Origin of the sequence: Pseudomonas sp. TWI628, assembly GCF_039673865.1 — a bacterium.
In the GTDB taxonomy this organism is placed as follows: Bacteria; Pseudomonadota; Gammaproteobacteria; order Pseudomonadales; family Pseudomonadaceae; genus Aquipseudomonas.
In genome coordinates, this window is the sequence record NZ_JBDJMM010000015.1 from 54621 (window position 1) to 155215 (window position 100595).

The window sequence follows — 100595 nt, forward strand, 5'->3', positions numbered from 1 at the left end:
GGGTCTGGTCGAGGGCGATGAGGAACTTGAGCTGCTTGATGTCCATGGAAGTGCCTGGCGTCTGGTTGTGCAGACCTTAACCCACGTCTGCGATAGATGTCATTGATCGGCCGGTTCGCCATTTCGATTGGACGCTTGTCGGGCTTGTCTCTAGCGTGACGCAATGCCATTCAAGGAGCTTCACCGTGCGTGTTCAACCCGATGCGGTTTTCATACCGCTGAATATCGCTGTGCTGACCGTCAGCGACACCCGTACCTACGCCAACGACACCTCCGGCGAGCTGCTGGCCAGCCGCTCGGTGGAGGTCGGCCATCGCCTGGTGGCGCGGGCGCTGCTCAAGGATGACCTGTACAAGATCCGCGCCCAGGTAGCGAGCTGGATTGCCGATGACGACGTGCAGGTGGTGCTGATCACGGGTGGCACCGGCTTTACTGGGCGTGACAGCACGCCGGAGGCGGTGCAGTGCCTGCTGGATCGGACCGTCGATGGCTTTGGTGAGCTGTTCCGCGCCTTGTCCATTCTCGATATCGGCAGCTCGACCGTGCAGAGCAGGGCGCTGGCGGGGGTTTCCAACGGCACGCTGGTGTGCTGCCTGCCTGGCTCGACCGGCGCTTGTCGGACGGCCTGGGAAGGCATCCTGGTGGAGCAGCTGGATGCGCGGCATCGGCCCTGTAACTTTGTGAAGCACCTGAAGCCTATCGATGCCTGCGAAAGCCGCGGTCAGCTCAGTACATAATCCACAGGCAGCAACACCGGTGGCAGCGGCTCGACGCCCAAGGCCCCCAGCACATCCCGCTCCACCGTGCGCACCATGGCATCCATCGGCAGGTCGTTCTCATCGCGCCCGAACGGGTCCTCCAGCTCGTTGCCGATCGCATCCAGGCCGAAGAAGGTGTACCCGACGATGGTGGTGAACAGCGGCGCCAGCCAGCCCAGCGGCTCGGCCAGGGCGAACGGCAGCAGCAGGCAGAAGATGTAGATGGTGCGGTGCAGCAGCAAGGTATAGGGGAACGGCAGCGGCGAGCCCTTGATCCGCTCGCAGGTGGCCTGCACCTCGGTCAGCCCGGCCAGGCGCTGCTCCAGCAGGGTGTAGCGCCATTCGCTGATCTGCCCTTGCTCAGCCAGCCGTGAACAGTGCATGCCGATATCGCGCAGGATGCCATCGCACACATTGTGCGCGGCCACCGGGGTAGCCTCGTTGAGCCATGGGCGGGTGGCGTTCACTTCGTTTTCGTTACGCAACCGCGCATTCAGCCCATGGGCAAACCCGCACAGGCTGCGCAGCAGCTCGGCGCGCAGTTTTTCGTCAGCGATCACCAAGCTCTCGCGTATGAACGAGCGGGTTTCGATGATCAGCTTGCCCCAGGCCTTGCGCCCCTCCCACCAGCGGTCGTAGCAGGCGTTGTTGCGAAAGCTCATGAAGATCGACAGCGACAGGCCCAGCAAGGTGAATGGCGTGGCGCTGACCGGGTAGAAGAACGCCGGAAAGTGCCGCTCGACCAGCACGATCAGCGCGGCCAGCAAGGTGACCATCAGGCAGCGCAGGGCAATGCGCTTGACGATCGACCCCTTGAGGGTGAACAGCACGCGCAGCACATCGGGGCGGGGGTGGACGATCATGGAAATCCAGAGGCGGCCGATCAGCCGCCGGTCATGTTCATGAAGCGCAGGATCTGCACCTCGCCACCGACTTCGAAGTGATGGCGGTAGGGTTTGAGGTGCAGTGAGTCGCGGATGGCCTTCTCCAGCCGTGCCGCATCGCCGGGGTGGGCGCGCAGTACCTGCTTGAGGTCCATCGAGTGTTCGTTGCCCAGGCACAGCAGCAGGCGGCCCTCGACTGTCAGGCGCACGCGGTTGCAGGTGGCGCAGAAGTTGTGGCTGTGCGGCGAAATGAAGCCGACCCGGGTATTGGCGGCTTCGGCCAGGCGCCAGTAGCGCGCCGGGCCCTGGGAAGATTCGGTGGATTCGATCAGGGTGAAGTGCTCGGCCAGGCGCTCACGCACTTCATCGCTGGAGCAGAACGACTCGCCGCGTTCATGTTCGTTTATCTCCCCCAGCGGCATCTCTTCGATGAAGGTGATGTCCAGCTCGCGGTCGATGGCAAAGCGCACCAGGTCGACCAGCTCGTGGTCGTTGCGGCCCTTGAGCACCACGCAATTGAGTTTGGTGCGGCGGAAGCCGGCCTGGCGTGCCGCGTCGATGCCGGCGATCACCTGGTGGAGGTCGCCGGTACGGGTAAGCTGCTTGAAGCGCTCGGCGTCAAGGCTGTCGAGGCTGATGTTCAGGCGGGTGACGCCAGCGTCGAACAGCGGCTGGGCCAGGCGCCCGAGCTGTGAGCCGTTGCTGGTCATGCACAGTTCGCGTAGGCCGGGCAGGGCGGCAATGCGCCCGCACAGGTCGACGATGCCCTGGCGTACCAACGGCTCGCCACCGGTCAGGCGGATCTTGCGGGTGCCGAGGGCGACGAAGCGCTCGGCGACCTGGAACAGTTCTTCCAGGCTGAGGATCTGCTGGCGCGGCAGGAATTGCATGTCTTCGGCCATGCAGTAGACGCAACGGAAGTCGCAGCGGTCTGTGACCGACATCCGCAGGTAGTCGATTTTCCGGTTGAAGCCGTCGATCAGGGCCCGGCTGTTCTGTTCCACGTTGGCGCTCGAAAGGAAATGGGGGCTACAGGATCCAAGCTATAGCCTGTGGCCAGCCCCGTCAAATCGCTTTCCCTGACTGCTTGATCAATGCCCTCTATCACGGCTGCAGGCCAAGCGCGGCAAGGGTTGAGGGGCATGATCGAGAGCGCTTATCGTGCCGTAAGGTATTTCGATTGGACGGCTCTGGGGCGGGCTCCATAGGCTGGAAAAAACACCGGGCAGATCGATTCGGTGAACATTTCCATGCCGCGTGAGGATTTGACCGCATGAGCCAGGACCAACACATCAGGGACTACAAGGGCCCTGCCGCCGGCTGGGGCGCGCTGAAGAGCGTGACCAAGAGCTGGCTGGGTAGCGACAACGCCTTCAAGAACCTGCGGGCCATGCTCAAGACCAACCAGAACGGTGGCTTCGACTGCCCGGGCTGTGCCTGGGGCGAGTCGCCGGAAGGCGACATGGTCAAGTTCTGCGAGAACGGCGCCAAGGCAGTGAACTGGGAAGCTACCGGCCGCTCGGTGGACCCGGCGTTCTTCGCCCGGTACAGCGTCAGCGCGTTGCTCGAGCAGACCGACTACTGGCTCGAGTATCAAGGCCGCCTGACCCACCCGATGCGCTACGACGCGGCCACCGACCACTATGTCGAAACCAGCTGGCAAGAAGCCTTCGAGCTGATCGCCCGGCATCTGCACGCGCTCGACTCGGCCGACCAGGCCGAGTTCTATACCTCGGGCCGGGCCAGCAACGAGGCAGCGTTCCTCTACCAGCTGTTCGTCCGTGCCTACGGCACCAACAACTTCCCTGACTGCTCGAACATGTGCCACGAAGCCAGCGGCACCGGCATGTCGGAAACCCTCGGGGTGGGCAAGGGCACCGTGGTGTTCCACGACCTGGAGCTGGCCGACGCGATCTTCGTCATCGGCCAGAACCCCGGCACCAACCACCCGCGCATGCTCGAACCGCTGCGCGAGGCGGTCAAGCGCGGCGCCCAGGTGGTGTGTTTCAACCCGCTCAAGGAGCGTGGCCTGGAGCGCTTCCAGCACCCACAGCACCCGTTCGAGATGCTCAGCAACGGCTCCGAGCCGACCACCAGTGCCTACTTCCGCCCGGCCCTGGGCGGCGACATGGCGGCCATGCGCGGTATCGCCAAGTTCCTCTTGCAGTGGGAGCGTGAGGCCCAGGCCAACGGCGAGCCGGCGGTGTTCGACCATGCCTTCATCGCCGCACACACCAGTGGCCTGGACGACTACCTGGCGGCGGTGGATGCCACCTCGTGGGAGCACATCGTCACGCAGTCGGGCCTGACCCTGGCCGAGATCGAGCTGGCTGCGCGCATGTGCCGAAAGGCCGAGCGCGTGATCATGTGCTGGGCCATGGGCGTCACCCAGCATCGCCATTCGGTGCCGACCGTGCAGGAAATCGTCAACCTGCAGCTGCTGCGCGGCAACGTCGGCAAACCCGGTGCCGGCCTGTCGCCGGTGCGTGGCCACAGCAACGTGCAGGGCGACCGCACCATGGGCATCGACGAGAAGCCCAAGGCGGCGCTGCTCGATGCCATTGAAAAACGCTTCAAGTTCCGTGTGCCGCGTGCCCACGGGCACAACGCAGTGCTGGCGATCAAGGCCATGGAAGAGGGGCTGGCCAAGGTGTTCATCGCCTTGGGCGGCAACTTTGCCCAAGCTACGCCGGATACCCCGCGTACCCACGCGGCGCTGCGCAACTGTGCGTTGACGGTGCAGATCTCCACCAAGCTCAACCGTTCGCACCTGGTCACCGGGCGCGATGCGCTGATCCTGCCGTGCCTGGGCCGTACCGAGATCGACATGCAAGCCCAGGGGCCGCAAGGCGTGACCGTGGAGGACACCTTCAGCATGGTGCATCTTTCCAATGGCCAGCTGCGCCCGCGCTCGCCGCACATGCGTTCGGAGCCGTGGATCATCGCCGGCATGGCCAAGGCCACCTTGGGCAACCAGCCGATCGACTGGGAGTACGCGGTTGCCGACTACAGCCGCATTCGCAGCATGATCGCCGACGTTATCCCAGGCTTCGCCAACTTCAATGAGCGCCTCCAGCACCCGGGCGGTTTCCACCTGGGCAACCATGCGGCTGATCGCAACTTCCGCACGGCCACCGGCAAGGCACGCTTCATGCCTCATGCGCTACCGGCCGAGCTGGTCAACGCCAAGGTGCTGGCGCGCGGCGACAAGCCGGACCTGATCCTGCAGACCCTGCGTTCGCACGACCAGTACAACACCACGCTGTACGGCCTGGATGACCGTTATCGCGGGGTATTCGGCCTGCGTGAAGTGGTGTTCGTCAGCGAGGCGGACATCCGCCGCCTGGGCTTCGAGCCGGGCGAGCAGGTGGACCTGGTGTCGTTGTGGGAGGACGGCGTCGAGCGGCGGGTGTCGGGCTTCCGTCTTGTGCCCTACGACATTCCGGATGGGCAGGCGGCGGCGTATTACCCCGAGACCAACCCGCTGGTGCCGCTGGAGAGTTATGGCGAGGGGACTTACACGCCGACGTCCAAGTTTGTCGCGATCAAGCTGGAGAAGGCCCAGGCCGGGAACCGGATCGAGGCGGTGCTCACCGCTGATTGAGTGGATTTTGCCGGGGCCGCGTTGTGGCCCCCGGCTACCGATGCACCGGATAGGCCGTGGTGTACTTCATCTGCTCCATGGCAAAACTGGAGGTGATGTTCGACAGCCCATCGGTACTGGTTATCAGCTTCTTGTAGAAGCGGTCGTACGCTGCGATGTCGCCCACCACCACCCGCAGCATGTAGTCCCAATCGCCTGACATGCGGTAGAACTCCATCACCTCTTCGAACCCCTTCACCGTCGCCGCGAACTGCTCCAGCCAGGCGCTGTCGTGGCGCTGGGTCTTGAGCTGGACGAACACGGTCAGCCCCAGCCCCAGGCGTTCGGGGTCGAGCAGGGCGACACGGCCGAGGATGTAGCCGTCTTCCTCCAGCCGTTTGACCCGCTTCCAGCATGGCGTGGTCGACAGGTTGACCGCTTCGGCCAGGTCCTTGAGCGAGATCGAGGCGTCCCGCTGCAGCAGGGTGAGGATGTGTTGGTCGAAACTGTCCATGGCAGGGCAAAACCATCGAGAAAAATTTTCCCCAGATTACCCCAGGCCTAGGAAAATTTCCTGCATTGGCCTGGCATTGCCGCCGCGCCAGGTTGTTGCCATAGTTGCAGGCTTGAATCCTGCCAATGGGCCCGACCATGTCCGACAAGCCGCGTAATTTCGCCACCCGTACCATCCACGCCGGCGAGCAATCCAGCGTTGCCGATAACGCCATCTTCCCGCCCATCTATACCGCCAGCTCCTATATCAAGCGCAGCCTCGACGATAACCCCGAGTACGCCTACAGCCGTGTCGGCAACCCGACCCGGCATGCCTATGAAAGCTGTGTCGCCGCGCTGGAGGAGGGCGTTGGTGCGGTGGCCTGTGCCTCGGGTGTGAACGCCACCGCCACGGTGCTGGAGCTGCTGCCCAAGGACGCCCACGTGGTGGTGATGAATGGCGTTTATGGCGGCACCTTCCGCATCCTTGAAGATTACCGCGGGCGCACTTCGGGCCTGACCACCACCTATGTCGACCTCAATGACGTCGAGGCGGTGGCGGCCGCGATCAAGCCCGAAACCCAGCTGATCTGGATCGAATCGCCCACCAACCCGCTGCTGCACCTGGTGGACATCAAGGCGGTGTGCGACCTGGCCCGTGCCCGCGGCATCCTCACCTGCATCGACAACACCTTCTGTTCGCCGTGGAACCAGCGCCCGATCACCCTCGGTGTGGACCTGGTGATGCACTCGGCGAGCAAGTACATCGGCGGCCATTCCGATCTCACCGGTGGCGTGGTAGTCGCAGCCAATGACGAGCTGCTGGCGCGGCTGCGCAAGATCAGCATGGCGGTCGGGGCGATCCAGGGGCCGTTCGACTGCTACCTGGCCCTGCGCGGGCTGAAGACCCTCGATGTGCGCATGGAGCGCCAGTGCGCCAACGCGCTGCAGGTAGCGCGCTTCCTCGAAGGCCACCCGCAGATCGAGCAGGTGTTCTACCCAGGGCTGGAAAGCCACCCGCAGCATGCGCTGTGCCAGCGGCAGATGCGCAGTGGCGGGGCGGTGGTGGCGATGAAGGTCAAAGGCGGTGACCGGGCGGCGCTCAACCGGCTGGTCGAGGCACTGCAGATCTTTGTGCTGGCCGACTCGCTGGGCGGGGTGGAGAGCATGATCAACCACTCCTGGAGCATGTCGCACAACTCGTTGAGCCCGGCGCAGAAGGGCGAGATGGGCATCAGCGAGAACCTGCTGCGGTTGTCGGTGGGGATCGAGGATTACCGCGACCTGATCGAAGACCTCGATGGCGCGTTGAAGGCTTCGGCTGCCGTGTAAGGGCTGCTGGCGCTATCGCGAGCTGCGCTCGCTCCTACGGGGCATGTGTAGTCCTGTAGGAGCGAGCGCAGCTCGCGATGAGGCCAGTGAATTCAGTAAAGGGTTGTCAGGACTTCGGCGGATGAATGATCCGTTCGATCTTGTCCTTGAGCAGCAGCCTTTCCTTGCGCAGGCGGTTGACCGCCTCGTCGTTGGTGCCGTTGGCCTCGGCGGCCAGCACCTCCTTGTCCTTGGTGTTGTATTCCTTGTGCAGCTTGTGAAGGTTCTGGTCCTTGTCTATTAGCGCCTGGAATGCGTCAGCGGTAACGTGCAGGTCAGCGAGCAGATCATGCGGAACTGGCATTTCTTCACCTCTGTCAGGGTTGTCGGTAAGGTCCTGACCTTTGAGGATAGCCGCCTTTGCGCAGGTGGGGGACTGGGGTAGGCTGTCGCATCCTTCCCCGTGCCTGGAACCTGCGCCATGCCTCACCTGAACCTGGAATACAGCGACAACCTGCGCGAGCTCAATGTTGATGTGCTGCTGTTGCGCCTGAACCACGCCCTGGTCGGCAGCGGCCAGTTTGCCGACGAGGCCGACATCAAGAGCCGGGCCCAGGCCTTCAGCCAGTACCGGGTCGGCATCGCGCCGGGTGAGCGGGCCTTCGCCCATGTGCGCCTGGCCATCCTCAGCGGGCGTTCGCCCGAGGTGAAGCAGCAACTGTCTAACGGCTTGCTCGAGGTATTGCGCGAAGCCATCCCGGCCAAGGCCGGTGTGGATATCCAGCTGTGCGTCGAAGTGCTCGATATCGGCCGGGAACCCTACGCCAAGGCGCGTCTGCCCGGCTGAACGGATGCTGAATGAAGTTAATTTAATGTAAAAAATGCATCGGCTTACGAATTTGTTACCGTCTTTTTCACGAAAAATTGATGGTGCGCTTTCTAGAGTTCGCCCGACTTTCCCACAGTGCCATCCGGCCTGGGGGTGATAATTACTCTTGATTGCGAATGCCGATGCTCAACTTCAAATCCCTGCGGACTGAATGGGTCACGCTGTTGGCCAGCGTTTACCTGCTGGTCGGTCTCAACATGTTCCTTTGGGGGCACCTGCAAGAGGTGGTGCCGGCCGGGATGTCGGGGCTTTGGCTGAGCCTGGCGTTCGCCGTGCTGATGTTGTTCGCGTTCAACCTGGTGTTGACGCTGTTCGCCTTCCGTTATGTATTGAAGCCGTTATTGATCGTGTTGTTCGTGAGTGGTGCGAGCGCCGCTTACTTCATGAACCAATACGGCGTGCTTATTGACGCTGGCATGTTCCGTAACATGGCCGAGACCAATGTTTCGGAAGTGCGCGATCTGATGTCGTTGAAGTTCGCGGCCTATATTCTGCTGCTCGGCGTATTGCCGTCGGTAGTGCTGTGGAAAGCGCAGATCGCCTACCGCCCGTGGCACCGCGAATTGCTTGGCAAGCTGGTGGTCAGCGGCGCCTGCGTGGTGGCCTTGGGCTCGGTGGCGCTGGTCAATTATCAAGGGCTGTCCTCGCTGTTTCGCAACCATCACGAACTGCGCCTGATGCTCACTCCGAGCAATGTCGTTGGCGCGACCATCGGTTATGTCAACGAGCGCGTGGGTACGGCAGCGCGCCCGTTCCAGAGCTATGGCGAAGATGCCAAGCGCGATGTGGCCTGGCAGAAGCACGAGCGCAAATCGCTGACCGTGCTGGTAGTGGGTGAAAGTGCCCGTGCCGATCACTTTGGCGTGCTCGGCTATCCGCGCGATACCACCCCGAACCTGGCCAAGGAACAGGGCCTGTTGAGTTTCTCCGATGTGCATTCCTGCGGTACTGAAACCGCCGTCTCTGTGCCGTGCATGTTCTCCGGCATGAAACGCAAGGATTACGACGCCCGCGTGGCGAAGAACCGTGAAGGGCTGCTGGACATCCTCCAGCGTGCCGGCCTGGCCGTGCAGTGGCGCGACAACCAGTCGGGCTGCAAGGGCACCTGCGACCGCGTGCAGTTCATCGACGTCAGCAACCTCAAGGACCCGCAGCTCTGCGCTGGCGGTGAGTGCCATGACGAAATCCTCCTGCAAGGCCTGGGCGAGCTGATCGACAACCTCGACAAGGACACCGTGCTGGTGCTGCACCAGATGGGCAGCCACGGCCCCGAGTATTTCAAGCGCTACCCCAAAGACGGCGAGCGTTTCACCCCGGTGTGCCAGAGCAACGCGCTGAACCAGTGCAGCGAGCAGGAAATCATCAACGGCTACGACAACACCCTGGCCTACACTGACAAGGTGTTGTCCTCGCTGATCGATACCCTGCGCAGCAAGCAGGACAAGGTCGATACGGCGATGATCTACCTGTCCGACCATGGCGAGTCGCTGGGCGAGTACAACCTGTTCCTGCACGGCACCCCGTATGCCATTGCCCCGGAACAACAGAAGCATGTGCCACTGCTGACCTGGTTCTCCGACAGCTACAAGGAGGACTTCGGCATCGACACCGACTGCATGGCCAAGCTCAGCGATGCGCCGCTGTCGCAGGACAACCTGTTCCACTCGATGCTGGGCCTGCTGCAGGTGCACACCGAGGTCTACCAGCAGTCGCTGGACATGTTTGCCAGCTGCCGGCCGTGGTTGGCCGCCCAGCGTTGAGGCCGTTCATCTAATCCAGGGATGGCGCAGGTTTCACCACCAGGGCCCGCGCCGTATATACTGCGCGCCAATGTTTGTGGGAGAGCCTTGTGGCCATCGAAATACACTGGATCCGTGACGACCAGACCCTGGCCGAACACTGCCGCAAGTGGCGCGAACTGCCCTTCGTGGCGCTCGACACCGAGTTCATGCGGGTCGACACCTTCTACCCGAAAGCCGGCCTGGTCCAGGTTGGCGACGGGCAGCGGGCTTTCCTCATCGACCCGCTGCTGATCGGCGACTGGCAGCCGCTGGGCGAACTGCTCGACGACAGCAACGTGGTCAAGGTGCTGCACGCCTGCAGCGAAGACCTCGAAGTACTGCTGCGCCTGACCGGCAAGCTGCCGCAACCGTTGTTCGACACCCAGCTGGCAGCCGGTTACCTGAACCTGGGCTTCTCCATGGGCTATTCGCGCCTGGTGCAGGAAGTGCTGGGCATCGAGCTGCCCAAGGGCGAAACCCGCTCTGACTGGCTGCAGCGCCCGCTGTCGGAAACCCAGGTCAGCTACGCCGCCGAAGATGCCGTGCACCTGGCCGAACTGTTCGCCGCCCTGCAGCCACGCCTGTCCGGCGACAAGTACGCCTGGGTGCTGGACGACGGCGCCGAACTGGTGGCCGCGCTGCGCCGTGAAGTCGAACCCGAGACCTTGTACCGCGACGTCAAGCTCGCCTGGAAGCTGGGCCGCCAGCAACTGGCGGTGCTGCGCGAACTGTGCGCCTGGCGCGAGCGTGAAGCGCGCAGCCGTGATGTGCCGCGCAACCGCATCCTCAAGGAACACTCGCTGTGGCCCATGGCCAAGAGCCAGCCGGACAACCTGTCGGCCCTGGCCAAGATTGACGAAATGCACCCGCGCACCATCCGCCAGGACGGCGCCCTCCTGCTCGAGCTGATCAAGCGCGCCGGCAACCTGCCGCCCGAGCAATGGCCACAGCCGCTGCCTGAGCCGCTGCCGATCGAAGCCGCCGGTATCCTCAAGCGCCTGCGTGCCATCGGCCAGGCCGAAGGCGAGCGCCTGGGGATCGCCCCGGAGCTGATGCTGCGCAAGAAAGCCCTGGAAGCCCTGCTCAAGAGCGGCTACCCGAACGGCCCTTATCAACTGCCCGATTCGCTGCGCGGCTGGCGCCGTGAGCGGATGGGCCAGGCCCTGCTGGACGACCTGGCAGGTGCCGGAGACAAGCAATGAAACGTATCTGTTCGATCTACAAGAGCCCACGCAAGAACGAAATGTACCTCTACGTGCTCAAGGCCGAAGGCCTGGAGCGCGTGCCTGAGGCGCTGTTGCCCTTCTTTGGCAAGCCTGTGCACGCCTTCGACCTGGTGTTGACGCCGGAGCGCCAGCTGGCCCGCGAGGACATCGCCAAGGTGCTGGAAAACCTCGAGACCCAGGGTTATCACCTGCAGATGCCACCGGCCGAGGACGAGTACATCGAGCACTTGCCCGAAGAGCTGCTGCGCCGTAACGACCCGGTCTGATCATGCGGGTACTGATTGCTGAGCATGATCATGCTCGATATGCCGAACTGTTGCGCGAAGCCATGCCGCAGCTGCAAGTCCTGACCAGCGACGACTCCGCCGAACTGGCCCGCCAGGCACCGCAGTGCCCGGTCTGGCTGGGCCAGCCGGATCTGCTGGCGAGCCTGCTGCGCCAGGGCCACAAACCGCAGTGGATGCAGTCCACCTGGGCCGGCATCACGCCGTTGCTGGCCGAAGGGCTGCCGCGAGACTACCGCCTGACCCGCGCCGTAGGCATCTTCGGCCAGGTGATGGCCGAGTACATGCTGACCTACATGCTCGGCCATGAGCGCGAAGTGTTGTCGCGCCTGGTCAGCCAGGTCGAGCGACGTTGGGATGACCGCCCGGGGCGCACCCTGGAAGGGCGCAAGGTGCTGATCGTCGGTACCGGCGATATCGGCCAGCGGGTGGCCGAGTTCCTCGCGCCGTTTGGCGTGAGCCTTTACGGCATTGCCAGCAGCGCCCGCGAGCAGGCGCCGTTTGTCGAAGTGGCGGCGCTGGCGGATTTGCCGCGCCTGGTCGGGCAGGTGGATTACGTGCTCAACCTGCTGCCGGACACGCCGGCAACCCATGACCTGTATGACGCGGCGCTGTTCCAGTGCTTCCAGCCCACGGCGCTGTTCATCAACGCTGGGCGTGGCGCGGCGGTGGTCGATGCTGATCTGGTCGAGGCGCTGAAGCAGGGGCATCTGGCCGGGGCGGTGATCGACGTGTGCCGGCAGGAGCCGCTGCCGCAACGGCATCCGTTCTGGACTGCCTGGGGCTTGTTGCTGACCGGACACAGCTCGGCGCCCACCTCGCCGGCGGCGATGGTGCGGTTGTTTGCCGGGAATGTGCGGGCGTATGCAGAGGGGCAGGGGTTGCGTGGCGAAGTCGATTTCGCCCGGGGTTACTGATCTCTAATCGCCTGTGCTGGCCGCGAGAGGCCAGCACAGGCAACACACGCCTTACAGGCTGAAATCACCCTCAGCCGCCAGCTCGCTCAACGGCCGACGCGGGCTCGGCACTTCACGCGCCTGCAGCGCTTCGTCCAGGCTGGCCTTGTCGCCCAGCTTGCCGATCGCCACCATGGCATGCAGCTCATAACCTTGCGGAATCTTCAGCTCCTGGCGCGCCAGTGCCTGGTCGAACCCGGCCATGCCGTGGGTGTGCCAGCCGCTGATGCTGGCCTGCAGCGCCAGGTGGCCCCAAGCGGAACCGGTGTCGAAGGTGTGCCACAGCGCCGGCTTTTCTTCCGTGGCGCCAGGCGCCGCAAACGTGGTCTTGGAAATGATCAGCACCAGCGCCGATGCCTGCTGCGCCCAGCTGCGGTTGAACGGCACCAGCAAGCTCAGGTAACGCTCCCAGCTCGGCGTGTCGCGGCGTGCATACAGGAAGCGCCAAGGCTGCGAGTTATAGGCCGACGGCGCCCAGCGTGCCGCTTCGAGGAAGCTCAGCAGGGTCTCTTCGCTGATCGGTTCGGCGGTGAAGGCGCGCGGTGACCAGCGGTTGATGAACTGCTCGTTGATGGCGTAATCGGCAATGCGGGGGGTGGCGCTCATGGCGGCTCCTGCAAGTGGATGGCAAAGCACGCACGCTACTGCGTCCGCCTGGCACTGACAAGCGGTATGGCGTTGCCGAAGGCCAGGCTCTAGACTGGCGCCGCCGCGCGCCGCGGCCTGGACAAGACTGCAGGAAACCCGTGTGATGATCGCTGACAGCGCGCCGTTCTGGCGGCACAAGACCCTCGAACAACTCAGCCCGCAAGAGTGGGAGTCGCTGTGTGACGGCTGCGGCCTGTGCTGCCTGCAAAAGCTCGAGGATGAAGACGACAATAGCGTCTATTACACGCGCATCGCCTGCAAACTGCTCGATCGCGACACCTGCCAGTGCAGCGACTACCCCAATCGCTTTGCCCATGTGCCCGATTGCATCCAGCTCACCCCGGGCAAGGCCGACCAGTTCAAATGGCTGCCGAGCACCTGTGGTTACCGCCTGGTCAGCGAGGGCAAGGACCTGCCCGACTGGCACCACCTGGTGTGCGGTGACCGTAAGCAGGTGCATGAACAGCGCATCTCGCAATCGGGGCGTATGCTCAGTGAACATGATGTAGACGAAGACGACTGGGAAGACCACCTGATTTTCCGCGCCAGTTGAACGGCGCACCCCGTCGCCTCTGAGGAACAAGGAGTTTCGCTATGCGTTGCCAGTTGTTGTTGCTCCTCGGGCTTGTGGCCTGTTCGCCGGCCTGGGCAAAAAAAGTCGACCTCGATTACCAGGTGCGCCTGTTGCCTGCCAATGGCCAGGCCGAAGTGCGCCTGACCCTGGCCGAAGGCAGTGCCGTGCGCAGCCTGGATTTTGACCTGGGCAAGGCCGGTGCCTACAGCGGTTTCCAGGCCGATGGCCAGTGGCAACAGCAGGGCGAGCGCGGTGTATGGCACCCGGCGAGTGGCAAGACCAGCCTCAGCTACCGGGTGAAACTGGACCAGAAGCTGCGCAGCGGCGCCTACTCTTCACGCATCACCCCGCATTGGGCGCTGTTCCTCGGCGATCAGCTGGTGCCGTCTGCACGCCTCGACCAACAGGACGGTACCGAGTTGGTGGCACGCCTGACGGTCGACTTGCCTGAAGGCTGGAAAAGCATCGAAACGTCCTGGCCACGCATCGGCAAGGACAAGTTCCGTATCGACAACGTGTCCCGCCTGTTCGACCGCCCGACCGGCTGGATGCTCGCGGGCGACCTTGGCAGCCGTCGCGCCCGCCTCGGCGACACCGACGTTACCGTGGCCGCGCCAGTAGGGCAGGGCATGCGGCGGATGGACAGCCTGACCCTGCTGACCTTCGTCTGGCCGCAATTGCAGGCGGTATTCCCGCGCAACCCGGCCAAGCTGCTGCTGGTTGGCGCCCGTGATGGCATGTGGCGCGGGGCGACGGCGGCGCAAGGCTCGATCTACCTGCACAGCAGCCGGCCAATGGTCAGCGAGAATGGCAGCAGCCCGCTGCTGCGTGAACTGGTGCAGCTGTTTGCGCAGATTCGTGTGCGCGACAATAGCGACTGGCTGGCCCAGGGCCTGACCGACTACTACGCCACCGAACTGTTGCGCCGTGCTGGCGGCATCAGCGACGACCGTTACGAGGTATGGCAGGCACGCTTGCAGAAGCAGGGCGCCCAGGTCAGCCAGCTGCGCGCCGAGCACGCCAGCCCGGCGCAGGTGGCACGTGGGGTGCTGCTGTTGCAGGCGCTGGACAAGGAAATCCGCATCCATACCCAGGCCAAGCGCTCGCTGGATGACGTGACCCGGGCGCTGATGCGTCTGCCCAGCGTGAGCACCGAGGAGTTCGTGCAGATCAGCGAGAATGTGCTGGGGCGTCGGTCTGACGTGCTGCAGAGCAAGGCCTTGCGCTAGCCTGCACCGGCAACACGAGACTCAACTGCCAGGCAACGGATCCTTGCCGGTCACTGTCACCCCGTCAGTTGCTGCCGCGGCACTGGCCCTGAGCGCCTGCAGCTCTGCTGCACTGCGCTCGATATCCGAACGCAGGCGGTGATACTCCTGGCGATGCCGCTGCCACCAGGCCTTGGTCGAGCAATGGCCGCTGACTCCGCGGGCTACCGCCAGGCCGCCCGCCACCATCTGCAGCAGCCCGATCAGGCCCCCATGGCGCATGCCCTTGGTGAACATCAATGCGCCGCCAGCCAGCGAGCCGGCGCGTTCCAGGCCCTGGACGTTGTGCTCCCGTGGAGCCCGGGTGGAATGAATATCGAGCATGGCAAACCCTCCGTGTGAAGTGTTAACAGCTGACCAGCAGCCATGAACGACCGTTCACTTGGTTTGCCCGGCCGGCTCGCGCAGGCGTTTTACGGGCGGTTGGCTATTTGAACTTGGGCCCGGAGCGGGTATTCAGCCCTTTGGCCATGCGGTCATACAGCACTACATTCACCGTCGCTGCCAGGTTCATGCAGCCTTCGGTAGGAATGTAGATGGTCTCCTCGCACCACCCCCGCACGTCCTCGCTCAACGAGCCATCTTCAGGCCCGAAGATATAGATCGCCCGGTCCGGGTGGGTGTATTCAGGCAGCGGCCGTGCGCCGTCCACCAGTTCCACTGCCACTGGCGTGCAGCCCAGGGGAATGATGCGTTGCAGGTCGTCGATGCCGATCAGCGGAATGTCGTAGTGCACCCGCTTGGTATCGGTGACGAAGTCGCGCGCGCGTTCATAGCGCTTGCCGGTGTAGAACACCGAGTTGACGCCGTAGCAACCCGCTGCGCGCATCACCGAACCGACGTTCTCCGCAGACTTGGGGTTGAACAGGCCGATGCAGCTGTACCGTTTGTTTGCCACGTGCCGGGGCCCTTCGCGAAAAAAAGAGCGCGATTATACGGGCTTGCCGGCCGCAGCGGGGGTTGCAGTGACGGTCAGTCTTTCTTGAGCATGCCCGCCAGCCCGGCGAACGGGTTGTGGGTGGCCTTGGCGATGCTTGGGGTGCTGGTCGAGCCTTCGCTGAAGTACTGCTGGTCGGTGTAGCGCGAGTGCTCGTTGTCGTGGCAGTACAGGCACAGCAGCTCCCAGTTGGAGCCGTCCTGCGGGTTGTTGTCGTGGTTGTGGTCACGGTGGTGCACGGTCAGCTCGCTCAGGCGCTTGCCGGCGAATTCGCGGGCGCAGCGGCCGCACACGTGCGGGTACATTTTCAGGGCCTTGTCGCGGTAGCCCATCTCCTTGTCGCGCTTGGCGTCGGCGAGGATGCGATCGAGGCGGGCGGTGGCGGCGGAGGTGGAAGCCGAACTCATGGTGTTTCCTTTGTTCTGATCAGGCAGATGACGGTTATGCCATTGAGTCTAGCGCGCTTGCAGGGCAGGCGGACAGGCGAAAACTCGAATATCGGCGTAGCCTGTAGAGAGGTTCCCGACAGGAGGTTGCTGATGTTCCATGCGATCCTCGCCGCGCTGCTCATCGCCGCCATGCCCCTGGCCGAAGCAGCAGGCACGCCACCCCGGCTGAATACCCCGGTACCCGGTGCGCCGGGCACGCCGACGCCCACACCTTACCCGCAGATCACCCCGAGCACGCCGCCCAAGGCCTACGACAGCACGCCGGGGGCACCGCTGCTGCCGCCGATGCCGGTGCCAGGGCCGCCGAAAGATCAGGATTTGCCTGGCCTGCATCAGGAGCCGACGAAACCGCCTGCGCAGGATGATTGACTGAAAGGGGCGCAGCGCGCCCCGTCATTCTCAAGCAATACCCAACTCGCCAAACACGAACGCGTATTCCAGCGCCACATCGCGCAACCCCTGGTACCGCCCGCTCATCCCGCCATGCCCGGCCCCCATCTCGGTCTTGAGCAGCAGCAGGTTGTCGTCGGTCTTGCGCGTGCGCAGGCGCGCCACCCACTTGGCCGCCTCCCAGTACTGCACGCGGCTGTCGTTGTAGCCGGCCACCACCAGCATGGCCGGGTAGGCCTGGGCGCTGACATTCTCATAGGGCGCATAGGCCTTGATGCGCGCGTACACCTCGGGCTCCTCGGGGTTGCCCCATTCGTCGTACTCGGTGACGGTCAACGGCAGCTCGGGGTCGAGCATGGTATTGAGCACGTCGACGAACGGTACTTCGGCGATGGCGCAGCGGAACAGCTCCGGGCGCAGGTTGAGCACTGCGCCCATCAGCAGGCCGCCGGCACTGCCGCCGCTGATGGCCAGGCGCTCTGGGGCTGTCACACCCTCGGCGATCAGGTGTTCGGCACAGGCGATGAAGTCGCTGAAGGTGTTGTGCTTGTGTTCCTGCTTGCCGGCGCGGTACCAGGCTTCACCCAGCTCACCGCCGCCGCGCACGTGAGCGATGGCGAAGGCCACGCCGCGTTGCAGCAGGCTCAGGCGGGCGTGGGAGAACCACGGGTCGAGGCTCTCGCCGTAGGCACCATAGCCATACAGGTAAAGGGGCACGGTCTTGCCCAGGTCTTCGCGGCGGCGCACCAGGCTGATCGGTACCTGGGTGCCGTCCAGCGCGGTGGCCCACAGGCGCTGGCTGACGTAGTCGTCGGCGTCGAACTGGCCGAGTACCGGGGTCTGCTTGAGGACTTCCTGGGCACCCGTGGCCAGCTCCAGCTGGCGCACCTGGGCCGGGCGGTTGAGCGCTTCATAACGCAGGCGCACGCGGCGGCTGGCGAACTCCAGGCTGTCCTGCACGTACAGGCTGTAGGCCGCATCGGGCAATTCGACCCGGTAGGGGGCCAGCCCCTGCGGGCGCACTTCGATGACCGGCAGGCCGCCTTCACGCAGGCTCAGGGTCAGCGCGTCGGCATTCAGGCTCAGGCCTTCGAGCATGATGTCGTCGCGGTGCGCCACCAGTACCTGCCATTGGTCGCGGCTGGGTACCGCAGTGGCTGGCGCGTGGTAGAGGGCGAAGTTGATACCGTCCTGATTGGTGCGGATAAACCAGCGCCACTGGCCGTCGAGCTGACCGTGGTCTGGGAAGTACTCATGGCCTTCGACCCGTGGCGCCAGGCAGGTAAATGCCGCCTGTGGCGTTTCGGCGTCGAGCACCCAGGCCTCGCTGGTGGTCTTGCTGTTGAGCAGCAGCACCAGTTGGCGCTCGGAGCTGGTGCGGTAGCAGTGCAGGAAGAAGCGCCCGTCGGGCTCATCGAACACCGTGCTCGCGTCGGCCTCGCCGAGGGTGTGGCGGCGCAGGCGCCAGGGGCGGTGGGTGTCGTCCAGCTCGGCGAAGAACAGCGTCTGGCTGTCGTTGGCCCAGGTCATGCTGCCGTCGCAGTCGTCGAAGGGCAGGGTGGTCAGGTTGCCGCTGGTCAGGTCCTTGACGTAGAGGGTGTAGATTTCGTCACCGCTGGTGTCGAGGCTGTAGGCCAGCAGGCGGTGGTCGGGGCTGACACTGAATGCGCCCAGCGACAGGAAGCCGCCATTGGCCAGGGCGTTGGGGTCGAGCAGCAGTTGTTCCTGGCCTTCATCGACCGTGTTGGAATCGTCGGCCGGGCGTGGGCAGCGGTAGTGGCGCGGGTATTCGTCGCCTGCGGTGGTGCGGGTGTAGTAGAGGTATGGGCCCCAGGGCGAGGGCAGCGACAGGTCGGTTTCGAGGATGCGGCCCTTGATCTCCTCGAACAACTGCTCGCGCAGCGGTGCCTGGTCGGCCAGGCAGGCCTCCTGATAGGCGTTTTCCGCCTGCAGGTAATCGAGCACTTCCTGGGTGTCGCGCTGTTGCAGCCAGGCGTAGGGATCAGTGGCCTGGTCCTGGCGGGCAATGGGGGGCTGAGGCTTGCTTGGCATCGGGGATCTCTTGACCGGGACAGGGAGACGCTGTCTGCGCCCTGAAAAGTGTTTATCATAGGCATCTCTTTGCCTGGCTTGCACGAACACCATGATCGAGAACGACTACACCTTCGCCTGGGGCCTGTACGCTGTTGCCGCCCTGGGTTGCCTGCTGGTGGGCTTCAAACTCACCGGCTGGATGTGGCGCTGGCTGCGTGAACCGCTGCGGGTGATCCTGGCGGTGCTGCTGCTGACCCCGACCATCGTCGATCCGGTCAAGGACAGCTTTGCCCCGGCGATCGCCATCACCGCCCTGGACCTTGCGTTCAAGGTCGGCAACAACGCCTGGCGGGCGATTTCCGATTTCGCCATGTACGGCATGATCGCCTTCGCCTTGTACATCGTCTTTGTGCTGATCCGCTGGCCGCTGGAAAAGCGCGCCCGTGAGCGCCGTGCGCAGGCCGAAGCCGCCGCCCAGCGTCGCGCAGCCGAGGACAACGCAGTCATGGCGGCTGCGCCCATGGCCGCCGAGCGCAATGATCGCTACCGCAATGACCCGCCACCGGCTGCACCGAGCGGTGGCCGCGGTCGGGTCGAGCCACGCCTGTAAGCGGAGACACCATCATGTGCGAATTGCTGGGCATGAGTGCCAACGTCCCCACCGACATCGTCTTCAGCTTCACCGGCCTGATGCAGCGCGGCGGGCGTACCGGCCCGCACCGCGATGGCTGGGGCATCGGCTTTTACGAAGGGCGCGGCCTGCGCCTGTTCCAGGACCCGGCCGCGAGCAGTGAGTCGGAAGTCGCCAACCTGGTGCAGCGCTACCCGATCAAGAGTGAAGTGGTGATCGGCCATATCCGCCAGGCCAACGTCGGGCGGGTATGCCTGTCCAACACCCACCCGTTCGTCCGCGAAATGTGGGGCCGCAACTGGTGCTTTGCGCACAACGGCCAGCTCGGTGAGTTCAAGGGCGAAGCGACCTTCTATCGGCCGGTGGGCGATACCGACAGCGAGGCGGCCTTCTGCGACCTGCTCAACCGCATTCGTGCGGCGTTCCCCGAGCCGGTCGAGGTGGAACAGCTGCTGCCCGTGCTGGTCGAAGCCTGTGCCGAGTATCGCGGCAAGGGCGTGTTCAACTGCCTGCTCAGCGACGGCGACTGGTTGTTCTGCTTCTGCTCGACCAAGCTGGTACACATTACCCGGCGTGCGCCGTTTGGTGCGGCACGCTTGAAGGATGTCGACCTGATCGTCGATTTTCATACCGAAACCACGCCAAACGACGTGGTCACGGTCATCGCCACCGAGGCCTTGACCGAGAACGAGACCTGGCGGCGCTACGAGCCCGGCCAATGGGGCCTGTGGCGGCACGGCGAGTGCGTTTCGCAAGGCCAGAGCTAAGGACGCGGCATGTTCAGAAGTTACCTGCGGTTGCTGCTGTTCACCTTCGGCCTGCTGGCCGGTATCCAGGTGCCTGGGCTGGTCAAGGACTACAGCCAGCGGGCTGAGGCGCACCTGTTCGAATCGCGTCAGGCGCTGGATGGCTTCAAGCAGACCGCCGAGCGCTTCTTCAACGGTGACCTGCAGGCGCTGATACGGCATTACCGGACCAGCGACGACCCGGTGTTCCTCAGTGATGCCAACAGTATCGAAAGCCTGCTGATTCGCAATCGGTTGCTGGAAGACGAATGGCAGGCGCTGCAAGGGTCGTGGCTGAGCCGCACCTGGCATGTGCTGGTGCAACCGGATCCGCAGCTGCGCGAAGAGACGCTCAAGGGCTACAGCTATCAGATTCTGCTGGTGCCCGAGGCGATCGGCTGGGGCGTCGGGGCCGGGTTTGTGCTGGCGTTTGTGGTCGAGAGCCTGTTGCTGGGGATTGGCTGGGTGATCCTTGGCGGGCGGCGTGGGGCGGTGAAAGAGAGCTGGCGCTGATTTTTCAGACCAGCACAATCCGCTGCCCACCCACATCACGCGCATAGCGCTCCAGCACCTGCCGGCACACGCCGACCACCTCATCGACCAATGCCACCCCGGTCTGCCAGGCCACCACCAGCTCAAGGCTCGGCGGTGGCTGCAAGCCCTGCAGCAGCACCAGCTCACCCCGGCTCAATTCGGCATCCACCAACGCCGGTGGCAAGGCGCCAATCCCGAAACCATCACGCAGCAACCGGGTAATCGCTGCCACCGAGTTCACGCAGTTCAACCGCGGCGTCTCGGCCCCGGCACTTTGCAGCAGGCTGAGCACCTCCTGGTGCGGCCGTGAGTTTTTGGAAAAGGTCACTATCCGCTCGCGGCCCAGTTCGGCCAGCGAGGCGAAGTCGCGCTGGTACACGGAGCCGGCCGCCACCACCCAACCCATCGGGTAGCGCGCCAGGTCCTGGCTGCGGATCGATGGCTCGCGCAGCAGGTCGGTTTGCAGGATTACGTCGAGAAAACCCTTCTGCAGCTGCTCACGCAGGTTCAGCGCGGTGTCGGCGACCAGTTCGATCTCCACCTGCGGGTAGCGCTCGGTCAACTCCGCCACCAGCGCGCTCATCCAGGTGTGGATCACCGTGTCCATCACCCCGATGCGAATGCGCCCGACCTTGGCCCGGTCGCTGTCCAGCGACTGCTTCATGGCCTTCGCCGTGTCGAGCATACGCTCGGCGTACTCCAGCACCTTGCTGCCCTCCGGCGTCAGGCTGACGCCGCGGGAGTCACGCAGCAGCAGTTTCACCCCAAGGTCGGCCTCCAGCGCGGCGATGCGGCTGGACACCGAGGCCTGGGTGGTGAACAGCTTCTCGGCGGTCAGGCGGAAGCTCTTGAGTCGGGCGACCCAGACGAAGGTTTCGAGGAAGCGAAGGTTCATGATCAGTTTTTCTTGTTCCAGACCGGCGGTTTTTCTCGTTGGACTCAGGCAGCACGGCCTCTGAACATGACGCCCAGGCCGCGACGCTCGACGTCGCCCATAAAACAATACCAACAAGCCGAGGCAAGCATGAACCCAAGCGGCGTGCAGCAGCAGGTGCAATCCCCTCCTTCGACCGGGCCGTTCGCCTGGTACCGCGACATCGACCAACAGCAACGGCGCACCTTCTGGAGCTGCAAGATCGGCTATGGCCTGGACGGCATGGACACGCAGATGCTCAGCTTCGTCATCCCGACACTGATCATGCTGTGGGGCATCAGCACTGCAGAAGCCGGGCTGATCCACACCAGCACGCTGATCGCCTCGGCCATCGGTGGCTGGATCGCCGGCATCCTCTCCGACCGCATCGGCCGCGTGCGCACCCTGCAGCTGACGGTGTTGTGGTTCGCCTTCTTCACCTTCCTCTGCGGTTTTGCCCAAAGCTACGAGCAGCTGCTGATCGCGCGCACCTTGATGGGCTTCGGTTTCGGCGGCGAGTGGACTGCCGGCGCTGTGCTGATCGGCGAGGTAATCCGGGCTCAGGACCGTGGCAAGGCGGTGGGTATGGTGCAGTCGGGCTGGGCCATTGGCTGGGGGCTGACGGCGATCCTGTATGCGCTGCTGTTCTCCTGGCTGCCAGCGGAGCAGGCCTGGCGTGCGTTGTTCCTGCTGGGGCTGGTGCCGGCGATCTTCGTGATCTTCGTCCGCCGCCTGGTCAAGGACCCGGAGGTATATCGCCAGGCCAAGGTCGGGGAAAGCGCCGAAGCGCCGTCGCACTTCTACGAGATCTTCGCCCCCGGCATGCTCTGGACCACCGTGCGCGCCTCGTTGCTGACCACCGGTGCGCTGGGTGGCTACTACGCCATCACCTCGTGGTTGCCGACCTTCCTCAAGAACGAACGTGGCCTTAGCGTGCTGGGCACCGGCGGCTACCTGGCCATGGTGATCGTCGGTTCCTATATCGGTTATGTAGTCAGCGCATACCTGTCCGACCTGCTGGGGCGCAAGAAGAACTTCATCCTGTTCGCCGTGGGCTCGTTCATCATCGTGCTGCTGTACACGCAAATGCCTGTGAGCGATGGCGTGATGCTGTGGCTCGGTTTCCCGCTGGGCTTCTTCGCCTCGGGCATCTTCAGCGGCATGGGCGCGTTCCTGACCGAACTGTTCCCGACCCGGGTACGTGGCTCGGGGCAGGGCTTCTGCTACAACATCGGCAAAGTCATCGCCGCGCTGTTCCCGCTGCTGATCGGCCTGCTCGGCGAGAAGATCCCCCTGGGCCTGGGCATCGGCGTGTTCTCTGCAGTGTCCTATGGCGTGGTGATCGTGGCGGCGCTGAGCTTGCCGGAAACACGCGGCAAACAACTTCAGGCGCGTTAAGGTAGGCCTATGAACATCGACACGGGAGCACGTCAGGTGAAACCCCTGCTACTCAATTGCGACATGGGCGAGAGTTACGGCAGCTGGCGCATGGGCCTGGATGCCGAAGTGATGCCCTACATCGACTGCGCCAACATCGCCTGCGGCTACCACGCCGGCGACCCGAGCATCATGCGCCGCACCGTGGCCATGGCGCTGGAGCACGGTGTGGCCATCGGCGCACACCCGGCCTACCCGGACCTGGTCGGCTTCGGCCGCCGCTCCATGGCCTGCAGCCCGGAAGAAATCCGCGACCTCTTGCATTACCAGATCGGTGCCCTGGACGGCATTTGCAAGGTGCTCGGCGGCCGCGTGGCCTATGTTAAGCCCCACGGCGCGCTGTACAACGACATGATGGCCGACCCGCACACGCTGCGCACCGTGCTGGAAGCCGTGGCGGCCTATGACAGCGGCCTGCCGCTGATGCTCATGGCCACTGCCGATAACCGTGCGGCCCAGGCCCTGGGCGATGAAGTCGGCGTGCCGCTGTGGTTCGAGGCCTTCGCCGACCGCGCCTACACCGCCAGCGGCCACCTGGTGTCGCGGCGCCTGCCGGGCGCGGTGCACCATGAGCCGGCCCTGGTGGTCGAGCAGGCCTTGCGCCTGGCCCGCGGCGAAACTCTGGTGGCGGCTGACGGCAGCGCGCTGCAGTTGGTGGCCAGCACCCTCTGCGTGCATGGCGACAACGACAGTTCGGTGGCGGCCGTGCGGCAGATCCGCCAGGCCCTTGATGCGCTGGAGGCGCAATGAAGCTGCGTATCGAAGTGGCGGCCATCGACAGCCTGATGGTGCGCCTGTTCGACCGTATCGACGAAGCCAACATGCCGTGGATGCTCGCCGCCAGCCAGCGCCTGAACGTGGCGTTCGGCAAGCACCTGGTGGATCTGGTGCCGTCCTACACCACGTTGATGGTGCAGTTTGATCTGCCACCGAGGGAGGCGCGGGCGCTGATCACCCAGGCGCTGTTCGGCTTGCAACCGGACACCGGCAGTGGTGGCCGGCGCCATGAAATCCCAGTGTGGTACCACGCCAGCGTCGGCCCTGAACTGCCCGTGCTGGCCGCGCGCAGCGGGCTGAGCGAAGCCGAAGTGATCCGCCTGCACAGCGAACGCGAGTACCCGGTATTCGCCCTTGGCTTCGCGCCCGGCTTCGGTTTCATGGGGCTGGTCGACGAACGCCTGGCCAGCCCGCGCCTGAGCACCCCGCGCAAGCGCGTGGCAGCAGGCAGCGTGGGTATTGCCGAACGCCAGACTGCGGCATACCCCGCCGTGTCGCCGGGTGGCTGGAACCTGATCGGGCGCACGCCGGTGCGCCTGTTCGACCGCGAACGCCAGGGCTACAGCCTGCTGCAGCCGGGCGACCGGGTGCGCTTCGTGGCGGTATCGCGTGACCAGTTCCTGGCCCTGGGCGGCGATGTGGAGGCACAAGGATGAAGCAGTTGCAGATCGAGGCCAGTACCGCCCTGTGCCAGTTGCAGGACGCCGGGCGCTTTGGCGTGCGTCACCTGGGCGTTACCCAGGGCGGGGCGCTGGATTGGGTGGCGATGCACTGGGCCAACTGGTTGCTGGGTAACGCGCTGGGGGCGCCGGTGGTCGAGGTGGCGCTGGGTGGTTTTGCGCTGGTGGCCGAGCAGGATTGCGTGCTGGCGCTGGCCGGGGCCGACCTGGATGCACGGGTGGATGATCAGCCACTGCTGCCATGGCGCAGCTTCGTCCTGGGCAAAGGGCAGCGCTTGACCCTGAAGCAGCCGAAGCAAGGCGTGCGGGCGTATCTGGCGGCGCCGGGCGGGTTTCTCGGTGAGGATGTGCTGGGCAGTTGTGCAACGGTCGTGCGCGAGGCGCTGGGTGGTATCGAGGGGCGAGGATCAGCATTGGGGAAAGGGCAGATGCTCACTTTTGCCGGTGATTCGCCGGCCTTGCGCGAAGTGCCCACGGCCCTGTGTCCGCGCCATGTGGCAAAGCCCGTGCTCGACCTGGTGATGGGCGCGCAAATCGGTGACTTCAGCGGGACCAGCCTGTTTGAAGCGTTCAACCGTGACTGGACGCTGGACAGCCGCGCCGACCGCATGGGTATTCGCTTGTTGGGCCCAGAGCTGGCCTACCAAGGGGCACCGATGATTTCCGAAGGGATTGCGCTGGGGGCCGTGCAGGTGCCACCGGACGGGCAACCGATCGTGTTGCTCAATGACCGGCAGACCATTGGTGGCTATCCGCGGTTGGGGGCGTTGACGCCGTTGGCGTTGGCGCAGCTGGCGCAATGCATGCCGGGGGCGGCTGTGCGGTTCAGGGCGGTGGTGCAGGACGAGGCCTGGCGGGAGCAGCAGGCTTATGGGCGGCGTTGGCGTTGAGATTCTGGGGCCGTAGAGCGGCCCCAGGGCTTTAGCTATTTGGACAGGTAACGCATCCCGTCTTCCAACCCCTGCAGGGTCAGCGGATACATCTTGTCCTCGATCAAATCCCGCACCAGGTGCGTCGAAGCGGTGTAGTCCCAGGCCTGCTTGGGATACGGGTTGATCCAGATGATCTTCCTGAATTTCTCCATGAAGCGCTGCATCCACACGTACCCGGCCTCTTCGTTCCAGTGCTCGACGCTGCCACCCGGCTGGGTGATCTCGTACGGTGCCATGGCCGCATCGCCGACGAACACCACCTTGTAGTCGTCGCCGTACTTGTGCAGCAGGTCGAAGGTGGAGTAGCGCTCCGAGGTGCGGCGCAGGTTGTTCTTCCACACCGACTCGTACACGAAGTTGTGGAAGTAGTAGTACTCCAGGTGCTTGAACTCGGTCTTGCAGGCCGAGAACAGCTCTTCGCAGACCTTGACGTGGGCGTCCATCGAGCCGCCGATGTCGAACAGCAACAGCAGCTTCACCGTGTTGCGCCGTTCCGGGCGCATCTGGATGTTCAGCAGCCCGGCGTCACGCGCGGTGTGGTCGATGGTGCCGTCGATATCGAGCTCTTCGGCGGCGCCTTCGCGGGCGAACTTGCGCAGGCGACGCAGGGCCAGCTTGATGTTACGCGTGCCCAGTTCGACCTGGTCGTCGAGGTTCTTGTACTCGCGCTGGTCCCAGACCTTGACGGCCTTGCCCTGACGCTTGCCGGCCTCGCCGACGCGGATGCCTTCGGGGTTGAAGCCGCCCGAGCCGAACGGGCTGGTGCCACCGGTGCCGATCCACTTGTTGCCACCGGCGTGGCGTTCCTTCTGCTCTTCGAGGCGCTTCTTGAACTCCTCGATGAGCTTGTCCAGGCCACCCAGCGACTGGATCTGCGCACGTTCCTCGTCGGTCAGCGAGCGTTCGAATTCCTTGCGCAGCCATTCATCGGGGATCAGTGCCTCGATGTGCCGGTCGAGGTTTTCCAGGCCCTTGAAGTAGGCGGCGAACGCGCGGTCGAACTTGTCGAAGTGGCGCTCGTCCTTCACCAGGATGGCGCGGGCGAGGTAGTAGAAGGCGTCCATGTCGGCAAACACCACGCCTTTTTGCAGGGCGTGGTGCAGGTCGAGCAGTTCGCGCACCGAAACCGGCACCTTGGCCGCGCGCATTTCATTGAACAGGTTGAGCAGCATGGCCCGGCTCCTGTCAGCGGTTGCCGCGCCGGCTCATGAAGGCCAGGCGCTCCAGCAGTTGCACGTCCTGCTCGTTCTTCACCAGGGCGCCCGCCAGCGGCGGGATGGCTTTGGTCGGGTCGCGTTCGCGCAGCACGGCTTCGCCGATGTTGTCGGCCATCAGCAGCTTGAGCCAGTCGACCAGCTCGGAGGTGGATGGTTTTTTCTTCAGGCCCGGTACCTTGCGCACATCGAAGAACACGTCGAGTGCCTCGCTGACCAGCGACTGGCTGATGTTCGGGTAGTGCACGTCGACGATCTGCTGCAGGGTGCCGCGGTCAGGGAAGGCGATGTAATGGAAGAAGCAGCGGCGCAGGAAGGCGTCGGGCAGCTCCTTTTCGTTGTTGGAGGTGATGATGATGATCGGGCGCTGCTTGGCCTTGATGGTCTCGTCGATTTCGTAGACGTAGAACTCCATCTTGTCGAGTTCCTGCAGCAGGTCGTTGGGGAACTCGATGTCGGCCTTGTCGATCTCGTCGATCAGCAGGATCACCCGCTCGTCGGCCTCGAAGGCCTCCCACAGCTTGCCTTTCTTCAGGTAGTTGCGCACATCGTGGACCTTGTCCACGCCCAGCTGCGAGTCGCGCAGGCGGCTGACTGCGTCGTATTCGTAGAGGCCCTGGTGGGCCTTGGTGGTGGACTTGATGTGCCAGGTGATCAGGCGTGCGCCGAACGAGGCCGCGAGCTGCTCGGCGAGCATGGTCTTGCCGGTGCCGGGCTCGCCCTTGACCAGCAGCGGGCGTTCGAGGGTGATGGCCGCGTTGACCGCCAGTTTCAGGTCGTCTGTGGCGACGTAGTCGCGGGTGCCTTCGAACTTCATGGGTCTGTCCTCTGCAGGGTGCCTATAGTTTGCCAACGACTATAACGCGGGCCCAGGCAGCTGGAAACGCAGACCGGGTATTCAGTCCCTGAATGGCCCGTCACAAAAATTCAGTCAGTCTTGGGTGGGGGCTGCTCGTAGCGTGCATTGAACGCCTGGATGAAACCGTTGCGCAGGATCTGCAAAAACGCCTCCAAGGCACTGATGTCCTGCTTGTGCACGCTGCCATTGAGCTCGACGCGGGTGGCGAACTGGTTTTTCGGCTGGTTCTTCAGCACCGTCTCGCTGGCCCCCACCAGCGCCTCCCAGACCGAGCGGAAGATGTTCTTGTTCTTGTTCTCCACGTCCTGCTGCCAGTCGAACACATCGACATCGCGCAATAACGGCTTTATGTAACCGTGAAGCCGGCCGTCTTCGGCCTGGGCTTCGATCACCAGGTCGCCGTGCCCGGCTTTGAAATCGAACTTGCCGTAGGCGCTGGAGAAGTCGTTGAGCTTGCGCAGCTCGATGCCGGTCGCACGCAGGCGGAATTCGAAGTCGTCAAAATCGCTGAACGGGTCGAAGGTGGCGCGGCTTTCGACCTTGGCATCGCCCAGCAGCAGGGCGCTGGCGTCGAAGCTGGCATCGCGCCGGCCTTTTTCGTCGCGCACGTTGGTCAGGTTGCGGATGTTGGCTTCAAGTTGCGTGGCCTTGAGGTCGACCGCTGGCTTGGAGGTGAAGTTGCGAAAGGTCAGCGTGCCATTTTCGATCTGCACTTCGTTGAGGGTGATCGGCAGCAGTTTTTCCAGCTGCTGGCGCCAGTCGGTCCCCCGGCCAGTCTGCGAAGCTTGCTTGCTGCCGCCGTCGACGAAGTTGAACTCGGGGCGCTTGAAGGTCACCTTGGCCACCACGGCCTTGTCGTAGATCAGCGAGTGCCAGCTCACCGACAGGTCGATCAGCGGCGCATCCAGCAACGGCACCGGTACCTTGCCAGTGACCTTGACGATCTTCAGGCCGTTGATCTGGTAGGCGCCGCGCCACCAGGCCAGGTCGACGTCGGTCACCTGGCCGCGGTACTCGCCCATGTGGGCCAGCTTGTCGTTCAGGTAATCGCGCACCAGGTAGGGCAGGGCCAGCTGCAAGGCCACCAGCACCACGATCAGGCTGCCCAGGCCAATCATCGGCCAGCGATAGCGAGCTTTCATTGCAGGGCTCTCCGCAGCGGGTTGCACGGTTGACCGCAGGCAGCGCCTGGGAGTTCGAACAGGCTTTACTGGCCATCGGGGCGGGCTTACCCTTTAAGTCTTTCCATGCTGTTTCTCATGTTCAAGGACCCTGCCATGAGCCGTATCTTTGCAGACAACGCCCACTCCATTGGCAATACGCCGCTGGTGCAGATCAACCGCATCGCCCCGCGTGGGGTGACCATCCTGGCCAAGATCGAAGGGCGCAACCCAGGCTACTCGGTCAAGTGCCGGATCGGCGCGAACATGGTCTGGGACGCCGAGAGCAGCGGCAAACTCAAACCGGGCATGACCATTGTCGAGCCGACATCGGGCAACACCGGTATCGGCCTGGCGTTCGTCGCCGCCGCCCGTGGCTACAAGCTGATCCTGACCATGCCGGCCTCGATGAGCCTGGAGCGCCGCAAGGTGCTCAAGGCGCTGGGAGCAGAGCTGGTGCTGACCGAGCCGGCCAAGGGCATGAAGGGCGCCATCGAGAAGGCCAACGAAATCGTCGCCTCCGACCCTGCCCAGTACTTCCTGCCGGGCCAGTTCGACAACCCGGCCAACCCGGCCATCCATGAAAAGACCACTGGGCCGGAAATCTGGAACGACACCGACGGCGCGGTCGACGTGCTGGTTGCAGGTGTTGGCACCGGCGGCACCATTACCGGCGTGTCGCGCTACATCAAGCACACTCAGGGCAAGTCGATCCTCTCGGTGGCGGTAGAGCCGGTGGCTTCGCCGCTGATCAGCCAGACCCTGGCCGGTGAAGAGCTCAAGCCCAGCCCGCACAAGATCCAGGGCATCGGCGCCGGTTTCGTGCCCAAGAACCTCGACCTGTCGATCGTCGACCAGGTCGAGACCGTGACCGACGAAGAGTCCAAGGCCATGGCCATCCGCCTGATGCAGGAAGAAGGCATCCTTTGCGGTATTTCCTGTGGCGCGGCGATGGCAGCCGCAGTGCGCCTTGCCGAGAAGCCGGAAATGCAGGGTAAGACCATCGTCGTAATTCTGCCCGACTCGGGCGAGCGCTACCTGTCCAGCATGCTGTTCAGCGACCTGTTCAGCGAGCAGGAAAACCAGCAGTAATCAGCCTTGCCGCTGATCCGGCGCAACATTCGGCGGCCTGGTTTATTGCAAAATCTTCATGAGTGAGATCCCGCCCTGGTTGTTTTTACCGGGGCGGGATGGGTTTATGATGGCCGGATGATTTTTCTGGGAGCAGGCAGCGCTGGCCTGCTTCCACTCCAAGGAGTGTTGCATGACCTTTTCCTTCCTCGCCAAGGCAGGTGTGCTGCTGGTGTTCTTCGGCAGCGTGCTGTACGTGCACTTGCGCGGCAAGGCGCGCCTGCCGGTACTGCGCCAGTTCGTCAACCATTCGGCGCTGTTTGCACCTTATAACAGCCTGATGTACCTGTTCTCCGGCGTGCCGTCCAAGCCTTACCTGGACCGCCAGCGCTTCCCCGAGCTGGACGTGCTCAAGGACAACTGGCAGGTGATCCGCGAGGAGGCCATGCGCCTGTTCGACGAGGGTTACATCCGTGCCGCCGAAAAGGACAACGATGCCGGCTTCGGTTCGTTCTTCAAGAAAGGCTGGAAGCGCTTCTACCTGAAGTGGTACGACAAGCCGCTGCCGTCTGCCGAAGCCCTGTGCCCGAAAACCGTCGAGCTGGTCAGCAGTATTCCCAACGTGAAAGGGGCGATGTTCGCCCTGCTGCCCGGTGGCAGCCACCTGAACCCGCACCGCGACCCGTTTGCCGGCTCCCTGCGCTACCACCTGGGCCTGTCGACTCCCAACTCCGACGCCTGCCGCATCTACGTCGATGGTGAGGAATATGCCTGGCGTGACGGCGAGGACGTGATGTTCGACGAGACGTACGTGCACTGGGTCAAGAACGAAACCGACGTGACTCGGGTGATCCTGTTCTGCGATATCGAACGTCCGCTGAGCAGCCCGCTGATGACCCGCATCAACCGCAAGGTCAGTGCCTTCCTCGGCCGCGCCACCGCGCCGCAGAATACCGATGACGAGCGGGTAGGCGGGATCAACCAGGCGTATGCCTGGAGCAAGCGCTTCAGCAACAAGATCAGCACCCGCGTCAAGCAGTTCAAGCGCGCCAACCCCAAGGCCTACCGCATCCTGCGGCCGGTGCTGGCAGTGGTGGTGGCGTACTTCCTGTACCGCTGGCTCTTCTGATAGCAGGGCCGCCCCTTTCGCGGGCAAGCCCGCTCCTACAGGGATATGCGATTCCTGTAGGAGCGGGCTTGTCCCGCGAAGGGGCCCGGTCAGGCTATTGCTCATCCTCTGATTCACCGCTATATTCCGAACACTTCTCTTCCCTGAAGACCCGATCATGCCAGCCATCCCTTCCACCACTCGCTTTGCCAGCGCGCCAGTCGCGGGCATGGTCGTGCGTGGCAGCCAGCAGCCGGTCATGATCAGTCACTACCCACCACCACCTGTCAGTGGCGTCGTAGGCGGCGTAGCTCCGCCTCCTTGCGTGGTCGTACTGGGCTGATCGGCTTCTGGCCGCATCCCTTCGCACCCGCAACCTACTGAACACGGTCGGCACCTTCCCTCGCTGAAGTTCACGCCCACCGTCTGGCTTATTTGCTTTATATCAGGTGGCAATACATGTCTGTCTTCAACAAAGCATCCGTGGCCTCGGCGGCCACCACCAGCCTGTTCGTCCTGCTCTGGAGCAGTGGCGCGATCGTTTCCAAACTCGGCCTGGCCCATGCCAGCCCCTTTGCCTTCCTGCTGCTGCGCTCGGCGCTGGCGCTCACCGGCCTGCTGCTGATTGGCCCGTTGCTCGGCCTGCGCTGGCCGCGTACACGGGGGGCGATCCTGCGTGCCCTCGGCACCGGCTGCGTGCTGCTTGGCGCCTATCAGATCTTCTACCTGTTGGCGCTCAATACCCATGTCACCCCGGGCGTGATGGCTACAGTAATGGGGGTGCAGCCGATCCTCACCGTGGTGCTTGTGGAGCGCCAGCGCTCCTGGAGCCGCTTGTTCGGCCTGGGCCTTGGGCTTGGCGGGCTGGTGATGGTGGTCTACCAGGGCATCAACCTCGGCGGGGTGTCGCTGCTCGGCATGCTGTTCGCCCTGCTGGCGCTGGCCAGCATGACCTTCGGCTCGATCCTGCAGAAACGCATCACCGACAACCCGATGGGCACGCTGCCGTTGCAATACATCGCCGGCTTCGCCCTGTGCGCCGTGTTCGCACCGCTGCAACCGCTGCAGGTGGAATGGACCGGTGGATTTGTCGGTGCGCTGCTGTGGATGGGGCTGGTGGTGTCGCTGCTGGCGACCCTGCTGCTGTACCGGCTGATCGCCAAGGGTAACCTGGTCAACGTCACCAGCCTGTTCTACCTGGTGCCGGCCGTGACCGCGGTGATGGACTTCATGATCTTCGGCAACCGCCTGGCACCGTTGAGCCTGCTGGGCATGGGGCTGATCGTGGTCGGCCTGCTGTTCGTGTTCCGCAAGCCGGCGGCGCGGCTGGCCGAGGCGTAAGGCCTAGCGCAACTCTTCGGGGATGGCGTGGCGCAACACGCCTTCCTCGAAGTCCAGGGTGCCAGCCTCGCGCTGGGTCAGCAGGTAGTAGAGCAGGGTGTCGGCCGATTGCCTTGCCGGCACTTCGACGGCCAGCATCCTGACCGCCTTTTCCACCTCGCAGGTGCAGCCGAACTCGGCCAGGGCCGCGTGCACCTGCTCCAGGGTTTCTGGTGGTTTGACGACGACCCGGAACACCGACGCCCCGGCGCTCTGCTGCAGGGCGTCGAACCAGGCCTGGTCGCCCTCGTGGCGAAGGCTGATGATGTCGCCGGGGGCGATGCCGTAGACGTGGAAGGGGATGCTGTCGACCCGATAGCCCCCCGCGACCGCCTGTGTCCACAAGCCTTCCACCGAGGCTGGCGGGTAGCCGCTCGCGTCCTGCTCCAGGCGGAACAGCACCTTCTTGAATGTGTCACTCATGGTCCGCACCGCCTCACGTGCGCGCCGGGCGCAGCACCAGCCACAGCGCCAGGGCAATCAGCACACCGCCATACAGATGGGCCATCGACAAGGGTTCGTCGAGCAGCCATGCCCCCCACAATACACCGAACACCGGGATCAGGAAGGTCACGGTGCTGGCCTTGACCGGGCCGATCTCGGCCAGCAGGCGGAAGTACAGGATGTAGGCAAAGGCGGTGCACAGCAGGCCCAGGCCCAGCAGCGACAGCCACACCTGCCAACCGCCCCAGCTTGCCGGTGGCTGGGTCAGGGCGCTCCAGGCGAACAGCGGGCTCAGCAGCAAGGTGGCGCCAAGCATGCTGCCCAGGGCCGACAGGCGGCTGTCCAGGCCGCTGATCCAGCGCCGTGCGAGAAAGCCGGCAAAGCCGTAGCAGGTGGTGGCCGCCAGGCAGGCCAGGGCACCTTGCACCAGGGCCATGTCCAGGGCTACCGGGCCGGCGCCGCTGAGGATGCCGACACCGAGCAGGCCCAGGAAAATGCCGCCAAGCTTGGGCAGGGTCATGGCCTCGCGGAAGAACAGCGCGCCGATCAATACGCCCATCAGCGGGGTGGTGGCGTTGAAAATGGCCGAATAGCCAGCGGGCAGCACTTGCGCAGCCACAGAGTAGAAGGTGGCCGGGATACCCGAGTTGATCATGCCCAGCACCAGGCAGGCACCGAGTTTGCCGTCGAAGTTCCAGCGCACCCGGGTGGCGGCGAGGATGGCGATCAGGCCCAGGCAGGCGATGGCGACACGGAAGAATGCGGTGGGGAGGGTGCCCAACTCCGGCGCGATGATGCGCATGAACAGGAAACTCGCCCCCCAGACAGCGGCAAGGGTCAGCAGGCGGGCTAGGGCAATGGGGCTCACAACGGTCTCCGGGTACAGGGCAGGGCGCGAGTGTACGTGACTCGCTTGGGCGATTCTTGTGCTTTCTTGCGGTGTATACCTGTACCGGCCTCTTCGCCGGCGCGCCGGCGAAGAGGCCGGTACAGGCTAAGCTCTTTATCTCATCAAGCCCGAGGACCCTCGCATGCCCCAGCCCTGGCCCGCAGCCGACATTGCCCGGACAATCCTCGACGGTTTCGACAGCTACCGCGAACATTTCCAGCAGATCACCCTGGGCGCCCGCGAGCGTTTCGAGCAGGCGCGCTGGCAGGACATCCAGCGTGCCTCGGCTGCGCGCATCAACCTCTATGAAGAGAAAGTCGCCGAGGTCAACGGCTGGCTGCGCCAGGCTTTCCCGGAGCCGGTGTTGCTGGATGTGGAACAGTGGCCGCTGGTGAAAAACGCCTACATCCGCCTGATCGACCCGCGCCTGGACGACGAGCTGGCGGAGACTTGGTACAACTCGCTGTTTTGCAGCCTGTTCAGCCACGACCAGATCAGCGACGGCTGCATGTTCATCCACACCACCCGGCCATCGATCCGCGCCCATGAGCGCGCGGCGCAGACCCGCACCTACACGCTCGCGGCCGGCCTGAAGAGCCTGCTGCGGGCGATCTTTGCCGACTACCCGTTCGACGCCCCCTATGGCGACCTGGAAGGCGACCTCGCCCGCCTCGAGGAGCAATTGCGCGAATGCCTGCCGGACTGGGTGTGCAAGGACCCGTCCCTGGCCGTGGAACTGTTCGTGCCGGTGCTGTACCGCAACAAGGGCGCCTACCTGGTCGGCCGCCTGTACAACAGCGACGAGCAGTGGCCGTTGGTGATCGCGTTGCTGCACCGTGAAGGCCATGGCATCGAGGCCGATGCGTTGATCACCGACGAGGCCGAGGTGTCGATCATCTTCTCGTTCACCCGTTCGTACTTCATGGCCGATGTGCCGGTACCGGCGGAGTTCGTCAATTTCCTCAAGCGCATCCTGCCGGGCAAGCACATTGCCGAGCTGTACACCTCGATCGGTTTCTACAAACAGGGCAAGTCGGAGTTCTACCGAGCCCTGATCAACCACCTGGCCAGCAGCGACGACCGCTTCGTCATGGCGCCGGGGGTGCGCGGCATGGTCATGAGCGTGTTCACCCTGCCGGGCTTCAATACTGTGTTCAAGATCATCAAGGACCGCTTCTCGCCGTCCAAGACCGTGGACCGCGCCACGGTGATCGACAAATATCGGCTGGTGAAGAGTGTCGACCGGGTGGGGCGCATGGCCGATACCCAGGAGTTCGCCGATTTCCGCTTCCCGCTTGGCAAGTTCGAGCCTGAATGCCTGGCCGAGCTATTGGAGGTCGCCCCCTCGACCGTGGCGCTTGAAGGCGACACGGTGCTGGTGCGCCACTGCTGGACCGAGCGGCGCATGACCCCGCTCAACCTGTACCTGGAGCACGCCAGCGAAGGGCAGGTGCTCGAAGCGCTGGAGGACTACGGGCTGGCCATCAAGCAACTGGCGGCGGCAAACATCTTCCCGGGGGACATGCTGCTGAAGAATTTTGGCGTTACCCGGCATGGGCGGGTGGTGTTCTACGACTATGACGAGATCAGCTTCCTGACCGAGGTGAACTTCAGGCACATCCCGCCACCGCGCTACCCGGAGGATGAGATGTCCGGTGAGCCGTGGTATTCGATCGGGCCGCACGATGTGTTCCCCGAGGAGTTTCCGCCGTTCCTGTTTGCCGATATCGGCCAGCGCCGACTGTTCAGCCGGTTGCACGGGGAGTTGTATGACGCGGATTACTGGAAGGGGCTGCAGGCGGCGATTCGCGAAGGCAAGGTGATCGACGTGTTTCCGTATCGGCGCAAGGCTCGGTGATTGTGGTTCGTCAGGCCCGGGCCTTCAGGCACTTCAGCTCACTGAAGTCGGTGCGCACCTTGGCCAGCCGCTCTTGCAGGTATTGGCGTTGCACCGGCGTACTGAGGTGCACCAGGTCGACCAACAGGCTGCGCGCCTGCTGCTCGGTATTCTGGTAGGCCGCACGGTACTCCGGCGTCCACAGGCTCTCTTTGCGTTGCAGCAAGGTCGCCAGGCGCGGTTCGAAGCTGGCGTCGTTGCGCTGGGCCATGGCCAACATCAACTGTTGCTGCCAGTGCTGACGGTTGGCGATCCACTGGCGGTTCTGGTCACCCAGCGCCTGCGACCAGGCCTGCACACGTTGGCGCTGGGCCGCATTGAGTTCGCCGAACCAGTTGCTCAGGCGCTTTTCCATTCGCTCGGTACGCCGGGCGACTTGCTTGGCCATGGGGGTGTCGACATATTCCCTTTGCCGCTGGTTGATATCGTCGCGGAAGGCATCGCGCATTTCCGCCACTTGCGCATCGCTCATGCCGCGTAGCAATTCGGTGGCCGAAGGGGTGATCTCTTCGGCCACCCGGCCAATCGCCTGACGTGCTTCGACCGTGCGTTGCTGCAGCGCCTGGTCGGTCACCTGATCCTCGGCGACCATGTCGCGCACGCGGTCGAGCCAGTCGAGGTAGCCGGGCAACTGGGTCTGGCAGTGCCAAGCCAGGTGCTCCTTGAGCCGTTCGTCAAGCAACGCCTTCTGTTCACGGTTCATCGCCAGGTAGTCGCCCAGCGACCAGGGCACCAGGCGGTCGAGGTTGCGATAGGCCAGGTCGATGCGGCTGCAGGCCGCCAGTGTCACGGTACAGGCGATGGCGATGAGCAGGGCTTTGGACAGGCGTACCGGCATGTTCAGGACCTGGTTGTGGCGGACATTCAATAGACGTAGCGCGAGCCGGCGCGGTTCCGCCGCATCAGCGATCGGGCAGCGCAGTGGCTTCAGGTGTAGAATAGCCGCCTTGTCTTGAGGAACATCGGAAATGGCTCTACTTGGGCGTTACAACAGTTTGCAAATCGTGAAACACGTGGAATTCGGCCTGTACCTGGATGGCGGCTCCGACGGTGAGATCCTGCTGCCAGGGCGTTACATCCCGAAGAACGCCGAAACCGAGGTCGACGACTGGCTGAACGTATTCCTCTACCTGGATAGCGATGACAAGCTCATTGCCACCACGGAGAAACCCAAGGTGCAGGTGGGCGAGTTCGCCAGCCTCAAGGTCAAGGACATCAACGGTGCCGGTATCTTCCTGGACTGGGGGCTGCCCAAGGACTTGCTGATGCCGTATTCCGAAGAAGCCCGGCAGCTGAAAATCGGCGATTACTGCGTGGTGCATGTCTACCTCGACAAACGCACCCGCCGCATCACCGCCACTTCACGCCTGGACCGCTACCTGGACGTTACCCCGGCTCAATACCAGGTTGGCCAGCCGGTCGAACTGCTGGTGGCCGGCGAAACGCCGATGGGCTTCAAGGCCATCATCAACAACCGCCACTGGGGCTTGATCCACAAGAACGAGGTGTTCAAGTTCCTGCGTTCGGGCATGCACGTGGATGGCTTTATCAAGGAAGTGCGCCATGACGGCAAGATCGCCTTGAGCCTGCAGCCGGTGGGCCAGGCGCTGGGCGACGACCTGCAAGAGCGCATCATGGCACGCCTGGAGGCCGAAGGCGGGGTGCTGGCGGTGAGCGACAAGAGCGCCCCGGAAGTGATCAGCCAGATGTTCAACGTCAGCAAGGGCAACTTCAAGAAGGCCATTGGCGGGTTGTTCAAGCAGGGCCGCATCGTCATCCATGACGATCGCATCGTAAAAGCCTGATCAGGCCTGCACGAAGGTCCGGAAGTCCAGCTGCTCGCCACCCGGGCGGGTGTCGCGCAGCAGCGAGTCACGGTCGGCGCTCAGGGCCAGGCTGATGGTCGAGCGGCGCTTGCCGGGGTTGCGCACTTCCATCTGTTCCTGGTGAGCACGGAGGAAGTTGACCGGCACCTTCAGGTGCTGCAGCTCGTCGCTTTCCGGGGTGTGCAGCAGCAGGTTGACCCAGTCGGGCTGGCCCTTGCGCAGCAGTGCCACCGGCACTTCGAACCACCACAGGTTGCGCTTGCGGTCGAGGATGGCGAACAGGGTGTTGGCGCTGGTCAGCACCGGGTTGGCCAGGGCCTGGTTGCGGCGGGCGATGGCGGTGGGTTTGTCGAGTTTCATGCAGGTTCCTGCGGGTTGACGCTTGATTAGGGCTGCATTGTGAGGGGTGGCACCGGGCCTAGCAAGGTTTCAGGGCCTCTTCGCCGGTTTACCCGCGAAGAGGCCAGTAGCCTTAACGACTGATCGGCAGGCTCAACTCGGAAGTGGCCCCGTCCGCAGTGGTCACCGTCGCAGTAAAGCTCTTGAACTCACCGATGTGCTCCAACACCTGGGCAAACCGCGCCTGCCCCTGGCCATCACTGTTCACCAGCACATCCCCCAGGTATTGCTCTGCCTCGGTCCCACCCGCCTGGGCATTGCCAAACACCTCGATGCGCAACAGGCTCGACGCCGGCCCCTGCACCTCGCCACGTAGCACATTGCCGTCCAGCGCGATCAGCTGTGGCGGCTGCTGGTTGTGGTTAGGCAGCGGCTGGCACGGCTTGGGCTCGCCCTTGGCATCGCAGATGATCGCCTGGTCCTTCTTCGGCAAATCCGCGCCGACTCCGCGCGAACCTACGTACAGCGCATGGGCCTGGGCCGGCACGCCAAAGACGATGGCGCCGGTACGCTGGTTCGGCACGCATGAGCCGCCGGCTTCACAGCGGCGGATGTCCTGGCTGTTGCCCCAGATGCGGTTGCCGCTCAGGCGCGTGGTGGTGACGTCCGGCTCGGGGCGCAGGGCCACGCCGATGCGGTTGCCGTGGATCAGGTTGCCGTCGAGGATGTTGCCTTCGCCGGTGACACTGACGCCGATCGAGTTGCCGCTGAAGGTGTTGGCGCCGAGGTAGTTGCGCTTGCCCCAGTTGATCTGCAGGCCGTCGGAGTAGTTTTCGAAGCGGTTGCGCACCACGCTGTTGTCGTTGCCCAGCAGGATCTCGATGCCCTGGGACGGTTCGGGGTTGGCCGGGGTGGAGCGGAACAGGTTGTCGGCCACCAGGTTGAAGGCCGCGCCACGGGTCAGCTCCAGGCCATCGCCGTTGTCGATCAGCTGGTTGCGCAGCACCTTGTTGTTGACCGTGGTGGTGGCGGTCGGGTTGCCAGCACCGTCGTCGCCCGTGAGCATGATGCCGGCGCCGCCTTTGTTGGCGACGATGCGGTTGTCTTCGATGACGTTGCCGCTGGCGCGGTTGATCAGGATACCGATGCAGAAGTTGCGCACCTCCAGGCCGCTCACGTGCACGCCTTGGGTGTCACGCAGCACCAGCCCCGGGTGGGTGGTGGTGCGCACGTTGGTGCCGAACTGGCCGGGCAGGGCGCCGGGGCAGGTGCGCACGCCCTGATCCTTGATATAGCCCGAGCCATCGATGGCGATGTACTGCCCGTCACGGGCCCAGGGCAGGCCGGTGATCTGCACCGGGCCCTTGATTTCCGGCAGCGCGCGGGTCGGGCGAATCACGTAGGGTGGCTTGCCTGCCGCGGCGATCTCGATGCGGTAGTGGCCGGGGTTCTGGTTGCTGGTTTCGATGGCCCAGCGCAGGGTGCCGGGTTGGCCATCGTCGGCATAACGCTCGACTTTCAGGGTCTCGCTGGCCGGTGCGGCGGCCAGGGCAGGCAAGGGCAGCAGCGGCAACAAGGCCGCAAACAGGGGCATCAGACGCATGGGGCAAATATCCGGAAACTGTTGTTTTTATACGCAGGTTGGCAGCGATTCTAGGGCAGCCATCGGGCCTTGAGCAGTGCGGTGGCCCTATTCGGTGCGGTATTCGCCCGCTGATTCACCGTTCGGCTTGAGGCAGGCAAATTGATTGAAACTCTTTCAGAAGACACCCAGTCCACCGACTGTCGACACGGTCCACGTGTCTCCATTTGCAGGAGATTTGCCATGAGCGGCACCAAAGACAAAGCGAAAGGCCTGGCCAACGAAGCGGTCGGTAACATCAAGCAGGGTGTTGGCAAGGTGACCGACAACGACAAGCTGCGGGCCGAGGGCAAAGCCCAGGAACTGAAAGGCGAAGCGCAGCAGATCAAGGGCAATGTGAAGGATGCGGTGAAGAAGCCTTGATATGAGGTGGCCTGTTTCTGCCTCTGTGCGAGGCGGAAACAGGTGTAGGCATTTTCTTCTGGCATGGCCGGGAGCAGTACATCGCTCGCGTGGTCTATTAGACTTACCCGTTGTACTCAAGAATCAAGCGGCGAAAGGAGACGCTATGATTTTCCCCGACCTGCGCGGCCTGCCCCTGCACCGCGTGCTGGTACGCACCGTCAAGGAATTCCTCGATGACGAGATGTCGACCTATGCGTCCGCGCTGGCCTACCAGATGCTGTTTTCGCTGTTCCCGTTCCTGCTGTTCCTGATTGCCCTGATCGGCTTTTTGCACCTGCCGGACTTCTTTTCCTGGTTGCGCCTGCAATCGGAACTGGTGTTGCCGCCCCAGGCGCTGGAGCAGGTGAACCCGGTCATCGACCAGTTGCAGCAGTCCAAGGGCGGGCTGTTGTCGGTGGGTATCGTCATCGCGCTGTGGACTGCCTCGGCTGGCGTGCGCCTGATGATGAGCGCCATGAATGCCGCCTATGACGTGCCCGAGGGCCGCCCGGTGTGGAAGCGCATTCCACTGTCGATCATCTACACCGTCGGTATCGCCGGCATGCTGCTGGCAGCGGCTGCGCTGATGGTGCTGGGGCCGCAGGTGATGGAGTGGATCGCCGCGCAAGTCGGCCTGCAGGAAGTGATCGTCACCGTCTGGACCGTGCTGCGCTGGCCCGCCATCATCATCCTGATGATGGTCGCGGTGGCATTGATCTATTACGTGATGCCGGACGTGAAGCAGAAGTTTCGCTTCATCACCCCCGGTTCGGTGCTGGCGGTAGTAGTATGGATCATCGCCTCCCTGGGCTTTGCCTACTACGTCAAGACCTTTGCCGACTACAACGCCATGTATGGCAGCATCGGTGCGATCATCGTGCTGTTGCTGTATTTCTATATCTCTGCCGCCGTGCTGTTGCTGGGGGCTGAAATGAACGCGGTGATCGAGCACATGTCGAGCGAGGGCAAGAACCCGGGCGAGAAGGAATTCGAGGGCAGCAAACCCCAGGAAACCATCACCGTGCTCGGCCATGAACACCCGGTCGAGCCTCAACCGACCGAGCCGAATCCGCGATGATCCGTGACATTCTCAAGATGGGCGACGAGCGCTTGCTGCGCATCGCCCCACCGGTGCCTGAGCATCTGATCGGCAGCCGCGAACTGCAGCAGTTGATCGACGACATGTTCGAAACCATGCACCACGTCGGTGGCGTGGGCCTGGCGGCGCCGCAGATCGGCATCGACCTGCAGCTGGTGATCTTCGGTTTCGAGCGCAGTGAGCGGTACCCGGATGCCGAGCCGGTGCCGCAGACCATCCTGCTCAACCCGCTGATCACGCCGCTGACCACCGAGATCGAGGACGGCTGGGAGGGCTGCCTGTCGGTGCCCGGCCTGCGTGGGGTGGTGCCGCGCTTCAAGCACATCAGCTATGAAGGCATCGACCCGCAGGGCAATCCGATCAACCGCTTTGCCGATGGCTTTCATGCGCGGGTGGTGCAGCACGAGTGCGACCACTTGATCGGCCGGCTCTACCCCTCGCGCATCCAGGACTTTGCCCGGTTTGGCTACACCGATGTGCTGTTCCCGGGGCTGGATGATCGCGACGACTGACCCCGCACCATGGCCAGCAGGTTTTTGCTGCGCTGGTAGCGTTGCAGGCGCGAGGCCAGGGCTTCGGGCAATTGTGCCGTGATGCTGAAGCCAAGGCGCTGGTAGTAAGCCGTGAGGTCGGGATCGCAGAACAGCCAGGTCGGGCCGCTGTGCCCGGCCAGGGCCGCCTCGATCAGCTGCGCCGCTACACCACGCTTGCGCTGCTGCGGGGCGACGAACAGGCCAGTGAGCCAGTGGCCGTCGGCGACGGCGCTGAGGCAAAGGCCGGCAACGATCCCGTCGCTGCGCGCCACCCACGATTCACCATCATTGGCTGGGCGCATGCGCGAACCCTGTTGCTTGTAGAAGTGTGCGAGCAATCGACGCTCGGGGCCAATGAGCAGGGCGCAGTGCAGGGCAGTCATGGGGATACCTGGAACGATTGGCTCTGGCCCGGTGATTTCAGGGCATCGAGCTGTTGCGCTTTGTCGCAGATTGTTGCAAATCCTGCAAGGGTGAATGTCCGACTTCAGGGTTCAACTATTGCCGGTCAGGAGTAGAATTTTACCTATTCCCACTGGCAGTAGACGAAGCGGGATCGGTACTTCGTGTCATCTTCGCAGTTGATGACAACTTCTCCGCGCCATTGATGGCATCAGAAGTCACTCGATCAGCTGGATTGCTTTAAAGGCCAAACCCCATGAAACCATTACTGATTCTTGCACTGGTCGGTATGTCCTCGTTCGCCCTCGCCGATGAGGCCAAGCCGGTCTCCAGCGAGCCTGTGGCCCAGCAGTACGACTATTCCATGAACCTCGACATCAAACGGGTGATCAACCTGTCGACCATCCCCAATGTCTGTGAAGTGGTGCCTGCGACCATGACCTATGAAGACCATCAAGGCCAGGTGCATACCATTCAGTACCGGGCGATGGGCGAAGGTTGCCAGCAAGGCTGATGCACCATGGCCCTGTCGCCGCTCAGTGGGTGACAGGGCCATTGGCAATTTACCAAACCTGCCCAAGGCGATTAGGATCGGTGCCTCACGTACCGATAAGGATGATCGCCATGTTCGACCTCGCCGCCCTGCGCGAAGCCGCCGATTTCGTTCACCAGCACGTTCCGCCGACGCCACAGCGCGTGTGGCCGCTGCTGGCCGAGCGGGTCGGCTGCAAGCTGTGGGTCAAGCACGAAAACCACGCCCCCACGGGTGCCTTCAAGGTACGTGGCGGGTTGGTCTATGTGCGTTCGCTGCTGGCCGCCGGCAAGCCCCCGCGGGGCCTGGTCACCGCCACCCGTGGCAACCACGGCCAGAGCATGGCGCTGGCCGCGAGCCAGGCCGGTGTGCCGCTGGTGATCGTAGTGCCCGAGGGCAACTCGAAAGAGAAGAACGCGGCCATGCGTGCACTGGGCGCCGAGCTGGTGGAGCACGGTGTCGACTTCGACGTGGCCCGCGAAGAGGCAGCCCGCCTGGCGCACGAGCTGGGCTATGACATGGTGCCGTCGTTCCACCCAGAGCTGGTGCGCGGGGTGGCCACCTATGCCCTGGAGCTGTTCGAGGCGGTAAGCGAGCTGGATTGCGTGTACGTGCCGATCGGCATGGGCTCGGGTATCTGCGGGCTGATCCAGGCGCGCAACCTGCTGGGGCTGAAGACCGAGATCGTCGGTGTGGTGTCCAGTGCGGCCGATGCCTATGCGCAGAGTTTCGAACAGGGCCGCATCGTCACCACGGCCACTGCCGACACCTTTGCCGATGGCATGGCCTGCCGGGTACCGCACCCGGATGCCTTCGCCTTCGTTCGTGAGCATGCCGCGCGCATCGTGCGGGTCACCGACAGCGAAGTGGCAGAGGCCATGCGCATCTATCACGAAACCACCCATAACACTGCCGAAGGCGCCGGTGCTGCAGCGCTGGCCGCGTTGCTGCAGGAGCGCGAGCGCCAGGCCGGCAAGCGCGTGGCAGTGGTGCTGAGCGGGGCCAATGTGGATCGCGAGCGTTATGCGCAGGTGCTGGCGGGCACTGAAAAATCCTGAATGAGTATCGGGGAAAAAGTGCTATCTTAATTTGATAGCATTTTCCGATGAACACTCGATACCGCAAAATCTACGACGCTCTCTTCAGGACGCCCACCACGGCCTCATTGGCGTTTTCCGAGGTCGAAGCCCTGGTGCTTCACCTTGGCGGGCAAGTACTGGAGCGGCAAGGCTCCAGGGTCAAGCTGGTGCTTGGCGGCCAGAGTTGGAGGTGTCATCGCCCCCATCCTGGCAAGGAAGCCAAACGGTATCAGATTGAAGAAGCCCGCGAATTCTTGCTGCGGGCAGGAGTCAGCCTATGAGTTGCATGCGTTACAAGGGCTACGCGGCCCGTATCGAATACGATGAGCGTGACGACATTTTTGTTGGCCGTGTGCTGGGCATGCGCGACATCATCAGTTTTCACGCAAGCTCGGTGCCTGAGCTTCATGAAGCTTTCAGGGATGCGCTGGAGGACTATCTGGCCGATTGCGCGGAGCAAGGCATTACCCCGGAAAAACCTGCTTCAGGCAAGGTCATGCTGCGCATCCGTCCAGAGGTGCATGCGGCAGCCAGCGTTGCCGCCCGCGCTGCCGGTAAAAGTCTTAACCAGTGGGCGGATGAGGTGTTCGAGCAAGCAGCGCTGGCCTGATCGATCACCCTTCCATCCCATAACCACTCGTGGCAGGCTCTAGCGCGCCTGATTGCCCCGACTACGAGAGTTCAATGCCTTTTTCCAACGGTTTTCTTCTCAGCCTGTCCCTGTGCCTCGACATCGGGGTGGCCAACATCGCCATGATCACCCTGGCCATGCAGCGTGGCTTCTTCCAGGGTTTCTGGCTCGGCCTGGGGACCTGCGTAGGCGACCTGGTCTACGCCATCGCGGCGCTCGCCGGGATGACCGTGTTGCTGCAGTTCGAAAGTGTGCGCTGGGCCCTGTGGCTTGGCGGTTCGGCGTTGCTGGTGTGGTTCGCGATCAAGATGCTGCTGGCCGCCTGGAGGGGCGGGCATATGGAAGCCAGTGCGGAGGTGGTGGTGGAGTCGGGCTGGCGCGAGTTTCTGCGGGGCATCTTCCTGGCCATGTCGTCGCCCAGCGCCATCCTCTGGTTCGCTGCGGTCGGTGGCGTACTGATAGCTCGCTCCGGTGGTGGCAGCGCGCTGGATGCCGGGCTGTTCCTGGGCGGTTTCTTCGCCGCCGGGCTGGTCTGGTGCATGAGCTTGTGCGGCATCGCCAGCCATGGCGGGCGCTTGCTGGGGGACCGCCTGCTGACTTGGTCATACCTGCTGTCAGCGGCGATATTCTGCTATTTCGCGGTGTACGTGATCATTTCGGGCTACCGTGAATTCATTCTCGCCAGCCCACCGCTCACCTGAGGCAAAGTCATGACCCTGCAACCCATTTCCCCAGCGCGTTACGAAGACGGCCGTAAGCTCAACCTGGCCGGTTTCGCCGAACGTTTCAGCATGAGCGACCTGAGCGGGTTGCCCTTGCTCTGGCAACGCTTCGCGCCGCACCTTGGGCATGTGCCCGGGCAGCGCGATCATGACAGTTATGGGGTCTGCTATAACCCCGACGCGCAGGGCGGCTTCGACTATCTGGCGGCTGTGGCAGTCAACGCGGGCCAACCCCTGCCTGACGGGTTCAGTACCTTGGCGCTGGCCCCGCAGCATTATGCAGTGTTCGAGCACCATGGCAGCTTGCAGCGCCTGAAGGCGACTTTCGATGGCATTTTCCAGTGGTTGCCCCAGTCGGGTGAAGAGCAGGCCGATGCGCCCCTGTTCGAGCGCTACCCGGCCGGGTTCGATCCTGCCGACGACCATGCGGTCATGGAAATCTGGATTCCCCTGCTGCGCAAATAATTCCGGCAGGTTGTCGATCTTGGCGACTACCGTTCGACCAAAAGCTGAAGATACAAGACAACCTTGTATTGAAATGCTTACGAACGATCGGAGGAACACCCGATGAACACGGCAGCCGAAAACGAAATCCGTCAGCTTGTCGAACGCTGGATGCAGGCCGTGCGTGACCGTGATATCCCCGCTATCACCGCGCCCTACGCCGACGACATCGTCGCCTTCGACGCCATCCAGTCACTGCAGTTCAAGGGCAAGGCCGCCTACCAGGCGCATTGGGAAATGTGCATGAACCTGTGTACCGGGCCCATGGTATTCGAGCTCGCCCAACTGACCGTGCACGCCGAAGGCGACCTGGCCCTTGCCCATTGGCTCAACCGCTGCGGGCCGGGGGATGATGAGAGCCAGTGCGGCTTCATGCGCGCCACTGTCGGCTATCGCAAGGTCGGTGGCCAGTGGCAGGTGATCCACGAACACTGGTCGGCACCCTTCGACATGCAAACCCAGAAAGCACTGTTCGATCTCAAGCCTTGATCGGCTATCGCCAAATGCACGTTGCCAACGCCTGGAGACGACCATGAAATACCTGTGCCTGGTCTATTGTGACGAAGGGCTGCTGCACAGCCTGCCCGACAGCCCGGAAGACGCCGAGTGCATGGCTTACGCCGAATCGCTGCAGAGCGCCGGGCGCATCATCGCGGCCGAGGCGCTGAAAACCGTGCAGACCGCCACCACCGTGCGCATGCGCGGCGGGCGAATGAGTATCACCGATGGCCCGTTCGCCGAAACCAAAGAGCAGCTCGCCGGCTTTTACCTGGTCGATGCCCGTGACCTCAACGAGGCACTGAACATTGCCAAGGGCATTCCGGCGGCGCGAGTCGGCAGCGTGGAAGTGCGGCCGGTGCGCGACCTGCAACCCTGACTGCAACGGAGAACAACAAGAATGACCCTTGTCCAACCCGCGCCCGCGCAGCACGAACTGTCCATCAGCCGCTTGATCGACGCCCCGCCTGCCAAGGTGTTCCGAGCCTGGACCGAGCCTGAATGGCTGATGCAGTGGTGGGGGCCCCACGGCATGACCACCCCGGAATGCGAAATGCAACTGTGGGTCGGCGGCCTTTTCCGTACCCTCATGCGTGCCCCGGATGGCTCCGAGTTCCCGACCCAGGGCGTGTTCCTGGAAATTGCCGCCCCGCGCCGGTTGGTGTTCACCGATGCCTTCGGGCCGGGTTGGGTGCCGTCGGACAAGGCTTTCATGACTGCAGTGATCAGTTTTGACGAAGAAAACGGCAAGACCCGCTACACCGCCCGTGCCTGGCACTGGAATGCAGCCGACAGCCGCGCCCATGAAGAAATGGGTTTCCATCAGGGCTGGGGAGAGAGCCTGGACCGCCTGGTGGAGGTGGTGACCCAGCGGATGCCTGACTGATGACGGAGCTGGCGCAGGTCCGTGCCGAAGTCGAAGCCGTGTACCGGCGGGATTCGCGGCGCATCCTGGCGACGCTGATCCGCCTGCTGGGGGATTTCGACCTGGCAGAGGAGGCCCTGCACGATGCCTTCTTCATTGCCGTCGAGCGCTGGCAGCGGGATGGCATCCCCGACAATCCGCGCGCCTGGCTGGTTTCGACCGGGCGTTTCAAGGCCATTGACGCAGTGCGCCGGCGTGCCCGCTTTGACCGCTCCCAGGCCGACCTGATCATGCTGATCGAAGGCCAGGGGCAGGACCCCAGTGAAGAGGAACTGTTGGCCGATGACCGTCTGCGCCTGATTTTCACCTGTTGCCACCCGGCCTTGGCGGCCGATGCCCAGGTGCCGCTGACCCTGCGTGAAGTCTGCGACCTGACTACCGAGCAGATCGCCCGGGCTTTCCTGCAAAGCCCTGCGACCATTGCCCAGCGCATCGTCCGCGCCAAGGCCAAGATTCGCGATGCCGGTATTCCTTATCAGGTCCCGGAGCTGCATGAGCTGCCCGAGCGCCTGGAGAGTGTGCTGCGGGTGATCTACCTGGTGTTCAACGAAGGCTATTCGGCGTCCTCTGGCGAGGCCTTGCTGCAGCAGGAACTGAGTGACGAAGCGATCCGCCTCGGGCGCCTGCTGGTTCAGCTGCTGCCGGACGCCGAAGCGGTAGGTTTGCTGGCACTGATGCTGCTGCAGGCATCGCGGCAGCGCGCACGCACTGATGCCGAGGGCAACCTGGTGCTGCTTGAGCAGCAGGACCGCAGCCTGTGGGACCGCGAGCAGATCGCCGAAGGCTGCGAGCTGGTGCGCCTGGCCTTGGCCAGCCGGGCCTTTGGAGCCTACACCGTGCAGGCGGCGATCGCGGCGGTGCATGCCGAGGCAGGGACAGCTGAAGAGACCGACTGGGCGGAAATTGTCGGGCTATACGATGTGCTGCAACGGCACTGGCCGTCAGCCGTGGTGGCGCTCAACCGGGCGGTGGCGCTGGCCAAGCGCGATGGACCGCAGGCGGGGCTGGACGCGGTGGAGGCGATTCTGGCGGCGGGGGAACTCAGGGAGTATCACCTGGCTCATGCGGCGCGGGCGCAGATGCATCAGCAGTTGGGGAATGCCGATGAGGCGCGGATGGCTTGGCAACAGGCCCTGGAGTTGACCCGGCAGGAGCCGGAGCGGCGGCATATCGAGCGGCGCTTACGCGAACTGATGTAGAGGCTTTACCGGGCTATTCGCGGGTGAACCCGCGAATAATCCAACACCGATATCAGCTGGCGACGAAGTTTGGCGGCGATACCAGCTCGACGGTCTGCTGCTTGCGCGGCGCGAGGATCTCGGCCACGCCCTCGACTACCAGCTCATCGTTCTGGTTGTAGACGTTGGTGGCGATACGCACCTTGAACTTCGGCAGTTTCTCGAGGATTTCCAGGCGCACGGTCAGGGTGTCGCCGATCTTCACCGGCTTCTGGAAGCTCATCTGCTGGCCCAGGTAGATGGTGCCAGGGCCAGGCAGGGTGCAGGCCACTGCGGCGCTGATCAGGGCGCCGCTGAACATGCCGTGGGCGATGCGCTCGCGGAACATGCTCTTGGCGGCGAATTCGGCATCCAGGTGCACCGGGTTGTGGTCACCGGACATCGCGGCGAACAGCTGGATGTCACGTTCTTCTACAGACTTTTCATAACTGGCTTTCTGGCCGACTTCCAAAGCTTCGTAAGGCGTGTTGGTGACCTGGGTCATTAGCGTTTCCTTGATGGGCGGACGAGGCCGATATCATTCACTGCGGGCAGGGCGGCCTAGGGCCAGCGCTTGCTCAAGCCAGGCGAGGATATCAGCGGTGACCTCGTCGCGATTGAGTTCGTTGAGTACTTCGTGGCGTGCCTCAGGATAGACGCGCAGCTGTACATGTCGATTGCCGGTCGCGCGCAGGGCGTCGGCCAGATGGGTGAGACGCTTGCCGGCACTCACCGGATCACATTCCCCGCCAATCACCAGCAGGGGCAGGTTCGGGTCGATCTGCGCGAGGTTGTGCGCCTGGCTGATCTGCGCCAGCCCCTGCAGCAGATCGAGCCACAGCTGGTTGCTGCAGCGAAAGCCGCACAGTGGATCGTTGACATACTTGTCCACTTCCGCCGGGTCACGGCTGAGCCAGTCGAACGCCGTGCGGGTGGGCTTGAAGGCGTTGTTGAACGAACCGAACGACAGCCATTCTATCACCGCGCTCTTGCCCAGTGGCCCCTGGCGCCAGGCCTCCAGGCGTGCAATCAGGCGCGCCGCCCGGTACAGCGCAGCGGGCTGGAAGTTTGAACCGCTGAGGATCGCCCCTTGCAGACTGGCGCTGTGGTGCATGAGGTAGGCCTGGGCAATGTAGCTGCCCATGCTGTGGCCGAACAGGAACAACGGTGTGCAAGGGAACTGCTGGCCGATGTGCTGGGCCAGCAGGCCAAGGTCGTTGACCACGGCATTCCAGCCATGTTGCCGGGCGAACAGGCCGAGGCTGCCCTGCTCGGCGGTGCGCCCATGGCCGCGCAGGTCCGGTGCCAGCAGGGCGTAGCCGGCATCGCTGAGCGCCTGGCCCAGGCGCTGGTAGCGCCCGGCATGCTCGGCCATGCCATGCGCCAGCAGCACCACGGCCTTGACCGGTGTGGCCGGCAGCCATTGGTGCACGTACAGCCTGCAATGCTCGCTGGCAGATAGCCAGAAGGCGTCATGGGGCATGGCGAATCCTTTGCGCGAAGGTTACCTGCACAGTGTATGCATAACCGGTCCGATTGCAGGAAGGGCACAAATAAGATTCACAATGTTAATGGCGGCACTTGGCGTATATGCCACCTCGGGCTTACCTGCTAACGTCGGTTCAACGCCTTTTTGCCATCTGGCAAACAGGGCAAGGAATCCGTGCGAGCTCAGGCAGAGGAACAATAATAAATGCAAGCCGACTTCTGGAATGACAAACGCCCCGAGGGCGTGCCTTCCACCATCGACATCCACGCATACAGCTCGGTCGTCGAGGTGTTCGAACGCTCCTGCAAGCGCTTTGCCGAGCGCCCGGCGTTCAGCAACCTCGGCGTGACCCTGAGCTACGCCGAGCTTGAGCGCCACTCGGCAGCCTTCGCTGCCTGGCTGCAGCAGCACACCGACCTCAAACCCGGTGACCGCATCGCGGTGCAGATGCCCAACGTCCTGCAATACCCCATTGCCGTGTTCGGCGCCCTGCGCGCCGGGCTGATCGTGGTCAACACCAACCCGCTGTACACCGAGCGCGAAATGCGCCACCAGTTCAAGGATGCCGGCGCCCGCGCCCTGGTGTACCTGAACATGTTCGGCAAGCGCGTGCAGGAGGTGCTGCCCGATACCGGCATCGAATACCTGATCGAAGCGAAGATGGGCGACCTGCTGCCAGCGGCCAAGGGCTGGCTGGTCAATACCGTGGTCGACAAGGTCAAGAAGATGGTCCCGGCCTATCATCTGCCCCAGGCCATCGCGTTCAAGCAGGTATTGCGCCAAGGCCGCAGCCTGACGCACAAGCCGGTGCCGCTCTCGCTCGATGACATCGCCGTGCTGCAGTACACCGGCGGCACCACGGGCCTGGCCAAGGGGGCCATGCTCACCCACGGCAACCTGGTGGCCAACATGCTGCAGGTGCTGGCCTGCTTCTCCCAGCACGGTCCGGACGGGCAGCGGCTGATCAAGGAAGGCCAGGAGGTGATGATTGCACCGCTGCCGCTGTACCACATCTATGCCTTCACCGCGAACTGCATGTGCATGATGGTCACCGGCAACCATAACGTGCTGATCACCAACCCGCGTGATATCCCCGGCTTCATCAAGGAGTTGGGCAAGTGGCGTTTTTCGGCGCTGTTGGGGTTGAACACCCTGTTCGTCGCGCTGATGGACCACCCGGGCTTCCGTCAGCTGGACTTTTCAGCGCTGAAAGTCACCAACTCCGGTGGCACTGCGCTGGTCAAGGCCACTGCCGAGCGCTGGGAGCAACTCACCGGTTGCCGCATCGTCGAGGGCTACGGCCTGACCGAAACCTCGCCGGTGGCCAGTACCAACCCCTACGGCCAGCTGGCGCGGCTGGGCACGGTGGGTATTCCGGTGGCCGGCACGGCGTTCAAGGTCATCGATGATGATGGCAACGAACAGCCACTGGGTGAGCGCGGCGAGTTGTGCATCAAGGGCCCGCAAGTGATGAAGGGTTACTGGCAGCAACCGGAGGCCACGGCGCAGGCACTGGATGCCGAGGGCTGGTTCAAGACCGGCGATATCGCGGTGATCGACCCGGACGGCTTCACCCGCATCGTCGACCGCAAGAAGGACATGATCATCGTCTCCGGGTTCAATGTGTACCCCAACGAGATCGAGGATGTGGTGATGGGCCATCCGCAGGTGGCCAACTGCGCGGCCATCGGCGTGCCGGACGAGCGTTCGGGCGAGGCGGTGAAGCTGTTTGTGGTGGCGCGTGAGGGTGGGGTGAGCATCGATGACCTCAAGGCCTACTGCAAGGCTAACTTCACCGGCTACAAGGTGCCCAAGCACATCGTGGTGCGCGAGTCGCTGCCCATGACGCCGGTGGGCAAGATTTTGCGCAGGGAGTTGCGCGACATCGCCTGATACCGTCGTTGCCCGGCTAAGGCTGTAAGGTGCTCTGGAAAGCAGCTTACAGCCCGATTTGCGACATTTTGGTCAATTACTCTAAAAATGACTTATATATTTCATTGAGTCATTTTTGTGACTGAGAGGCCGATCTTGGCCTCTAGGCGACCCCAAACAAAGCTGTTACTCTCGGCGCGCTTTCAGATGATTCGGTTTGCAACGAACCGCCATCTCATATCAATAATAAACGCATCGACGCGTGAATCGAACTTCGCTGTTGCTGAAGGAGTGGGCTTCCATGATCGAAAATTTTTGGAAGGATAAATACCCAGCCGGGATTACGGCGGAAATCAATCCTGACGAATTCCCCAATATCCAGGCGGTACTCAAGCAATCCTGCCAACGCTTTGCCAATAAACCGGCCTTTAGCAACCTGGGCAAGACCATCACCTACGGCGAGCTCTATGCGCTGTCAGGCGCTTTCGCGGCCTGGCTGCAGCAGCACACCGACCTCAAGCCAGGTGACCGCATTGCCGTCCAGCTGCCCAATGTCCTGCAATACCCGGTAGCGGTATTTGGTGCCATGCGCGCCGGCCTGATCGTGGTCAACACCAACCCACTGTATACCGTGCGGGAGATGGAGCACCAGTTCAACGACTCCGGTGCCAAGGCTTTGGTGTGCCTGGCCAACATGGCGCACCTGGCCGAGAAGGTGGTGCCCAAGACCCAGGTCAAGCACGTCATCGTCACCGAAGTGGCCGACCTGCTGCCACCGCTCAAGCGCCTGCTGATCAACAGCGTGATCAAGTACGTGAAGAAGATGGTGCCGGCCTACAACCTGCCGCGCGCCGTGCGCTTCAACGATACCCTGGCGCTGGGCAAGGGCCAGCCGGTCACTGAAGCCAACCCGCAAGCCAACGACGTGGCCGTGCTGCAGTACACCGGTGGTACCACCGGCGTGGCCAAGGGCGCGATGCTGACCCACCGCAACCTGGTGGCCAACATGCTGCAGTGCAGGGCGCTGATGGGCTCCAACCTGAAGGAAGGCTGCGAGATCCTCATCACCCCGCTGCCGCTGTACCACATCTATGCCTTTACCTTCCATTGCATGGCGATGATGCTGATCGGCAACCACAACGTGCTGATCAGCAACCCGCGCGACCTGCCGGCCATGGTCAAGGAACTGGGCAAGTGGAAGTTCAGCGGTTTCGTCGGCCTCAACACGCTGTTCGTTGCCCTGTGCAACAACGAGGCATTCCGCGCCCTGGACTTCTCGGCGCTGAAAATCACCCTGTCCGGGGGCATGGCCCTGCAGCTGAGCGTGGCCGAGCGCTGGAAGAGCATCACCGGCTGCGCCATCTGCGAAGGTTACGGCATGACCGAAACCAGCCCGGTGGCGGCGGTGAACCCGGCCGAGGCCAACCAGGTGGGCACCATTGGCATCCCGGTGCCATCGACCCTGTGCAAGGTCATCGACGACGCCGGCAACGAGCTGGCGCTGGGCGAAACAGGCGAGCTGTGCGTCAAGGGCCCGCAGGTCATGAAGGGCTACTGGCAGCGTGAAGACGCCACCACCGAGATCCTCGACAGCGACGGCTGGCTGAAGACCGGCGACATCGCGCTGATCCAACCAGATGGCTACATGCGCATCGTCGACCGCAAGAAAGACATGATCCTGGTCTCGGGCTTCAACGTGTACCCCAACGAGCTGGAAGACGTGCTCGCTGGCTTGCCGGGCGTGCTGCAGTGCGCAGCCATCGGTGTGCCGGACGAGAAGTCGGGTGAAGTGATCAAGGTGTTCATCGTGGTCAAGCCGGGCATGACCGTGACCAAGGAGCAGGTGATGGAGCACATGCGTGCCAACGTCACCGGCTACAAGGTGCCGCGTTACATCGAGTTCCGCGATGCGCTGCCGACCACCAACGTCGGCAAGATCCTGCGTCGTGAGCTGCGCGATGAAGAGCTGAAGAAACAGGGGCTGAAGAAGATCGCCTGATCCATCTCATTGGCCCCTTCGCGAACTTGTCCCGCGAAGGGGCCATTGCCATCAGCGCAGTTTTTCCAGCATCTGGTAGTACCACATCCCCGCCGCCAGCAGCGGATTGCCCAACAAGTCCCCCATCGGCACCCGCACGTGCTTGCACTGCGCGAAGGTGTCGAACTTCTCCAGCGTGCCGGTCAGTGCCTCGGCCATGATTTCACCCATGATGTGGCTGGTGGCGATGCCGTGCCCGGAATAGCCCTGGCAGTACCACACGTTGTCCGACAGCTTGCCCAGTTGCGGGATGCGGTTGACCACGATGCCCATCGCGCAGCTCCACTGGAACTCGATCGGCACGCCCTTGAGCGCCGGGAAGGTGCGCTCGATGCACGGGCGCAGCTCGCCTTCGATATCACGCGAATCCTTGCCCGAGTAGTTGGCACCGCCGCCGAACAGCAGGCGCTTGTCGGCCGTCAGGCGGTAGTAGTCGAGCACGAAGCGGCAGTCGTACACCGCCAGGTCCTGCGGGTTGATCTGCTCTGCCAGTTCGCCCAGCGGGGCGGTGGTGACGATGCCGCCCATGGCCGGGAAGATCTTGCCCTTGAGCTGGCGCTTTTCCAGCTTGTGGTAGACGTCACCGGCGAGCATCACCTGGCGCGCTTCGACCCGCCCGTGGGCGGTGACGACCGCCGGGCGTGGGCCATGGACGATGTCCAGCACTTCGGAATTCTCGAAAATCAGCGCGCCCAGGCTGTGGGCGGCGCGGGCTTCACCCAGGCACAGGTTGAGCGGGTGCAGGTGCAGGTTGCGCAGGTTCTTCAGCGCGCCCAGGTACAACGGGCTCTGCAGGTGCCCGGCAACGCCGTTGCGGTCAAGCAGTTGCACCTGGTCGCCCATGCCGCGGCGTTCGGCCTCGGCCTGGAAGCTGCGCAGCTCCTCCAGGTGTGAAGGTTTCATCGCCGCATGCAGATGGCCGCGCTTGAGGTCGCAGTCGATGCCGTAGCGCTCGACCCGCTGCTCGATGACCTGGTGCCCACGCCAGCGCAGGTGCCAGATGAAATCATCGACCTCGGCGCCCAGGTGGTTGCGCATCTGCGTACGCATGGCCTCGTCACCCGACAGGCTACCGGTGACCTGGCCGCCGTTGCGCCCGCTGGCACCCCAGCCAATCCGGTTGGTCTCGACGATAGCCACCTTCAGGCCGCGCTCGGCCAGTTCCACCGCGGTGGCCACGCCAGTGAAACCTCCGCCGATGATCGCCACGTCGACCTGCACCGTGCCCTTGAGTTGCGGGTACTCGGTGTGGTCGTTCAGCGAGGCGCTGTAATAGGACGGCGCACGCTGGGCCGGGCCGTTGTTCAATGCTGCGTTCATGGGTGTTCCTTGTGCTGAATAGGGTAAGGCTCAGGCCTGGTGCAGGTACCAGCGCCAGTCCTGTTCGCTGACTTCGGCCATGAACTGGCGGTACTCGGCGCGTTTGACCTTCAGGTAGACGCCGAGAAACGCCTCGCCGAGCGCTTCCCGTGCCCAGTGCGAGCGCTCCAGCGCATCGAGGGCGGTCAGCCAGTCGGTGGGCAGGTGCTCGGTGGCCTGGGCATAGCCGTTGCCTTCGACCGGCGCACCTGGGTCCAGCTGCTCGCGGATGCCGCGATGGCTGGCGGCCAGAATGGCGGCGGCAGCCAGGTACGGGTTGGCATCGGCGCCACAGATGCGGTGCTCGACGTGTCGGCTGTTGGCCGGGCCGCCAGGTACGCGCAGGCTGACGGTGCGGTTATCGACACCCCAGGTCGGCGCCAGCGGGGCATAGCTGTTGGCCTGGAAGCGGCGGAACGAGTTGGCGTTGGGGCAGAACAGCAGCAGCGAGTCACGCAAGTGGCGGAGCATGCCGGCCACTGCCTGGCGCAGCAGCGGGGTACCGGCCTTGTCTTCGCTGGCGAACAGGTTGTTGCCGGCGCTGTCGGCCAGGCTCAGGTGCATGTGCATGCCGGTGCCGGCCAGTTGCGCGAAGGGCTTGGCCATGAAGCAGGCCTGCATGCCATGGGCATGGGCCACGCCTTTGACCAGGCGTTTGTAGCGCACGGCCTGGTCCATCGCCTCCAGCGCATCGCCATGCTCCAGGGTGATTTCTACCTGACCCGGGGCATATTCCGAGATCGCCGTGCGCGCCGGGATGCCCTGGGTTTTGCAGGCGGCATACAGGTCGGCGAGGAAGGGCTCGATCTGTTCCAGTTCACGCAGGCCGTAAACCTGGGTAGTGCGTGGCCGGCCACCGTCGTTGTCCAGTGCCGGTTGCGGGCGGCCCTGGGCATCGCGCTGCTGGTCGAGCAGGTAGAACTCCAGCTCGCAGGCCATTACCGGGTGGTAACCGTCAGCCTTGAGCGCTTCGATGGTGCGCAGCAGTACGTGGCGCGGGTCGGCGACACTGGCAGGCAGGCCTTCGCTCGGGTGCATGCTGACCTGCACGGCGGCAGTTGGCACACGCCGCCAGGGCAGGCGCACCAGGCTGCCTTCCAGCGGGTAGGCGCGGCAGTCGATGTCGCCGACATCCCAGACCAGGCCGGAGTTTTCCACGTCGTCGCCATTGAGGGTCAGGCCGAGGATGGTGCTGGGCAGCGGGCGGCCGCTCTGGTACACCGCCAGCAGTTCCTCACGGTGCAGCAGCTTGCCGCGTGGCACACCGTTGGCGTCGAGGATGAACAGTTCGAACAGTTCGATATCAGGGTTTTCGGCCAGGAAACGGCTGGCGTGCTCTACAGGTGCAAAGTGCATGATCGATTCGCTCACAGGCGCACGGGACCGGCGCGCAGGCGCGGTCCACTTGAGTCAAACGGCCGGGCTGCGGCCGAGTTGGGTCACAAGGGCGTGAGCGAGAAATCTGGTGGGCGTGCGTGGCGGCAGTGCCACAGGGCCCAGAAGGCGAGAATGATGTGGACCAGCGGATTTTCACCGGCGCGGGACCGGGCCTTCGCGAGCGAAGGGCGGGGCGACGGTGGGGCGATGGTCTGGACGGGAGTCATGCCTTTGATACTCACATGCGGCGTAAGGTTGATTAAAGCAGTGAATGGCAACCTTCACATCGCTCCTGGCTAAACATTCGTCCAGCCAGCAGAGAGCCGGCAAATCTGCGACAATCGCGCATCCTTCGAATGCCGATCATGAAAAAGCAGGCCCACCTGCATCACTAAAAAGCCCCATGACTGACCAAGCCATCGACAAACTGCTGCAAAACCTCGACCACGCCATGATCGCCGAGCGCCACCGCCTGCGCCGGCAGTTGCATGAACTGCGCAAGCGCCCCGACGAGGCCAAGCTGGCGCAGTGGGTGGAAAAGGTCCAGGCATCCTGCGCCCAGGTCACCGCACGTCAGAACAGCGTGCCGCAGATCCGCTACGACGACAGCCTGCCGATTGCCGCCAAGCGTGACGAGATCAAGAAAGCCCTGGCTGAAAACCAGGTGCTGGTGATAGCCGGCGAAACCGGTTCGGGCAAGACGACCCAGTTGCCGAAGATTTGCCTGGAACTGGGCCGTGGCAGCCATGGCCTGATCGCCCATACCCAGCCGCGGCGCATTGCTGCGCGCAGTGTTGCCGCACGGGTTGCCGAAGAGCTCGGCACGCCATTGGGTGGGCTGGTCGGCTACCAGGTGCGATTCGAAGACCAGAGCGATGCCAACACCCTGGTCAAGCTGATGACCGACGGCATCCTCCTGGCCGAAACCCAGCACGACCGTTTTCTCGAACGCTACGACACGATCATCGTCGACGAAGCCCACGAGCGCAGCCTGAACATCGACTTCCTGCTCGGCTACCTGAAAACCCTGCTGCACCGCCGCCCGGACCTGAAGCTGATCATCACCTCGGCGACCATCGACCTGGAGCGTTTTTCCAAGCACTTCGACAACGCGCCGATCATCGAGGTGTCCGGGCGTACCTTCCCGGTTGAAACCTGGTATCGCCCGCTGACCAGCGAACAGGACGAGGAGGGCAACCAGGTCGAGGACGACCTGACCGTCGACCAGGCGATCCTCGCCACCCTCGACGAGATCGCCCAGCACGAGCGCAGCGTGGGCAAAGGCCCCGGTGATGTGCTGGTGTTCCTCCCGGGCGAGCGGGAAATCCGCGATGCCGCAGAGATTCTGCGCAAGGCGCAACTGCGCCACACCGAGATCCTGCCGCTGTATGCGCGCCTGTCGCCGGCCGAGCAGCAGCGCATCTTCCAGTCACACACCGGGCGCCGCGTGGTGCTCGCCACCAACGTCGCAGAAACCTCGCTGACCGTGCCCGGCATCCGTTACGTGATCGACACCGGCACCGCGCGCATCAGCCGTTACAGCTACCGCGCCAAGGTCCAGCGCCTGCCGATCGAGGCCGTGTCCCAGGCCAGTGCCAACCAGCGCAAGGGCCGTTGCGGCCGGGTCGAGCCGGGCATCTGCATTCGGCTGTACAGCGAAGAAGACTTCAACGGCCGACCGGCCTTCACCGACCCCGAGATCCTGCGCACCAACCTGGCGGCGGTGATCCTGCAGATGCTGCACCTGCGCCTGGGCGCGATCGATGCCTTCCCGTTCATCGAGCCGCCAGATGGCAAGGCTATCAGTGACGGCTTCAACCTGTTGCAGGAGCTGTCGGCGGTCAACCGCGAGAACCAGCTGACGCCGATCGGCCGCCAACTGGCGCGCCTGCCGATCGACCCGCGGCTGGGCCGTATGCTGCTCGAAGGTGCGCGCCAGGGCAGCCTGCAGGAAGTGCTGATCGTCACCAGTGCGCTGTCGGTGCAAGACCCACGCGAGCGCCCACCGGAGCGCCAGCAGGCCGCCGACCAGGCCCATGCGCAGTGGAAGGACGCCGATACCGATTTCGCCGCGCTGGTCAATTTGTGGCGGGGCTTCGAAGAGCAGCGCCAGGCGCTCACGGCCAGCCCGCTGCGCAACTGGTGCCGCAAGAATTTCCTGAACTATCTTCGCCTGCGCGAGTGGCGCGATGCCCATCGCCAGTTGTCGCTGATCTGCCGCGAATTGCAACTGACGGTCAACAAAGAGCCGTCCGACTATCAGAAGGTGCACAAGGCAATCCTCAGCGGCCTGCTCAGCCAGATCGGCCACAAGACCGAAGAGGGCGATTACCAGGGCGCCCGCCAGCGGCGCTTCTGGGTGCATCCGTCTTCCGGCATCGGCCGCAAGCGCCCGCAGTGGGTGATGGCCGCAGAACTGGTAGAAACCACCAAGCTGTATGCGCGCATGGTCGCCAAGATCGAGCCTGACTGGATCGAGCCGCTGGCCACCCACCTGATCAAGAAGAACCACTTCGAGCCGCACTGGGAGAAAAAGCGCGGGCAAGTGGTGGCCTATGAGCAGATCACCCTGTATGGCCTGATCCTGGTCGGTCGCCGCCCGGTGCACTTTGGCCCGATCGACCCGGTCACCTCGCGTGAACTGTTCATTCGCGAGGGCCTGGTTGGCGGTGAAATCCAGTCGAAGGCCAAATGCCTGGCCGCGAACAAGCGCCTGCTCGAACAGCTCGACGAGCTGGAGGCCAAGGCCCGTCGGCGCGACATTCTCGCCGATGAAGAAACCCTCTACGCCTTCTACGAAGCACGCTTGCCAGCGGAGATTCATCAGACCGCGACCTTCGATGCCTGGTACCGCATGACCAGCCAGAAGGACCCGAACCTGCTGATCATGCGCGAAGAAGACGTGTTGGCCCGCGAGGCCAGCGAAGTCACTGCCGCGCAGTACCCTGACAGCATGCAGGTGGGCGAGCTGCGCCTGCCGCTGACCTATCACTTCGAGCCGGGCCACCCGCGTGACGGCGTGACCGTGCGGGTGCCGGCGCCGTTGCTGCCGAGCCTGCCAGGCGAGCGCCTGGAGTGGCTGGTACCGGGCATGCTGGAAGCCAAGTGCGTGGCGCTGGTGCGCAACCTGCCCAAGGCCCTGCGCAAGAACTTCGTGCCGGTGCCGGACTTCGTCAAAGCCTCGCTGGCGCGCATGACCTTCGGCCAGGGCGCGTTGCCCCAGGCACTGGGCCAGGAGTTGCTGCGCATGACCGGCGCGCGGGTTTCCGATGAGGCCTGGGCCGAGTCGGTCAACCTGGTCGAAGGCCACCTGCGCATGAACATCGAAGTGGTCGATGGCCAGGGCAAGTTCCTCGGCGAAGGCCGTGACCTGGCCGAGCTGACCGCCCGCTTTGCCGCCGCCAGCCAGGCAGCGTTGGCCGTGCCGCGTACCGAGAAGAGCGAGCAGCCGGTGCAGGCCAAGGCCTTCAGCGAGGTCAAGCAGACCGCCCAGCAGAACATCGCCGGCCTGTCGATGACCGTGTACCCGGCGCTGGTGGAAGAGAACGGCACCGTGCGCGAAGGCCGCTTCTCGACCCAGGCCGAAGCCGAGTTCCAGCACCGTCGCGCCTTGCAGCGCCTGTTGCTGCAGCAGTTGGCCGAGCCTGCCAAATTCTTGCGCGGCAAGCTGCCGGGGTTGACCCAGCTGGGCCTGCTGTACCGCGAGCTGGGCCGTGTCGAAGCGTTGGTCGAGGACATTCTGCTGGCGAGTCTGGACAGCTGTATCCTCGACGGTGAAGCCACTTTGCCGCGGGACGGTGCAGCCCTGGCCGGGCTGGCCGAGCGCAAGCGTGGCAGCTGGGCCGAATATGCCGAACGCCTGGCCCGCCAGACGCTGGAAGTGCTCACGCTGTGGCACGGCTTGCAGAAGCGCTTCAAGGGCAAGATCGACCTGAGTCAGGCGGTGGCGCTGAACGACATCAAGCAACAGCTGGCCAACCTGGTCTATCCGGGCTTCGTGCGCGAGACCCCGGCAGTGTGGTTCAAGGAGTTGCCGCGCTACCTCAAGGCGGTGGAGCTGCGCCTGGAGAAGCTGGGGTCCCAGGTGCAGAAGGACCGGGTGTGGAGCGGCGAGCTGGGCAACCTGTGGGCGCAATACAAGGCACGGGCCGACAAGCATGCCCAGGAAGGCAAGCGCGATGAGCAACTGACCTTGTACCGCTGGTTGCTGGAGGAGTATCGGGTGTCGCTGTTTGCCCAGCAGTTGGGCACCAAGGTGCCGATTTCCGACAAGAGATTGAGCAAGCAGTGGAGCCAGGTGGAAGGCTAACTTCCTTGATTTGTGGCACACTTCAGGGAATTTGAGGGCCGCTTTGCGGCCCATCGCGGATGAATCCGCTCCTGCGCCAGTCGGTAGGAGCGGATTCATCCGCGATCGAGGGCGCAGCCCTCGCCGTAAAACTGGTACTAAAGTGCCATTATTCTGTCATATTTCCGGCCAGCGCCTCGTGGCGATGGCCTTTGAGCAGAGGATCAATCGTGCATAACGTCGTGATCAGCGGCACCGGCCTGTATACCCCGGCCCAGAGCATTTCCAACGAAGAACTGGTGGCCTCCTTCAACGCCTGGTCGCAACAGTACAACCAGGACAACGCTGCCGCCATCGAGCGTGGCGAAATCGAAGCAGCCCCTGTGTCCGACGCTGCCTTCATCGAAAAGGCCTCGGGTATCAAGAGCCGGTTCGTCATGGACAAGGCCGGTATCCTTGACCCGCAGCGCATGAAGCCGCGCCTGCCGGAGCGTTCCAATGACGAGCCGTCGATCCTCTGCGAAATGGGCGTGGCCGCTGCACGCCAGGCACTGGAACGCGCCGGTCGTACTCCGGCGGATGTAGACGGGGTGATCGTCGCCTGCTCCAACCTGCAGCGCCCTTACCCGGCCATCGCCATCGAAGTGCAAGAGGCACTGGGCATCGACGGCTTCGCCTTCGACATGAACGTGGCCTGCTCGTCGGCCACCTTCGGTATCCAGACCGCTGCCAACAGCGTGCAACTGGGCCAGGCCCGCGCACTGCTGGTGGTCAGCCCGGAAATCTGCACGGGGCACCTGAACTTCCGCGACCGCGACAGCCACTTCATCTTTGGTGACGCCGCCACGGCGGTGCTGGTCGAGCGTGCCGACAAAGCCACGTCGGTGCACCAGTTCGACATCGTGGGCACCAAGCTGCAGACCGCGTTCTCCAATAACATCCGCAACAACTTCGGCTTCCTCAACCGTGCGGCGGAAGAGGGTATCGGCGCGCCAGACAAACTGTTCGTGCAAGAAGGGCGCAAGGTGTTCCGCGAAGTGTGCCCGATGGTCGCCGAACTGATCGGCAAGCACCTGGGCGAAAACAACCTGCAGCCGTCCGACGTCAAGCGCTTCTGGCTGCACCAGGCCAACCTGAGCATGAACCACCTGATCGTCAAGAAGCTGATGGGGCGTGAAGTGAGCGAGCAAGAGGCACCGGTGATTCTCGACCGATATGCCAACACCAGTTCGGCGGGCTCGGTGATTGCCTTCCACCTGTACCAGGATGACCTGGCCGAAGGGTCGCTGGGTGTCTTGAGCTCGTTTGGTGCGGGATACTCGATTGGTAGTGTGATTCTGCGTAAACGCTGATTCTCGTAGTAACTGTACCGGCCCTATCGCCTGCTTGTCGGCGATAGGGCCGGATGCATTTCTGGCAGGCAAAAAAAGGCGGGAAACGCCGGATGGGGTCGGCATTTCCCGCCTCAGAGTGAAGCAGAAGAGCTTGCAGCTTAGAACTTGGCTTCCAGGTCCACCTGCAGGGTGTCTACGCTGGCATTGCTGTCAGGCAGGTTGGAGTAGTCGGTCTTGGCCATCATGTAGGCCGCGCCGACGCCGAAGTTCTTGTCGATTTCATAGCCGACCTTGAATTTATGACCGCGCGAACCGGTGAAACCGTTGCCGAAGTCAGAGTCGGTGAACAGGCTGACTACACCGTTACGCTGTACGTCGCGGTAGTTGTAGTCCAGGCTCCAGGCGCCGATCTTGGACTTCAGGCCTGCCAGCCAGGCGGTGTCCTTGCCATCGGTGCTTTCGGTGTTCTTGACGTACTGGCCGTAAGTCGACAGCGGGATGGCGAAACCGGTGAAATCGAGCTGGCCGAAACCTTCCACGAGCTGGAACTCGTTGGTGGTGTTGCCCAGCGAAGCCAGGACAGCCGAGGATTTGTCGTTGTCGTAGCCATAGATACTGGCACCGACGGTGACCTTGACGGTGTCAGCCGCGTTGAACTTGGTACCCAACTGGGCAGCGTACAGCTGTGCATCGTGCTTGTACTGCACGCCATCGCCGTCGACGTTGTCCTTCAGGTTGTAGTGGCCGATGCTGCCGAACACTTCGGCCGGGCCGGCGTTGGTCTTGTAGGTGAGCGCCACGCCTTCCGGGTTGATGTCGCTGTCCCAGATGATGTCGCCCATGCTCACCCATGGCTGCATCATCTTGCCGCCGATCAGGTGCAGGTTAGGCACGGCAGTCGGGTGCCAGTCGAGGTAGGCCAGGTCGACCCACAGCTGCTTCTTGTCGAAGTAGTTGTCCAGGCTCTGGTTGGTCGAGCGGGCATCGGAGCTGCTGCCGGTGGCCACGCGCACGCCAGCGTCGACCTGTGGGTTGATCTCGCTGTAGAAGCCGACGCGGGCACGGACGCGTTCGCGGTCCTGGTTGCCGCTGCGGGCGATCGGGTTGTCGACGTTGACGTCTTCGTAACGCAGGCGGACATCACCCTTGATCTGGGTCTTGGCGGCCCATGCCACTTTTTGTTCGAAAGAGCTCATACGTTCGGACTGAGCTTTCTGGTCGGCCTTTTCCTTGGTTTCTTTTGCCAGTTCGCCTTGCAGTTCGGTGTACTGCGCCTGGTTGATCGAGCCATTGGCGCGGAGCATTTCGAGCAGCTTGGCGTCGACGGCCGCACTGGCCGGAGTACTCAGAGCCAGCATCATGCCGGTGAGGCTCACTCCGGTAAGTGTAGAAACAAGACGCATAAGGTTCTCCCTACTTGAAAAATTTGGGGAGGCTCAGCGCCCACCCCCATGTTGGCATGTCTTCGGAAAGGGCCTGACTAGACAGGTTCTAGGGTTCCGGAAAACAGGCGCAAGTATTGCGGGGGGCAATGACAGATTAATGTCTGATTAGTGGCACTGCTGTTAAGTAATTGAGAATGAACGGCGAAACGGGCCGATCCTCATTTGAGCGACAGGCCTCTGTTGGCTGATACTGATGGCCTTGCACAGCGAGTCGAAAACGTGACCAGTCTCTACAGCCTTGCCCATCTGCGTGACCTGCCAGCGGCGACCTGGGATGCCCTGGTCCCCCCTGGCCAACCGTTCCTGCGCCATGCCTTTCTCAGTGCCATGGAAGACAGCGGCAGTGTTGCCCGCAACACCGGTTGGGCAGCCGAACACCTGGTGCTGGAGCGTGACGGGCAGGTGCGTGCGCTGCTGCCGGCGTATCGCAAATGGCATTCGTATGGCGAGTACGTGTTCGATTACGGTTGGGCCGATGCCTGCGAGCGTGCCGGCATCGCCTACTACCCCAAATTGCTCGGTGCCGTGCCGTTCAGCCCGGTCAGCGGGCCGCGCCTGCTGGCGGCCGACCCTGCCGATGGCCTGCTGATGCTGCAGGCGTTGCCCGAGTACCTGGGTAAAGGTGGCTTGTCCGGGGCGCACATCAATTTCACCGACCCGCAGCTGGATGCGCAGATGGCCGGCCTGCCGGGCTGGATGGAGCGCCTGGGCTGCCAGTTCCACTGGCGCAACCACGGTTATCGCGACTTCCAGGACTTTCTCGACAGCCTCAGCTCACGCAAGCGCAAGCAGATGCGCAAGGAGCGTGAGCAGGTGGCGGGGCAGGGCATCGATTTCCGCTGGTATCGCGGCGACCAGCTGGACGAGGCGCAGTGGGATTTTGTGTTCCTTTGCTATGCCAATACCTATGCGGTGCGCAGGCGTTCACCTTATCTGACACGGGAGTTCTTCAGCCTGCTGGCCGAGCGCATGCCCGAGGCGGTGCGGGTGGTGATGGCGCGCCAGGGCGGGCGTGATGTGGCCATGGCCTTGAGCCTGATTGGGGGCGACAGCCTGTTTGGCCGTTACTGGGGCTGCCTGGATGAGTTCGACCGGCTGCATTTCGAGACCTGCTTCTACCAGGGCATGGACTTTGCGATTGCCGAAGGGCTGCAGCGTTTCGACGCCGGGGCGCAGGGTGAGCACAAGCTGATTCGCGGCTTCGAGCCGGTGCTGACGCGGTCGTGGCATTACCTGCTGCATCCGGGGTTGCGGCGGGCGGTGGAGGATTTTCTGCAACAGGAGCGGGAAGGGGTGCGGGGGTATGCCGAAGAGGCCAAGGGGATGTTGCCTTACCGCAAGGATTGAGATGTCTGACCCTATCGCCGGCAAGCTGGCGATAGGGCCGGAACAGGGCTCAGTCGACCCCGACAAAGCCCCCGGTCTGGTGATGCCACAAGCGGGCATACAGCCCCCGCTGTTCCAGCAGCTCACTGTGGCTGCCACTCTCGACGATCCGCCCTTTGTCCAGCACCACCAGGCGGTCCATGCGGGCGATGGTGGACAGCCGGTGGGCAATGGCGATCACCGTCTTGCCTTGCATCAGCGTCTCCAGGCTTTCCTGGATTGCCGCTTCAACTTCCGAGTCCAGCGCCGACGTCGCTTCGTCCATGATCAGGATCGGCGCATTCTTCAGCAGCACCCGGGCAATCGCGATGCGCTGGCGCTGGCCGCCTGACAGTTTCACGCCACGTTCGCCAACATGGGCATCGAAGCCGGTGCGGCCCTGGGCATCCGACAACTGCGGAATGAACTCGTCGGCCCGCGCCCGGCGCACGGCTTCGTGCAGCGCCGCTTCACTGGCGCCGGGGCGGCCATACAGCAGGTTGTCGCGGATCGAACGGTGCAGCAGCGAGGTGTCCTGGGTGATCATGCCGATCTGTGCACGCAGGCTGGCCTGGCTGACCTCGGCGATGTCCTGGCCGTCGATCAGGATGCGCCCGCCCTGCACGTCGTACAGGCGCAGCAGCAGGTTGACCAGGGTTGACTTGCCCGCGCCGGACGGGCCGATCAGGCCGATCTTCTCGCCCGGGCGGATGTCCAGGTTGAGCCCTTCGATCACGTTGGCGGCCTTGCCATAGTGGAAGTCCACATCAATGAAGCGTACCGCCCCGCGGCTGACCTTGAGTGGCGGCGCCTGGGGCTTGTCGGTGACGGTGACCGGCTGGGCGATGGTCTGCAGGCCGTCCTGGACCATGCCGATGTTTTCGAAGATGCCGTTGACCACCCACATGATCCAGCCCGACATGTTGACGATGCGGATCACCAGGCCGGTAGCCAGGGCGATGGCACCGACGGTGATCAGCGACTGGCTCCACAGCCACAGCGCCAAGCCGGTGGTAGCGACGACCAGCAGGCCATTCAGGGTGGTGATGACCACGTCCATGCTGGTGACCACGCGGGAGGCCAGCTGGGTTTTCTCGGTCTGTTCGCGGATCGCTTCGCGGGCGTACTGCTGTTCGTAGTCGGTGTGGGCGAACAGCTTGAGGGTGGCGATGTTGGTGTAGCCATCGACGATCCGCCCCATCAGTTTGGAGCGGGCATCGGAGGAAATCACCGAACGTTCCTTCACCCGTGGCACGAAGTAGTACAGCGCGGCGATGTAGCCGACGATCCACACAAGCAGCGGCAGCATCAGGCGCCAGTCGGCCTCGGCGAACAGCACCAGCGAGGTGATGGCGTAGATCAGCACGTGCCACAGCGCATCCACTGCCTGCACGGCGGAGTCGCGCAGCGAGTTGCCGGTCTGCATGATGCGTTGGGCGATGCGCCCGGCGAAGTCGCTCTGGAAGAAGTTCAGGCTCTGCTTGAGCACATAGGTGTGGTTCTGCCAGCGGATCAGGCTGGTCATGCCGGGGTTGATGGTCTGGTGCACCAGCAGGTCGTGCAGGCCGAAGAATACCGGCCGCAGCAGCAGGATCACCACCAGCATCCAGATCAGTTCGCCGCTGTGCTCGCTGAAGAAGTTGGCGTTGGGCGTGCCCTGGGCCAGGTCGATGATGCGGCTCAGGTAGCTGAACATCGCCACCTCGATCAGCGAGGCGAACAGGCCCACCACCAGCAGGGCGAGAAAGCTCGGCCACACCTGGCGCAGGTAGTACAGATAAAACGGCCAGACCTGGCCGGGCGGCGACTCGCTGGGCGCGTCGCGGAAGATGTCGATCAGTTGCTCGAAACGGCGGTACAGCATGGGTGACAAGACTCCTGTGCTACCCGACCCCGGAAGGTTTCACGTCCCTGTGAAACCTGTGGTCAGTCGATGCGTTTGGCGGACTTGATGAACACCGGGTCGGTCGGCACGTCGCGCATGCCTTTCTTCACGGTCGTTGGCGAGTTGACGATCTGGTCGACCACCTCCATGCCCTTGGTCACTTTGCCGAACACGGCGTAACCGGCGTCGCGCCCCGGGTTGAGGAAGTCGTTGTCGGCCACGTTGATGAAGAACTGGCTGGTGGCCGAGTTCGGGTTGGACGTGCGCGCCATGGCCAGGGTGCCGCGGGTGTTCTGCAGGCCGTTGCTGGCCTCGTTCTTGATCGGGTCCTTGGTGTCTTTCTGCACCATCTGCTCAGTAAAACCGCCGCCCTGGACCATGAAACCCGGGATCACGCGGTGGAAGATGGTGTTGTTGTAGAAGCCGCTGTCAACGTACGCCAGAAAGTTCTTGGTACTGACCGGCGCCTTCTCGGCGTTGAGCTCGATTTCGACCTGGCCGAAGCTGGTGTCCAGCAGTACGTGCGGGGTCTTGTCGGAAGCCATGACGCTGGTGGCGAAGGCGACCGAGCAGGCGGTGAGCAGGAGTTTTTTCAGCATGGGCTCAATGATCCTTGAGAGGTGGAAGCGGCTGCGAGGAACTGCAACAGGGTCTGGTTGAAGACCTCGGGTTGATCGAGGGGGGTAGCGTGCCGGGAATCGTCGATGACTACCAGCCTGGCGTGGGGCATCAGGGCGACGTAGCGCTCCTTCAGGTGTATCGGGGTGTAATCGTGGTCGGCGGCAATCACCAGCGTGGGACAGTGGATCTGCCCGATGCGTTCCTGCACGCCCCAGTCGACGATGGCGTCGAAGCTCTTGAGGTAGGCGCGCTTGTCGTTGCGTGCCCAGCGTTCGGCCATCTTCTTGCGCAGGTCGGCTTGCCCGGGCTTGGGGAACAGCCTGGCGGCCAGGCCCTGGCCGACCGTCTCGACGCTGAGGATGCGCGCCAGGCCCCAGCGCTTGAGCCACCATAGCCAGTCGCTGCGGGTGCGGCGCTTGACCTCCGGGGCGCTATTGACGATGCACAGGCTGCGCAGCCAGTGCGGGTGGTCCACGGCGAACTGGAAACCGACCATGCCACCCATGGACAGGCCGACAAAGTGCACCGGGCCGGTCTGCAGGTGTTCGAGCAGGGCCAGCAGGTCTTCGCTGAAGGTGGCGATGTGGTAACCGTCGCGGGGCTTGTCGGAGCGGCCGTGGCCGCGGATGTCCATGAGGATCACCCGGTAGTGGCGGCTCAGCTCGGGAATCTGCAGCTCCCAGTCCTGGCTGCTGGAGCCCAGGCCGTGCAGCAGCACCAAGGGTTCGCCCTGGCCGTATTCCTGATAATGCAGCGAGCATCCTTCATGTTCGAAATAGGCCATGGGCGCGGTCCTCTCAGGCTTGTGGGGGGGCTGCGAAGGGCACGTCCAGTGGCGCGGTGTCGAAATTGCGCAGCAGGTCGATGAGAATCTGCGTAGCCGGGCCCAGGGTCTTCTCTTTGCTCGAATAAAGGTAGAACAGTGGGTGGCGGCTGCCACCCTGATCGAGCGGCAACGGCTTGAGCACGCCGTCGAGCAGCTCACGCTCGATCATGTGCCGCGGCAACCAGGCAAAGCCCAGGCCGCTGCCGACGAAGGTGGCGGCGGTGCCCAGGCTGCCGACCGTCCAGCGCTGCTCGGCGCCAAGCCAGCCGACATCGCGTGGCTGGGCGCGGCCGGAGTCGCGGATCACCACCTGCAGCTGGCTTTCCAGGTCCTGGAAGGTGATCTCACGGCCCAGGCGGTGCAGGCTGTGCTCGGGGTGGGCGACGGCAACGAACTCCACCGAGCTCAATTCGGTGCCCAGGTAGCCGCCGATGCTGTAGCTGCTGATCGCGAGGTCGGCGATGCCTTCGTGCATCACCTCCTCGACGCCGGACAGCACTTCTTCACGCAGGCGCACCCGGCAACCACGGCTCTGCGGCATGAACGCCGCCAGGGCACGCACCAGGCGGGCGCTGGGGTAGGCGGCATCGACCACCAGGCGCACCTCGGCCTCCCAACCTTGCTCCATGTGGTGCGCCAGGTCTTCCAGCTGGCTGGCCTGCTTGACCAGGTGCCGCGAACGGCGCAGCAGCACACTGCCGGCCTCGGTCAGCACGGCCTTGCGGCCATCGATGCGCAGCAGCGGCACCCCCAGTTGCTCCTGCATGCGTGCCACGGTGTAGCTGACCGACGATTGCGAGCGGTGCAGGGCTTCGGCGGCCTGGGCAAACCCGCCATGGTCGACCACTGCCTGCAAGGTCCGCCACTGATCCAGGGTCACGCGCGGCGCTTTCATGTTTGGCTCCTGTTGTCCTAAGCTGCGCTCTTTCAAGGAGAGCGCCCCATGAAGAAATGTTGTGCGGCAATTTTGATGTGCCTGCCCCTTGGGGCCATGGCTTACCCCATCGACGTGGAGAAGGACCTGACCGGGGTCAAGCTGGACTACACCACCTACGACACGGCCTACGATATCGGCTCCATTACCCTGAACAACTATGGGCAAGTGCCGGCGGCCTGCAAGGTGACATTCCGCAACGGGCCCGAGGCGCCGCGAGTGCGCCGGGTCAACGTGCCGGCCGGTAAAAGCGTCGATGTGACGGCGAATTTCAATCGGCAGATCATCAAGCTGCGTATCGCGCTGGACTGCAAAGCGCAATAAAACTGATTAATCGATAGATTGAACCCACTTTTTACGCTTTTTTATCGATAGGTCAAGCCTTAATCTCACCTCCATCGAATCGCAACCCTTTTTGCCGATGGAGGCACCCCATGTCCCACGTACTGATCATCGAAAGCAGCGCCCGCCAGCAGGATTCCGTTTCCCGTCAACTGACTCGCGACTTCATCCAGCAGTGGCAAGCGGCGCACCCGGCCGACGTGATCACGGTACGTGACCTGGCGGTGAACCCGGTGCCGCACCTGGATGCCAACCTGCTGGGCGGCTGGATGAAGCCTGAAGAACAGCGCAGCGCCGCCGAACTGGAGGCCCTGGCCCGTTCCAACGAGCTGACCGATGAAGTGCTGGCAGCCGACGTGCTGGTGATGGCCGCACCGATGTACAACTTCACCATCCCCAGCACCCTCAAGGCCTGGCTGGACCACGTACTGCGTGCCGGCATCACCTTCAAATACACCCCGACCGGCCCGCAAGGCCTGCTCACCGGCAAGCGCGCCATTGTCCTGACTGCCCGTGGCGGCATCCATGCCGGTGCCACCAGCGACCACCAGGAACCGTACCTGCGCCAGGTGATGGCCTTCATCGGTATTCACGACGTCGACTTCATCCATGCCGAAGGCCTGAACATGAGTGGCGAGTTCCACGAAAAGGGCCTGAACCAGGCCAAGGCCAAGCTGGCTGCGGTGGCCTGAGGTTCAACGAATTCCCATCCCTGACACCTGTTTTTGCTCCTTTGGGTGTACCTGCCCGGCCTGATGGCCGGGTTTTTTTATTTCGGCCCCACATTCCTCATGGTTGAACTGATTCGGCGCAACCCGCTAAGGTCGCGCCCTTGATCCACGAGAGGCAACCATGGGCTACCTGATAATCGTCGCGCTGATCCAGGCGTTTTCCTTCAGCCTGATCGGCGAGTACCTGGCCGGGCACGTCGACAGCTACTTCGCCGTGCTCGCCCGCGTGGTGCTGGCGGGCCTGGTATTCCTGCCGCTGACCCGCTGGCGCCAGGTCGCGCCGCGCTTCCTGCGCTCGATGCTGCTGATCGGCGCGCTGCAATACGGCATCACCTACGTTTGCCTGTACCTGAGCTTCCGTGTGCTGACCGTGCCCGAGGTACTGCTGTTCACCATTCTCACGCCGTTGCACGTGACCTTGATCGAAGACGCCCTGAACCGGCGCTTCAACCCCTGGGCGCTGCTCGCCGCCCTGGTGGCCGTGGCGGGGGCCGGGGTGATCCGCTTCGACAGCATCAGCGGCGACTTCTTCATCGGCTTCCTGCTGCTGCAACTGGCCAACTTCACCTACGCCGCCGGCCAGGTGCTGTACCGCCACCTGGTCGCCCGCAACCCCAGCGACCTGCCGCACTACAAGCGGTTCGGTTACTTCTACCTAGGCGCGCTGATCGTGGTGCTTCCGGCGTTCCTGCTGTTCGGCAATGCCCAGCACTTGCCAAGCACCAACGTGCAGTGGGCGGTGCTGCTGTTCCTCGGCCTGTGCCCGACAGCCTTGGGCCTGTACTGGTGGAACAAGGGCGCGTGCCTGGTCTCTGGCGCCACGCTGGCGGTGATGAACAACCTGCATGTGCCGGTAGGGCTGCTGCTGAACCTGCTGATCTGGAACCGCGACGAACCGCTGGGCCGGTTGTTCCTCGGTGGCGCGATCATCCTCGCCTCGGTATGGCTGAGCCGCTTGGGCAACCGCATGACGGCACCAGCGGCAGGCAAGGCCTGATATGCACACGATCTTCGTCATCGTCGCGCCGATCTTCGCCCTGATCCTGGTCGGCTTCCTGTGCCGCAAGACCAACAAGCTCGGTGACAAAGCCGCTGCCGAGATCAACAAGATGGTGGTCTGGCTGTGCCTGCCGGCGCTGCTGTTCAAGGTCACCGCCACGGCGACCTGGAGCGAGATCTGGCACCCGGGTTTCATTGTCGCCTTCGGCGCCGGCGCGCTGGCAATGTTCGTCGTGACCCTGGCCTGGAGCCTGCACAGCGGCTACGGCCTGGTGGCGGCGAGCATCGACGGGCTCAGTGCCGGTTATGCCAATACCGGCTACATCGGCATACCGCTGTGCCTGCTGCTGTTCGGCCAGCCGGGCCTGCAGCCGGCGCTGATCTCGTCGTTGATCGTGGTCTGCCTGGTGTTCGCGATTTCCCTGACGCTGATCGAGATCGGCCTGCAGGAGGAGCGGCAGATTGGCCGTGCCATCTTGCTGGTGAGCAAGGCGCTGGCGAAGAACCCGCTGGTGATTTCGCCGCTGGCGGGGGCGGGGTGGGCCATGGGCGGGTTGGGATTGGCTGAGCCAGTGATGCATTTCCTCGAAATGCTGGCGCTGGCGACCACGCCCTGTGCATTGATCTCGCTGGGGGCATTCCTGGCCGAGAAGCGTACCGGTTCGCAGGCCAGCCCGTGGCCGCTGGTGGCGCTGAAGCTGATCGGTCAGCCGGCGTTGACCTGGGTATTGGCGTTCAAGGTGTTCAGCCTGCCGACCATGTGGGCGGCGTCGGCGGTGTTGCTGGCGGCGCTGCCGACCGGCACCGGGCCGTTCATGCTGGCGGAGTACTACAACCGTGAGGCGGGGCTGATTTCGCGGACGATCCTGTTGTCGACCGTGGCCTCGTTGGTGACCCTGACCGGACTGCTGTACTTGCTGGGCTATGCGGGGTAGCTGCCGGCCTCTTCGCGGGTAAACCCGCTCCCACAGGATCTCCGCAGGCCTGAGCGCAGCGCGGACCTTGTGGGAGCCGCGCTTGCCGGCGATGGGCTGCAAAGCAGCCCCGGCAATCTTAAGCCTTACTCACCTGTTCCAGCCGATGCGGCACCGACTCCACACCTCGCCAAGCCAACCAGGTAGATGCACCGCGAGATGATAGGGCAGAGCTTTATGACGCGGGTTGATGAGCTCTGGATTGTGTACTGTAAATGACCAGGCGCTGGAAAACAGTGAGCGCCGTTGCAGTCTCATTTTGTTACATAGATAGTGTCGTTGAGCCACTACGAATCCGTTTCGCTTGACTAGGCTTGAGGTATCCCACATAACCGTGAAAGTACCGCCATGCCAAGACCCGAAATACAAGCCTACAGCCAGGAACGTGCAATTCCTTACTTGCTTCACTTCACCCGGCTCACCAACCTTGTTTCGATCCTGCAGCACGGTCTCTGTCCGGTTAGCGAGCATGGCACCCTACGCACCCGTCCAGTCATCAACGACGAACTTCGCCTTGATGGTCATCTCGATGGCACGTCACTATCCATCGGCTTTCCCAATTATCAGATGTTTTACAAGTATCGCCAGGTTCCAAACACAGAGTGGGTGGTGCTTGGGATAGACCCCTCAGTGCTGTGGACTAAAGATTGTGGCTTCTGTCAGCGAAATGCTGCTACCAACGTGATGTCTCAACAGTCACTCGATAACCTACGAATGCTGACAGCTTTCCAAGGCATGTTTGACGAGATCGAGGGGGTGGACACCCGTCAACAGCAAAAACTCAAGACGTTCGACCCTACAGATCCTCAGGCCGAAGTGCTAGTCTTTGATAAGATTGCACAAGATTTGATTTTTGGGGTGGCATTCAATAGTCGACTTGCTCGAGACAACCATGCAGCCATTTGTGGTAATCGACAGTTGATAGTTGAAAACACCAACGGTGGATTTTTCGCTTCTCGCCCATACGTAAGGTTGTATTGATGGCATCCAGACCAGTATTCATACCAACACCAGGGGCAAAGACCCTTGCTAGGACTACCTCCGTCGAGTTCAAATGGTATCCTGGCATGTCTGTAGCTCAGAAGCAGCGGTCGATTGACTCGCTGCACGCCGCTGCTAAGGAAGTCATGCCAACTATCGGTAAAATATTGGAGGTTTCAAGTAAGTCCAAGGAGAAGTTGGGTGTCGAACTGAGCGCTTTTAACTTGAGTTTCACAACCCTGAAACAAAATTTCACGATGAGTGTGGAGTGTGCTTTTCAAGGTAGTAAAGTTTTTGAAAGGGGCGGCCCCTTCAAGGATTTATTTGGCAAGACATCTCGTGAGGCAAAACTCGATGAGAGAATAAAAAGCTCAGGTAGGTTGGTAAAGTTTAGCTTCTATGGGACGGAATGGGACCTTGAGCCGCGTACAGCTTTTTATGATTGGTTGTATATTAATGCCCTGAAAAAACAGTCGCCAGATATGATTGATGAAATTCTTTCGTACTCGGCCTTTACTGATATTGAGTTTAATCCTGAGAGGTCAATTAACTGCCAAGCATATTCTATAGCTCTGTTTGTTTCTTTGCATAAGCAGAATCTACTGGATGATGCTGTCGCCTCGAAGGATTCGTTTTTGTCGACAGTTAGCAATGTTCTGGTCTCAAGTGCCAGTCAAAATGAAGATATTCAGGGTGATATGTTGAAATGAGCTATGTCTGTTAAAGGGGCTGGTAGTCAGCCCCTTTACGAGCGATGGCATGATTACTCATCATACCTTCTTGTGAGTCCTGAGCGTTCAAGGTATCTGCGAAGCAGAGGTGATAGTTTGGTGGTGTTGTAGTTTTGGAGCCAAGCCTCAACGTTTTCTACAGTTTTTGGAAGGTCTTTCCTTAGTTTTAGTGCAATGCTTCTATTTATGCCTAGTGACATGAGCTCAAGTACCCTAGGGTCGTAGCTTCCGAGTTCAATCATGGACGGAAGGCTTAAGGCGTATGCATACTCTTCATGAGTCGCTTCGGATGTACATGCTTTGGTTATGTCTGACCAAAGTGAGAAGTATTTAACAAGTTTAAATGTTATATTGCTACTGATGTTCTTGGTAACGTGTCTAGCCGCTTTGTCTACAGGTCGTTTTTTTGACTCGCCCTCAATGTCTTCCTCTTTAGAGAAGTCGTCAGGGTTCTGAGAAATTTTGTTAAGGAATTTATCGATAAAGAAGCGGTGTGACTTTCCAGACATCCACTGGTAAGCATCGTAGACCAATGTTCCGATGCTGACATACTCGCCTGGATTTGTAAATTTAGAGTTAACTTCTTTCTCTATATGGAAAATTCTATCCAATCTGCGTGCAATGTCATCAAATTGCTGATAAAAATTTTGATTTTTAAAACTGATGTCGTCAGGTGCTGGAGGCAGTCGTCGTGTATTAGGGTGATTGGTTGGGATCCAGGAAAATGGATCTTCTTTGATCTCTAGGTAAAGCTGATTTTGAAGTAGTGGGTCTACGTATGGGTTTTGGCGAAGAAGCTCCATAGGTATGGAAAGCTGATCCATTACCTGGGATAGTTTTTCTTCTAATGCTTCTTTGAGATCACTTCTTATCTGTGATGTTCCTAGCAGTCGATCAAAGTGTTTTTTGTCGGACACGAAAAGGTGTCTAAGGTAACAGATGGTTGTATATAGTTTTCCGTCATCTTGATTTTCGAATATTTCATTTCGAGTGGCGGTAGCGAGTCGAATTACTGAGTCAGTATGTTTCTGGAGTATAGCGGTTGTATTGGTTTTGATTTTGGTCTTGTCATGGTTTGTCAGCTTTTCTTCGCCCCACTCTTCGTCCTTTACTTCCAGGCAGTAAACTTCACCGTAGAGGTTAGTGCTAATACGTCCGGCCCGACCAATCAGATTCTTGAACTCAAAAGGTGTTAAAGGTGTGCTGTCATTTTTAGGGCTGATAACTATGAGCTTGTCTGCAGGAAGGTTAACGCCCTGTAGCAGTGTTGAGGTGCATACTAAATTTCTAATGGCTTCCTTAGAATACAATTCTTCGATTTCAATCCTGGCAATGTCTGGCAGGCCGGCATGGTGGAACGCCACACCATTTCGCAGTGTTCTGATCAGCGAGTAATCAGGATGTATTTCATCGGCTAAGAAGTCGATAAGTTCCTCAATCGCACCCTCATGCTCTCGGCTTGAGCTGGTTGAGCGAGGTAGTTCGAGGGCCCACTTCTCAGCGGTAGCTTTGCCGGGTGCAAAAACAATACAGCTTTCGTCCTGTTTTAGGTTTCCGAGAAACGCAGCAATCGCTTGGCCTTTCTTGCTTTTGGCTTTAGAAAAAAGTCTTTTGTTCAAGACTGTTTCGCCAGAAATTACGTTTCCGGTCTGGCTAAAAATCCGATACTCAGCGGAATAACTTCTTGACAAGAAGGTTATTGCAGCTTTGACTTGAAATACAGGGGTTGCAACTGTGGTTTCGTCTATGAGTTCTAAGCCTGAAAGCTCTTTTAGAGGTGTCACGATGTCCTCAATGAAGGGACCGGCAAAGATGAACTGGCTTTGGGGGAATCTTGCCACTAGTCCGTAAAGGCAGTTTTCAAACACCATGCCACGACCTTCCGCCTCAAGGTTATGGATCTCATCGATGAAGATAACTTTAGGCGGTTTGATGGTTTTGTCCTGAAGCAGCTTGTTGCATCGCTCCGGGGTCAATACAAAGATTGTTGATTTTTCATCGCCATCATCTTGAGGGCGATAAGTGGTGTAGACATGGGCGCGATCTTTGAGGTCGGATTTGAAATCCATGCTTACTTGGTTGATCAGCGCTTTGGTCGGAACTACAAATATTGCTGTTTCAGGGTTGGTTCTTAGTTTTTCAACAATGTATCTCCTGATGATGAATGACTTGCCGGCAGATGTAGGGGCGGAAATTGCGACATTAGCGCCGCTTCGAATTGCTGCCCAAAGCTTTGCCTGGTAGTCCGTGAATACAAACTCGCCAGCACCTTCTAGCCTGTGGGTTAATCGGCCTCGTGTTGTGCCAAGTTCAAGGTCAAGGAGAGCGCCAAAGCTGTTTAAATATTTGCCGTTTTCAAAAATGTTAGGGATGTGCTTGCTTGAAAGTAGGTTTCCAGATCTTGACTGGATAATATAGCACGCCCTCTGATATGTGGGATTGTTAGGTGCGTAGAGGTGTAACAGTGCGCCAAAGGAGTTGGCCAGATTTTTTAAGGTTTCAGACTTGCTCAGCGAAATAATTGAGGCAAGCCATGTGGCGTGTTGAAGCTTTTGATGGGGTATAGAGATTCCATCAGTTTCTCCAGCCTGTTTGCTGAGGAACAGATTTTTCAGCAAGTTGTCATAAGTCTCTACGAATCCGTCATCCTTAGAGGCTTCGAGTGGGAGAGCTTCTGTATCGCTATTCATTTAGCTGCCTTCCTAGCTGCCTTCTTAGTGCTGGGTTGTTTTGGCGATTCTTTGAATTCTATTCCATGGATTTGCTTGAAAAGTGTCTTTTTGAATGTTTCGACACTGCTCATTGGGATTAAAAAGAATTCTAGGAATAGTTTGCGTAGCTCGGATTTGTTCTGAAGTCGTGATCTAATGTTTTTAACGGCTTCTTTTGAGTGTTCATGTATCCACTCCGTAACTAGCTTTTCTGCGTGATCTCTATTGACGGCTTCCTCTTCAATGCTGTCAATTGTTTTATCATCATAAATGAGGAGGATCGGGAATATTTTGTTACAGGCTTGGTATTCGTCTGTCCCAGGTCGAAACGCTTTAAGCAGGGCCTTCGCCTGATCGAGTGTGAGATTTTTTGAGATGTTGGATCGGGCGATAAAAAGCTCATGATCCAGTGAGCTCGGAAGGTAGTTTTGATTGAAGCGGTCAATTGAATCTAGCGAGCTTCCGATGGCGCCGCCGAGGTCTTGATATATTTTAGATTCGCCAATTAATATAGATAAGTTGTTATGCCTTTCGCCAAAAAATATCCCGTCTCCACCTTTGACTTGATCTTTGACGTTTGTGAGTAAGCTTAATTTGTGACATACCATCGGAGTTTTGAATATGGCTTCAACCAACAAGTATAGGATAAGTTCTCCATACTTTCCGTCGTACACAGGGTCAGTGTTTGCGAAGAAGCTTGATGCCATTGGATAAGGGTTTTCGTCTCTTTCTTCGTACTCTTCGAGTTCGTTCCTGTCGAAAACGTAATGCTGGATCCGGTTGCCAACATACTTTGCTAAAGCGAGTGTTTCTTGGCGGTTCCCTGAAAATTTCAGGGACAAAGCGTGTGCCCTGACTTTGAGATCCAGTACCTCGGGGATCAGATGGAAGAATTTTTCGACCCAATCAGTCTTGACGGTGAGGCAGTCACTCCAGGTGATACCCTCGAACAGCTTTTGCATCTGAATCCCTTCTGGATAGCTGTGTAGTGCCAGAATGATACTACACCCGTTCCGCTTGTGGCGGCTTCCACGACGGACGATCTACGGATGTGAAGTGCGGTGCGCCGAACAGTGCCGACAGAGGTTGCAGAGCCCCGGACAAGGGCGTTGCAGGTCTACAGAGCTCTTTGCCTACGTCGAGGTTGGGTTGTTGACCAACCTTTAGCACGAAATGCCTCGGTAGGCCTCTAGGTGTTCAGTATTGCTAATCCTTGCGCAGCTGATCACATGGCCTGGAAGAGTTAAATGCTGTTACGCCTAACGGCTAAAAAATCAGATTTTGCCCCTTTCTTGTAGGACATTTCCCAAAGATACTGTCGCCCATTGTGCAGTTCCGAGTTGGCCACTAGTCTCGCTTGGTCGTTGCCATTCAACGACCGGCTTTGACAGGCCGACTCAAATTGCAATCCATAGCTCTACCTTCAATGGTGGCTGTGCGTGGGGCACCTTCGGGTGCGCCGGGTTTCTCAATTTGACCGGTCTGTCAACCCGTGCACAGCTGCCACCCTTTGTTTGACAGCAGATGGCGGTGGTCCCCAACCACAAATTGAGGGTTACACCATGCTGAAGATAGTCCCCGATCCGCCCTACAATCTCCACTCCCTGGAAGACACGCTGCTGTTGGCTGCGGACTACGCGCTATGTGCTGAAGCGGTCGCTCAGCAAGCCGTTTTGATGCAGCCGAAGTCACCTGTTTCGGTGTTGATGATGACGTCGATGCACGAGCTGGACACCCTGCGCAGGTTGCTCGAATCAGCGTTGGCTCAAGTCCAAAAGCCAGCTGACCCGCAGACATTGCATTAAGCCGCATCATGATTTGCCTGAGGCTGCCCCTGTGTGAGCCCGGCTTGCCGGCAATCGGGGCATCCCAGGCATCTACAACTTCAGGGAGATGAACCAATGGACACCGGAGAAACAAAATTCACCGTCGGCAAAACCACCTTCTACCAAGGTGAAAAGCAGACCCATCCACTGTTTCGCATCGAGCCCGGCATTCCTTGCCAAAGCGCCCGCGAACAAGCTTCAGAACTGATGGGCTATGCCCGCGACCTTTCCATCGACGGCCTGATGGAAGACAAACCCCAGCTACTTTGGGCCTCGCACTACCTCTGTGCCATGGCCAAGGCCCTGCTCGATGATGCCGAACTGGGCATGATGAAAACCCATTGAAATTGCCGACCGCGGCTACCCTGGTGACCTTGATCTGACTGCTTTACCTGTTGGGTTATGCCGGATAGCTAAGGGCCTCTTCGCGGGTAAACCCGCTCCCACAGGGTCTCCGCAAGCCTGAGCGCTGCGCTTTACCTGTGGGCGCGGGTTTACCCGCGAATGGGCTGCAGAGCAGCCCCCGACTATCACAAGCCAAATTCTTTATCTGGATCCACCCCGAGCCATTGGGCAGGCTGTTCATCGGCGGGGCGGTGATCCTGGCGTCGGTGTGGATGAGCCGCTTGGGAAACCTGACGTTCTCAGGCAAGGCATGGCGCAGGTAGCTAAGACGCGTTCGCTAATGAACCCAAACCTGGCCGGCGCCTACCCGATAATCATGAAAATAAAATCGGGAGACCGGCGTGAAGCTAGAAACGCGAAGTATCGAATTCGTCCCACACGCTGAGCGTTATGGCACGCCTAAACGATTGTTCACCATCTGGTTCAGCTCCAACTTCCAGATAACCGCACTGATGGTCGGCACCCTGGGCGTTGCATCGGGGCTGAGTTTTGCCTGGACCTTGCTGGGCCTGTTGGTCGGTAACCTGATCGGCACCGTGTTCATGGCCGCGCACTCTGCCCAGGGGCCGCACCTGGGCGTGCCACAGATGATCCAGAGCCGCGCCCAGTTCGGTGTCCATGGCGCGGCGCTGCCGTTGCTGGTGATGGTCACGGCCGCTGTACTGTTCCTTGCCGCCAGCGGCGTGCTGATGCGTAACGCCGTGCAGGCGCTGGTGCCCATGAGCGACGACCAGGCCATCGTGGTGGTCGGCGTGCTGACCTTCATCATCGGTTTTGTCGGTTACGAGCTGATCCACCGCCTGGGGGCGTGGATGAGCCTGCTGTCCACGCTGGTGTTTGCCGGCGCCCTGGTGCTGATCCTGCTGCACCCTGGCGACATGGCAGGCACGACGGCAGTGACGACGGGCTTTTCGTTCACCGCCTTCAACCTGATCGTGGCCCAGGCCGCCTCCTGGACGTTGGGCTATGGCCCCTATGTGGCGGATTATTCGCGCTACCTGCCGGCCAACGTCAACCCGCGCGCCACGTTCTGGGCCACCTATTGCGGTTGTGCGCTGGGCTCCTTCGCCATGATGGCGTTGGGCGCGCTGGTGGCCGTGGCGCTTCCCTCGGCACTGGGGCATGACCCTGCGACGGCGATTGCCGGGTTGTTTGGCCCGTGGGCGCCGTTGGCACTGGCCGTGATTGCGCTGGGGGTGATCCAGTACAACGTCCTGTGCCTGTACAGCGCCTACATGTCGTCGGTCACGATCTTCGGTGCTTTCAAGACTATCAGGCGCGTGACCGCGACTGCCAAGGCGCTGGTGATGGCGGGCCTTACCGCTGCGGCAACGCTGATTGCCATCGCTACCCAATACAATTTCGATACGTTCTTTGCTGACATCCTGATCGGCCAGTTGTACTTGTTGATCCCCTGGAGCGCGATCAACCTGGTGGATTACTACTGGGTGTGCCGGGGCCAGTATGACGTGGGGGCGCTGTACGACGCCAAGGGGCCTTACGGCTGCTTCAATCGTCGAAGCCTGGCGGTGTATGCGGTGTCGATCATCGGTACCATCCCGTTCATGAAGCTGTCGTTCTACACGGGCTTCGTGGCCGAGTGGCTGGGGGCGGACATCAGTTGGGCGATGGGCTTGATCCTGGCCGGTGCGCTGTACTGCATGGTCAGCGCACGGGAAAGCAAAGCGCTTTTGGCAAGCTAGGCATTTGACTCGGCCTTGAGAGAGAAGGGGCTGCAACGCAGCCCCGGCAATCTCAAACTTCGTGCATTTCTTCAAGGCGGCGCGGCATCGGCTCGGGTGCCGTGCGCCCCGCCAGCCCCACGCGCATGTCATTGCCACTCGGCTGCTGGTATAGGCTCAAGCCAAATTCCGGCAACACCGCCAGCAGGTAATCGAAGATATCCCCCTGAATCCGCTCGTAATCCGCCCACACCGTGGTGGTGGTAAAGCAGTAGATCTCCAGCGGCACGCCTTCGGCGGTGGTCTGCATCTGCCGGACCATGCAGGTCATGTTCGGGTGCACGTTGGGGTGGTTCTTCAAGTAAGCCAGGGCAAACGCGCGGAAGGTGCCGATGTTGGTCAGCTTGCGGCGGTTGGCCGAAAGTTCTGGCACAGGCCCCAGCGCCTCGTTCCAGCGCTGCAGCTCCTGGCGCTTGCCGGCCAGGTAGTCGCCCAGCAGGCTCACCTGGCTCAGGCGCTGTTCCTCGTCCGGGGTCAGGAAGCGCACGCCTGCGGCATCGATGAACAGGCTGCGCTTGATGCGCCGGCCACCGGACTGCTGCATGCCGCGGTAGTTGCGGAACGACTCGCTCATCAGGCGCCAGGTCGGGATCGAAACGATGGTTTTATCGAAGTTCTGTACTTTCACGGTGTGCAGGGTGATATCGACCACATCACCATCGGCACCCACCTGCGGCATTTCGATCCAGTCGCCCACGTGCAGCATGTCGTTGCTGGTCAGCTGCACACTGGCGACGAACGACAGCAGGGTGTCCTTGTACACCAACAGCAGCACCGCCGACATCGCACCCAGGCCCGACAGCAGCAACAGTGGCGAGCGGTCGATCAAGGTAGCGACGATGACGATCGAGGCGAAGATCCACAGCATCATCTTGGCCAGTTGCACGTAGCCCTTGATCGAGCGGGTGCGGGCGTGTTCGGTGCGGGCGTAGATGTCCAGCAGGGCATCGAGCAGGCACGACAGGGCCATGGTCATGAACAGCAGGGTGAAGGCCAGGGCAAGGTTGCCGAGGAAGTGCTGGGCGGTGTCGGACAGCTCCGGCACCAGCTTCAGGCCGAACTGGATCACCAGCGACGGGATGGTCTGGGCCAGGCGATGGAGGACTTTGTTGTGGCGCAGGTCGTCCAGCCACTTCAGCGCCGACTGCCGCGCCAGCAGGCGGGCGCTGTGCAGCACCAGGAAGCGCGCCAGGCGCCCGAGCACCAGTGAAATCAGCAGCAGCACGGCCAGGCCGATCGCGGCATGCAACAGTGGATGTTGGTCGAGGGTGCCCCACAGGTCGAGGCTGTCACGCCAGATGCGTTGGATGTCCATAAGCTTGTAACCGGTCTTTTACAGCGAAACGAAGCGCCATTAGAGCGCGGAAGCCGACGAAGTTGCCAAAAGAAATTCGGCTAAGGCGGCAGAAAACGTTACCCTATGCAACTGAATTTCCCGCACTTGCCTGAGGTTACCTCCGTGTTCTCCCAATTCGCCCTGCATGAACGCCTGCTTAAAGCCGTGGCCGAGCTTAAATTTGTCGAGCCAACCCCGGTGCAGGCCGCGGCCATCCCCCTGGCCCTGCAAGGGCGCGACCTGCGTGTGACCGCGCAGACCGGCAGCGGCAAGACCGCGGCGTTCGTCCTGCCGCTGCTCAACCGCCTGGTCGACCTGAAAGGCGGGCGTGTCGAAATCCGCTCGCTGATCCTGCTGCCGACCCGCGAGCTGGCCCAGCAGACCCTCAAGCAAGTGCAGCTGTTCTCGCAGTTCACCTACATCAAGGCCGGCCTGGTCACCGGCGGTGAAGACTTCAAGGAGCAGGCCGCCATGCTGCGCAAGGTGCCGGACGTGCTGATCGGCACCCCGGGCCGCCTGCTCGAACAGCTCAACGCCGGCAACCTCGACCTGTCCCACGTGCAGGTGCTGATCCTCGACGAAGCCGACCGCATGCTCGACATGGGCTTCGCCGAAGACATGGAGCGCCTGTGCAAGGAGTGCGAGAACCGCGAGCAGACCCTGCTGTTCTCCGCCACCACCGGTGGTGCGGCCCTGCGCGACATCATCGGCAAGGTCCTGAAAGACCCTGAGCACCTGATGCTCAACAGCGTCTCGCAGCTGGCCGAAGGCACCCGCCAGCAGGTCATCACCGCTGACCACGACCAGCACAAAGAGCAGATCGTGCAGTGGCTGCTGGCCAACGAGACCTTCGACAAGGCGATCATCTTCACCAACACCCGCGCCCTGGCCGACCGCATCTACGGCCACCTGGTGGCCAAGGACGTGAAGGCCTTCGTGCTGCACGGCGAGAAAGACCAGAAGGACCGCAAGCTGGCCATCGAGCGCTTCAAGCAGGGCAGCTCCAAGGTGCTGGTGGCCACCGACGTGGCGGCCCGCGGCCTGGACATCGACGGCCTGGACCTGGTGATCAACTTCGACATGCCACGCAGCGGTGACGAGTACGTGCACCGTGTGGGCCGTACCGGCCGTGCTGGTGGCGAAGGCCTGGCGATTTCGCTGATCACCCACAATGACTGGAACCTGATGTCCAGCATCGAGCGCTACCTCAAGCAGCAGTTCGAGCGCCGGGTGATCAAGGAAGTCAAAGGCACCTACAGCGGGCCGAAGAAGGTCAAGGCTTCGGGCAAGGCGGTGGGTGCCAAGAAGAAGAAGGTCGACAAGAAGACTGGCGAGAAGAAGGCCGCCGCCAAGCGCAAGCCGACCGCCAAGCCACGGCCGAATGCGCCACTGGCCAGCGCCGATGGCCTGGCCCCGCTGAAGAAGCGCAAGCCGGCGGCTGAGTAAGTCTGGTCAAGGGCCTAGCGCCGGCTTGCCGGCGATAGGCCCATCAGCCTTCATCGCTCACTCAGCTTTTTTCTCAGCTTCCTTCAGTTCCTTGATCCTTTTGTCGATCAGCTGACACTTGTCGGGCAAGTCCTTGCTCGCCGTCCCCAGCTCCATTCCCTGGAGCTCAGCATTGATCTCCTTGGCCTTCTGCGGGTTTTGTTCGGTCAGTTGACTGACCAGCCCGGCCAACTCTTCACGTTTCTGAGTCGCCTCTTCCGGCGTGCAGGCCCAGGCGGGCAGGGCGCAGCACAGGGTTGTGACACAGGCAATGCGCAGCAGCGATTTCATCCGTTTTACCTCCTGCGGTGATGATGTCTGGTGGAGGTCTGTTTGCAACGATTGGTTCAGCGTCGACGACTTTCGGCCAGCGCCCCATGATTCACACGCCGCCCGCTCAGGCGAAGCCGCATGTCCGATTCAGTCACAAGCTGTAGTCCTTTTCCTAAACCCTCCATTGGCTATTGAAGGGCTTGCGGTTGGCCCCTAGTCTTGCCTCCGATCAGGAGGTATCGTATGTACAACTGTAAATACGGAGCGTCCCATGTTTTTTGAATGGGACGATGCGAAGAACGAGATCAACATCCGCAAGCACGGCATCGATTTCTGCGATGTTCCGGATATGTTCAACCACCCGATGCTGATTCGTCGGGATGATTGTCCGGACCACGATGAGGAACGCTGGGTCAGCCTGGGCTGGCTGAAATGCTTGATAGGTGTGGTCGTGTACACAGAAAGGCAGGGTGACGTCATTCGCATCATCTCTGCGCGAAAAGCCACCAGATGGGAGGCCAAACATTATGACCAAAGCATCGAAAACTGATTGGAGCCGCCTGGCTCAACAGGGCGACAAGGATATCGATACCTCTGATATCCCCGAGCTTGGAGAAGACTTCTTCCGCGAGGCCGAACTGCGAGTTCCAGCCAAGCAGACGGTTACCATACGCCTGGACTCTGATGTTCTTGCCTGGTTCAAGGAGCAGGGGGCTGGATATCAGACCCGGATAAACCACCTGCTGCGTCAGTACATGCAAGCACAACTACGCCAGCGCTGATAGGTTTCGCAGCGCTTACATCCGAGCCTTTTCGGAAACCTTGTCCATGAGCGGCGTCAGACAGGGGAGTGATTGAGCTTTTGTTGGAGTATCAATGGGCCACATGCGGTTTGGCAGTCATTTCGATACCCAGCGCCTTCATCACGACCAAAAAGGATTTCAGAGTCGGCTTGCCATGCTCGCTGAAGGAGCGATAAAGCTGCTCACGAGAAAGCCCGGTCTCTTTTGCCAGCTCACTCTTTTGGAACACTACCGCTTGCCAACCGGTCCCAACCTGTGTACCCCCTTTGTCCACAGCAGGAGACCCTCTCCATGAGCAGCACCTACGACTGGGACCTGATCGAGCGTTTGCTGCACGAGGTGCAGAACGGCGCCGGTCACAGCTTCACGCCACGCCCCTATGCCGAGCAGCACGCTGCCGCGCTGGCTGCCAAGGGCCAGCCGGTGGGTGACCTAGACCACCTGAAGACCCGTGCCTGCGAGTACGAAAAGCTGCTGTTCGAGCGCGGTTTCATCGAAAGCCGTGAGCAAGAAGACGGCGGCAATGGCGAAAACTTCGTGCTCACCGAGCGTGGTTCGCGGTTGCTCAGCCTGATCGACAGCAGCATCCCCGGCTTCGAGCACCCGCGCCAAGTGCTCGATGAGCAGGAAGACGGGCTGGATGAAACCACCTTCGAGCAGGTGTCGGCCAAGGCCCAGATCGCTTGAGGTCGTTTTGAGGCTGGCACGGGCGGGCCAGGAAACCCGATAATCGGTATTCCTTGATTACTGCCGAGACCTTGCCGATGCCCTCGACCACCGAAAAGGCCCGCCCATGAGCGCGGCCCGCAAGAATCCTGACGCCTTTGCCTTCCAGGTGATGTTGGGGTTGTGCCTGATCTGGGGCTGCCAGCAGGTGCTGATCAAGACGGCGGCGGTGGATATTGCACCGGTGATGCAGGCCGCCCTGCGCAATTGCATCGCCGCTGTGCTGGTGGGGTTGATGATCTGCTGGCGCGGCGGCTGGGAACAGGTGGGCAGTACCTGGCGGGCAGGGCTCGTGGCCGGTGGATTGTTCGGGCTGGAGTTCCTGTTCATCGCCGAAGGCCTGAAGCTGACTTCCGCAGCGCACATGTCGGTGTTCCTCTATACCGCGCCCGTGTTTACGGCGCTGGGCCTGCACTTCATGTTGCCCAGCGAGCGGCTGCGGTTGTTGCAGTGGCTGGGCATTCTGCTGGCCTTCGGCGGAATTGCAGTGGCCTTTGCTGGCGGCCTGTCGTTCGCCGAAATGGATGGGCGGATGCTGCTGGGCGACGCCTTTGGCGTGCTCGCCGGGCTGGCCTGGGGCGCGACCACGGTGGTGGTACGTGGCTCGCGCCTTTCGGAGGCGCCCGCCACCTTGACCTTGTTCTACCAGTTGGCGGTGGGCTTTGCCGGCTTGCTGCTGATCGCTCTGCTCAGTGGGCAGGTCGGTGAAGTGACATTGACGCCGCTGGCGGTGGGCAGTGTGCTGTTCCAGGGGATCGTGGTGTCGTTTGTCAGCTACCTGACCTGGTTCTGGTTGTTGCGCAAGTACCTGGCCTCCAACCTGGCGGTGTTTTCGTTCATCACACCGTTGTTTGGCGTGACCTTTGGCGTGGTCCTGCTGGGCGAGCCGTTGAGTGCGAACTTCGTATTGGGGGCGTTGATGGTGCTGCTGGGGGTAATCCTGGTGAGTGCCGAGCCTTGGGTGAAACAGCAACTGCGCAAGTTTGTGGGTTAAGCGGCGCTCTGCGGCGCAGCCTGGCAACCCTGCAGGCGGCGTCCCCGGCTCAGCACCAGCACGCCCGCCACCCCCAGGCCCACTGCAGCCAGCACCAGCGCCGGCTGCAAACTCCCGCTGTAGTGGTTGCTCAGCGCCGCCAGCAATGGCCCGCTCAACTGCCCCAGGGCAAAGCACGCGGTCAGCAGCCCGGCGTTGCGCTGCGTGGCCTGCGGCGCCAGTTCCCGCGAGCGCTGCATTACCAGCTGCATGCACGCCAGGAAGGGCCCGCCGCACAGCACCACGCCCAGGGCCAGGCCAACGCCACCGCCCATCAGGCAGGCCAGCACCCCTAACCCTTGCAACCACAGGGTGACCGTCAGCCAGGCCGAAGTACGGCCTGCCCGGCGCAGGCTTACCAGTACCACACCCAGCGCCGCCGCCAGGCCGAACGCAGGCCAGAACAGGTCGGCCATCCAGTTGCCGCTAAACTGCTGGTTGGCCATCTGCGACAGGAAGGTAGCCGGCAGGATGTAGCCCACACCGTACAGGGCATAGACCAGGCCCAGGCGACCGATGCCGACGCTGCGGCTCGGGCCCTGCTGCGCGGCGGCGGGCACCCTTGCAGGTTGCAGGGCGCGAGGCAGCCAAGGGCGCACGGCCAGCAGCATGACCAGCGCTGCAACGGCATAGACCAACCAGAGTGCCGCCGAGCCAAGCCCCAGCAGGTGCGCAGCCAACGCCAGCAAACCCGTCAGCGCAATACCCAGCCCAGGCCCGGCGAACACCAGCGCCCCCAGGCGCTGGCGATTGTGGGCATTGGCGACTTGCTGGCTGAGGCTGGTGATCATCACCAGCACCCAGGCACTGGCCACGCCAGTCCCGAAGCGCAGCAGCAGGTGGCTCCAGAAGCCGTGCGCAGCCCAGGAGGCCAGGGTCAGCAGCACGCACAGCCACAGGCCGCCGTGCAGGCGCAGTTTCACCTGGTTCGGCCGACGGGCGTACATGGCGTCCACGGCGCCGAGAAAGTAACCCAGGTAGTTGGCTGCCGCCACCAGCCCGGCGGCGGTCAGGTCGAACTGGCCTTCGGCGATCAGTTGCGGCAGTTGCGGGGTGAGGGCGAAGCGGCCAATGCCCATGGCCATCATCAGGGCCACGGCGCTGGCCAGCAGTTGTACGAGCGGCGACATGAGGACTCTCCTGCGCGAATCAATGCGATGGATGGCAGGTTAGGGCGCTTTTACTTTCAATAAAATTGAATAATGATGATCAAGTTGTTCTGTTTTGGAGAATGTCATGGAGTTCAGCCAACTGCGCATCTTCCAGGCCGTGGCCGAGGAAGGTTCGGTAACCCGCGCCGCTGAGCGCCTGCACCGGGTGCCGTCGAACCTGTCGACGCGCCTGCGCCAGCTCGAAGAGCAATTGGGGGTGGAGCTGTTCCTGCGTGAACGCCAGCGCCTGCAGCTGTCGCCCGCCGGCAAGGTGCTGCTGGATTACGCCAACCGCCTGGCGGCGCTGCGTGATGAAGCCGTTGCGGCAGTCCAAGGCGGCCAGCCGGCCGGCGAGTTCGTGCTGGGCACCATGTACAGCACTGCCGCCATCCACTTGCCGGCGCTGTTGGCGCGCTACCACCAGCAATACCCGGCGGTGAACCTGCAGGTACAGGCCGCTCCAAGCGGCGACCTGCTTGAAGGCCTGCTCAGCCATCGTCTGGATGCGGCACTGGTGGACGGCCCGCCAAGCCTGGCCGGGCTGGATGGTGTGCCGCTGTGCGATGAAGTGCTGGTACTGATTACCAGCCCGGAACACCCGCGGGTGCGCAGTGCCAAGGACGTGGCGGGCAAGGCAGTGTTCACTTTCCGCCAGGGCTGTTCCTACCGGATGCGGCTGGAGGCCTGGTATGCCCATGACCACACGCCGATGGGCCGGGTGATGGAAATCGAGTCGTACCAGAGCATGCTGGCCTGTGTGATCGCTGGGGCGGGGGTGGCCTTGATGGCGCAATCGATGCTCGACAGCCTGCCCGGGCGTGATCGGGTTCGCGCCCATCGCCTGCAGTCGCCATTCGATCACGCGCAAACCTGGTTGATGTGGCGCCAGGGCATGTGCGGGGCGAATTTGCAGGCCTGGATCGACCTGCAACAAAGCGAAACGATTAACCAGTCGTCGGAATGCGCCGTTTCCGCTTGATCCGCGTCAAACTAGCCCATATCTGTAGGAACAAGAGCATGCGTAGTACAGGACATCGGACTATGATCTGTATGAAACATCGCAGGATTGAATTGCCGTGAGGCTGACCCGTCAAGGGGGCATTATGAAAAACCAAATGTTCAACTGGCTCCACGACCTGGCCGTCGCTTTGGGGCTGATTCCACCACCCTTGCAGCCGGTGCCGATCCCGACTGATGAAGAGCAGCGCAAGCGCCAGCCGCGTCGTCGCTGAAATGCAAAAGGCCGCAGCATCTGTCAGATGCTGCGGCCTCTTTGTTTCTGCGGTTTCGCCCTGATCAGGCCAGCTTCACTTCACCCACCGGCTTGCGCGACAGCACGCTCACCAGCACGAAGCTCACCAGGCCAACCGCCAGGCTGTAGTAGATCGGCGTGTTGGCATCCAGCCCGTCCTTGAACATGAAGAACAGTGCAGTGGCAAAGCCCAGCGACATGCTGGCGATGGCGCCTGCGGTGGTTGCACGCTTCCAGAAGATCGCACCGATCAGCGGGATCAGCATGCCGCCGACCAGCAGGTTGTAAGCCAGGGTCAGGGCGCTGATCACATCGTTCACCGCCATGGCGATGCCCAGCACCACCAGGCCGGTGATCAGGGTGAACAGGCGGCTGACGCCCAGGCTCGACTGCTTGCCGCCACGCAGCTTGGGCAGCAGGTCTTCGGTCAGGGTGGTCGAGGCCGCCAGCAGGCCGGCACTGGCAGTCGACATCATGGCCGCCAGGGCTGCCGCCATCAGCAGGCCACGAATGCCTTCGGGCAGCTGGCCTTTGATCATCTCGGCAAAGGCATTGTTCGGGTTGGCCAGGTCCGGCATCAGCACATGGGCGGACATGCCGATCAGGGCGCACGCCAGGCCGTACAGCACGCAGTACACGCCTGCGGTGGTGCCGGCGCGCTGGCAGACCTTCTCGTCACGGGCAGTGAATACCCGCTGCCAGATGTCCTGGCCGATCAGGATGCCGAAGAAGTAGATCAGGAAGTAGGTGATGATGGTGTCCCAGCCGATGGTGGTCCAGCTGAAGCTGGCCGCCGGCAACTTGGCCACCAGGGTATCCCAGCCACCGGCCTTGTACAGGCAGATGGGCAGCAGGATGAACATCAGGCCAACGGTCTTGATCACGAACTGGACGATGTCGGTGAGGGTCAGCGACCACATGCCACCAATGGTCGAGTAGATCACCACCACACCGCCGCCGAGCAGCAGCGACGCCCAGAAGGGCAGGTCGAGCAGCACTTGCAGCACGGTTGCCATGGCCAGGGTCGAGGTGACGCCGATCATCAGCGCATAGGCCAGCATGATCGCCGCGCTGGCTTGGCGGGCCATGGGGTTGTAGCGGCGCTCCAGCACCTGGGTGACGGTGAAGATCTTCAGGCGCAGCAGCGGTTTGGCGAGGAACAGGTTGAGGGCGATGATGCCCAGGCCCAGGGCTGCACACAGCCAGAAGCCGGAAATGCCATGTACATAACCCAGGCGCACGGTACCGACGGTGGAGGCGCCGCCGAGCACGGTGGTGGCCATGGTGCCCATGTACAGGGTCGGGCCGAGGTTGCGCCCGGCCACGAGGTAGTCTTCGTGGGTTTTTGCGCGCCGCATGCCATACCAGCCCAGCCCGAGCATGCCGGCGGTATAGATCATTACAACAATGATGTCCAAGGCCATTGGGGGTCTCCCGATTATCTTTATTATGGCGAGATCGACCGCGCAGGCGTGTTCACGGCGCCCGGCGGTCTTGTCTTGTGTTGGCGGGCCTCTATGGCCCTCCCTCATGGCTCCTGCCGGGGTACAGCGGTGTCAGCGACGCACGACGCCTGGCAGCACGCAGAGCATCTCGAACAGCAGGTTGGCGCCAAGCAGCGAGGTGTTGCCGGTGGTGTCGTAAGGCGGGGAGACTTCGACCAGGTCACAGCCGATCAGGTCCAGGCCGTGGCAGCCGCGAATGATCTCCATCGCCTGGATGGTGGTCAAGCCGCCGATTTCCGGGGTGCCGGTGCCTGGGGCCCAGGCCGGGTCGATGCCGTCGATGTCGAACGACAGGTACACCGGGCCACCGCCGACTTTTTCGCGCACTTCGGCCATCAGTGGTTCCAGCGACTTGTGCCAGCATTCTTCGGCCTGCACCACGCGAAAGCCCTGACGGCGGCTCCAGTTGAAGTCGTCGGCGGTGTAGCCCTGGGCGCGCAGGCCGATCTGCACCACGCGGTCGCAATCGAGCAGACCCTCTTCCACGGCGCGGCGGAAGGTAGTGCCGTGGGCGATCTTCTCGCCAAACATGTGGTCGTTGACGTCGGCGTGGGCGTCGATGTGCACCAGGCCGATCTTGCCGTGCTTCTTGTGCAGGGCGCGCAGGATCGGCAGGGTGATGGTGTGGTCGCCCCCCAGGGTCATCGGGATGACGTTGTGCTCGACGATCTCGTCGTAGGCTTCTTCGATGATGCGCACGGCGTCGAGCAGGTTGAAGGTGTTGATGGCCACGTCACCGATGTCGGCCACCGACAGCGAGTCGAACGGCGCGGCACCGGTGGCCATGTTGTAAGGGCGGATCATCACCGATTCGGCGCGGATCTGCCGCGGGCCGAAACGGGTGCCGGAACGCAGCGAGGTACCGATGTCCAGCGGTACGCCGATGAACGCGGCGTCAAGGCCTTGGGCGCTTTGCAGGTGGGGGAGACGGAGCATGGTGGCGATGCCGCCGAAACGCGGCATTTCGTTGCCGCCCAGTGGTTGGTGGAGAACTTTGTCCACGGTGGGCCTCATCAGTCGGTCGATTGTTTTGTTTGTTCGAACCTGGGCCGCCGCATGCCGTTCAGGTTTGGATATGCCGGCGGGCAGGGCCATTTCGGCCAAGTCTGCGCAAGGTAGTGCGTGGGAAGAATCGCTACCGGCAAATACTTACTTCAGGAATTTCTGAACTAACGCGCGCAGGAGCGGTTAGACTGCGCGCAAATACCCCTGCGGAACCGTTGCACCATGGCCTCGACCTTGCCCGACCTGAAACTGCTGCGCATCTTCGTCAGCGTGGTGCGCCACCAGGGGTTCGCCAATGCCCAGCGCGAGCTCAACCTGTCGACCTCGGCCATCAGTACCTACATGAGCCAGCTCGAAGGCGCCTTGGGTATCGTGTTGTGCCACCGTGGCCGTGGCGGCTTCAGCCTGACCAGCAAGGGCGAGCTGTTCCATCAGGAGACGCTGCGCCTGCTGGCCGAGCTGGACGGTTTCGAACAGTACGCCGCAGCGCTCAAGGGCGAGCTGCGCGGCACCCTCAACCTGGGGGTGATCGACTCCACCGTAGGCGATCAGGCGCTGCCCTTGGCCGAGGCCATCGGAGCCTACAGCCAGGAACACCCGGCGGTGCACCTGCACCTGTCGGTGTCCAGCCCCTACGAGCTGCAGCTTGGGGTGCAGGACAACCGTCTGGACCTGGCCATTGGTGCGTTTTCCTCGCGCATGAGTGGCTTGCTTTATCTGCCGCTTTACCGCGAACAGCATTGGCTTTATTGCAGCAGCCGCCACTCGCTGTTCGCCGAGCGGCGCATCCCCGAGCAGGTGGTGACCCAGCAACGCATGGTGGGGCGTGGCTACTGGAGCCAGGCCGAACTGGCCAGGCACGGCTTCAAGCACAGTGCGGCGACGGTGGAAAGCATGGAGGCGCAGCTGATCCTGATTCTCTCGGGCGCCTACATTGGCTACCTGCCCGAGCACTACGCCCAGGCATGGGTCGACAAGGGCGACCTCAGAGTGCTATCGCCGGCCACTTTCGGGTATCAGGCGCCATTCTCGCTGATCGTGCGCAGGGGGCGTAGTCGTGAGCCGCTGATTCAAACATTCCGGGATCTGCTCAAGAGCCAATTGAATGTTGGTTGAAGGGTGAAGTTTCGTAGGACAATCCGACTGAATGTCCTAAATAATATTTCAAATTAGCCGCTAACCTCCCCACGCTCTGCTAGATATTTAGTTGCGCTGCCCCCTCATATCCCTCTTCGAAGGACCGTTCAAGATGCGCATGAACTTGCCCGTCACTGAGCACGAAAGAACTTTTACCCGCGAGCAGCGCCTGATCTCCACCACGGACCTCGATAGTCGCATCACCTACTGCAACGACGCTTTTGTCGCGATCAGCGGTTTTACCTACGACGAACTGGTCGGCCAGACGCACAACCTGGTGCGTCACCCAGACATGCCCCCCGCCGTATTCGGCCATATGTGGGAGACCATCAAGCAAGGCAAACCCTGGATGGGAGTGGTCAAGAACCGCGCCAAGAACGGCGATCACTATTGGGTCAGCGCCTATGTCACGGCGATCTACGAGAACGGCCGCATCAGTGGCTACGAGTCGGTGCGCTCGGTACCGACCCGCGAGCAGATCCGCCGTGCCGAAGCCCTGTACGCACGGCTGCGCGCAGGCAAGTCGCCGACGCCCTGGGCTGCCCGGTTCGGGCGCGGCCTGGCCGGCGGCGGGCCATTGATCGGCGCTGGCCTGCTGTCGGCGGCCGGCTACCTCTGGCTGCCACCTTATCTGGCGCTGGGTGTGCTGATGACCAGCTTGCTGGTGGCCTGGTACCTGATCGAACGTCAGCAAGACCAACCGATCCGTCGCACGCTTGCTGAACACCCAAAGGCGTTCACCAGCCCCCTGGTGGCCCTGACCTACAGTGATAACCCTGGCCTGATGGGCCAGCTCGACCTCGCCATCATCAGTGAAGAAGCGCGCTTGCAAACCGCGCTTACCCGCCTGGTGGATGCCGGCGTTGGAGTAAAGTCTCGCGCCGCGCAATCGGCCGACCTGTCCGATGCCCAGGCGCAGATGCTCGACCGCCAGCGCAGCGAGACCGACCAGTCGGCCACGGCCATCGCGCAGATGGCCGCGACCATCCAGGAGGTCACCCACAATGTGCAAAGCACGGCTCATGCCGCAGGTGACGCCGACCAACTGGCCCAGCGCGGCAGCGAGCTTGCGCAGCAGAGCCTGAAGGCCATGGGCAGCATGAACGAGGCGGTCAGCGACATCGGCCAGGCGGTCAATGCCCTGGCCGAGCAGACCCAGTCGATCGGCAGTGTGGTCGACGTGATCACCTCGATTGCCGAGCAGACCAACCTGCTGGCGCTCAACGCCGCGATCGAAGCGGCACGCGCCGGCGAGCAGGGCAGGGGCTTTGCCGTGGTCGCCGACGAGGTACGTTCGCTGGCTCAGCGCACACGTTCCTCCACCGACGAGATCCATCAGATCATCGCCTCGCTGCGTGCCGGCGCCGAACGGGCGGTGAGCACCGCCAGCCGCGGCGAGCAGATCTCGCGGGACAGCGTGCAGAGTGTCAAGGCCGTGCAGACGGCGCTGGCCGGGATTGCCCAGGCGGTCACCCGCATTACCGGCATGAGCCAGCAGATGGCCACGGCGTCGGAGCAGCAGAGCCATGTGGCCGAGGACATCAACCAGCAGATCGTGCGCATTGCCCAGCTGTGCGACCAGTCGGCGGGGCAGGCCAAGCAAGGGGCCGAGATCAGTCAGGACCTGGAGCGCATGGCCGAGTACCTGCATAGCCTGGCCGAGCGGTTCAACCGCTGAGGCCCTTGGGCCCGCAAAGCGGGCCCAAATGTTGAGCCTGTGGCAAAATCCCTCCGCCAACGGAGAACCCCATGCCCAGACCCCGCTGCGAACGCTGCCAGCGCCCGCTTGACCATTGCCTCTGCCCGCTGATCCCCAGCCTCGACAGCCGCACCCGTGTGGTGCTGCTGCAGCACCCCAGTGAAACCGCCCACGCCCTGAATACCGCCCGCCTGGCCGCCCTGGGCCTGGTGAATGCCGAACTGCGGGTCGGGGAAGTGTTCGCTGACCTTGCCGAACTGTTGGCGACCCCTGGCTACCGGCCTGTGCTGCTGTTCCCGGGTGAGCAGGCGCAAGCGCTGACAGCCTACGGCGAAACGGACGACGGGCCATTGATGCTGATCGTCCCCGACGGCACCTGGCGCAAGGCACGCAAGTTGCTGTACATGAATCCGCTGCTCGACGCGCTGCCACGGGTGACCTTGGCCGAAGTGGCGCCATCTCGCTACCGCCTGCGCAAGGCGCCGGAGCCGGGGGCGGTGTCGACCATTGAGGCGGTGGTGCAGGCGTTGAATGAGTTGGAGTCGCCAGTGAATTTCGATGACCTGTTGCGGCCCTTCGAAGCACTGATCGAAGGGCAGATCAAGGCGATGGGGGCTGATGTGTTCGAGCGCAATCATGGGCGCCTGTGAAATCCCCCGACATGCACCTGGCAACCCAAACGCAATCCAAACCAATCACCTTTCCCGCAGCGCCTCAGTTCGCGCCTTGAGCACTGGTTTGAGCAGATAATCCAGCACGCTCTTCTGCCCGGTGATGATGTCTACCGTGGCCACCATCCCAGGGATGATCAGCAACGGCTTGTTGTCCCCACCGAGGTGGTTCTTCTCGGTCCTCACCTGGATCAGATAGAACGCATTGCCCTTGTCATCGGTGACGGTGTCGGCGCTGATCAGCTCCAGCTTGGCCTTGAGCCCGCCGTAGATGGTGTAGTCATAGGCACTGAACTTGACCATCGCCGGTTGCCCCGGGTGTAGGAAGGCTACGTCCTGCGGGCGCACCTTGGCCTCGATCAACAGGTTGTCGTCGATTGGCACGATTTCCACCAGGTCACTGCCCGGCTGCACAACGCCACCGATGGTGTTGACCTTCAGCAGCTTGACGATGCCGCGCACTGGCGACACCACGGTAGTGCGGTTGACCCGGTCGTCGATGGCGATGCTGGTGGCGGTGATCTTGGAGAGCTCGGTGCGCTTGTCGTTCAGCTCCTTGGCAGCGTCCGAGCGGAAACTGGCGTCAGACTCCTCGATCTTGCTCTTGATCTCGGCGATCGCCGCTTCGGCGCGGGGAATCGCCAGGCTGGTGGCATTGAGCTGGCCGCGGGCCTCCACGGTGCGTTGCTTGAGGCGCAGGATCTCTACCGGGGAGATGGCACCTTTACTCACCAGCGGCGCCGACATGTCCGTCTCCTGCTGCAGCAGTGCCACGGCCGAACGGTACTGATCGACTTTGGAGCGGAACTCGGCCAGCTCCTGGTTCTTCTGCCGCAGCTGTTCGTTGAGGGTCTGCTTTTCGCTGGCCAGGCGCCGTTGGCGCGAGCTATACAGGGCGATCTCGTCTTCGGCGACCTGGGGCGCCTTGGCGCGTACTTCGTCCGAGAGCACGAACGGGCGGCCTTCGGCTTCTGCCGAGAGGCGTTCGACCTGGGCGGTCAGGGCATAACGGTCAGCCTCGCTTTCGCCTTTGTTGGACTTGAACCGGGTGTCGTCCAGGCGCAGCAACGTGGCGCCTTTCTCGACCATCTGCCCTTCGCGCACGAAGATCTCGGTGACGATCCCGCCTTCGAGGTTCTGCACCACCTGCACCTTGCTCGACGGGATCGCCTTGCCTTCGCCGACCGTCACTTCGTCGAGCACCGCCAGGCTGGCCCAGACCAGAGCCACCAGCAGCAGTGCCGCAGCCAGCCACACGGTCAGGCGCGACAGGCGTGGCGAATCCTGCAAGGTAGCGCCGGCCAGTTCCGGCATGTAGTCACGTTCGGCCCGTTTTTCGGTGCCATGGCTGCTGCGTACGCTTTGCATGAGAGGCATGGGGAGCTCCTACAGGGCCGAGCCGATACGGCCCTTGCGCAAGGCGTCGACCACCGCATCCTTCGGCCCGTCGGCGACGACCTTGCCGTTGTCCAGCACCACCAGGCGGTCCACCAGGCTGAGCATCGAGGTGCGGTGGGTGACCAGCAGCACAGTCTTGCCCGGCACCCAGGCCAGCAGGCGCTGGCGCAGTTGTTCTTCGCTGCTGTTGTCCATGTGGCTGGTCGGTTCGTCGAGGATCAGGATCGGTGGTTCCAGCAGCAGCGCGCGAGCCAGCAGTACAGCCTGGCGCTGGCCGCCGGAGAGCAGTTGGCCGCGCTCGCCCACCGGGCGGTCGAAACCGTTGGGGTGTTGCCGGGCCAGTTCGCTGACGCCGGTCAGTTCGGCCACTTCGAGCATGCGTGCATCGCTGATGTGGCGCGCGCCGAGGGTCAGGTTGTCGCGCAGGCTGCCGGCCAGCAGCGGCAGGTCGTGGGCCACGTAGCCGATCTGGCTGCGCAGGTCGGCGATGTCCAGCTGGCGTAGGTCGAGGTTGTCCAGCAGCACCTGGCCTTCGTCGGGGTGATGGAAGCCCATCAGGAGGCGCCCGAGGGTGCTCTTGCCCGAGCCGCTGCGGCCGATGATGCCGATCCGCTCGCCGGGGGTGATGGCCAGGTTCACATCGTGCAATGCCGGGCTGACTTGCCCCGGGTAACGGAACGTGATGTGGCTCAGCGCCAGGCCACCTTTGAGCGTGGTGTGCTCAAGGGCTTGCTGGTCGAGTTGACGTTCCTGGGGCAGGGCCATCAGTGCATCGGTACTGCGCATGGTCAGCTGCGCCTGTTGGTAGCGGGTGATCAGCCCGGCGATCTGGCCGAGCGGGGCAAGCACCCGGCTGCCGAGCATGTAGCTGGCGACCAGGGCACCGACGCTGAGGTTGCCGGCGATGATGCTGTACACCCCGGCGACGATGGTGGCCATGCCGCAGAACTGCTGGATGAACAGCGTGCCGTTGCTGGCCAGTGACGACAGGTTGCGGGCGTGGGCGTCGAGGCGGGCGATGGCGGCGTTGGTGTGCTCCCACTGGTACTGGCGTTCGCTTTCGGCGCCGCAGGCCTTGAGGGTTTCCAGGCCGCCCAGGGTTTCGATCAGCAGGGCCTGGCGCACGGCGCCGAGGCTCAGGCTTTTCTGCACGGTGTCGCGCAGTCGGGCCTGGATGATCAGCGCAAAGCCCACCGCCAGCGGGAAGGCAATCAGCGGAATCAATACCAGCCAGCCACCGAGCAGGCCGATTACCAGCAGCATCAGGGCCACGAAGGGTAGGTCGATGATGCTGGTCAGGGTGACGGCGGTGAGAAATTCGCGCAGGCCCTGGAAGTCATGGATGCTCTGGGCGAAACCACCGATGGTGGCGGGCTTGGCCTTCATGGCCATGCCGGTGATGCGCTCGAACAGGGTGGCGGAGAGGATCAGGTCGGTCTTCTTGCCGGCCTGGTCCAGCAAGTGGGCGCGGACCATGCGCAGCACCAGCTCGAAAGCGGTGCCCAGGAACAGGCCGGCGACCAGCACCCACAAGGTCGACAGTGCCTGGTTGGGCACCACGCGGTCGTAGGTCTGCATGACGAACAGCGGCACCATCAGGCCGAGCAGGTTGATCAGCAGGCTGGCCAGCAGGGCATCGCCATACAACCAGCGGGAATGGCGCAGGGTGTCGCGGAACCAGGCGTTGACCCGCGGCAGCAGCGGTGAACGCACGTCTTCGAGGGTATGCCGGGGGCGGGCAAACAGGGCTTGGCCACTGTAGGCCTGTTGCAGTGCTTCACGCTCGACCCATTGCTCGCCGCCTTCAGCTTCGCAGGGCAGGATCAGCGCACGGCCGTCATCGCCCCAGCGTTGCAACACCGCGCTGCGGCCATTGTCGAGCAACAGCAGCACGGGCAGGTTGAGCGCCGAAATGTCATCCAGCGCCCGTGCCAGCACCCGTGCTTGCAGGCCGGCACGCGCTGCAGCCCGCGGCAGCAAGGCCATGCCCAGGCGTTGCTGGGCCAATGGCAGGCCGCTGCACAGGCTGGCGCGGCTGGCCGGGCGGCCGTGCAGCCGGCACAGGATCAGCAGGCCATCAAGCAGTGGGTCATCGACATCCGGGCGCGGTTGCGCACTTTGCATACTGGTCACGATGGCCTACTCCCGCCAGGGTGGATGGGTTGCTGTGCAGGCGATCCGTGCCAGTGCGTGCGACGCTCAGCGCATGTCGGGCAATCTGGCTTCGGTCCGGACCTCGTTGTTGGCGATAGCCTCTGGTGGGAGTGAAATGCGTTGCTTGCTCAGCAGTTCACCCATGGTCGCCAGCACCCGGTACATCGAAAACTCTTCGGTGTAACGCACTTCGGTGTAGCGACGGTTGGCGTTGTACAGCTCGTTTTCGCTGTCGAGCACGTCGAGCAGGGTGCGCTGGCCCAGGCCGAACTGGTCCTGATAGGCGGCGCGCACACGCTGGGTGGTCTCGGCGTATTCACGTGCGGTCGGGGTTTGCTTGCGGGCGTTGTTCATGGCATTCCAGGACAGGCTGAGGTTTTCGGTCAGCTCGCGCAGTGCATTGTTGCGGATGTCCAGGGCCTGGTTGATCTTGTGCGCGTCGGATTGCAGCCGGGCTTTGTCGCTGCCGCCACGGAACAGGTTGTAACTGAGCTCGACGCCCGCCTGCCAGTCATTGTTGGCATGGCCCTGCTCGCCGCCGATGTTGTTGTTGGCGCCGGTGGCCAGCACCGCGTCCAGGCGTGGGTAGAACGGCGACTTGGCCACTTCGTACTGCTGTTCGGCGGCATTGACGTCGGCCTGGGCCGACTTGAGGTACGGGTTGTTCTGGCGCATGCCTTCGCGCGCCTGGTCGAGCGTGGCGGGTATTTCCACCTTGATCGACCGTGGGCCTTCCAGTTCGTCTGGCACGCGGCCGACCACGCTGTAGAAGTTGGCTTCGGCATCGGCGAGGTCGACTTCGGCGGTGTCCAGGTTGTTTTCTGCCAGGGCGCGACGGGCGCGGGACTGGTCGAGGTCGGCAGTGCTGCCAACGCCGCGCTCGCTGCGCAGACCGATCTGGTCGTTGACGCGCAAGTGTGCCTGCAGGTTGTTCTTGGCCAGGTCTACCAACTCGCGGCGCTTGAGTACCTCCAGATACACCTCGACGGTACGCAAGGCCACGTCCTGGGCAACGGCCTGGGTGTAGTAGGCCCGAGAAGTCGCAACTGCCTCGGTGCGGCCCACTTCGTTGGCGGTGTTGAAACCGTCGAAGATCATCTGCCGCAGGCGCAGTTCCGACTGTGTGTAGTTCAGGGTTTCCTTGTTGTGGTTGGTCGTGCCGTCCGGGTTGAGACTGCGGGTGTTGAGGTTGTCAGAGCGCTGGCGGCCATAACCTGCCACCAGATCCACGGTCGGGTAGTAGCCGCCACGGGCGAATTTGACATCCTCATCGGCCGAAAGCTTGCTGTTGCGGTTCGAGCTGATCTGCGGGTGGTAATCCACGGCACTCTGGATGGCTTCGTTGAGGGACATTGCTTCGACGTTCGTGCATGCCATGGCCACCAGCATTGCGCTGGCGAGGGGGGTTAGAACGCGCATGGGCTACTTCTCCCTGGTCACAAAAAAATCCTGCTTTTCGCCAATAAAATGACGATTTTTATAGTTCAAACCGTTTCATGTTTGTAACAACAGAGCTAAGAACATTTAACGCGCGAGCTAAGAAGATTTTTTCATAACACCTATGCGAAAAAAAACTTATGCGGTCTATGCAAAGCAAGACATTGTTTCATTCAAGTGAATTCGCGAACCGTTGCAAGGCGCGACGTACAAGCACTTCAGCAAGTTCCAGGTTTTTTACAGCTAAGGACGCGGAACGGATAGGTGAAAGCAGTATTGGCGACAAAAAATTGGCAGGTTTTGATGGCCAATTTACATTATTACTATCGCCAAAGTAGTGCCTGAGAGAACGATTCTCGCCGTTGAGATTTTTCGGACTCCATGCCCACACCTGCCTGCGCAATGTCATTGGCTGATGTAGCCGATCAGTAAGGGGAGGTGTTCGCTCATGGCTAAGTTAGTCGGTGTGGTCAGCAAGGTAATTGGCCAGGTATTCGCAGTCGCCAGCGATGGTAGTCGGCGCCCTCTGATCGAAGGCGATCGCCTGTTCGCTGGCGAGCAACTGGAGACGGGTGCTGCAGGGGCTGTGGCGGTACGCCTGCAGAACGGTGCCGAGTTGACCCTGGGCCGTGACAGCAGCCTGGAGATGACGCCGGACCTGCTCGCCAACCGGGCCCCCCATGCGCCGGGCCACGACGTAGCGCCGAGCGACGCGCAATTGAGTGATGTGGAGCGTATCCAGCAGGCGATTGCCGCGGGCGACGACCCGACCCAGAGCGCTGAGGCGACCGCCGCCGGGTCAGGCAGCCCGAGCGCATCCGGGGCACTGGGAGGTGGCCACAGTTTCGTCATGCTCGATGAAGTCGGCGCCCGTGTCGATCCCGTGGTGGGCTTCCCGACGGCAGGCTTCAATGGCTTTCCCGAGCTGGCCAACCGCGAAGTGGGCGGCCTTGACCCCAGCAATGGCAGTTCGCTCAACGGTCGGCCTGTCGGTGGTGACGGCGGCACGGTACCTACAGAACCGTCCATCCCGACGGTAGACGAAAATCATCCAGTCACGTTGCTGGGCCTGGATATCGCCCCGGGTGAACTGAACCTGAACGAGGCGAATCTGCCACTGGGGTCTGCCAGTGATGCGGCGGCGCTGACCCGGCAGGGCAGCTTTACCGTGGTAGCTCAGGATGGCGTGTTCAACCTTAGTGTTGGTGGCATCAACGTGGTGACGGGCGGTGTGGTGACCGGCGTTGGCCAGTCGATCACCACCGGGCTGGGCAATATCCTGACGATTACCGGCTACAACCCGAGCACGGGCGAGGTCAGTTACACCTACACGCTCACGGCATCCGGGCAACATATCGAGAACGATGGGGCCAAGTCGCTGACCGAGCACCTGCCGGTCCTGGTCAGTGACAGTAACGGTGATGTCGCCCAGGGCTTGCTGGATGTGATCATCCATGATGATGCGCCGCAGGCGTTCGATGATGACAACGTGGTCAAGGCGACCGAGCAGCAAGTCGAGCTGACCGGGAATGTGCTGACCAACGATATCCAGGGCGCTGACCGCGTGGCAGGCGGCCCGGTAATCGCCGGTACCTACACCGGCACCTATGGCACACTGGTTCTCGCCGCGGACGGTTCCTACACCTACACGCTCAACCCCAACGCCCCGGACTTCAAGAACCTGGGCGGTGGCGGCAATGGTGTGGAGAACTTCACCTACACGATCAAGGACGCTGACGGCGACACC

101 protein-coding genes and 1 pseudogene (1 of these 102 only partly in view) are annotated in these 100595 nt (G+C 62.4%); 62 read left to right on the top strand and 40 right to left on the bottom strand.

Going from position 1 to position 100595, the window contains the following annotated elements; translation table 11 throughout:
* On the bottom strand, nt 1-46 hold the start of the coding sequence (locus ABE528_RS13495; RefSeq protein ID WP_346653228.1) for a LysR family transcriptional regulator. Its footprint begins 842 nt before the window's first position; only the first 46 of its 888 coding nucleotides appear in the window; it begins with the start codon at nt 44-46; its stop codon lies beyond the left edge, outside the window.
* 139 nt (nt 47-185) lie between these two features.
* Between ABE528_RS13495 and moaB the strand changes: the two genes are divergently transcribed.
* Complete coding sequence (gene moaB / locus ABE528_RS13500) at nt 186-737, top strand: molybdenum cofactor biosynthesis protein B (RefSeq protein ID WP_346653229.1); 552 nt, start codon at nt 186-188, stop codon at nt 735-737.
* On the opposite strand, the gene ABE528_RS13505 is transcribed toward moaB, so the two are convergent.
* Both ABE528_RS13505 and moaA read right to left on the bottom strand, forming a co-directional pair.
* On the bottom strand, nt 722-1621 hold the full coding sequence (locus ABE528_RS13505) for a bestrophin family protein (protein ID WP_346653230.1): 900 nt from the start codon (nt 1619-1621) through the stop codon (nt 722-724). The genes moaB and ABE528_RS13505 overlap by 16 nt on opposite strands.
* A 20-nt stretch (nt 1622-1641) precedes the next feature.
* Nucleotides 1642-2646, bottom strand: a complete 1005-nt coding sequence (gene moaA, locus ABE528_RS13510; RefSeq protein ID WP_346653231.1) for a GTP 3',8-cyclase MoaA — start codon at nt 2644-2646, stop codon at nt 1642-1644.
* 269 nt (nt 2647-2915) lie between these two features.
* Between moaA and ABE528_RS13515 the strand changes: the two genes are divergently transcribed.
* On the top strand, nt 2916-5246 hold the full coding sequence (locus tag ABE528_RS13515; RefSeq protein WP_346653232.1) for an FdhF/YdeP family oxidoreductase: 2331 nt from the start codon (nt 2916-2918) through the stop codon (nt 5244-5246).
* A 34-nt stretch (nt 5247-5280) separates the two neighbouring features.
* Here ABE528_RS13515 and ABE528_RS13520 read toward each other — a convergent pair whose 3' ends face one another.
* Nucleotides 5281-5739, bottom strand: a complete 459-nt coding sequence (locus ABE528_RS13520; RefSeq protein WP_152954010.1) for an Lrp/AsnC family transcriptional regulator — start codon at nt 5737-5739, stop codon at nt 5281-5283.
* A gap of 125 nt (nt 5740-5864) precedes the next feature.
* On the opposite strand from ABE528_RS13520, the gene ABE528_RS13525 reads away from it, so the two are divergent.
* Nucleotides 5865-7049, top strand: a complete 1185-nt coding sequence (locus tag ABE528_RS13525; protein WP_152954009.1) for an aminotransferase class I/II-fold pyridoxal phosphate-dependent enzyme — start codon at nt 5865-5867, stop codon at nt 7047-7049.
* Nucleotides 7050-7155: 106 nt separating this feature from the next.
* On the opposite strand, the gene ABE528_RS13530 is transcribed toward ABE528_RS13525, so the two are convergent.
* Nucleotides 7156-7392, bottom strand: a complete 237-nt coding sequence (locus tag ABE528_RS13530; protein WP_152954008.1) for a YdcH family protein — start codon at nt 7390-7392, stop codon at nt 7156-7158.
* Between the two features lie 117 nt (nt 7393-7509).
* Between ABE528_RS13530 and ABE528_RS13535 the strand changes: the two genes are divergently transcribed.
* The 5 genes from ABE528_RS13535 to ABE528_RS13555 all read left to right on the top strand — a co-directional run bounded on the left by ABE528_RS13535 (nt 7510) and on the right by ABE528_RS13555 (nt 12125).
* Entirely contained in the window at nt 7510-7875 is a 366-nt protein-coding gene (locus tag ABE528_RS13535; protein ID WP_346653233.1) for a 5-carboxymethyl-2-hydroxymuconate Delta-isomerase, read from the top strand.
* Nucleotides 7876-8039: 164 nt separating this feature from the next.
* On the top strand, nt 8040-9677 hold the full coding sequence (locus ABE528_RS13540; protein WP_152954006.1) for a phosphoethanolamine--lipid A transferase: 1638 nt from the start codon (nt 8040-8042) through the stop codon (nt 9675-9677).
* Nucleotides 9678-9766: 89 nt separating this feature from the next.
* Nucleotides 9767-10900, top strand: a complete 1134-nt coding sequence (rnd, locus tag ABE528_RS13545; protein WP_346653234.1) for a ribonuclease D — start codon at nt 9767-9769, stop codon at nt 10898-10900.
* Nucleotides 10897-11190, top strand: a complete 294-nt coding sequence (locus tag ABE528_RS13550; RefSeq protein ID WP_103446328.1) for a YcgL domain-containing protein — start codon at nt 10897-10899, stop codon at nt 11188-11190. Before rnd ends, ABE528_RS13550 begins: the two co-directional genes overlap by 4 nt.
* A gap of 2 nt (nt 11191-11192) precedes the next feature.
* The gene (locus tag ABE528_RS13555; protein ID WP_152954004.1) at nt 11193-12125 is read left to right on the top strand and encodes a D-2-hydroxyacid dehydrogenase; all 933 of its coding nucleotides are present in this window, start codon (nt 11193-11195) and stop codon (nt 12123-12125) included.
* Nucleotides 12126-12176: 51 nt separating this feature from the next.
* Here the strand turns inward: ABE528_RS13555 and ABE528_RS13560 are convergent, their stop codons facing one another.
* Nucleotides 12177-12770, bottom strand: coding sequence for a nitroreductase family protein (locus ABE528_RS13560; RefSeq protein ID WP_152954003.1), 594 nt, complete (start codon nt 12768-12770; stop codon nt 12177-12179).
* A 145-nt stretch (nt 12771-12915) separates the two neighbouring features.
* Between ABE528_RS13560 and ABE528_RS13565 the strand changes: the two genes are divergently transcribed.
* Complete coding sequence (locus ABE528_RS13565) at nt 12916-13365, top strand: YcgN family cysteine cluster protein (RefSeq protein WP_152954002.1); 450 nt, start codon at nt 12916-12918, stop codon at nt 13363-13365.
* 41 nt (nt 13366-13406) lie between these two features.
* A complete protein-coding gene (locus ABE528_RS13570) occupies nt 13407-14615 on the top strand; it encodes a hypothetical protein (protein ID WP_346653235.1) in 1209 nt (402 codons plus the stop codon).
* A 21-nt stretch (nt 14616-14636) separates the two neighbouring features.
* Here the strand turns inward: ABE528_RS13570 and ABE528_RS13575 are convergent, their stop codons facing one another.
* The 3 genes from ABE528_RS13575 to ABE528_RS13585 all read right to left on the bottom strand — a co-directional run bounded on the left by ABE528_RS13575 (nt 14637) and on the right by ABE528_RS13585 (nt 15998).
* Nucleotides 14637-14978, bottom strand: coding sequence for a DUF2892 domain-containing protein (locus ABE528_RS13575; protein WP_152954000.1), 342 nt, complete (start codon nt 14976-14978; stop codon nt 14637-14639).
* Nucleotides 14979-15081: 103 nt separating this feature from the next.
* Nucleotides 15082-15552 (bottom strand): RNA methyltransferase, encoded by a 471-nt coding sequence (locus tag ABE528_RS13580; RefSeq protein WP_085675738.1) that lies wholly within the window; start codon nt 15550-15552, stop codon nt 15082-15084.
* A 74-nt stretch (nt 15553-15626) separates the two neighbouring features.
* Entirely contained in the window at nt 15627-15998 is a 372-nt protein-coding gene (locus tag ABE528_RS13585) for a YajD family HNH nuclease (RefSeq protein ID WP_060510327.1), read from the bottom strand.
* 132 nt (nt 15999-16130) lie between these two features.
* On the opposite strand from ABE528_RS13585, the gene ABE528_RS13590 reads away from it, so the two are divergent.
* Complete coding sequence (locus ABE528_RS13590; protein ID WP_152953999.1) at nt 16131-16409, top strand: hypothetical protein; 279 nt, start codon at nt 16131-16133, stop codon at nt 16407-16409.
* Between the two features lie 30 nt (nt 16410-16439).
* Here ABE528_RS13590 and ABE528_RS13595 read toward each other — a convergent pair whose 3' ends face one another.
* Nucleotides 16440-18482 (bottom strand): S9 family peptidase, encoded by a 2043-nt coding sequence (locus ABE528_RS13595; RefSeq protein WP_346653236.1) that lies wholly within the window; start codon nt 18480-18482, stop codon nt 16440-16442.
* Nucleotides 18483-18573: 91 nt separating this feature from the next.
* On the opposite strand from ABE528_RS13595, the gene ABE528_RS13600 reads away from it, so the two are divergent.
* The 3 genes from ABE528_RS13600 to ABE528_RS13610 are packed head-to-tail and all read left to right on the top strand — an operon-like array spanning nt 18574 to nt 20393.
* On the top strand, nt 18574-19074 hold the full coding sequence (locus tag ABE528_RS13600) for an MFS transporter (protein ID WP_346653237.1): 501 nt from the start codon (nt 18574-18576) through the stop codon (nt 19072-19074).
* Nucleotides 19075-19088: 14 nt separating this feature from the next.
* Complete coding sequence (locus ABE528_RS13605; RefSeq protein WP_060510337.1) at nt 19089-19862, top strand: class II glutamine amidotransferase; 774 nt, start codon at nt 19089-19091, stop codon at nt 19860-19862.
* A gap of 9 nt (nt 19863-19871) precedes the next feature.
* A complete protein-coding gene (locus ABE528_RS13610; RefSeq protein ID WP_346653238.1) occupies nt 19872-20393 on the top strand; it encodes a DUF2937 family protein in 522 nt (173 codons plus the stop codon).
* A 4-nt stretch (nt 20394-20397) separates the two neighbouring features.
* Here ABE528_RS13610 and ABE528_RS13615 read toward each other — a convergent pair whose 3' ends face one another.
* Nucleotides 20398-21309, bottom strand: a complete 912-nt coding sequence (locus tag ABE528_RS13615; protein WP_346653239.1) for a LysR family transcriptional regulator — start codon at nt 21307-21309, stop codon at nt 20398-20400.
* Between the two features lie 129 nt (nt 21310-21438).
* On the opposite strand from ABE528_RS13615, the gene ABE528_RS13620 reads away from it, so the two are divergent.
* The 4 genes from ABE528_RS13620 to ABE528_RS13635 are packed head-to-tail and all read left to right on the top strand — an operon-like array spanning nt 21439 to nt 25111.
* Entirely contained in the window at nt 21439-22725 is a 1287-nt protein-coding gene (locus ABE528_RS13620; RefSeq protein ID WP_346653240.1) for an MFS transporter, read from the top strand.
* Between the two features lie 9 nt (nt 22726-22734).
* The gene (locus ABE528_RS13625) at nt 22735-23514 is read left to right on the top strand and encodes a 5-oxoprolinase subunit PxpA (protein WP_346653241.1); all 780 of its coding nucleotides are present in this window, start codon (nt 22735-22737) and stop codon (nt 23512-23514) included.
* On the top strand, nt 23511-24197 hold the full coding sequence (gene pxpB, locus ABE528_RS13630; protein WP_346653242.1) for a 5-oxoprolinase subunit PxpB: 687 nt from the start codon (nt 23511-23513) through the stop codon (nt 24195-24197). Before ABE528_RS13625 ends, pxpB begins: the two co-directional genes overlap by 4 nt.
* Complete coding sequence (locus tag ABE528_RS13635; protein ID WP_346653243.1) at nt 24194-25111, top strand: biotin-dependent carboxyltransferase family protein; 918 nt, start codon at nt 24194-24196, stop codon at nt 25109-25111. Before pxpB ends, ABE528_RS13635 begins: the two co-directional genes overlap by 4 nt.
* A 35-nt stretch (nt 25112-25146) precedes the next feature.
* On the opposite strand, the gene ABE528_RS13640 is transcribed toward ABE528_RS13635, so the two are convergent.
* From ABE528_RS13640 to ABE528_RS13650, 3 genes are all read right to left on the bottom strand, one after another.
* Complete coding sequence (locus ABE528_RS13640) at nt 25147-26325, bottom strand: VWA domain-containing protein (protein ID WP_152953990.1); 1179 nt, start codon at nt 26323-26325, stop codon at nt 25147-25149.
* Between the two features lie 13 nt (nt 26326-26338).
* Complete coding sequence (locus tag ABE528_RS13645; RefSeq protein WP_152953989.1) at nt 26339-27184, bottom strand: MoxR family ATPase; 846 nt, start codon at nt 27182-27184, stop codon at nt 26339-26341.
* Between the two features lie 110 nt (nt 27185-27294).
* Nucleotides 27295-28368, bottom strand: coding sequence for a DUF748 domain-containing protein (locus ABE528_RS13650; protein WP_152953988.1), 1074 nt, complete (start codon nt 28366-28368; stop codon nt 27295-27297).
* 135 nt (nt 28369-28503) lie between these two features.
* Between ABE528_RS13650 and cysK the strand changes: the two genes are divergently transcribed.
* From cysK to ABE528_RS13670, 4 genes are all read left to right on the top strand, one after another.
* On the top strand, nt 28504-29478 hold the full coding sequence (cysK, locus tag ABE528_RS13655) for a cysteine synthase A (RefSeq protein WP_152953987.1): 975 nt from the start codon (nt 28504-28506) through the stop codon (nt 29476-29478).
* A gap of 172 nt (nt 29479-29650) precedes the next feature.
* The gene (locus tag ABE528_RS13660; protein ID WP_152953986.1) at nt 29651-30586 is read left to right on the top strand and encodes an aspartyl/asparaginyl beta-hydroxylase domain-containing protein; all 936 of its coding nucleotides are present in this window, start codon (nt 29651-29653) and stop codon (nt 30584-30586) included.
* 157 nt (nt 30587-30743) lie between these two features.
* Entirely contained in the window at nt 30744-30908 is a 165-nt protein-coding gene (locus ABE528_RS13665) for a hypothetical protein (RefSeq protein WP_152953985.1), read from the top strand.
* 116 nt (nt 30909-31024) lie between these two features.
* Nucleotides 31025-31906, top strand: a complete 882-nt coding sequence (locus tag ABE528_RS13670; RefSeq protein WP_346653244.1) for a DMT family transporter — start codon at nt 31025-31027, stop codon at nt 31904-31906.
* A gap of 3 nt (nt 31907-31909) precedes the next feature.
* On the opposite strand, the gene ABE528_RS13675 is transcribed toward ABE528_RS13670, so the two are convergent.
* On the bottom strand, nt 31910-32368 hold the full coding sequence (locus ABE528_RS13675; RefSeq protein ID WP_152953983.1) for a DUF4265 domain-containing protein: 459 nt from the start codon (nt 32366-32368) through the stop codon (nt 31910-31912).
* 13 nt (nt 32369-32381) lie between these two features.
* The gene (locus tag ABE528_RS13680; RefSeq protein WP_346653245.1) at nt 32382-33257 is read right to left on the bottom strand and encodes a DMT family transporter; all 876 of its coding nucleotides are present in this window, start codon (nt 33255-33257) and stop codon (nt 32382-32384) included.
* Nucleotides 33258-33420: 163 nt separating this feature from the next.
* On the opposite strand from ABE528_RS13680, the gene aceK reads away from it, so the two are divergent.
* A complete protein-coding gene (gene aceK / locus ABE528_RS13685) occupies nt 33421-35136 on the top strand; it encodes a bifunctional isocitrate dehydrogenase kinase/phosphatase (protein WP_346653246.1) in 1716 nt (571 codons plus the stop codon).
* Nucleotides 35137-35146: 10 nt separating this feature from the next.
* On the opposite strand, the gene ABE528_RS13690 is transcribed toward aceK, so the two are convergent.
* Nucleotides 35147-36013: a DUF6279 family lipoprotein gene (locus ABE528_RS13690; protein ID WP_152953980.1), complete on the bottom strand. Its 867-nt coding sequence runs from the start codon at nt 36011-36013 to the stop codon at nt 35147-35149.
* A gap of 130 nt (nt 36014-36143) precedes the next feature.
* On the opposite strand from ABE528_RS13690, the gene ABE528_RS13695 reads away from it, so the two are divergent.
* Nucleotides 36144-36980 (top strand): S1-like domain-containing RNA-binding protein, encoded by an 837-nt coding sequence (locus ABE528_RS13695; protein WP_152953979.1) that lies wholly within the window; start codon nt 36144-36146, stop codon nt 36978-36980.
* Here the strand turns inward: ABE528_RS13695 and ABE528_RS13700 are convergent, their stop codons facing one another.
* Together ABE528_RS13700 and ABE528_RS13705 are read right to left on the bottom strand one after the other, a co-directional pair.
* Nucleotides 36981-37361, bottom strand: a complete 381-nt coding sequence (locus ABE528_RS13700; protein WP_099815538.1) for a hypothetical protein — start codon at nt 37359-37361, stop codon at nt 36981-36983. It abuts the gene before it with no gap.
* Between the two features lie 112 nt (nt 37362-37473).
* Nucleotides 37474-38943 carry a NosD domain-containing protein gene (locus tag ABE528_RS13705; protein WP_346653247.1) on the bottom strand — a complete coding sequence of 490 codons (1470 nt, stop codon included), beginning with the start codon at nt 38941-38943 and terminating at the stop codon, nt 37474-37476.
* A gap of 222 nt (nt 38944-39165) precedes the next feature.
* On the opposite strand from ABE528_RS13705, the gene ABE528_RS13710 reads away from it, so the two are divergent.
* The 3 genes from ABE528_RS13710 (at nt 39166) to def (ending at nt 40977) form a co-directional block, all read left to right on the top strand.
* Nucleotides 39166-39345 carry a CsbD family protein gene (locus tag ABE528_RS13710; RefSeq protein ID WP_016711918.1) on the top strand — a complete coding sequence of 60 codons (180 nt, stop codon included), beginning with the start codon at nt 39166-39168 and terminating at the stop codon, nt 39343-39345.
* Between the two features lie 145 nt (nt 39346-39490).
* Nucleotides 39491-40444 carry a YihY/virulence factor BrkB family protein gene (locus ABE528_RS13715; protein WP_152953976.1) on the top strand — a complete coding sequence of 318 codons (954 nt, stop codon included), beginning with the start codon at nt 39491-39493 and terminating at the stop codon, nt 40442-40444.
* Entirely contained in the window at nt 40441-40977 is a 537-nt protein-coding gene (gene def, locus ABE528_RS13720; protein WP_152953975.1) for a peptide deformylase, read from the top strand. Before ABE528_RS13715 ends, def begins: the two co-directional genes overlap by 4 nt.
* On the opposite strand, the gene ABE528_RS13725 is transcribed toward def, so the two are convergent.
* Entirely contained in the window at nt 40932-41300 is a 369-nt protein-coding gene (locus ABE528_RS13725) for a GNAT family N-acetyltransferase (RefSeq protein ID WP_152954071.1), read from the bottom strand. The two genes, def and ABE528_RS13725, sit on opposite strands and share 46 nt — an antisense overlap.
* A 356-nt stretch (nt 41301-41656) precedes the next feature.
* On the opposite strand from ABE528_RS13725, the gene ABE528_RS13730 reads away from it, so the two are divergent.
* From ABE528_RS13730 to ABE528_RS13775, 10 genes are all read left to right on the top strand, one after another.
* Nucleotides 41657-41914, top strand: coding sequence for a DUF2790 domain-containing protein (locus ABE528_RS13730; RefSeq protein ID WP_003254632.1), 258 nt, complete (start codon nt 41657-41659; stop codon nt 41912-41914).
* Nucleotides 41915-42024: 110 nt separating this feature from the next.
* Entirely contained in the window at nt 42025-42990 is a 966-nt protein-coding gene (locus ABE528_RS13735) for a threonine dehydratase (protein ID WP_346653248.1), read from the top strand.
* 47 nt (nt 42991-43037) lie between these two features.
* Entirely contained in the window at nt 43038-43292 is a 255-nt protein-coding gene (locus ABE528_RS13740) for a type II toxin-antitoxin system HicA family toxin (protein WP_346653249.1), read from the top strand.
* Complete coding sequence (locus tag ABE528_RS13745) at nt 43289-43621, top strand: type II toxin-antitoxin system HicB family antitoxin (protein ID WP_152953972.1); 333 nt, start codon at nt 43289-43291, stop codon at nt 43619-43621. The genes ABE528_RS13740 and ABE528_RS13745 overlap by 4 nt, the downstream gene beginning before the upstream one ends.
* Before the next feature lie 74 nt (nt 43622-43695).
* Nucleotides 43696-44343: a LysE family translocator gene (locus tag ABE528_RS13750; protein WP_346653250.1), complete on the top strand. Its 648-nt coding sequence runs from the start codon at nt 43696-43698 to the stop codon at nt 44341-44343.
* A gap of 9 nt (nt 44344-44352) precedes the next feature.
* Nucleotides 44353-44829: a GyrI-like domain-containing protein gene (locus ABE528_RS13755; protein ID WP_346653251.1), complete on the top strand. Its 477-nt coding sequence runs from the start codon at nt 44353-44355 to the stop codon at nt 44827-44829.
* A 102-nt stretch (nt 44830-44931) separates the two neighbouring features.
* The gene (locus tag ABE528_RS13760) at nt 44932-45357 is read left to right on the top strand and encodes a nuclear transport factor 2 family protein (RefSeq protein ID WP_152953969.1); all 426 of its coding nucleotides are present in this window, start codon (nt 44932-44934) and stop codon (nt 45355-45357) included.
* Nucleotides 45358-45400: 43 nt separating this feature from the next.
* A complete protein-coding gene (locus ABE528_RS13765; RefSeq protein WP_152953968.1) occupies nt 45401-45745 on the top strand; it encodes a YciI family protein in 345 nt (114 codons plus the stop codon).
* Between the two features lie 21 nt (nt 45746-45766).
* On the top strand, nt 45767-46252 hold the full coding sequence (locus ABE528_RS13770; RefSeq protein WP_346653252.1) for an SRPBCC family protein: 486 nt from the start codon (nt 45767-45769) through the stop codon (nt 46250-46252).
* A complete protein-coding gene (locus ABE528_RS13775; RefSeq protein WP_152953966.1) occupies nt 46252-47490 on the top strand; it encodes an RNA polymerase sigma factor in 1239 nt (412 codons plus the stop codon). Before ABE528_RS13770 ends, ABE528_RS13775 begins: the two co-directional genes overlap by 1 nt.
* A 52-nt stretch (nt 47491-47542) precedes the next feature.
* Here ABE528_RS13775 and ABE528_RS13780 read toward each other — a convergent pair whose 3' ends face one another.
* Together ABE528_RS13780 and ABE528_RS13785 are read right to left on the bottom strand one after the other, a co-directional pair.
* Nucleotides 47543-48013, bottom strand: a complete 471-nt coding sequence (locus tag ABE528_RS13780) for a MaoC family dehydratase (RefSeq protein ID WP_133328098.1) — start codon at nt 48011-48013, stop codon at nt 47543-47545.
* Nucleotides 48014-48046: 33 nt separating this feature from the next.
* Nucleotides 48047-48991, bottom strand: a complete 945-nt coding sequence (locus ABE528_RS13785; RefSeq protein ID WP_346653253.1) for a lysophospholipase — start codon at nt 48989-48991, stop codon at nt 48047-48049.
* A 210-nt stretch (nt 48992-49201) separates the two neighbouring features.
* On the opposite strand from ABE528_RS13785, the gene fadD2 reads away from it, so the two are divergent.
* Complete coding sequence (fadD2, locus tag ABE528_RS13790; RefSeq protein WP_346653254.1) at nt 49202-50890, top strand: long-chain-fatty-acid--CoA ligase FadD2; 1689 nt, start codon at nt 49202-49204, stop codon at nt 50888-50890.
* A 280-nt stretch (nt 50891-51170) separates the two neighbouring features.
* Entirely contained in the window at nt 51171-52868 is a 1698-nt protein-coding gene (fadD1, locus tag ABE528_RS13795) for a long-chain-fatty-acid--CoA ligase FadD1 (RefSeq protein ID WP_346653255.1), read from the top strand.
* A 51-nt stretch (nt 52869-52919) separates the two neighbouring features.
* Here the strand turns inward: fadD1 and ABE528_RS13800 are convergent, their stop codons facing one another.
* Complete coding sequence (locus ABE528_RS13800) at nt 52920-54227, bottom strand: FAD-binding oxidoreductase (RefSeq protein ID WP_346653256.1); 1308 nt, start codon at nt 54225-54227, stop codon at nt 52920-52922.
* Between the two features lie 30 nt (nt 54228-54257).
* Nucleotides 54258-55622 carry a glutamine synthetase family protein gene (locus tag ABE528_RS13805; RefSeq protein WP_346653257.1) on the bottom strand — a complete coding sequence of 455 codons (1365 nt, stop codon included), beginning with the start codon at nt 55620-55622 and terminating at the stop codon, nt 54258-54260.
* Nucleotides 55623-56046: 424 nt separating this feature from the next.
* Between ABE528_RS13805 and hrpA the strand changes: the two genes are divergently transcribed.
* Both hrpA and ABE528_RS13815 read left to right on the top strand, forming a co-directional pair.
* On the top strand, nt 56047-59952 hold the full coding sequence (gene hrpA / locus ABE528_RS13810; protein ID WP_346653258.1) for an ATP-dependent RNA helicase HrpA: 3906 nt from the start codon (nt 56047-56049) through the stop codon (nt 59950-59952).
* A 209-nt stretch (nt 59953-60161) separates the two neighbouring features.
* Nucleotides 60162-61283 carry a beta-ketoacyl-ACP synthase III gene (locus ABE528_RS13815; RefSeq protein WP_346653259.1) on the top strand — a complete coding sequence of 374 codons (1122 nt, stop codon included), beginning with the start codon at nt 60162-60164 and terminating at the stop codon, nt 61281-61283.
* Nucleotides 61284-61423: 140 nt separating this feature from the next.
* Here ABE528_RS13815 and ABE528_RS13820 read toward each other — a convergent pair whose 3' ends face one another.
* Entirely contained in the window at nt 61424-62668 is a 1245-nt protein-coding gene (locus tag ABE528_RS13820) for a putative porin (RefSeq protein ID WP_152953959.1), read from the bottom strand.
* Between the two features lie 261 nt (nt 62669-62929).
* Between ABE528_RS13820 and ABE528_RS13825 the strand changes: the two genes are divergently transcribed.
* Nucleotides 62930-64057, top strand: coding sequence for a GNAT family N-acetyltransferase (locus ABE528_RS13825; RefSeq protein WP_346653260.1), 1128 nt, complete (start codon nt 62930-62932; stop codon nt 64055-64057).
* Nucleotides 64058-64106: 49 nt separating this feature from the next.
* On the opposite strand, the gene ABE528_RS13830 is transcribed toward ABE528_RS13825, so the two are convergent.
* From ABE528_RS13830 to ABE528_RS13845, 4 genes are all read right to left on the bottom strand, one after another.
* Entirely contained in the window at nt 64107-65939 is a 1833-nt protein-coding gene (locus ABE528_RS13830) for an ABC transporter ATP-binding protein (protein WP_152953958.1), read from the bottom strand.
* A gap of 62 nt (nt 65940-66001) precedes the next feature.
* Nucleotides 66002-66559, bottom strand: a complete 558-nt coding sequence (locus ABE528_RS13835) for a peptidylprolyl isomerase (protein WP_152953957.1) — start codon at nt 66557-66559, stop codon at nt 66002-66004.
* A complete protein-coding gene (locus ABE528_RS13840) occupies nt 66553-67365 on the bottom strand; it encodes an alpha/beta hydrolase (RefSeq protein ID WP_346653261.1) in 813 nt (270 codons plus the stop codon). The genes ABE528_RS13835 and ABE528_RS13840 overlap by 7 nt, the downstream gene beginning before the upstream one ends.
* A gap of 13 nt (nt 67366-67378) precedes the next feature.
* The gene (locus tag ABE528_RS13845; RefSeq protein WP_152953955.1) at nt 67379-68302 is read right to left on the bottom strand and encodes a LysR family transcriptional regulator; all 924 of its coding nucleotides are present in this window, start codon (nt 68300-68302) and stop codon (nt 67379-67381) included.
* Between the two features lie 48 nt (nt 68303-68350).
* Here ABE528_RS13845 and ABE528_RS13850 point away from each other — a divergent pair, with 48 nt between their 5' ends.
* The 6 genes from ABE528_RS13850 to ABE528_RS13875 all read left to right on the top strand — a co-directional run bounded on the left by ABE528_RS13850 (nt 68351) and on the right by ABE528_RS13875 (nt 73078).
* On the top strand, nt 68351-68665 hold the full coding sequence (locus ABE528_RS13850) for a 3-phosphoglycerate kinase (RefSeq protein ID WP_152953954.1): 315 nt from the start codon (nt 68351-68353) through the stop codon (nt 68663-68665).
* 110 nt (nt 68666-68775) lie between these two features.
* The gene (locus tag ABE528_RS13855) at nt 68776-69375 is read left to right on the top strand and encodes an FMN-dependent NADH-azoreductase (protein WP_346653262.1); all 600 of its coding nucleotides are present in this window, start codon (nt 68776-68778) and stop codon (nt 69373-69375) included.
* Nucleotides 69376-69535: 160 nt separating this feature from the next.
* Nucleotides 69536-70411, top strand: a complete 876-nt coding sequence (locus ABE528_RS13860; protein WP_346653263.1) for a carboxylate/amino acid/amine transporter — start codon at nt 69536-69538, stop codon at nt 70409-70411.
* Between the two features lies 1 nt (nt 70412).
* Entirely contained in the window at nt 70413-71348 is a 936-nt protein-coding gene (locus tag ABE528_RS13865) for an AEC family transporter (protein ID WP_346653264.1), read from the top strand.
* A 387-nt stretch (nt 71349-71735) separates the two neighbouring features.
* Nucleotides 71736-72368: a DarT ssDNA thymidine ADP-ribosyltransferase family protein gene (locus ABE528_RS13870; protein ID WP_346653265.1), complete on the top strand. Its 633-nt coding sequence runs from the start codon at nt 71736-71738 to the stop codon at nt 72366-72368.
* A gap of 86 nt (nt 72369-72454) precedes the next feature.
* Nucleotides 72455-73078 carry a hypothetical protein gene (locus ABE528_RS13875; RefSeq protein ID WP_346653266.1) on the top strand — a complete coding sequence of 208 codons (624 nt, stop codon included), beginning with the start codon at nt 72455-72457 and terminating at the stop codon, nt 73076-73078.
* Nucleotides 73079-73131: 53 nt separating this feature from the next.
* Here ABE528_RS13875 and ABE528_RS13880 read toward each other — a convergent pair whose 3' ends face one another.
* Nucleotides 73132-75789 (bottom strand): DEAD/DEAH box helicase, encoded by a 2658-nt coding sequence (locus tag ABE528_RS13880; RefSeq protein WP_346653267.1) that lies wholly within the window; start codon nt 75787-75789, stop codon nt 73132-73134.
* A complete protein-coding gene (locus ABE528_RS13885; protein ID WP_346653268.1) occupies nt 75786-76772 on the bottom strand; it encodes a DUF1837 domain-containing protein in 987 nt (328 codons plus the stop codon). Before ABE528_RS13885 ends, ABE528_RS13880 begins: the two co-directional genes overlap by 4 nt.
* A 600-nt stretch (nt 76773-77372) precedes the next feature.
* Here ABE528_RS13885 and ABE528_RS13890 point away from each other — a divergent pair.
* From ABE528_RS13890 to ABE528_RS13900, 3 genes are all read left to right on the top strand, one after another.
* The gene (locus ABE528_RS13890; protein ID WP_346653269.1) at nt 77373-77615 is read left to right on the top strand and encodes a hypothetical protein; all 243 of its coding nucleotides are present in this window, start codon (nt 77373-77375) and stop codon (nt 77613-77615) included.
* Nucleotides 77616-77711: 96 nt separating this feature from the next.
* Nucleotides 77712-77981 (top strand): DUF3077 domain-containing protein, encoded by a 270-nt coding sequence (locus ABE528_RS13895; RefSeq protein ID WP_346653270.1) that lies wholly within the window; start codon nt 77712-77714, stop codon nt 77979-77981.
* Nucleotides 77982-78382: 401 nt separating this feature from the next.
* Nucleotides 78383-79744: a cytosine permease gene (locus tag ABE528_RS13900; protein WP_346653271.1), complete on the top strand. Its 1362-nt coding sequence runs from the start codon at nt 78383-78385 to the stop codon at nt 79742-79744.
* Nucleotides 79745-79796: 52 nt separating this feature from the next.
* Here ABE528_RS13900 and ABE528_RS13905 read toward each other — a convergent pair whose 3' ends face one another.
* A complete protein-coding gene (locus tag ABE528_RS13905; RefSeq protein ID WP_346653272.1) occupies nt 79797-81098 on the bottom strand; it encodes a mechanosensitive ion channel family protein in 1302 nt (433 codons plus the stop codon).
* 105 nt (nt 81099-81203) lie between these two features.
* On the opposite strand from ABE528_RS13905, the gene ABE528_RS13910 reads away from it, so the two are divergent.
* Nucleotides 81204-82565, top strand: a complete 1362-nt coding sequence (locus ABE528_RS13910) for a DEAD/DEAH box helicase (protein ID WP_060513157.1) — start codon at nt 81204-81206, stop codon at nt 82563-82565.
* 57 nt (nt 82566-82622) lie between these two features.
* On the opposite strand, the gene ABE528_RS13915 is transcribed toward ABE528_RS13910, so the two are convergent.
* On the bottom strand, nt 82623-82895 hold the full coding sequence (locus ABE528_RS13915; protein WP_152953947.1) for a hypothetical protein: 273 nt from the start codon (nt 82893-82895) through the stop codon (nt 82623-82625).
* A gap of 253 nt (nt 82896-83148) precedes the next feature.
* Here ABE528_RS13915 and ABE528_RS13920 point away from each other — a divergent pair, with 253 nt between their 5' ends.
* Nucleotides 83149-83427 (top strand): BrnT family toxin, encoded by a 279-nt coding sequence (locus tag ABE528_RS13920; RefSeq protein ID WP_152953946.1) that lies wholly within the window; start codon nt 83149-83151, stop codon nt 83425-83427.
* Complete coding sequence (locus tag ABE528_RS13925; RefSeq protein ID WP_152953945.1) at nt 83405-83659, top strand: BrnA antitoxin family protein; 255 nt, start codon at nt 83405-83407, stop codon at nt 83657-83659. The genes ABE528_RS13920 and ABE528_RS13925 overlap by 23 nt, the downstream gene beginning before the upstream one ends.
* Nucleotides 83660-83750: 91 nt before the next feature.
* On the opposite strand, the pseudogene ABE528_RS13930 reads toward ABE528_RS13925, so the two are convergent.
* Nucleotides 83751-83897, bottom strand: a pseudogene (locus tag ABE528_RS13930) (addiction module antidote protein); the annotation flags it as partial.
* Between the two features lie 74 nt (nt 83898-83971).
* Between ABE528_RS13930 and ABE528_RS13935 the strand changes: the two are divergent.
* Both ABE528_RS13935 and ABE528_RS13940 read left to right on the top strand, forming a co-directional pair.
* Nucleotides 83972-84367: a transcriptional regulator gene (locus ABE528_RS13935; protein ID WP_152953944.1), complete on the top strand. Its 396-nt coding sequence runs from the start codon at nt 83972-83974 to the stop codon at nt 84365-84367.
* A gap of 106 nt (nt 84368-84473) precedes the next feature.
* Nucleotides 84474-85400 carry a DMT family transporter gene (locus ABE528_RS13940; RefSeq protein ID WP_346653273.1) on the top strand — a complete coding sequence of 309 codons (927 nt, stop codon included), beginning with the start codon at nt 84474-84476 and terminating at the stop codon, nt 85398-85400.
* Here ABE528_RS13940 and ABE528_RS13945 read toward each other — a convergent pair.
* Nucleotides 85397-86569 (bottom strand): MFS transporter, encoded by a 1173-nt coding sequence (locus ABE528_RS13945; RefSeq protein WP_346653274.1) that lies wholly within the window; start codon nt 86567-86569, stop codon nt 85397-85399. The genes ABE528_RS13940 and ABE528_RS13945 overlap by 4 nt on opposite strands.
* A 106-nt stretch (nt 86570-86675) precedes the next feature.
* Between ABE528_RS13945 and ABE528_RS13950 the strand changes: the two genes are divergently transcribed.
* Both ABE528_RS13950 and ABE528_RS13955 read left to right on the top strand, forming a co-directional pair.
* A complete protein-coding gene (locus tag ABE528_RS13950) occupies nt 86676-87569 on the top strand; it encodes a LysR family transcriptional regulator (protein WP_152953941.1) in 894 nt (297 codons plus the stop codon).
* Between the two features lie 124 nt (nt 87570-87693).
* Nucleotides 87694-87822 (top strand): PA1414 family protein, encoded by a 129-nt coding sequence (locus tag ABE528_RS13955; protein ID WP_256215799.1) that lies wholly within the window; start codon nt 87694-87696, stop codon nt 87820-87822.
* A 64-nt stretch (nt 87823-87886) separates the two neighbouring features.
* Here the strand turns inward: ABE528_RS13955 and ABE528_RS13960 are convergent, their stop codons facing one another.
* Complete coding sequence (locus ABE528_RS13960; RefSeq protein WP_152953940.1) at nt 87887-89266, bottom strand: sodium:solute symporter; 1380 nt, start codon at nt 89264-89266, stop codon at nt 87887-87889.
* Nucleotides 89267-89398: 132 nt separating this feature from the next.
* Nucleotides 89399-90349, bottom strand: coding sequence for an agmatinase (speB, locus tag ABE528_RS13965; RefSeq protein WP_008090804.1), 951 nt, complete (start codon nt 90347-90349; stop codon nt 89399-89401).
* Between the two features lie 225 nt (nt 90350-90574).
* Here speB and ABE528_RS13970 point away from each other — a divergent pair, with 225 nt between their 5' ends.
* The 3 genes from ABE528_RS13970 to ABE528_RS13980 all read left to right on the top strand — a co-directional run bounded on the left by ABE528_RS13970 (nt 90575) and on the right by ABE528_RS13980 (nt 93838).
* Nucleotides 90575-91468 carry a LysR family transcriptional regulator gene (locus ABE528_RS13970; protein ID WP_152953938.1) on the top strand — a complete coding sequence of 298 codons (894 nt, stop codon included), beginning with the start codon at nt 90575-90577 and terminating at the stop codon, nt 91466-91468.
* Between the two features lie 133 nt (nt 91469-91601).
* Nucleotides 91602-93167 carry a PAS domain-containing methyl-accepting chemotaxis protein gene (locus ABE528_RS13975; protein ID WP_346653275.1) on the top strand — a complete coding sequence of 522 codons (1566 nt, stop codon included), beginning with the start codon at nt 91602-91604 and terminating at the stop codon, nt 93165-93167.
* 71 nt (nt 93168-93238) lie between these two features.
* Nucleotides 93239-93838: a DTW domain-containing protein gene (locus tag ABE528_RS13980; RefSeq protein ID WP_346653276.1), complete on the top strand. Its 600-nt coding sequence runs from the start codon at nt 93239-93241 to the stop codon at nt 93836-93838.
* 45 nt (nt 93839-93883) lie between these two features.
* Here the strand turns inward: ABE528_RS13980 and ABE528_RS13985 are convergent, their stop codons facing one another.
* The 3 genes from ABE528_RS13985 to ABE528_RS13995 form a co-directional block, all read right to left on the bottom strand.
* Nucleotides 93884-95236, bottom strand: coding sequence for an HlyD family type I secretion periplasmic adaptor subunit (locus ABE528_RS13985; RefSeq protein WP_346653277.1), 1353 nt, complete (start codon nt 95234-95236; stop codon nt 93884-93886).
* A gap of 9 nt (nt 95237-95245) precedes the next feature.
* Entirely contained in the window at nt 95246-97381 is a 2136-nt protein-coding gene (locus tag ABE528_RS13990) for a type I secretion system permease/ATPase (protein ID WP_346653281.1), read from the bottom strand.
* Nucleotides 97382-97456: 75 nt separating this feature from the next.
* On the bottom strand, nt 97457-98830 hold the full coding sequence (locus ABE528_RS13995) for a TolC family outer membrane protein (protein ID WP_346653278.1): 1374 nt from the start codon (nt 98828-98830) through the stop codon (nt 97457-97459).
* Between the two features lie 466 nt (nt 98831-99296).
* On the opposite strand from ABE528_RS13995, the gene ABE528_RS14000 reads away from it, so the two are divergent.
* On the top strand, nt 99297-100595 hold a 1299-nt coding region (locus ABE528_RS14000), incomplete at its 3' end, for a retention module-containing protein (protein WP_346653279.1).

Excerpts from the sequence above, each read along its gene's own strand:
- ABE528_RS13610 (WP_346653238.1), top strand. The coding sequence starts at position 19,872 with ATGTTCAGAAGTTACCTGCGGTTGCTGCTGTTCACCTTCGGCCTGCTG.
- ABE528_RS13710 (WP_016711918.1), top strand. The coding sequence starts at position 39,166 with ATGAGCGGCACCAAAGACAAAGCGAAAGGCCTGGCCAACGAAGCGGTC.
- fadD1 (WP_346653255.1), top strand. The coding sequence starts at position 51,171 with ATGATCGAAAATTTTTGGAAGGATAAATACCCAGCCGGGATTACGGCG.
- ABE528_RS13880 (WP_346653267.1), bottom strand. The coding sequence starts at position 75,789 with ATGAATAGCGATACAGAAGCTCTCCCACTCGAAGCCTCTAAGGATGAC.
- ABE528_RS13890 (WP_346653269.1), top strand. The coding sequence starts at position 77,373 with ATGCTGAAGATAGTCCCCGATCCGCCCTACAATCTCCACTCCCTGGAA.
- pxpB (WP_346653242.1), top strand. The coding sequence starts at position 23,511 with ATGAAGCTGCGTATCGAAGTGGCGGCCATCGACAGCCTGATGGTGCGC.
- ABE528_RS13780 (WP_133328098.1), bottom strand. The coding sequence starts at position 48,013 with ATGACCCAGGTCACCAACACGCCTTACGAAGCTTTGGAAGTCGGCCAG.
- ABE528_RS13650 (WP_152953988.1), bottom strand. The coding sequence starts at position 28,368 with ATGAAAGCTCGCTATCGCTGGCCGATGATTGGCCTGGGCAGCCTGATC.
- ABE528_RS13690 (WP_152953980.1), bottom strand. The coding sequence starts at position 36,013 with ATGCCGGTACGCCTGTCCAAAGCCCTGCTCATCGCCATCGCCTGTACC.
- ABE528_RS13700 (WP_099815538.1), bottom strand. The coding sequence starts at position 37,361 with ATGAAACTCGACAAACCCACCGCCATCGCCCGCCGCAACCAGGCCCTG.
- ABE528_RS13855 (WP_346653262.1), top strand. The coding sequence starts at position 68,776 with ATGTCCCACGTACTGATCATCGAAAGCAGCGCCCGCCAGCAGGATTCC.
- ABE528_RS13520 (WP_152954010.1), bottom strand. The coding sequence starts at position 5,739 with ATGGACAGTTTCGACCAACACATCCTCACCCTGCTGCAGCGGGACGCC.
- ABE528_RS13605 (WP_060510337.1), top strand. The coding sequence starts at position 19,089 with ATGTGCGAATTGCTGGGCATGAGTGCCAACGTCCCCACCGACATCGTC.
- ABE528_RS13820 (WP_152953959.1), bottom strand. The coding sequence starts at position 62,668 with ATGCGTCTTGTTTCTACACTTACCGGAGTGAGCCTCACCGGCATGATG.
- ABE528_RS13940 (WP_346653273.1), top strand. The coding sequence starts at position 84,474 with ATGAGCGCGGCCCGCAAGAATCCTGACGCCTTTGCCTTCCAGGTGATG.
- ABE528_RS13950 (WP_152953941.1), top strand. The coding sequence starts at position 86,676 with ATGGAGTTCAGCCAACTGCGCATCTTCCAGGCCGTGGCCGAGGAAGGT.
- ABE528_RS13870 (WP_346653265.1), top strand. The coding sequence starts at position 71,736 with ATGCCAAGACCCGAAATACAAGCCTACAGCCAGGAACGTGCAATTCCT.
- ABE528_RS13765 (WP_152953968.1), top strand. The coding sequence starts at position 45,401 with ATGAAATACCTGTGCCTGGTCTATTGTGACGAAGGGCTGCTGCACAGC.
- ABE528_RS13990 (WP_346653281.1), bottom strand. The coding sequence starts at position 97,381 with ATGCAAAGTGCGCAACCGCGCCCGGATGTCGATGACCCACTGCTTGAT.
- ABE528_RS13925 (WP_152953945.1), top strand. The coding sequence starts at position 83,405 with ATGACCAAAGCATCGAAAACTGATTGGAGCCGCCTGGCTCAACAGGGC.
- ABE528_RS13745 (WP_152953972.1), top strand. The coding sequence starts at position 43,289 with ATGAGTTGCATGCGTTACAAGGGCTACGCGGCCCGTATCGAATACGAT.
- ABE528_RS13805 (WP_346653257.1), bottom strand. The coding sequence starts at position 55,622 with ATGCACTTTGCACCTGTAGAGCACGCCAGCCGTTTCCTGGCCGAAAAC.
- ABE528_RS13640 (WP_152953990.1), bottom strand. The coding sequence starts at position 26,325 with ATGCTGCTCAACCTGTTCAATGAAATGCGCGCGGCCAAGGTGCCGGTT.
- ABE528_RS13555 (WP_152954004.1), top strand. The coding sequence starts at position 11,193 with ATGCGGGTACTGATTGCTGAGCATGATCATGCTCGATATGCCGAACTG.
- ABE528_RS13635 (WP_346653243.1), top strand. The coding sequence starts at position 24,194 with ATGAAGCAGTTGCAGATCGAGGCCAGTACCGCCCTGTGCCAGTTGCAG.
- ABE528_RS13515 (WP_346653232.1), top strand. The coding sequence starts at position 2,916 with ATGAGCCAGGACCAACACATCAGGGACTACAAGGGCCCTGCCGCCGGC.
- ABE528_RS13875 (WP_346653266.1), top strand. The coding sequence starts at position 72,455 with ATGTCTGTAGCTCAGAAGCAGCGGTCGATTGACTCGCTGCACGCCGCT.
- ABE528_RS13885 (WP_346653268.1), bottom strand. The coding sequence starts at position 76,772 with ATGCAAAAGCTGTTCGAGGGTATCACCTGGAGTGACTGCCTCACCGTC.
- ABE528_RS13665 (WP_152953985.1), top strand. The coding sequence starts at position 30,744 with ATGCCAGCCATCCCTTCCACCACTCGCTTTGCCAGCGCGCCAGTCGCG.
- ABE528_RS13535 (WP_346653233.1), top strand. The coding sequence starts at position 7,510 with ATGCCTCACCTGAACCTGGAATACAGCGACAACCTGCGCGAGCTCAAT.
- ABE528_RS13850 (WP_152953954.1), top strand. The coding sequence starts at position 68,351 with ATGAAGAAATGTTGTGCGGCAATTTTGATGTGCCTGCCCCTTGGGGCC.
- ABE528_RS13895 (WP_346653270.1), top strand. The coding sequence starts at position 77,712 with ATGGACACCGGAGAAACAAAATTCACCGTCGGCAAAACCACCTTCTAC.
- ABE528_RS13785 (WP_346653253.1), bottom strand. The coding sequence starts at position 48,991 with ATGCCCCATGACGCCTTCTGGCTATCTGCCAGCGAGCATTGCAGGCTG.
- ABE528_RS13865 (WP_346653264.1), top strand. The coding sequence starts at position 70,413 with ATGCACACGATCTTCGTCATCGTCGCGCCGATCTTCGCCCTGATCCTG.
- ABE528_RS13705 (WP_346653247.1), bottom strand. The coding sequence starts at position 38,943 with ATGCGTCTGATGCCCCTGTTTGCGGCCTTGTTGCCGCTGCTGCCCTTG.
- ABE528_RS13800 (WP_346653256.1), bottom strand. The coding sequence starts at position 54,227 with ATGAACGCAGCATTGAACAACGGCCCGGCCCAGCGTGCGCCGTCCTAT.
- cysK (WP_152953987.1), top strand. The coding sequence starts at position 28,504 with ATGAGCCGTATCTTTGCAGACAACGCCCACTCCATTGGCAATACGCCG.
- ABE528_RS13590 (WP_152953999.1), top strand. The coding sequence starts at position 16,131 with ATGTTCCATGCGATCCTCGCCGCGCTGCTCATCGCCGCCATGCCCCTG.
- ABE528_RS13670 (WP_346653244.1), top strand. The coding sequence starts at position 31,025 with ATGTCTGTCTTCAACAAAGCATCCGTGGCCTCGGCGGCCACCACCAGC.
- ABE528_RS13715 (WP_152953976.1), top strand. The coding sequence starts at position 39,491 with ATGATTTTCCCCGACCTGCGCGGCCTGCCCCTGCACCGCGTGCTGGTA.
- ABE528_RS13585 (WP_060510327.1), bottom strand. The coding sequence starts at position 15,998 with ATGAGTTCGGCTTCCACCTCCGCCGCCACCGCCCGCCTCGATCGCATC.
- ABE528_RS13735 (WP_346653248.1), top strand. The coding sequence starts at position 42,025 with ATGTTCGACCTCGCCGCCCTGCGCGAAGCCGCCGATTTCGTTCACCAG.
- aceK (WP_346653246.1), top strand. The coding sequence starts at position 33,421 with ATGCCCCAGCCCTGGCCCGCAGCCGACATTGCCCGGACAATCCTCGAC.
- ABE528_RS13985 (WP_346653277.1), bottom strand. The coding sequence starts at position 95,236 with ATGCCTCTCATGCAAAGCGTACGCAGCAGCCATGGCACCGAAAAACGG.
- ABE528_RS13675 (WP_152953983.1), bottom strand. The coding sequence starts at position 32,368 with ATGAGTGACACATTCAAGAAGGTGCTGTTCCGCCTGGAGCAGGACGCG.
- ABE528_RS13835 (WP_152953957.1), bottom strand. The coding sequence starts at position 66,559 with ATGCTGAAAAAACTCCTGCTCACCGCCTGCTCGGTCGCCTTCGCCACC.
- ABE528_RS13905 (WP_346653272.1), bottom strand. The coding sequence starts at position 81,098 with ATGGACATCCAACGCATCTGGCGTGACAGCCTCGACCTGTGGGGCACC.
- ABE528_RS13840 (WP_346653261.1), bottom strand. The coding sequence starts at position 67,365 with ATGGCCTATTTCGAACATGAAGGATGCTCGCTGCATTATCAGGAATAC.
- ABE528_RS13660 (WP_152953986.1), top strand. The coding sequence starts at position 29,651 with ATGACCTTTTCCTTCCTCGCCAAGGCAGGTGTGCTGCTGGTGTTCTTC.
- ABE528_RS13575 (WP_152954000.1), bottom strand. The coding sequence starts at position 14,978 with ATGCTCGATATTCATTCCACCCGGGCTCCACGGGAGCACAACGTCCAG.
- ABE528_RS13980 (WP_346653276.1), top strand. The coding sequence starts at position 93,239 with ATGCCCAGACCCCGCTGCGAACGCTGCCAGCGCCCGCTTGACCATTGC.
- fadD2 (WP_346653254.1), top strand. The coding sequence starts at position 49,202 with ATGCAAGCCGACTTCTGGAATGACAAACGCCCCGAGGGCGTGCCTTCC.
- ABE528_RS13530 (WP_152954008.1), bottom strand. The coding sequence starts at position 7,392 with ATGCCAGTTCCGCATGATCTGCTCGCTGACCTGCACGTTACCGCTGAC.
- ABE528_RS13525 (WP_152954009.1), top strand. The coding sequence starts at position 5,865 with ATGGGCCCGACCATGTCCGACAAGCCGCGTAATTTCGCCACCCGTACC.
- ABE528_RS13995 (WP_346653278.1), bottom strand. The coding sequence starts at position 98,830 with ATGCGCGTTCTAACCCCCCTCGCCAGCGCAATGCTGGTGGCCATGGCA.
- ABE528_RS13920 (WP_152953946.1), top strand. The coding sequence starts at position 83,149 with ATGTTTTTTGAATGGGACGATGCGAAGAACGAGATCAACATCCGCAAG.
- ABE528_RS13600 (WP_346653237.1), top strand. The coding sequence starts at position 18,574 with ATGATCGAGAACGACTACACCTTCGCCTGGGGCCTGTACGCTGTTGCC.
- ABE528_RS13755 (WP_346653251.1), top strand. The coding sequence starts at position 44,353 with ATGACCCTGCAACCCATTTCCCCAGCGCGTTACGAAGACGGCCGTAAG.
- hrpA (WP_346653258.1), top strand. The coding sequence starts at position 56,047 with ATGACTGACCAAGCCATCGACAAACTGCTGCAAAACCTCGACCACGCC.
- ABE528_RS13775 (WP_152953966.1), top strand. The coding sequence starts at position 46,252 with ATGACGGAGCTGGCGCAGGTCCGTGCCGAAGTCGAAGCCGTGTACCGG.
- ABE528_RS13945 (WP_346653274.1), bottom strand. The coding sequence starts at position 86,569 with ATGTCGCCGCTCGTACAACTGCTGGCCAGCGCCGTGGCCCTGATGATG.
- ABE528_RS13970 (WP_152953938.1), top strand. The coding sequence starts at position 90,575 with ATGGCCTCGACCTTGCCCGACCTGAAACTGCTGCGCATCTTCGTCAGC.
- ABE528_RS13740 (WP_346653249.1), top strand. The coding sequence starts at position 43,038 with ATGAACACTCGATACCGCAAAATCTACGACGCTCTCTTCAGGACGCCC.
- ABE528_RS13550 (WP_103446328.1), top strand. The coding sequence starts at position 10,897 with ATGAAACGTATCTGTTCGATCTACAAGAGCCCACGCAAGAACGAAATG.
- ABE528_RS13625 (WP_346653241.1), top strand. The coding sequence starts at position 22,735 with ATGAACATCGACACGGGAGCACGTCAGGTGAAACCCCTGCTACTCAAT.
- ABE528_RS13595 (WP_346653236.1), bottom strand. The coding sequence starts at position 18,482 with ATGCCAAGCAAGCCTCAGCCCCCCATTGCCCGCCAGGACCAGGCCACT.
- ABE528_RS13540 (WP_152954006.1), top strand. The coding sequence starts at position 8,040 with ATGCTCAACTTCAAATCCCTGCGGACTGAATGGGTCACGCTGTTGGCC.
- ABE528_RS13505 (WP_346653230.1), bottom strand. The coding sequence starts at position 1,621 with ATGATCGTCCACCCCCGCCCCGATGTGCTGCGCGTGCTGTTCACCCTC.
- ABE528_RS13845 (WP_152953955.1), bottom strand. The coding sequence starts at position 68,302 with ATGAAAGCGCCGCGCGTGACCCTGGATCAGTGGCGGACCTTGCAGGCA.
- ABE528_RS13770 (WP_346653252.1), top strand. The coding sequence starts at position 45,767 with ATGACCCTTGTCCAACCCGCGCCCGCGCAGCACGAACTGTCCATCAGC.
- ABE528_RS13615 (WP_346653239.1), bottom strand. The coding sequence starts at position 21,309 with ATGAACCTTCGCTTCCTCGAAACCTTCGTCTGGGTCGCCCGACTCAAG.
- ABE528_RS13975 (WP_346653275.1), top strand. The coding sequence starts at position 91,602 with ATGCGCATGAACTTGCCCGTCACTGAGCACGAAAGAACTTTTACCCGC.
- def (WP_152953975.1), top strand. The coding sequence starts at position 40,441 with ATGATCCGTGACATTCTCAAGATGGGCGACGAGCGCTTGCTGCGCATC.
- ABE528_RS13620 (WP_346653240.1), top strand. The coding sequence starts at position 21,439 with ATGAACCCAAGCGGCGTGCAGCAGCAGGTGCAATCCCCTCCTTCGACC.
- ABE528_RS13955 (WP_256215799.1), top strand. The coding sequence starts at position 87,694 with ATGAAAAACCAAATGTTCAACTGGCTCCACGACCTGGCCGTCGCTTTG.
- ABE528_RS13750 (WP_346653250.1), top strand. The coding sequence starts at position 43,696 with ATGCCTTTTTCCAACGGTTTTCTTCTCAGCCTGTCCCTGTGCCTCGAC.
- ABE528_RS13830 (WP_152953958.1), bottom strand. The coding sequence starts at position 65,939 with ATGCTGTACCGCCGTTTCGAGCAACTGATCGACATCTTCCGCGACGCG.
- ABE528_RS13565 (WP_152954002.1), top strand. The coding sequence starts at position 12,916 with ATGATCGCTGACAGCGCGCCGTTCTGGCGGCACAAGACCCTCGAACAA.
- ABE528_RS13560 (WP_152954003.1), bottom strand. The coding sequence starts at position 12,770 with ATGAGCGCCACCCCCCGCATTGCCGATTACGCCATCAACGAGCAGTTC.
- ABE528_RS13915 (WP_152953947.1), bottom strand. The coding sequence starts at position 82,895 with ATGAAATCGCTGCTGCGCATTGCCTGTGTCACAACCCTGTGCTGCGCC.
- ABE528_RS13910 (WP_060513157.1), top strand. The coding sequence starts at position 81,204 with ATGCAACTGAATTTCCCGCACTTGCCTGAGGTTACCTCCGTGTTCTCC.
- ABE528_RS13695 (WP_152953979.1), top strand. The coding sequence starts at position 36,144 with ATGGCTCTACTTGGGCGTTACAACAGTTTGCAAATCGTGAAACACGTG.
- ABE528_RS13860 (WP_346653263.1), top strand. The coding sequence starts at position 69,536 with ATGGGCTACCTGATAATCGTCGCGCTGATCCAGGCGTTTTCCTTCAGC.
- ABE528_RS13570 (WP_346653235.1), top strand. The coding sequence starts at position 13,407 with ATGCGTTGCCAGTTGTTGTTGCTCCTCGGGCTTGTGGCCTGTTCGCCG.
- ABE528_RS13725 (WP_152954071.1), bottom strand. The coding sequence starts at position 41,300 with ATGCGCCCAGCCAATGATGGTGAATCGTGGGTGGCGCGCAGCGACGGG.
- ABE528_RS13935 (WP_152953944.1), top strand. The coding sequence starts at position 83,972 with ATGAGCAGCACCTACGACTGGGACCTGATCGAGCGTTTGCTGCACGAG.
- ABE528_RS13960 (WP_152953940.1), bottom strand. The coding sequence starts at position 89,266 with ATGGCCTTGGACATCATTGTTGTAATGATCTATACCGCCGGCATGCTC.
- ABE528_RS13730 (WP_003254632.1), top strand. The coding sequence starts at position 41,657 with ATGAAACCATTACTGATTCTTGCACTGGTCGGTATGTCCTCGTTCGCC.
- ABE528_RS13645 (WP_152953989.1), bottom strand. The coding sequence starts at position 27,184 with ATGAAGTTCGAAGGCACCCGCGACTACGTCGCCACAGACGACCTGAAA.
- ABE528_RS13760 (WP_152953969.1), top strand. The coding sequence starts at position 44,932 with ATGAACACGGCAGCCGAAAACGAAATCCGTCAGCTTGTCGAACGCTGG.